The organism is Bartonella sp. AS69XJJH (assembly GCF_042195585.1).
Taxonomy (GTDB): Bacteria; Pseudomonadota; Alphaproteobacteria; order Rhizobiales; family Rhizobiaceae; genus Bartonella.
In genome coordinates, this window is the sequence record NZ_JBHIOO010000001.1 from 115,343 (window position 1) to 230,685 (window position 115,343).

Genomic DNA, 115,343 nt, shown 5'->3' on the forward strand with positions numbered 1-115,343 from the left:
TTCACGTGAATCATTATTTACCAACACAAAACTCTGAAAAAATAATATCGAGTAAATCTTCAACATCAATATCTCCTGTAATTCTTCCAAGAAAATCACTTGCACAACGGAGATGTTCTGCACGTAAACTGAGATCAAGAGAATGATAATTAAGAGAAAATTCAATCTCTTTAACAGCTTCCTTTAATAATTGAAGTTGTCTTTTACGCGCCGGAACAATATTTCCAATTTCAGAAGCACGATGATGACAAAATGATTCAAGTTCTTTGATAAAATAATCAAAATTTAAACCAGTTAATGCGGAAAATTGTATAGACCAATGCTGATCATTTTTTTCATAAAGATCAAGCTTATTGCCAACACACCATATTTCAGCCGATGTTTCTGGTAAATCAACCTGCTTAGGATTTCCTATATCATAAACCAGAATAACCAAATCAGCTTCCCTAACATGCTGTTTAGCAATTTCTATTCCCATTTGTTCTATTTTATTTTCTGTTTTTCTAAAACCAGCAGTATCCGTTAAAAAAATAGGTAAACCACCAAGAATAATTCTCATTTCTAAAGCATCACGAGTTGTTCCTTCTTCTTCCGTCACAATAGCAACAGATTTTCCTGAAAGACGATTCATAATGCTTGATTTTCCAGAATTTGGAGCACCAGCAATAACAATTTTTAATCCATCACGTAAAATACTCGCACGCTCTCCTTCAATAATATATTTTCGAAGAGAAGTACAAAGATCCTCAACATCTTCCCAAATTTTATCAGATATTGCTTTAGGAATATCTGCTTCATCAACAAAATCAAGTTCTGCCTCAATAAAAGCACGCGCCTTCATAAGTTTATGACGCCAATCACGATAAAGCGTCGTTAAATGTCCACTTGTACCCATAACAGCTAAACGCCGTTGGCTTTCCGTTTCTGCCTCTATTAAATCAGCAAGACCTTCTGCTTGAACAAGATCTAATTTTCCTTCTATAAAAGCACGACGTGAAAATTCACCTGCCTCTGCAATACGACATCCAGAAAATGTCGACAATTCATCTAAAAAACGATTAACAACTGCTTTTCCTCCATGTAAATGGAATTCTGCACAATCTTCCCCCGTAAAACTATGAGGGGCAGGAAAAAAAACAGTTAAACCAGAATCTAAAAAACTACCATCACGAGCAGTAATATTTCCATAATGCATAAAACGTGCTTTAGGTAAACGACCACAAAGCGTTTTAACTATATCCACAACATGCGGACCAGAAAGCCGAATGACTGCAACCCCTGAAGGTAACAATCCACTCGAAACAGCAAAGATTGTATCCACAGGTTTTATCCTAATAAAAACTTTAATGACTTTACGTATTCATTGAATCAAAAAATTCACTATTGTTTTTTGTTTGCTTTAATTTATCAATCAAAAATTCAATTGCATCTGTGACATTCATAGATGCTAAAATACGACGAAGAACAAAAATTTTATGCAAATCTTGTCGTTCTACCAGAAGTTCTTCCTTACGCGTTCCTGACTTTAAAATATCCATAGCAGGGAAAATACGCTTATCAGCAACTTTTCTATCAAGAACAATTTCTGAATTACCTGTTCCTTTAAATTCTTCAAAAATAACCTCATCCATACGACTTCCTGTATCAATCAAAGCCGTTGCAATAATGGTTAAAGATCCGCCTTCTTCAATATTACGTGCTGCACCAAAAAAACGTTTTGGACGCTGAAGGGCATTTGCATCCACACCACCTGTTAAAACTTTACCCGAAGAAGGAACAACTGTATTATATGCACGCCCAAGACGTGTAATAGAATCGAGGAGAATAACAACATCACGCCCATATTCAACAAGACGTTTGGCTTTTTCAATGACCATTTCTGCCACTTGTACGTGACGTATTGCAGGTTCATCAAAAGTAGAAGAAACCACTTCTCCTTTTACTGAACGCTGCATATCAGTAACTTCTTCTGGTCGCTCATCTATTAAAAGAACAATGAGATAACATTCAGGATGATTAGTAGTAATAGAATGAGCAATATTTTGAAGTAAAACTGTTTTTCCCGTCCGAGGAGGAGCTACAATTAACCCTCTTTGTCCTTTTCCCAATGGAGATATCAAATCAATCACGCGTGATGACATATCTCTCTCTGTAGGATCCTGTATTTCCATTTGGAAACGCTCATTTGAATAAAGAGGTGTAAGATTATCAAAGTGAATTTTATAACGAATTTTTTCAGGTTTTTCGAAATTAATTGTATTAATTTTAAGGAGAGCAAAATAACGTTCTCCCTCTTTTGGACTGCGTATAAGACCTTCAATTGTATCACCTGTTTTTAAAGAAAACGACTGTATTTGTGCAGGTGAAAGATAAATATCATCCGGACCTGGAAGATAATTAGCATCAGCAGATCTCAAAAATCCAAATCCGTCTTGTAAAACTTCAACAACACCCTCTCCTATGATTTCTACATCTTGTAGAGCAAGTTTTTTCAAGATAGCAAACATTAATTCTTGTTTGCGCATAAGGGAGGCATTTTCAACTTCTAATGTTTCAGCAAAAGAAACAAGTTCAACCGGATTTTTGCTTTTAAGCTCTTGTAGTTTCATTTTTTGCATGAAATATGCTCTTTGTAATTTAGGAGAAGATTATCTTAAATAATTTATGGAAATTTATGAATGAAATATTCTTAAGAAAAAAATATTTTACACTCAATTTTTTCAATCTGCAAGTACCATTTATATGAAATTTATTCCTGTGATATTGAGTAATTATATGAAAAACTTTTTAAAATATAAAAATACAAATAGTATTTAATTATTTTATAACAAAAATGTGAATTAAAGTTATAGCATTAATGAAACACTATTCAAAAGTATTTTTCACAGAAATTTATATTAATAAATTTATATTAAAAGAGAGATTCTTCTTATTTATAACTGTGTTTAGTGTGGATTATTATTTATCCTCAATTTTATCCACAAAAGGAAATAAAAAAAGAATAAAAATAACACTATCTTAAAGATATTATCCCCATTTTTTTATAAAAGGAATTAATTTATCACAAGCATTTTATTTGTGCATAAAAACGGAGAATTTTTCCTAAATTTTAGTTTTATAAAAAACGGCAAGGATATATACACATATCTTAACAAGGAGTTAAAATTTTTGTGATAAAAGAAAAAAAGTTCTTTCATTTACACATGCTTTCTGATGCAACGGGAGAAACATTAATCTCTGTTGGAAGAGCTGTAGCATCACAGTATGCAATGAGTCAGGCAACAGAACATATCTATCCTATGATTCGTAATAAAATGCAGTTACAAAAAGCTCTTGATGAAATACAACAAGAGCCAGGTATTGTTCTTTACACAATGATTGATGAAGAATTTAAACTTCTCCTTCAAAAAAGGTGTAAAAAAATAAAAGTTCCCTGTATTGATATATTGCATCCTGTTTTAAATGCTTTTCAGTCTTACCTTGGAATGCCAACACATTTACGTGCGAGCGCACAACATGATCTTAATGCAGATTATTTTCGCCGTATTGAGGCACTGGATTTTACAATAGAACATGATGATGGACAATCTTCCAGTAGCTTATCCGAAGCAGATGTGATCCTTGTGGGAATTTCAAGAACATCTAAAACACCAACAAGTATCTATTTAGCAAATCGCGGAATAAAAACGGCTAATGTTCCTCTTATTCCTAATATTGATTTGCCAGAATCCCTTTTAGAGGCAAAAAATTCTTTAATTATTGGTTTAATTGCTTCAGCTGAAAGAATTTCACATATTCGCCAAAATAGAGATTTGGGAGAAGGTTTTGCTCTTGATAGTTATACAAATCGTATCAACATAGCTGAAGAATTAATCTATGCAAAACGCATTTGCGAACGTTTTGGTTGGCCTATTATTGATGTCACAAGACGCTCTATTGAAGAAACTGCTGCTGCAATATTTGAACTTTTATCACGATTTCGTGAAGGAAAATGAGAGAAAATTCTTATGAATGCAGATACATTAATATTAGCATCTCTTAGTTTGTATCGTGCAAAATTATTAAAAAAAGCAGGTTTAAATTTTTTCATTGAAGGGGCTTCTTTTGATGAAAGAGAAGTAGAAAAAAAAGCAAAAGAAAAAACACCTAAAGAACTCAGCTGTTTTCTTGCGAGCGCAAAAGCAAAAAATGTTTCAGATCGTTTTCCTGATGCTTTCGTTATTGGTTGTGATCAAGTGCTTGATTTGGAAGGTAAAGTTTTTCATAAAGCAACAAATATTAAGGAAGCACATCAACGTTTATGTAAGTTATCAGGAAAAACCCATTCTCTTCATAGTGCAGTAGCTTTATTTAAAAATGGTCAAAAAATTTGGGTTGAAGCTTTTAGTGCACATATGTCTGTTCGTTTGCTCTCGTCAGAATTTATTGAACATTATTTAGCACGCGTAGGAAAAGATGTTCTAAATAGCGTGGGAGTATATCAAATTGAAGGGGAAGGGATTCATCTCTTTGAAAAAATTGATGGAGATTTTTTTACCATTGTTGGTTTACCTTTGCTACCTCTACTTATAAAACTACGTCATTTAGGAATTATTGATGGTTGATTTAACAATAAAAAAAACAAATTATCCGCGTGCTTTTGTTGTTGGTTATCCAATTAATCATTCAAAATCGCCAAAAATTCACAATTTTTGGCTTAAGCAATATGGTTTACAAGGAGAATATCTTGCACAAGAAGTAACATCTGAAGAATTCAGTCATTTTATTGCGTCTTTACAAAAAATAGGCTTTTGTGGAGGAAATGTTACTTTGCCTTATAAACAGGAAGCTTTTCGTTTAGCAGATTATAAAGATGAGAAAGCAACAATGATTGGTGCTGTTAATACACTTTGGTATGAAGGAGATAAGCTTTGTGCCACGAATAGTGATGCCTATGGTTTTAGTGCTAATCTTGATGATTTTTCATCTGATTGGGGAGGGGAAACAGCTCTTGTTTTTGGAGCAGGTGGTGCCGCACGCGCTATCATATATGCCTTAAAAAAACGCGGATTCGAACAGATTTATTTGATTAACCGTACAAAACAACGCGCTGATAATTTAGCTCAGCATTTTGGAAAATTCATTAAAGTTTACGATTGGCATAAAATCCATGAAATACTTCATCAAGCTGATTTGATTGTTAATACAACATCTATTGGCATAAAAAATCCAGAAGAAAAAAGTGATTCTTTTTTTTGTGATTTTCATAAAGCAAAAAAAACGGCGTTAGTGACAGATATTATTTATACACCATTGATAACTCCTTTTTTACAACAGGCAAAGGCTTGTGATCTCAAGACAGTTGATGGGCTTGGAATGCTTCTACATCAAGCTGTTATAGGGTTTGAACAGTGGTTTGGAATAAGGCCAAAGGTAACAAAAGCTTTACGGACAGCCATTTTAGAGGATATGAGTGAAAAGAAAGAATGAAGATCATAGGATTAACGGGATCAATTGCTATGGGAAAATCAACAGTTGCTGATTTTTTTAAGCAAGCGGGTATTTCTGTTTTTAGTGCTGATGAAGCAGTACAACAACTTTACAAAAGTGAGCCAGCTTTGTCATTTATAGAGCGTATTTTTCCTGGTGTTGTTGAAAACGGTGAAGTTAACCGTTTAAAACTTTCTGAAATTTTGATTGATGATAAGGAAAAATTACAAACATTAGAAAAAATAATTCATCCTTTGGTGCAAGAAAAAGAAAGGGAATTTATTGATATAGTGCGTAAACAAGGGGAAAAATTAGTTATTCTTGATATTCCACTTCTATTTGAAAAAAATGGTGAAAGTCGTGTGGATAGCGTTATTGTTGTTTCTGCTCCACCAGAAATACAAAAAGAACGTATAATGATTCGCCAAGGTATGAATGAAAAAAAATTTGCCTTTATCAATGCTCAACAAATGCCAGATGAAAAAAAAAGAGAACGTGCTGATTTTATTATTTATACAGGGAAAGATTTAGAGAATACACGTCAACAGGTTTTTGATGTGATAAAAAAACTAAAGAATTGAAGTCATGCGGGAAATTATTTTTGATACAGAAACAACAGGTTTAGATAAAGAAAAAGATCGCATAATCGAAATTGGTTGTGTAGAAATGGTTGATCGTTATCTTACGGGGCGCCAATTTCATGTTTATTTAAACCCTGAAGGCGTTATTATTCCTGATGAAGTTGTAGCAATTCACGGATTAACCAATGAACGCCTAAAAAACGAGAAAAGTTTTAGTGATATTGTTGATGAATTTTTGGAATTTATCAAAGGCGCGACAATGATTGCGCATAATGCGAGTTTTGATATTGGTTTTATTAATGCAGAATTAAAACGCGTCAACAAACCGCTCATCAGTGTTGATAATATTCTTGATACATTGGCTATGGCACGGCGTAAATTTCCTATGGGTCCTAATTCTCTTGATATTTTATGCAAACGTTTTGGAATTGATAACAGCCATCGTATTCTTCATGGTGCTTTGCTTGATGCAGAGATTCTAGCCGATGTCTATATTGAACTGATCGGTGGAAAGCAAGGTGTATTGGGTTTTGATAACAAAAGGGGACTTGATGAACATATCCAGAATGATAAAGATACATCTTATGCAGTTAAAATTCGCCCACAGGTTTTACCTTCAAGATTGAGTCCGCAAGAAAAAAGGTTGCACGCTGATTTTATCAACAATATGGGTGAAAAAGCTCTGTGGAATAACTTCAAAATTCATGAATAACATCATCTTTTCTCTAAAAAAATCACTCTTTAAATTAAAGAATATGGATGTCAAAAAAAATGGTCGTTGTGGGGAGGGGAACACCACAACGACCCTGTCGCTACATCGTACCTCAGCTATCATAGGAGGAGCAAAATGAAAGCTATTAATCCTGTAACAGCAAAGAAAAGCTCTAGGTACTTAATATAAAGTGCAACGACTTCATGTCTTATGGAAAGAAAAAATGGCTTTTTAGAGGCAAAATGAAAAAATAAAAATAAAAGTGAAAAAAATATATACAGGTAATTTGCTTTTTAGCTGAAATGGAGAAATAGAATTGTCATGAAAGCAACAGATCATCTTTTTTTGGTTGACGGATCAGGCTATGTTTTTCGTGCTTATTATGCTTTGCCGCCTTTAAAACGTAAAAAGGATGGACTTCCTGTAGGAGCAGTAGCTGGTTTTTGTAATATGCTATGGAAATTACTTTGTGATGCTCGTAATACAGCTACGGGTGTTGTTCCAACGCATTTTGCTGTTATTTTTGATTATTCATCTGATACTTTTCGGAAACAAATTTATCCTGAATATAAAGCAAATCGCGCTGAACCTCCTGAAGATCTAATTCCTCAATTCGCGCTAATACGCCAAGCAACGAAGGCTTTTAATTTACCTTGTATTGAAAAGGAAGGCTTTGAAGCGGATGATTTAATTGCTACCTATGCAAAATTGGCAACAAAGGTTGGGGCAAAAACAACCATTATTTCTTCTGATAAGGATCTTATGCAACTCGTAAATACGCATGTATCTTTGTATGATGGAATGAAAGACAAGCATATAGGTATCTCAGAAGTTGTAGAAAGATGGGGTGTTGCGCCTGAAAAAATGATTGATTTACAAGCATTAATTGGAGATTCAACGGATAATGTACCGGGTATTCCAGGCATTGGTCCAAAAACTGCAGCTCAGTTGTTAGATCAGTTTGATTCTCTTGATCTTTTATTGCAAAACGTAAAAGAAATTAAACAAACAAAACGGCGTGAAAACATTCAAGCTTATAGAGAACAAGTTAAAATTTCTCGTGAACTTGTTAGGCTTAAAACAGATGTTCCTATAGATAATGATTTAGATGATTTTATTTTGGAGCCACAAGATGGTCCACGTTTAATTGCTTTTTTGAAAGCGATGGAATTTTCAACATTAACGCGTCGCGTGGCAGAGGCGACGTCATGCGATGCAGCTGTTATTGATGCACTTGATATAGATGTTGAATGGGAAAAACTGAGCCATGGGCATGATTCTGATATCAAGAATATTGAGCGCACATCTCTTCACAATTTTTCTGAAAATTCTCCACAAGTTTTTGCACAAAAACGTAAAGATCAAGCACTGACTCAAAAAATTACAAGAGATGCTTATACAACAATTCTTGATGAGGAAGTTTTAAAAGAGTGGTTATCACAAGCACAAGAGCAGGGTTTTTTTGCATTTGATATCAAAACAACATCTCTTGATCCGATGCAAGCAAAGCTTGTTGGTTTTTCATTCGCATTACAGCCGGAAAAAGCAGCTTATATACCTCTTGAACATTTTGATGAAGGAGAAGAGGACCTTTTGAGGGGTGGGCGCATTGCCTCGCAGATTGAGACCCAAAAAGCTTTAGCACTTTTAAAACCGATATTAGAAGATTCAGCGGTGTTAAAAATTGGTCATAATATAAAATATGATTGGTTGGTGATGAAGCAATACGACATTATGATAAGCTCTTTTGACGACACCATGCTTTTATCATATGCTTTTGATGCTGGAACGTTAACCCATAATATGAATGATTTGTCTGAACGTTGGCTTGAGCATAAACCAATTGCCTATAAAGATTTAACGCATAACGGAAAAAAAATTACTTCTTTTGCACAAGTAGATTTAAAACAAGCAACTCTTTATGCGGCGGAAAATGCTGATATAACGCTACGTCTTTGGCAAGTATTGAAACCGCAACTTGTTGCTCGTGGAATGACAAAAATTTATGAGCGTCTTGATCGCCCCCTTGTAGAAGTTCTTGCAAGAATGGAAAAACGTGGAATTCTTATTGATCGGCAGATTTTATTGCGTCTTTCAGGAGAATTGGCACAAGCTGCTTTGATTCTAGAAGAGGAAATTTATAAACAAGCTGATGAAAAGTTTAATCTTGCTTCGCCAAAGCAATTAGGGGATATCCTTTTTGGTAAAATGGGATTGCCTGGAGGCGCTAAAACCAAGGGTGGACAATGGTCAACTTCTGCACAGACCTTAGAAGAGTTAGCTGCTGAAGGTCATATTTTACCGCGTAAAATTATTGAGTGGCGTCAACTCACAAAGCTAAAATCTACCTATACAGATGCCTTGCCTTCTTATATTTTTCCAAAAACAGGGCGAGTTCACACGAATTATTCTTTGGCAATAACATCAACAGGGCGGTTATCATCATCAGAGCCAAATTTGCAAAATATTCCAGTGCGAACTGCTGAAGGACGTAAAATTCGAACAGCTTTTATTGCTCCCAAAGGACATGTGTTACTTTCTGCTGATTATAGTCAGATTGAATTGCGCATTCTTGCACACATTGCGGATATAAAAGCATTAAAAGAAGCTTTTGCTAAAGGGCATGATATTCACGCTATAACGGCATCACAAATGTTTGGTGTTGCGATAGAAGGAATGCATTCAGATATACGACGGCGTGCAAAAGCGATTAATTTTGGTATTATTTATGGTATTTCAGCTTTTGGATTAGCCAATCAATTGGGAATTTCACGCCAAGAAGCAGGTCGTTATATTCAACTGTATTTTGAAAGATTTCCAGGAATTAAAGATTATATGGAGAAGACCAAAATCTTTGCACGTGAAAATGGTTATGTAGAAACAATTTTTGGACGTCGTATCCATTATCCAGAAATAAAAGCAAAGAATGTAAAAATTCGTTCTCTTAATGAGCGAGCAGCTATCAATGCTCCAATTCAAGGTTCTGCGGCCGATATTATTCGCCGCGCTATGATACATATGGAAGATGCTTTAAAAGAAGAAAAACTATCAGCAAAAATGTTGCTGCAAGTGCATGATGAACTGATTTTTGAAGTACCAGAAGAAGAAAGTAAAAGAACCATGGCTGTTGTTAAAAATGTTATGGAAAATGCTACAATGCCGGTTTTATCTTTATCTGTACCGCTTGAAGTAAAAGTCATGACGGCTCAAAATTGGGATGAAGCACATTAATTTTTTTATTTATTTTTAAGAATGTTGATTGCGTTGGAAAGATTAAGATAGGCTTTGATAGGCAAATGATCTGAAGCAATACGTGCAAGCGGTGAATGATGATTTTCAATACTTGTTACCAATTGGTGGGGAAAAGAAAAAACGCGATCAAGGGCTAACAAAGGAAAGCGAGAGGGAAAGCTTGGTACAACTTCAAAAGTGCTATCAAAATAGGGAGAAAAATGATTTAAAGATGAGCCTTTTCCCATCCGCCATTCATTAAAATCTCCTATGAGGAGTGTAGGCATAAGAGAGCGTTTTTGAAAAATTTCAAGGAGCATTTTTGTTTGTTGTTTACGAGAGTAACGTAATAAGCCAAAATGAGCCGCAATAATACGAATAGGGCCTGCTGCCATTTCCAACTCTACAACTACAGCCCCACGTGGTTCAATACTAGGAAGAGTGACTTGTAAAGTATCACGTACATATCCCTTTCGCAAAAAAAGAGCATTCCCATGCCAACCATGGCCATGAGGTGACATAGTATTAAGAGGTACAGGAATCAAACCGGTTTCAGCTTTTAATAGCTGAAGATTGATCAAACCGATACGTTCCCCAAAACGTTTATCTGCTTCTTGAAGAGCAAGGATATCAACTTGTAATTCAGTAATAACACGGACAATTCTTGTAGGATTAAAAATTTTATCAACACCTACACATTTATGCACATTATAGGAAGCAACGGTCAGATCATAATTACTATTTTGATTGATGATGTTTGATTGATGATGAGAGCGGCTGTGAATTGCATTTAAAAGGGAGTTATGGAGTTTTTGTTGGATAAAACCGGTAAACCAAGGGAATTTTTGCTTATAAGGTATTTTTGTCATTTTGCGAAAAGAATAGTCTCTAAGAGGCCAAGAGTAAAAACTTACACTAAAAACAAAAGAACCTTGTCTCTTTTAGAAACAAGGTTCTTTAATTAAGTTATGATTTTTGCAATCAATCACGGTTTGAGCCAAGAAACTGTAGCAAGAAAACAAACATATTGATGAAATCAAGATAAAGATTCAACGCGCCCATAATAACTTTACGTCCTCTGGTGTCGCTTTCATCTCCTTCGTAATACATCAACTTAATGCTCTGGGTATCGTAGGCTGTCAAACCAGCAAAGATAAAAACACCAATCACAGAGATAGCAAATTGCAAAGCGCTTGATCCAAGAAAAATGTTCACAATCATGGAAAGCAGCAAGCCGATCAATCCGATGAATAAGAATGAACCGATTGCTGTGAGATCACGCTTTGTTGTGTATCCATAAAGTGAAAGAGCTCCAAAAGTTGCGGCGGAAATGACAAAGGTTTGCACAACACTTTCTGTCGTATAGCGCAAAACAATTGAAGACAGTGAAAGACCAACCAGAGCAGCATAACCAAAAAAGAGACTACGAGCAGCATTTGTGCTCAATGTATTAATTCTAAAACTGAGGAATAAAACTGCTATGAGTGGTGCAAACATAACAATATAAGAGAATGGTGATGTATAAAATGTTACTCCAAATGGTGTTAGATAAACACTGCTATTGATTTGAGCTGCTGCTTGGTTCATATCTGTTGTCGTTGCTAATGATACAATTGCATAAGCGGCAGCAGCTGTAATAAGCAAACCAATGGCCATTGTATTATAGACACCCAACATATAGTCGCGTAATCCCTGATCAATTGATGCATCGGCATGAGAAGCAGGTGCCGAACGTAAATCTTTAAAATTAGCCATAATATAAAATCCTTTAGCATATGTTCCGTCAGGTATAGGGCTTTAAAAGTGTCTCTGTCATTACACAGATAAGCTTGGCATAAGCCTTAATTGGGCAAATACAAAAACCCTCAAGAATCACTGACAGAATTCCAGTATACCTGCCCTTATTATGGCAATTTATTTAAAAATTACAAGAGATTTATATAAGCAAGGAACCTTACAAATTGGTAAGGAAAGAGTTCATTTTAATAAAAAATATTTCCATTTTTGCCATATTTTTGCAAGATAAAAAGACTATACTTAAGAATTTTCTATTATTCACGGGAATATGTAATACAATCATTTATAAAATATCCACTATCTTTACGCTTATAAGAAAAGCGGCAAGTATCATTGCACTATTTTTCAGCCTCAGATTATTGCATCTGTTTTGTATGGTTAGAAGACCTATTGAATTAGATTTTTATATAATATATTGATATATAATGATAAATTGTCTTTTTTGAATGCTAAATGACACTCCGAAAATCGTAAGATTCTCTGGTTGCAAATCTGCTTATTTAAATCAATCAAGATTATTGATTTGCTTGTGTCTTGCAAGAAACATGGTTTTAATGGATTCAGCATGAACAGATTCCAAATAAAAGAGATTTAGGATATTAAAGGCTCCCATTCAATAGGAAAAACGGTATTTTATATTTATAATCAATATGTTGCTTTAACAAGACACCGTTGAAAATAGTTAAAAAAAATGTTTTTTATTAAACAATATATAAAATAAAAAAGGAGAGCTTTTAAACGAAGTACTTAAGAAAGGCTCTGTAAAAACGATACCTGTAAAAACTAAAGAAACATGCGAAAAGCAATTGTTCTAATCAAATAAACAGAACTTTAAATGCTGTGAAATATTTCCTCAAAATTATGATGTAGGACACATGGATAAAAAATATTGATTTCTATATGAGTTTATTTCTTTTGCATTAACCAAGTGTAGAATGTAAGGTTGAAAAGAAAATAAGAGCTTATAATTTTATGAAAAGAAACACGTGAAATAACGAGCAACAAGAACTGATTAAGAAAAATCAATGTGTAATCATACTTGTGATGGTCAATAATCTCTATTTTCTAAAGAAATGAGTATATCAATGAGAAGATGTACTGTTGGAATGACGTTTTGCTTTCATCCAAGTACGCAATTCTTCAATGAGGATGGCAATAACACCGAGAGTGATAAAACTATCTGCAAGATTGAAAATAGCAAAATAAAAAATATCATCAATATGAAAAAGTATATAATCAGTGACATGATGAAAGCGAATACGATCAATGAGATTGCCGATTGCTCCCCCAATAATAAGAATAAGGCCAAAGCGCATTAAAGACTTATTATATTCAGTATTTTTCCATAACCATAGAAGGAAGATAATCACAATGATCGTGATGGCGATGATTCCCCACTGAGAAAAGGAAGAAAAAAACGAAAATGCAATGCCAGAATTGCGCACATGATAAAGGGAAAGAAAAGGAATAAGCGAAATTTCTGTTCCTAAGGGCATATTGTGCATAATCCAGTATTTGACAACTTGATCAAGTACTACTGTCAAAGCCAAGCCCAAGAGAAGAAAAGGGAGTGATTTACGAATCATGTTTTTCCTCAGATGGTTCCAGTATTAAATAGGGGCGACGGATTTCATAAAGCATAACAGCTGTTGCTACAGCTAGATTAAGCGAGTCTGCTCGTCCGCTTTGTGGAATACGCGTAAGTTTATCACACCGATTTGTAAGAAGATCTGATAATCCCTGTTTTTCATTCCCCATTAAAAGGATAATAGGGCCATTTTTGAAATCAAGTGTGCGATAATCCTGAGACCCTTTGAGATGTGTTCCAACGACCATACCTTTAAAGTGAGAAGACCAATTTAAAAAGGCGCTTTCATCAAAACGATAAAGTGGTACAGAGAAAATAGACCCCATGGTTGCACGGACCGTTTCAGGCGAGAAAGGGTCTGTTGTTTCGCCAATTAAAATAACACCTTTAGCACCTACAGCATCAGCGGTTCGAATAATGGTACCAAGATTTCCAGGATCACGTACACGATCAAGCGCGATGTAAACATCTTTAATCTGTCCTTTTATCATTTCAAAAGAGTGCCATTTTTGCTTGAAAATACCAATAACTGTTTGTGGATTATCGCGTCGGGTAAGTGATTCCATAACCTTTTGTGAGGCTTTAATAACAAAACCACCGTTGGCTACAGCACGTGCAGCAGTATTTTCGATAGCAGCATTACCAATTTTACTTTTAGAAAAAATAAGCGTCTGTATTGTCCAGCCGAGATCGAGAGCATCAATGACTAATTTCAATCCCTCTGCCATGAAAAGACCTTCTCTATTACGATTTTTCTTTTGGCTAAGTGCTTTAAGATCTTTTATGATGGGGTTGCTAAGAGAGGTAATTTCTTTCACTCTGCCAGTTTTGGGTCTACACATATTCAAGCAATCCAACGGCTAAAAAGAGAAGTAGAAAGAGCACGTCCTGCAACTTCTTCACGCAAAATGAGTTCTCCTGATTCGACCGTACCATCAAGATTTACAAATGCATCACGCATTAAAGCATGAAGTGCAAAGAAGGAAGCACGAATAGAATAAGCTGTAAGGACAACAGAGAGCGGTTTATCAGAGAGAAGTTTACGACAATTTGTGATCATAGCGGGCAAATGATCAAACAGTTGCCAAATTTCACCATGGGGTCCACGCCCATAAGCGGGAGGATCAAGAAGAATCATGTCATAGCTTTTCTTACGACGCAGTTCACGCTCGACAAATTTCATAGCATCATCGCAAATCCAGCGAATAGAATGATCTGGTAATCCTGCTCTTTCTTGATTAGCTTTTGCCCACGCAATGGCTTTTTTAGAAGCATCAACATGGGTAACATTCGCACCCGCTCGCGCCCCAATCAAAGAGGCGATACCTGTATAGCCAAAAAGATTCAACAATTTTATAGGACGTTCGGCTTTAACAATTTGTTCTTCCATAGAGCGCCAATGGGCATCTTGTTCAGGAAAAACCCCCACATGCCGAAAGGAAGTAAAACGGCCTAGAAAAGACAATCCATTCCAAGCAAGAGTCCATGTTTCATCGAGTGGCTTTTTAGGAAAATGCCAACGACCAACCCCTTCTTCATCAAGGTTTCCTGTGAAAATAGCATCAACATCAGCCCATTGTTTTTGTGGTAAAGCGGGTTTCCATAGTGCTTGACCTTCTGGTCGAATAATGCGGTAAGCTCCATAACGTTCTAATTTTTGTCCATGACCAGAATCAATGAGAGCATAGTTTTCGCTTATACCCGTTTCTAAAATAAGGGGCAGCTTTTCCTGCGGATATCTATTGTTATGGGAAGATTGAAAGCATTGTGCGGGCATGTTTTGTATCACGGTTGAGGTATGAAAATATATTATAAAGTTCTTAAGTGTTTCGTAAAAGTGCAAAAGAGCTAAAATCAATTAAAATATGTATAAAAAAGAAAAAGAGCACTTTTAACTCTGTACTGAATATCAAATACAGAGAGAAAAGATTTCATTTAAATACCATTACACCAGATTTGTGATAGACGTTTTCAATTTTTCAATCTCGGCGTTACTTTTTTTGAGAGCTTTTTTGTATTTGTGATAGGAAAACCAACTGATCAGATTTCCTAATAAAATACCAAAACCAAAGAAAATAAAGAGCCATATAAAGAGGGGAGCATGATAAGTAAAACTTTCAGAATCTGCTCGAAAAGGATCAAGGGTTAACGGAACCATTTGACGATTAGCCACGATAAAAACAATCAAAAACGCTGCGAGAATCACACCGATACTTGTTAGAAGAATACGTTTAATTATCATAAGTTTCTCACTGATTAAGACGGTCGCGTAAATCCTTGCCAGTTTTAAAAAAGGGAATCCACTTCTCTTCAACAGAAACGGCTTCACCTGTTCGTGGATTACGTCCATTACGGGCTGAACGGCTTTTTACAGAAAAAGCTCCAAATCCTCGAAGTTCAACGCGATTGCCATTTGCAAGTGCTGTTGAAATTTCCTCAAAAATAGCGTTTACAATATTCTCCACATCCCGTTGAAAAAGATGCGGGTTATGACGAGCGATAATTTGCACGAGCTCTGATTTTACCACAATAGCCTCACTTTCACACAAATTTTTTTCGTAATTGTGCACTTCATGCATATTACAATATATAAACGGATAAAAGCAAAATAAAACCAAGAAAAAACAAATTGCAAGAAACAAAATTTGAAAATACCTTCTATAAAGGTTATACAGATTAAAAATGCGGAGTATTTAAGAGATTAGGAGAGTATGTCCGTACACAATCATTATGAAGCTTTTCCAACGCAATCATCTTTTGGAGATGTTTTTAAAAAAGCATCCCGTCATTCGCGTCGCATTAGCATATTAAAAATTTTTTTACCTCTTTTAGCGTTGATTTCAGCGCTGGTTTTTTGCTGGTTTACGTTTTTCTTGGTTCCTGTTACTTCTGATTCTACGCCTTTGAATCATGAAGAAAGTGGCGTGATGAATTTGACGATGCTCAATCCAAAATTAGAAGGGTATACGCGTGCTCATGAACCTTATTGGCTTAAAGCAGAAAAGGCATTTCAAGACCATACACACGCTGGAATGATTGGATTGCAAAACATTACAGCTAAAGCATTTATGGGCCAACAAAGACAGGTTTTTCTCGCAGCGCAAGGGGGGGTTTACGATAACATTAATGGTTTTTTACAGTTGGACAAGCCATTTACCATTACGACGAATGATGGGATGATGGTACAGTTTATGTCAGCTAGTATTAACTTATCCGAGGGACAGTTAAAAACAGATCAACGTGTTAATATTCAGCAAGCTGGTTTGCATCTTGCCGCAAACGCCTTACAAATTCGAGAAAAAGGAAAAAACATGTATTTCCATGGTGGTGTGCATCTAGTGTTTCAAAAGCAATGACGCAATATCAATACGAATCTTTAGAGGATATTTATAAAGAGAAGTACATGTATATACAAACAGAAGAATTGAAATAATGAAATCATACAAAAGATGGATAGGTGTGATGTTGGCTTTTAGCATGGGAATGTTAGGAGGAGGAGCTGTTCTAGGATATGCTGAAGTGGCCCATTTTGGAATAAGTCTATCAAGCGACAAAGAACCGGTAGAACTTCATGCAGATTCTTTGGAAATACGTGATAAAGAAGGGATAGCGCTTTTTAAGGGTGATGTTTCAGTGGTGCAAGGTGAACGTCTTTTAAGAACGGCAGAATTAGTTGTTTACTACGATAAAGCATATAAAGAAATTGATAAAAACAAGAAAGATACAAAGGCATCATCTGTTTCTTTATTTGGTTCATCAGGTATACAAAAAATGGAAGCTTTGGGAGAAGTTTATATAAAAATTGCTACGCAAATTGCTACGGGTGATAAAGGCGTTTTTGATGGAAAGTCAAAAATGATGAGTTTGACAGGGAATCATGTTGTGTTAACTGATGGTGACAATGTGGCAACGGGGTGCAAACTAACGGCAAATATGGAAAGCGGAAAGGCTTTTTTAGAAGGTTGTGAGACGCCTAAGAAAAAGGGTCGTGTTTCCATTATTTTAAAACAAAATCAAAAGAATGGCCATTAAGATTTCATGTTTGGAATCAAAAGAAAAAAACAGACCGATAGGTATAATCTTGAAAGTGAAGCTTCAAAAAATCCCTTAAAAGGGACCTTGATTGCCAGTAATTTGATTAAAGTTTATCGAGGAAGACGAACTGTTAATGGTGTTTCTTTTGGCATTCGTACAGGAGAAGCTGTTGGCATTTTAGGGCCCAATGGGGCAGGTAAAACAACTTGTTTTTATATGGTTACGGGGCTCATAAAATCTGATGGAGGATCCATTAAAATTGATGGATTTGATATTACGCATCTTCCGATGTATCGACGTGCGCGTTTGGGTATTGGATATCTTCCACAGGAGGCTTCTATTTTTCGTGGTCTTTCAGTAGAAAATAACATTAAAGCTGTTTTAGAGGTCGTTGAAAAAGATCGCCTTAAACAGCGTGAAGAGTTAGATAGCCTTTTACATGAATTTAAAATTGATCATTTACGTAAAATGTCTGCACTTTCGTTATCTGGAGGTGAACGTCGGCGACTTGAAATTGCGCGCGCTTTAGCTTCTCGTCCCCATTTTATGTTACTTGATGAACCATTTGCAGGAATTGATCCTATAGCTATTTTCGATATTCAACAACTTATTCGTCATCTAACTAGGCGTGGCATTGGTGTTTTAATAACGGATCATAATGTGCGTGAGACATTAGGGCTTGTCGATCGCGCTTATATTATTCATACAGGGCGGGTATTAGTTCACGGCTGTCCTAATGATATTATCAACAACGTTGATGTACGCAGGATTTATTTGGGAAATCAGTTTTCCCTTTGATTTTACAGTTTTCACGAGTTTCGATTTAATTTTAATCAAACATTATTACTGAAAATCTCCTTATTTATGCCAAAACTTCTTTTATGACTATAACCTTAGAATGTTTTTATTGAGTGGTGAAAAAGGATTCATCATTAAAGGGTTAGTTTGTTGTTTTATAAGTTTAGCTTACTCATGATTGTATCATAGAAAAAATATCACTAGATTAACTTGATAATGAGTGATAAACGAAGCTCGCAATAAATGCGTGTATTATTGAAAGGTAAGAGATGTTTATCATATTTTTCTCTGTCGAATCAAATAATATATCGATGATGCTGTTTTAGGTATTTTGATGGGAGCACCGGTTATTCAATGTGAGTTGTCGTATTTTATTGTTTTATATGGCCTATTTAAAAATAGGAGCTCAGCTACAGATATCAGGCTAAATCTATAAATTTTTAAAGTAATCATTAAATCTCTAAAAACCTTTATATTCTTGTTATAAGGCGATATTCAAGCTATACAGTAATTTTCAAAGTAAAGGTCCATTTTGCGCAGTACGCTTTTCATCTTAATTTAAGGGATCATTTTTAAAGAAAGAAAAACTCTGATGGCGAATTATACATCAACCCTTATGACAAGTTTAATAAATTTATGAATAATGACCTTTTCTAGAGTCGTAAGGAAATTAACTTTATGAACAACTTCATTTCTTCGTTTTCTCATGCCGTTAATGAGGAGCTAAATACTATTTATTGTTCTGTTAAAAGTGATATGACATGTATTGAGTTATCACCTGCTATAAATTGAAAAATAAAACACATGCGATGTTGCGAAAAGTGAAAAACATTAAATGTCTATACCGTTTATAGGTTTATTTATGAGCATTTGAGCGTGTAAGAGGAAAATTAAAGTATGAATTTGAGTGAGTTAATAGCACCGGAAGCGATCATTCCGGCTCTTAAGGCTAATTCGAAAAAACAAGTTCTACAAATTTTAGCAGAAAAGGCTTCTAAGCTGACAGGTCTTAGTGAGCATGTAATTTTTGATGTTGTTTTGCAACGCGAGAAGCTTGGTTCAACGGGTTTGGGTGGTGGTATTGCGATTCCTCATGGGAAATTACCTAATATTAATCGGATTATTGGTATATTTGCACGTCTTGAAAGTCCTGTTGATTTTGAAGCTCTCGATGACGAACCTATAGATCTTGTTTTTCTCCTTTTGGCACCTGAAAATGCTGGTGCAGATCACTTAAAAGCTTTATCACAGATTGCACGTGTTTTGCGTCATGCTGATGTTGTGCAAAAGTTGCGCAATACGCATAATGCCAATGCGCTTTATGCTTTATTGATTCAAACTTCAGAATCAAATGCAGCTTAAAAGGTATTATGGGTGTATAAATTGCGAGGTATGCATCACAGAGCGTGGGAAATAATATAATTTGCATCTTAAGACTAATAACAAAAGATTATGTCATGAGATTTAAAAAATAATTTCTAAGTGAACCTTCTTGTTAAAGAATAAGCAACAAAAACGAAGGACTTGTCCTTTCTTGTTCTCGTATATTAAAGCATCTAATTATTATGTTCGTGGATTCTTTATATCCTGTTATACTGTAAAAACACTATCGTTTGAGGTGTGGTGAGATAAATCCTGTAAGTCTTCTTAATATATTAAGTGCTTTTAGAGTGCGTAGTAAATATTCTTGAGTAGGACTTGTCTATAGATCCTTTAGTTAAGTGAATCACATGAGTGGGAAGGCAAGAGGAGACCGCTCGACAAGAATACAAACTTTTTCAGTCAAGATTGGATTAAGAATCTTCGTTCTTTGAGGCTGGAGAAGAAATCAATAGGAAAGTTTATTTGTGCATTGAATCTTTTTGTAATTTAAATTTGGGTATTTAGGGATAATATTATTAAGGTTCAAGTAGACAATAAGGGATATTGTATCCTGTATGTATTAGTAGATTGATTTTAAATATAAATCACTATTTTTCATGTTGGATGAGAGATCTGAATATTGTAAGCTTCTCTCATTCCAAATTTGTTTATATTGAATCAATAAAAATCATTTTCTTGCACGTTATAAACGGAATTAGCGTGTGGATAAAACTGTATAAGACAAGGAGTAAAAATGCCTCTTATGAACCGTCTCAAGAGCCAAGGGCTGTAGCAATATTAGAAGCTGGAAATAGTGTGATGGTGCCGGTTTGCTTCTTCAAAATGGGAGATATCAATTATTTTAATAGGTATGATTTAGATGTCAGCTGTTGTATAGAGCTCATACTAAAAAATAATTTTGTACAGTAAGAATGAAAATTATATATTTAGATTGGGTGAAAGAGCTTTGTGCATGGGAAGACTTATACAGATCCACTTTAATTGATTAAAATGTTGTTAAAAAACGATAAAGTTAGAATTGCTGTAGAAAAAAGTTTTATATTTTTGTTTATAAATTACTGAGAAACAAGAGAAGGAAACTTTCCAAAAGAATTTTTAAGAAGCTTTTTATAACAGAAAGAAAAATATCGTCTAATACATTAAAATAATATGATTAAGATATTATAAGCTACTGAAATCAGTTTAGAAATTAACAATTTGAGATGAAATATATAGGGAAATAAGATCAAAAGAAACAAAGTTGTATGTGATTATTGAGATAGAATCAAAATTCTTTATGTTTTATTATTAATATCTTGATAATATTCTATTATTTTTTCAAGATATTTTGAAGATTATGAAAGGGCGGTATGGGGATGATGTTGAATACGAAGTGTGAATGCACTATAATGGGTGAAAGGTAAGGTATTTACGAACATAAATGTATTGAATGTGTGAAGTCGAAAAGTGATATTCGAAAAGCTGTGAAGTTTTTTTGTGATATAAAGAGTATAGTTTTTTTCTTAATAGAGTGGTGGTGTATTTTCATCTTGTTATGAAGTTTTATTGCTTGAAGAAATCGTTTTTTACACAAAAACGAAATGAGTAGCATAAAATGAAAATGTTATTTTTTAATGTGGTTATTGAATAAGAAGTTTATATTTTGGTAAAAACTAAAAGGTCACAATGAAACATAGAAATCTATTCTGATGGTGTGAAAATATTTCGCTTATTGGAGGAATTAGGACAGTGATACATGGGTATAGAGAAGTTTTTTGAATTTTTCCAATGAAGAGAATCTTGTTAGAGACTAAAGAAGTGAGCTAAATAAAGATGTTTGAAAAGACTGTTATTACTGCATCTGTAATGGTTCTGGTTACAGCTGGGGCAACATATGCACAAACGCCAAATCGTTTAAATCAATTTGAAGCGTGGGGGGCCTATTCTTATAAATCGCCCAAAAATACGATTTGCTATGTGTTATCTGTACCTTTGAAGGCTCTTCCAACAACGGTTAATCATGGTGATAACTTTTTCTTAATTACCAAGCGTTCTCATTCACCTGTTTCGTTTGAACCGCAGTTTATGGCTGGTTATAAGCTTCAAGAAGGGTCGAGAGTGACAGTGACCATTGGAAATAAGGACTTTGATTTTTTCACGAAGGATTCCTCAGCTTGGTTGGCATCATCAGAGCTAGAAAAGCAGCTTGTTTCTGCTATACGTGCTGGAAACAATATGACAGTGCAAGCGATATCAAAACGAGGAACGCATACTACCTATACTTATTCCTTAAAAGGGGTTACTGCTGCTTTAAATGCAGCTCAAAAGTGCCATTAAGGTTTCGATAATTTCTAAAATAGTGATGTGAATTGGAAAGCAATGGCCATTTCCTATGACCTTAGACCAGTTGGTTCATGTTTTGCGCGAGAAACAGATAATGTGGTCGTGAAGGAGAGTTCTAAGCTCTCTTTAATTGGTTTGTCGCAAGATGAGATGGTGCAAGCTTTAAAGACAGTTGGTGTACCAGAGCATCAAACGCGTATGCGTGTGCGTCAGCTTTGGCATTGGCTTTATGTGCGTGGTGTTTCAAATTTTGATGAGATGCTGAATATTTCCAAAGCAATGCAAGAGACACTTAAGTGTCATTTCTCCATTGCGCGCCCAGAAATTGTTGGAGAACAAATATCAAAAGATGGTACGCGTAAATGGCTCTTACGTTTTCCTGCGCGTGGAGCTGGAAAGCCTGTTGAAATTGAAACGGTTTATATCCCTGAAGAAGGACGTGGTACTTTATGTCTTTCATCGCAAGTAGGGTGTACGTTAACTTGCTCTTTTTGCCATACGGGAACGCAGATGCTTGTTCGCAATCTGACTGCGGAAGAAATTTTGGCACAATTATTGGTTGCACGTGATTGTTTAGGTGATTTTCCTGATAAAAATACCCCTGATGGGGCAATAGTTCCCCTTGAAGGTCGCAAAATTACCAATATTGTTATGATGGGGATGGGAGAACCTCTTTATAATTTTGAAGCTGTTAAAAAAGCTTTATTGATTGCTTCTGATGGTGATGGGCTTTCTTTATCAAAACGTCGGATTACGCTTTCAACCAGTGGAGTTGTTCCTGGAATTATCCGAACCGGAGAAGAAATTGGTGTTATGTTAGCTATTTCACTCCACGCAGTACACGATACATTAAGGGATATGCTTGTTCCTATTAATAAAAAATATCCGCTTGCTTTACTCATGGAGGCTTGCCGTAATTATCCTGGTCTTTCCAATGCAAAACGAATCACTTTTGAATATGTTATGCTTAAAGATATCAATGATAGTTTAGATGACGCTAAGCGATTGATTCAGTTATTGAAAGGGATTCCTGCTAAGATCAATTTAATCCCTTTTAATCCGTGGCCAGGGAGTAATTATCAGTGTTCTGATTGGGAGCAAATCGAACGTTTTGCTGATGTCGTTAATCAAGCGGGCTATGCTTCTCCTATTCGGATACCGCGTGGACGCGATATTTTAGCGGCATGTGGACAACTTAAATCAGCTTCAGAGCGTTTACGGAAATCTGAACGTTTGCGACTTGAAAATGCCATTGGTCATTAGTTAATCCAACTTTCAGCGACATTAAAGCCTATGCTTTTTTTCAGTAAATCAGCATATAATAGCATGTGTGAGACAGAGATTAAGATGGATAAGTGCGAGACGAACAGTTTCAGCTTTTATAAGCTAAATAGGGTAAGATATTGCCTATAATTTGTTTGCATAATCTCTGAAATAAGAAGGAAGCCTAATTTAGAGGGAATATGAAGTGTAAGGATTGTAATTAATTTACACCTTATTATCATACCCTTTAATTCGGTTTTATGACTTTTAAAAGCATTCACGGTAATATCCTTTAAAAAGTGGAGATTGTGCCTTGCCTCACTTTTTTGTTTGTTACGTTCTTTAACAAGATTACGCCTCACACACAAAACGGAGTTTCTAAAATATAAATACCATTGTGTTGTCTATTGACATGTTTTTAAAAAAGTATTCTCTAATGTACTCTCCATTTCATGATAGGGCTTATGAAGAGTATAAAACAAAGGAATCTATGGAATTACGATATTACCTCACTCTTACATTTAATAAAGGTGTCAATTGGTACCACCATTTAATTTTTTAACTCTAAATATTGTAACGCTTTTGGCACTTGAGATAGTTCATAAGAGGTATTTTTATTTTTTTCTTAGATAGTTTTTATCCATACGAAAACTTCAGCTTCGCTTGTGATGTATAAAGGAAAGGTATTGTTTTATTCAACATAAACAGGTTTGAAATGAAAAAATCTTATAATATTTGTTTTTTTATTTAAATTAAAATCGATACATTACACTTATAAATCAATGTTTTGTAACGATAAGGAGATGAAGGGCAAAGCTGGTAAAAGTACCAGCAATAAGCCAGTCGAGAAAACGAATATAAAGAGGATTTTTCTTGAGAACTTTGGTAAGTTTATGTGCTGTAAAAACGATAGAAATTGTAATGGGAAAAGAAATAGGAATATAAGAGAGTCCTAAAAAGAGTAACTTTTGTGTTGCCATAGGATCATCCGCGTTGATAAATTGTGGTAAGAATGTCGCGTTAAAGAGTATAACTTTAGGATTTAGAAGATTGATTCCAATACCAGCAAGATAGTTACGTTTAACGCTTTGAGATTTAGAAGATGTCTGTTCAAAGGAAAATGTCGGATTTCTCCGTAATGCTTGAAAGGAAAACCATAAAAGATAAAATGCGCCGGCAATTTTTAGAAGAATAAAAGTGTGTGGTGCGGCAAAAATAAGTGCTGATAAGCCAAGTGCTACAGCGGTAACCTGAATGGCAAACCCTGTTGCACTTCCCAAGGCGCACATAATTCCAGCTTTTTTGCTTTGTGTAATGGTTCGTCCTACAGAAAGCATCATATCTGGTCCTGGAATAAGTGCTAAAATCAACGATGCTAAAGCAAATTGTACAACAATAGACCACTCCGGTAGAAATGACACGTAAATCTCCTTTTATTTTTAACCAGTGTTCACTATTTATACTTTTAGACGCCTTTATTTACGCTTTTTGCGTCTTTTTAATGTTGCTTAAAAAGAATTTATTTTTATACTTCTTGCATCGTTTTGATTTCTGGGTAGAAATAAATGAGCAGCTCATATAGAACTTTGAAATGAAGAAGTGGCAAAATATTAGAAAAGTTGTTTTGGCTTATTCAGGGGGATTGGATACGTCAATTATTCTCAAATGGTTGCAAAGTACGCTAAGCGTTGAAGTTGTAACTTTTACAGCAGATTTGGGGCAGGGGGAAGAGCTAGAATTTGCTCGTCGTAAAGCTGAAATGCTAGGTGTTAAAGAAATCTACATTGAGGATTTGCGCGAAGAATTTGTGCGTGATTTTGTGTTTCCGATGTTTCGAGCCAATACCGTTTATGAGGGGACTTATCTTTTAGGAACATCAATTGCACGCCCACTTATTTCAAAACGGCTTATTGAAATTGCTAAGGAAACAGGAGCAGATGCAATTGCTCATGGGGCAACGGGCAAAGGCAATGATCAGGTACGCTTTGAACTTTCCGCTTATGCTCTTAATCCTGATATAAAGATTATTGCTCCATGGCGTGATTGGGATTTTAAGAGTCGGACAGATCTGTTTGAATTTGCTCGTACACATCAAATTCCTGTAGAAAAGGATAAGCAAGGCGAAGCGCCTTTTTCAGTGGATGCAAATTTATTGCATTCTTCATCAGAAGGAAAGATTTTAGAAGATCCAGCACTTCCTGCTCCTGAATATGTCCATATGCGTACTCTTTCGGTGGAAGATGCTCCAGATCAAGCAACCAGAATCACTCTTGGCTTTAAAAAAGGTGATGCTGTTTCAATCAATGGAAAAAATTTATCTCCTGCAACTTTACTTGCAGAATTAAATCATTATGGGCGCGATAATGGCATTGGTCGGTTAGATTTGGTGGAAAATCGCTTTGTGGGTATGAAGTCGCGGGGTATTTATGAAACCCCAGGGGGGACCATTCTTTTAACGGCTCACAGAGCTATAGAATCTTTAACGCTAGATCGTGGTGCAGCTCATTTAAAAGATGAATTGATGCCACGTTATGCAGAACTCATTTATTATGGATTTTGGTTTTCGCCGGAACGTAAGATGTTGCAGGCAGCCATTGATTTATCTCAAGAACATGTTGAAGGTGAAGTCACGTTAAAACTCTATAAAGGAAACGTGATTGTTGAAGGACGCCAAAGTAAAAAATCACTTTATTCGAATGAGTTGGTAACTTTCGAGGATGATCAAGGTACTTATGATCAAAGAGATGCAACTGGTTTTATTAAATTAAATGCTCTACGTTTGCGTACATTAGCAATGCGTCATCAAAGTGATAAAGAAAAGAAATAGAAAATTACGGTGACAAGTGTAGTGTGGATTAATGCTTTTGTGTGAAATGCCTAACTTAAGCATTTTATCTGTTGGTTTTTACCATTCTTTCATTCAATATTGGAAGCTTATCTTTTGTGCTAATAAATATAATAAGCAAAACCCATGATGATAATAGCAATGAAGGCTTCAATAATCAAAAACAAGTCAATTTTGCTTTATAATATTGAATGTTTTTGATTTTATCAGAATAAAATATGTTTATAGCGAAGGCAGTTTTTGTATTGTGACTTAAGAGTATAAAGAAATTTTCATCTTTTTGCTTGCTATTATTGACGAATAAATTCAAGAACCATACACCCTATTTTTAAAGAGTGTAATTTTTAGGATAAATAATGATGCGTGATCAGTGTGATACCCTCAGCCTTACGCCTGAATTAAAAGATGCAGCTTCTCAATCGAGAACTTGGCCATTTGAAGAAGCACGTAAGATTATCAAACGGTATGAAAAGACGGGTTATCCAGACAGTGTGATATTTGAAACAGGTTATGGACCTTCTGGTTTACCGCATATTGGAACTTTTGGGGAAGTTGCACGTACAACTATGGTGCGCCATGCATTTCATATTCTTACGGAGAATAAAGTAAAAACAAAATTGCTTTGTTTTTCTGATGATATGGATGGTTTGCGCAAGGTTCCTGAGAATGTGCCTGATCGCGAAAGGATGGAACATTATCTTGGTCAACCGTTGAGCCGTGTACCAGACCCTTTTGGAGATGATTATCCTTCTTTTGGGGCAGCGAATAATGCGCGGTTACGGGCTTTCCTTGATCGTTTTGGTTTTGATTATGAATTTGCAAGTGCTACGGATTATTATAGTTCCGGTCGTTTTGATGAAACGCTTTTGAAAATTCTTGCCTGTTATGACAAGGTTATGGCAATTATTTTACCAACATTAGGTGAAGAACGGCAAGCGACCTATTCACTCTTTCTACCGATTTCTCCCTTTTCTGGAAAAGTATTACAGGTGCCGATGATTGCGCGTAATGTTGAAAAAGGTACAGTCACTTATATTGAGCCAGAAACAGGAGAAACCATAGAAACAGAGGTTACAGGGGGCAAAGTTAAGTGTCAGTGGAAGGTAGATTGGGCAATGCGTTGGACAGCGCTTGGCATTGATTATGAAATGGCAGGAAAAGACCTTATCGATTCCACAAATCTTTCTTCTAAAATTTGTAAAGTATTAGGTGGAAAGCCCCCAGAAGGATTCAACTATGAGCTCTTTTTAGATGAGAAAGGGCAGAAAATTTCCAAATCCAAGGGAAATGGCTTAACCATTGATGAATGGCTTACTTATGCCCCAACAGAGAGTTTAGGGCTTTATATGTTTTCAAAGCCTAAAACAGCAAAAAGGCTTTATTTTGATGTGATTCCCAAAGCGGTGGATGAATACTATGCGCATCTTTCAGCCTATGGTCGTCAAGAATGGAAAGAGCGTTTGAATAACCCTGTATGGCATATTCATAGTGGTTGTCCGCCGCAGGTTGATTTGCCTGTATCCTTTGCAATGCTCCTAAATTTGGTAAGTGCTTCAAATGCAGAGAATGCAGAAGTTCTTTGGGGTTTTATTTCTCGTTACGCTAAAGGAGCAAATGCACAAACTTATCCAGAACTTGATCAATTGGTGAAGTTTGCCATTAAATATTTTGATGTTTTTGTTAAACCAAACAAAAAATTCCGGCTCCCTGATGATAGCGAACGAGCAACATTAGCACAAATTGATGAAAAACTAGCTAATTTACCTGAAACCGTTGATGGTAACATATTACAAAATATGCTTCTTGATGTTGCACGGTTAACGGAACGCTATCAAGATCATAGCAAAAAAAGCCCTGAAGGTGGACCTGGTGTTTCCAATGTTTTTTTTCAAATGCTGTATGAAGTCCTTCTGGGACAAGAGCGAGGTCCACGATGGGGATCATTTATAGCGCTTTATGGGATTGATGAAATGCGTGCACTAATTGCTGAAGCGCTTGCACGTCCGACGGAGGAATAATGGAAAAGAGAGTGCAAGAAGTAAAGCGACGCCGTACATTTGCAATTATTGCTCACCCAGATGCGGGAAAAACAACATTAACAGAAAAGCTTTTATTGTTTGGTGGTGCTATTCAACTTGCAGGAGAAGTAAAAGCTAAAAAAGATCGTATTCAAACCCGTTCTGATTGGATGAATATTGAGCGTGATCGTGGTATTTCCGTTGTGACTTCGGTGATGACGTTTGAATATGAAAATCATATTTTTAATCTCCTAGATACTCCAGGACATGAGGACTTTGCGGATGATACGTATCGCACTCTCACAGCTGTTGATAGTGCTATCATGGTATTGGATGGGGCACGCGGGATTGAGCCAAGAACATTAAAATTGTTTGAAGTATGTCGGATGCGGGATATTCCTATTGTTACGTTTATCAATAAAATGGATCGTGAGGCACGTGATCCTTTAGAGCTTTTAGATGAAATTGAAGAAAAGCTTGCTCTTGATACTGCGCCTATAACATGGCCAATTGGTACGGGTAAAGATTTTGTTGGTACCTATGACCTTCATCATAATCGTTTTCGTCAAAAAGATGATGAGATAACACAGCAGATAGTTTCAAATCCCAGAGAGGTTGTCCATTTACTCCCTGAATATCAACATTCAACTTTTATTGAAGGGGTAGAACTCGCTCAAAGTGTTTGCAAGAATTTTGATCTTCAAGCTTTCCGTGAAGGTCATATGACTCCGGTTTATTTTGGTTCAGCTTTGCGAAATTTTGGTGTCCGGGATTTGATCAATGCGCTTATTGATTTTGGTCAAAGTCCTCGTGATCAAAGTGCAGATCAGCGCAATGTCATAGCCATGGAACCTAAAATGACGGGATTTGTTTTTAAAATTCAAGCGAATATGGATCCTAATCATCGTGATCGTATTGCATTTTTTCGGGTATGTTCGGGAACACTTGAACGTGGTATGAAAACAAAGTTAGTTCGAACAGGAAAACCAATGACACTTTCGGCTCCACAATTTTTCTTTGCTCGTTCACGCCAAATTGCTGATCAAGCCTATGCCGGTGATATCGTAGGGATTCCTAATCATGGAACATTGCGTATTGGCGATACTTTGACTGAAGGAGAAGATATCCTCTTTAAGGGAGTACCAAATTTTGCACCAGAGATTTTGCGTCGTGTTTGTTTGGGCGATCCAATGAAAGCAAAAAAGCTCAAAGAAGCTTTGCAACAAATGGCTGAAGAAGGGGTTGTACAATTGTTTATTCCTGATGATGGGTCGCCTTCTCTCATTGGTGTTATTGGTGCCTTGCAAATTGACGTTTTAACGGAACGACTTAAGGTGGAATATTCTCTGCCGGTAAGTTTTGAATCAGCGCGCTTTAATTTATGCCGTTGGATTTCAGCACAGAGCAAAGATGAGTTGCAAAAGTTTCTCAGCAATCACCGTTCTGCTATTGCGTATGATTTAGAAGGTGATCCAGTTTTTTTAGCGGAGAACCATTTTTCATTGAATTATGAGGCAGAAAGAGCTCCTAAAATAAAATTTTCTGCTTTTAAAGATTATCAAGTACGCTCTTAAAATAAAGAAAAATATTTTCTACAATAATTTGATTTATAATGATAATTTATCGTTTTTCATATTGAAACAATCAACATCATTTGTTTTCACGTCATAAGTAGGATTGGTGTGTGCGTAAAAACACTTGAAGCAAGAAATACAAAGCCTCTTATAAACCTTCTCTATAGCCAAGAGCTTTCAAAATATTGGATGAGGGTAAAAAAGTGATGATGGTAGTGTGTGACGTATCTTATCCCATTCACGGAAGTTACATTATACTATTCATTTATATTATTTACGGGACGACATTACGAGGTAGGCTCAAGTACAATGAAAGATGTCTCTTTAAAAACAAATATATAAAATTGCAACATAATGATATTTTTGGGCATTCTATTTTTCATCAGGGATGTGATCCTAGCAAGATAGAGGCTTGCACAATAAACTTTTGCAAAATTCTCTCCATAAAAGTAATCTATTTTCGCTGTTAAAGGTGGACATATTATTTTTTTCCAAGCTTTTTATGAGCTATGAGCTTCGAAAATATTATTTATGAAACTGATTTTTTAAATTTTGCAATATCATGATATCTATTTTTCTCTGAAAATAGTTGAGTATGTAAAGGATATTTTCAGATTGCACTGTATAAAGAATACGGTAAATTCATTATATCCAAATAGTTATAATGCATTGGTGCCCCTAGCACCTTTTAAAACTTGAATATTTATTTTTATATTACCTATTTGAGTTAGAGAATAAACTGTAGCCAATTCTACGTTGAAAAATATCAAAAAAATTTTACATATTTTTTCGCGATGACTTAAGACATATAATTTACTTCAATATTTTTTTAAACTTAAGCTAAAAAATCTGCTGTATAAATATAGCTTTTCAGTTTTTCATTGTATAAATATTGTATACAGTCAAGATTATACAAATAATCAATAAGCTGAAATTTGTTATCCCAAATATGAGATCATATGACCTATAAACCGCGTGTCTTTTCTATTTCTCCGGGAACTGCTTTTTTGCCTCACTTTGTTGATGCACTACTCTCTGGTAGCCTTATTGATAATTTCGCTTCCAGTGGAGATATTCAAACTGCCCTTGCCGATAGCCTTATTTATGTTCCAACACGTCGTGCTGCTCGCGCTTTGCGTTTAGCCTTTGTTGAAAGAAGTGATACACAATCAACATTTTTGCCAACCATTCGTGCTCTAGGAGATGTAGATGAAGACAGTTTCCTTTTTGTTGAAAATCATACCAGCGCTCTCGATCCGCCTATTGGAGAAAGCGAACGTCTTTTACTTTTAGCGCGCCTTATCCGTCCATGGCGTGAAAATTTACCTGCGCATCTGCGTGCCATGTTTGGCACAGAAGATGTGCTTATTCCGGCTCATAGTGCTGATGCGATTTGGCTTGCGCAAGATTTAGCACACTTGATGGACGAAATTGAAACAGAAGGAGCAGATTGGTCAAAACTTAAAAATATTGCACCTGATATGGTCGCTGAATGGTGGCAAATAACGCTCGATTTCTTGACTATTGTTACGCAAAATTGGCCAAAAATCTTGACAGAAAGACAACGTAGTAATCCCGCGGAATGGCGTAATCAAGCACTCACAATGCATGCAGAGACTTTACGACGTATGCCGCCTGATAAACCGATCATTGCAGCTGGTGTGTCAGGTTCTATGCCTGCAGTTTCTCATCTTTTAAAGGTTATAGCTTCTCTGCCAAAGGGGGCTGTTGTTCTTCCTGGTCTTGATTTTCATATGGATGAAGATCAATGGAATGCACTAAGCACAAGCAATGAAGAAAAAACAGCTTGTGATTTTTTTGATCTTGCAGAAAATGTTTTTAGCCATCCTCAATATCATTTAAAAAAACTTCTAACTCTCATGGAGTGTCAACGTCATCATGTTTGCGAAATTGGCCAACAAAGTATAACAAAGAAAAGACGAATGGCTCTTTTATCAGAAGCGCTCCGACCAGCTTCTACAACAGATAAATGGATACAAATTGTCCGTGATGATTATGAAAATCTTTGTGCAGATTGGTCATTTATTGAAGCTATAAATGAACGTGAAGAAGCTCTCGCTATAGCTGTTACTTTACGCAAAGCTATTGAAGAACCCCAAAAAACTGCAGCCCTTATTACAAATGACCGTAATTTAGCACGCCGTGTTGCTGTGGAATTACAGCGATTTGGAATTGAAGCAAATGATTCAGGCGGAATACCACTTGCACAAACATTGCCTGTAACTCTCTTACGACTTATCTTAGAAAATGTGTTGCAACCCGATGATCCCATTGCTTTTCTTTCTCTTCTTAAGCATCCACTGATAACACTTCAACAAAACCGTCATCGTTTACGCGAAATGGCAGAAAATTTTGAACTTTTTGTTCTTCGAGGGAATACAGGGCGCATCAATCTTTGCGAGTGTGATCAATTTCTTGAAAAATGGATTGAAACGCACTTGCATAATAGTTCTGAAATAAACGCTCTTGATCAGCAGAAATGTGAAGAAGCACGTTTCCTTTGTCATCTTTTGAGGAAAGCTGTTGAACCTTTAACATCTCTTATGAAACAAGAGAAAGAATGCACCATCACCGAAGCTGCGATAGCAACTGTTGAGGTTTTTGAAAATTTTGGTCGCAATGAGGATAATTCTCTTGCACATCTTTATCAACATGAAGCAGGACAAGCCCTATCAAAATTTTTACGTGAATTGGTCAGTGATCAATCCGGATTAACATTTCATCTTTGCGAATGGCCCGCTATGTTTTCTGCCATAATAGCAACCCGTTCCGTTACACCTTCGCCTGGAGGACATCCACGTTTATTCATCTGGGGTACTTTGGAATCACGTTTGCAAACGGTTGATACAGTGGTCATCGGCGGTCTTAATGAAGGGTCATGGCCGATATCAACCCGAAATGATGCTTTTTTATCGCGACCGATGAAAATGATGTTAACTCTGGAACCACCAGAGCAGCGTATTGGCCTTTCCGCGCATGATTTTCAATGGGCGATGGGAATGGATAAAGTAGTGATGAGTCGCGCACTGCGCGTTAATCATACGCCTTCCATTCCTTCACGTTGGCTACAACGCATGGAAACAGTTGTAGGAAAACAGGTTTGGGAACAAATCCGTGAACGAGGTGAAATACTACGCCATTGGGCAAAGATGCTTGATCATACAAGCATAACTTCTGAGGTGGAACGTCCTTGTCCTGCTCCACCTCTTGATATACGTCCGCGTCATTTTTCGGTCACTGAAATAGAAACATTGCGGTATGATCCTTATGCTATTTATGCTAAAAAAATCTTACGGCTCAAACCACTTAAAGAACTTATTCATGATCCTAGCGCTTCAGAACGTGGAACACTTTATCATGCTATTCTTGCGGCTTTTTGTACACAAATAAAAAATCCAAATGCTGCAAATGCACTCAATGTACTGCTTGCTATTGGACGCAAAGAGTTTGATAAATTCAATTTTCCACCCGATATTGAAGTAATTTGGTGGAATAGTTTTGAAAATCTTGCTCCGCGCCTTATTCAATGGGAACAAAGTTTAGGACTGCGAGAGCGATATTCGGAAGTGGTATCACAAAAAATCCCTATAGGAACAACAGGGGTAACCCTTTCAGGACGTGCTGATCGTCTTGATGTTTTGCCAGATAAAACGGTTGAAATTCTAGATTTTAAAACCGGAACCCCTCCTTCGTCAAAACAAGTTCGTGAATTATTATTTCCGCAATTGGCTTTAGAAACAGCTTTACTCATGCAAGGGGGATTCCCAGATTTTCAAGATTTTACTCCCTCAAATTTATTTTACATTCCTCTTAACAAAAAAGGTGAAATTAAATCCCAATCAATTCTTTTAAAGAAAAAAGACGGCAAAACTCACCTAAGTGCTGTTAATCTTGGTGAAAATGCATGGGAAAATCTTATCGCACTCATAACTTATTATCAAAATCCACAACAAGGCTATCTCTCACATGCTGTTCCTATGTCAAAACGATATGAAGGTGACTACGACCATTTGGCTCGGTTGTGGGAATGGTCAAGTGGTTTTCATAAAGAAGAGTAATCATGACGTTTTTTTCTATTCCTGAAGCCGCTCTTGATGCACAAGCAACGGCAACACATCCCCAAAAAAACGTGTGGGTTTCTGCAAATGCTGGATCTGGAAAAACTCACGTTTTAAGTGAACGTGTTATCCGTTTGCTATTAAACGGTACGCCTCCGGCACGTATTTTATGCCTTACTTATACCAGAGCTGCTGCTGCTGTTATGCAATCACGAATTTTTCGCACGCTTTCCAGTTGGAATGAACTCGATGATGCACAGCTGCAAGAAACCTTAACACGGTTTGAAAAAAAAACTGTTAATGCGCAAAAACTAACTTATGCACGACAACTCTTCGCGCGTGCTCTCGAAACGCCTGGTGGCTTAAAAATCCAAACGATTCATGCTTTTTGTGAATCTCTCTTGCATCAATTTATGTTAGAAGCCAATATTGCAGGGCATTTTGAACTTCCAGATGATATTAGTCGAAAAAAATTACAACAAGAATCCCGTCGCCAACTTTTATCCCGTCGTGATGTACAGCCTGCTTTGCAACAGTTATTTACAGTTATTAGCGAACATACTTTTAACCAATTGCTCCATGAAGCAATGGAAAAGCAACATAAACTCTCTGACTTTTTATCTTCTCTTCTATCTGAAAATGGAGAAGAAAAATTGCGTGCACTTTTTAACTTAGCGCCTGATGAAACAAACCAATGTCTATTGGAACAAATTAAACAGACAGCGCGCCTTCCTCTTTATGCTCTTAAGCATTGTGAAACCAATGGCAATCAAAGCTGCAAGGATATGGTGGAAAAACTTTCCCAATTAGAAAAGGTGCATGATGAGACAAATATTCTCAATATTATTTCTGATATTTATTTTACAACAAAAGGTGAGCCGCGTAATTTTTCACATTTATCTCGTAAAAAATCAGATGAAATTTGGCCTTTTATTCAACAAATGCTTGAAGATAAACAAAACAAGCTTTCTATTCTTTTAGAGAAATATCAATGCGCAAAAGTTGCTACTCTCAATATGGCTGCTTTTCAGTTATGTGCTGTTTATCTCAAAATCTATACGAATCTAAAAAAGGCCAATGGCTTCTTAGACTTTGACGATCTTATTGAGCGTACACTTCATTTGTTACAGCGTAAAGGTGCAGGCCAATGGGTGCATTATAAACTTGATCGTGGGCTTGATCACATTCTACTTGATGAAGCACAAGATACTAATCCTGAGCAATGGCAAATTATTCAACTGTTGGCACAAGAGTTTTTCTCAGGTTATAGCCAACGAACAAATATACGGACTCTTTTTGCTGTTGGAGATGAAAAGCAATCTATTTATTCTTTTCAAGGAGCAGCTCCAGAAAATTTTGCTGAAAATGGACGAATCATTCAAAAAAAAGTGCAGCAAACAAATCAACAATTTGAAAAAATACAACTGCATTACTCTTTTCGCTCTACAGCGGATGTTCTTAAAAGCGTTGATATTGTTTTTGAAACACCAGAAAACTATAAAGGACTTTCGGCAGAAAATACAAAAACGGTGCATGAAGCTATCCGTGTTCATAGCCCCGGTGAAGTTGTTATATGGGATGCAATTTCTAGAGAGACGAGTGAATTTCCTCATGATTGGCATTTAAGCGTTGATCATTTAGATACCCCAGAAGTTCGTTTAGCAGAAAAAATTGCTGAAACTATTGCCAACTGGTTACAAAAAGGTGAAATGCTTCCAGCAAAAGGACGCTTAATACGGGCAAGTGATATTATGATCTTGGTTCGTAAACGTGATCAATTTGTCTCAGCTCTTTCCCGTGCTTTTAAACATCGCAATATTCCCGTAGCAGGGGCTGATCGTTTACAGCTTACCAAACATATTAGTATCCGTGATTTAATGGCGCTTGCACGTTTTGTTTTGCAGCCACAAGATGATCTTTCTCTTGCTTGTGTTTTTAAAAGCCCCCTTTTTGCTCTTAGTGAAGAGGAACTCTATCAGCTTGCCGCACACCGCACCGGCTCTCTTTGGCAAAGCTTATGTACGCACGCATCATCGCAGGCATCTTTTAAAGATGCTTTTGAAAAGCTAAACCATTATCGCGCTTTAGTGGATAAAATACCGGTTTTCGAGTTTTATAGCCATATTTTGAATAATGATAAGGGAAGACAAAAAATTCTGTCTCGTTTAGGATCTGAAGCAAATGATGTGCTCGATGCTTTTATGGATTATACGCTCACTATTCAAAAAACAGGATTACCAGGATTACAAGCTTTTTTAGAAACATTAAGTGCAAGCGAACCAGAAATTAAACGTGAATTTGAACAAAATAATGAAGAAATTCGCATCATGACTGTTCATGCTGCAAAAGGACTAGAGGCTGCTATTGTGTTTTTAGTTGATCCTGGTAGTGCGATTTGGCATCCTCAGCATGCGCCTCACTTGCTTAAAGTTCCTTTAAACAATGCACAATGGAACGGAAAACAAGCCTTTATTTGGCGCCCCAATGAAAAGTTTGATACAAAACTCTCTAAACAAGCAATTTCACATTTAAAAGAGCGTGCAGAAGAAGAATATAGGCGCCTTCTTTATGTAGGAATGACACGCGCTGAAGATCGTTTGTTTATTTGTGGATATAAAGGCCAGAAAACGCAATCTCATACATGGTTACAACTGGTAAAAAAAGCCCTCGAACCGCATGCTCTTGTTATCAAAGATTCTGCGGAAGATATTACAGCTTGGCGTTTTTGCATCACACCTCCTTCTTCTGCTTCTATAAATCAAGAAGCTCCCCGCGCTGAATGCGAAACATTACCACCTTTGCCTGCTTTTTTCTCCCATAAAGTACCAGAAGAACCAGTGCTACCAAAACCGTTAAAACCCTCAGTCGCGAGCCTTTCCATTGAAGCTGATACAGAGCTACCCTCAAGTCCAAAACAGTTTACCTCTTCCCCTGTTTTAGGGGAAACAAATACCAACAGAGCTTTTTCCATTGAATATGGTAATCTCATTCACCGATTGTTACAATATTTACCCGATTACCCCTTACAAAAACGTCAAGATTATGCTCGCAACTATCTCAATATCAAAGCCTCTCATTGGCATGAGAGCCAAAGAGAAGATGCTCTTCGCCATGTTTGGAAAATATTAGATCATGTTTACCTAAAGCCCCTTTTCTCTGAGCATTCACGTGCTGAGGTCTCTTTAATGGGTATTGTGAAAATTCGTGGAAAAGAACACGCAATTTCGGGTCAAATTGACCGTCTCTACATCACGCAAAATAGCATTATCTTTGCCGATTTTAAAACAGGAACCCCGCCAGAAAATGAAGCCGCTATTGCTTCCCATCACTGGTTGCAAATGGCTCTTTACCGAAAATTGTTGCAAGCTATTCATCCCGATAAAGATATCCAAGCTCTGCTTATCTACAGTAAAGAAGCCAAAATTTTTAAACTTCCTCCAGAAAAACTCGAGGCATTTCTTGGTGAAGTTGCCTTATAAGTTACTCCTTTTCTTCAAAGCATCCTTACACTTTTTTACTTTCATAAAATCGTCCAAACAAACACAATGCACAATCTCTGGTGTAAAAAAGTTCTTTAATAATTTATCTTTGCAATAACTTGATATGAATTGTTATCATACCAATCTATAAAAGTGAATATAAAGGATAAATCAATGACGTGTATAAAAGTTGATAAGGACAATTTCGAAAGTGAAGTTCTAACCTCTTCCACCCCAGTTGTGGTTGATTTTTGGGCAGAATGGTGTGGCCCTTGCAAAATGATTGCTCCAATTTTGGATGAAATTTCAATGGAAATGCAAAATCAAGTTAAAATTGCTAAGGTAAATATTGATGAAAATCCGGAACTGGCTACCCAATACGGAGTGCGTTCTATCCCTACATTATTAATGTTTAAAAATGGAAATATTTCATCGAATATGGTTGGCGCTACCTCTAAAGGACGTCTTTCTGAATGGATAAAAGATGGGCTTAGTTAATTCCACATATAATCACTCTAAAGGAGAGAAGTTTTGTCTCTCCTTTAGACTTTTTTAAAACATTCTTTTTTTGCAATATATTGTAATGAAAAGACAATAAAATAAAAATGTTAGATAAATTTAAGAATTCGTACTTTTATGCATGATTCAATTGCCCATTTTTTATAAAAAAATTGCTCTGTATGAAGAATATAGGCAATTCCTTCCTTATATGCGCGTCAAAAATGTTAGGTGAATGATAATTTCATAACGATATTTTCTTCTTGGATAAGATTGTTGAGATAGATAGTGCTTTCAACACATAAAAAGGCAGTATCAAGCTAGCAATAAGGAGATTTTTGTTTGGAGTCCTTAGCAATTATAAAAGGAGATTTTAAGCAAGAACTTTGCAAATTACCTTTCTGAAGTTTACAATTTTTAAGCAGAAAGAAGCAAACAATTCACTACAGGTTATATAATGCTCTTCTAAGGGTTACCACTTCAATTTAAAATTCCTTTACACTATTCTCTAGAATCAAAAGACTTTTTTCGAAGCCTTTAGCAAAAATGTGAAAGGCAAAAAACATTCTCTAAAATAAATTGATAAATTCCTATAAATTAACGGCTGTCCTTTGCAATTTATGTCATTGTTATATAAAAGAGCCAGTAGTTCGTCTCATCTTCATGGTTTATACCTCTATGATGGACTTCTTTGTGTTATTCATCATCTCAAATTTCATAGGTACGTACTGAGGTATTATCAATTAAAGAATGATGATGTCGATGCTCATATCGATGTTTTTTAAAATGTGCGAATTGCAAAAGATTGTTGCAAACGTTCAACGGAATGTTGTGCTGATCTGAGTGTTACATGACGCCCATGTTCTTTATAGTGTAAGGTAAGTGCAAAAGTGGCGAGCTCTAAAAGAGCTGTACTTCTTTCTGGCCATTCAACAAGTAAAATATTTTTCTCACGCGCTTCATGAAGTCCTAATTCATCAATTTCTTCTGCCATAGAAAGGCGATAAAGATCAGCATGAATAATTTCAAACTGTGGAAGTTGATAGCTTTGCACAAGAGTAAAAGTAGGGCTTGGAACATCCATAGTGTTATCGTTCGCAAGCGTTTGGATGATTGTACGTGCAATGGTTGACTTTCCAGTTCCAAGATCTCCTTGCAGCGTTACAAGATCTCCTGGCTTTAAAGAAAGAGCTAAATTTTGTGCAAAAAGCTTTGTTGCCTCTTCATTTTCAAGAAAAAAACTAAAATTCATTAAAAGTTCCATGAAATGGATGAAAAATTTTTGTTATCATAAAGGTCAAAATTAAAAAATCTTATCTCCTTTGGAAAGTGGGAAAAAACATTTAACTGTTGTTCCTTTTCCAGAACCGGTAAGAATTTCAACATGTCCACCGTGTAGTTCAACGAAACTTTTCACAAGGGAAAGTCCAAGACCCGCTCCTGCGCGCCCACCATGGTGTGAATGAGAAGAAAAACGTTTAAAAATACGATCAAGGACATCTTCTGGAATGTCAGAGCCTTCATTGTGAACGCTAAAGACAATGTTATCATCTTGTTCATCGACGCAAAATTCAATAGTGCTTGCCTCCGTTGCAAAATTAATAGCATTACTCAGTACATTCACAAAAATTTGATGTAAGCGTTTTTCATCAGCAGAAATAGAATTTAAGGAAGGAGAAATTTGTTGTAAAAGCGTAATATGGCGTCCATTAAGGCGATCTTCTACACGTGCTACTGCTTGTATCATAGCATCGGCAATGTTAACCGATTTTATGTCCAACTCCATAATGCCTGCATCAAGGGTAGCAAGATCAAGAATATCGTTAACAATATTTAAAAGAGTTCCTGATTCTGAATGAATGTGCCCAAGATATTCTTGTTGACGTTGATTGATAGAGCCAAAAATTTGATCACGTAAAATATCCGAAAATCCGATAATATTGGTGAGAGGTGTACGCAACTCATAAGAAACATGTTGGACAAATTCATTACGCAAACGATCAGCACTTTCTAATGCTTCATTTCTTTCTTGAAGAGCACGGGCAACATGGACAGTATCCGTAACATTTACAAAAGTAAGCATCGTTTGTCCATCGGGAAGAGGGACCAGAGTATAGTCAATAATCATATCATTTTTAAGCTCTATACGATCTGAATATGTTTCACGTTTTTCAGCAAAACCGGTAATGAATTTGGTAAATTGATCCCATTCTTGTCCTAAGGTTAAGGCTGAACAATGGCTTTGTAACTGTGTAATATGGGTTCCTTCTACCAGTAAATTATAAGGAAGCGACCACAATTTCGACAGGGCAGGATTCGATAAACGAAGGCGTCCATCAGTACCAAAAACAACCACGCCTTCGGAAAGTTTATCAAGTGTTTCACCTTGTATTTTAATAAGTGTATTATAACGGCGTTCAAGATCAATTTTTTCTGTAAGGTTTTCGTAAAGCCAAGTGACACCTCCTTGTGGATGAGGGTTAGAGACAACACGCACCGTACGCCCATCTGGAAGATTCCAAATTTGTTGGTTCGATTCTGTTTGTCGATAGGCTTTAAAAAGCTCTTCTTTCCATGCGCGCCAATCGGGGTGTTCAGCAATGAGCCCTTTTTCACGTAGACGTTCAAGAAATAATGTATGGCTTGGTTCACTTTCTAAAAAGGAAGTCTCCAACGGCCATAAAATTTTAAAAGCATGATTACAGAATTTTAATTTTTGGTTTGTATCAAAAATGGCTACAGCTGTTGAAATTTGGTCAAGTGTTTCACAATGGCTTTGAAGGACATATCTTAATTCATGAGCAAGATTTTCATATGCGCTGTCATCACGCGCAAAAGCTGCCATACCTTCGTCTGTTGTAATGCGTGTGAGATGAAAACGATGTCGTTCTCCGTCAATAACTGTGTGAACATGTTCTTGAAAAATTGTTTCTGTTTCATCTGTTTTGCGTTGTGTATTTTCATTGAAAAGATCCCCCACTTCATCACTGCCTTCACGAAAGTCTGTCATTTCTCTAAAGGCGCGATTGATAAAACAAACTTTTCCTTCACAATCTTTTATCCATACGGGCTCTTGAATAAGATCAAGAAGATTACGCTGCATTCTCAGTTCAGTAAGAAGGCGGGCGATATCTTTCTGTAAACGAGCATTTTCACTCTGTTGTTTTGAGACATCTTGAAAACGAGCAATAGCGACTGTTCCTGCGATGACTCCTGTAACTTGTAGCAGCACATTGTTTGTGGTGGTGATAGAAAGATCAAAAGGGTGACATTTACAACGTAGTTGAGTCAATGCATAATCAAGTTCTCGCAGAGAATTTTCTTCAATCCAGAGCTCAAAACGCTGAAAATCTTTCTGATCGATTCCTATTTTTTGCAATGCAGAAAGAGCACCAACGACACGGGGTAAGGTTGTTGGATTTTCCCAAATAAGAAGGAATTGCTCGGTTTCTTCCAGAAGCCATTCATAATATTTAATTTTTTCAGAAAAATTTGCCTGAAGTATCTTCAAAGGCTTCTGTGCAGTTTTTTTTGCACGCATGATAACAGCCATGCACGTGAGAAGTGAAGCACAAGAAATTCCTCCACACAGTGCCAAAAGCAGCCATGGACCATTGGGCAAAGTGAAAGAAAATGGTAAATAACTTTCCAATGACTGAGAAACAGCGCGTGTTGGAGAAAAAAAGAAAAAAAGGCAAAATATATACGTATAGATTCGGATCACTCTTTGAGCTTTTTCTTTGGGGTTATAGTCACCAAAGCTGAGCACGGCATCTTTCCCTTTTTTAACCCAAGGAAACGTATTAGTAACGGTAATGGTTTGGTTTATAAGGTCCTTGTGGTGTGACTCCAATATAGGCGGCTTGTTCTTCTGATAAAACACTTAATTTTATTCCTAACCGATCAAGATGTAGACGTGCAACTTTTTCATCAAGATGTTTAGGCAAAACAGTGACTTCATTTGTATAGTGTTCTGCACGGGTAAAAAGTTCAATTTGCGCTAAAACTTGATTAGTAAATGAAGCTGACATGACAAAAGAGGGATGCCCAGTCGCATTACCGAGGTTTAACAAACGCCCTTCAGAGAGCAAAATGATGCGTTTTCCATCGGGAAAGGTGATCATATCAACTTGTGGTTTAATATTCGTCCATGGCAAATTTCTAAGAGCTGCGACTTGGATTTCGTTATCAAAATGACCAATATTTCCAAGAATACACATATCCTTTACTTGTCGCATATGGTCTAAACGAACAACATCTTTATTGCCTGTTGTCGTGATGATAATATCAGCACTGGAAGCAGCATCATCCAAATTAACAACTTCATAGCCATCCATAGCTGCTTGAAGAGCGCAAATAGGATCAATTTCTGTTACTTTAACACGAGCTCCAGCACCAGAAAGAGATGCTGCTGAACCTTTTCCTACGTCACCATAACCACAGACAATGGCAGTTTTACCAGCGATCATCACGTCTGTTCCACGTCGAATACCATCGACTAATGATTCTTTACATCCATATTTATTATCAAACTTTGATTTAGTGACGCTATCATTGACATTAATAGCAGGAAAAGGCAGAAGCCCTTCTTTTTGTAACTGATAAAGACGATTTACACCTGTTGTGGTTTCTTCGCTTACACCTTTTATTGCTGCACGCTGTCGTGTAAAAAATCCTGGTGTTGCATCTAGGCGCTTTTGTATTTGTTTGAAAAAAATTTCTTCTTCTTCTGTTTTGGGATGCGAGAGGATATCTTTATTTTGTTCTGCACGACTTCCCATTAAAATATAGTTTGTGGCGTCAGCTCCATCATCTAAAATAAGATTAGAAGGATTACCATCTGGCCATTGGAAAATTGCATCTATATAAGTCCAATATTCTTCCAATGTTTCACCTTTAACGGCGAATACAGGAATACCAGTTGCGGCGATAGCTGCTGCTGCATGGTCTTGCGTAGAAAAAATATTGCTAGAGCTCCACCGTATATCGGCGCCAATTGCTTTTAATGTTTCAATTAAAACAGCTGTTTGAATTGTCATGTGCAATGAGCCAGAAATACGCGCTCCACGCAAAGGTTGATTAGAGGAAAACTCCTTGCGACAAGCCATCAAACCAGGCATTTCAGTTTCAGCAATATCAAGTTCTTTACGACCATAAGCGGCAAGTGCAATATCTTTGACAACAAAATCTTGAGCTGCCATTCTTCATTCCTTTAAAATAAGTTTTTCCAAGACGGTAGGAGAAATTAAAAAAAAATGCAAGACAAGAAGAGGACTTCTTTATGTGAAAAGGCGCTTTTAAAATCTCCATAAATTTGTGCAACAAATATACATTTATAGATCTGAGTAATGATGTTACTGACAGAATAAAAGATCTTCATGATAAGTCTTATTATATAAACAAAACTCTATCCTTTTCACGTAATTTTAAAGCTTTTAAAAATCTCCAAGGGAATACCTTTTAAATAATAAAAATGGTGCATTGCTTCACAGTTTTTATATCGATTTTTTAAATGGGATAATATCGAAAGTAATATGCTCGTATTCTACTCGCTTATGCAGTTGTTGAAAAGGGAAGTATTACCTTACTTTAATCTCATGACTAAGCTTTTTAGCAAAATAATATAATGCAAAGCCATAGGCTATCATGTTTATGAATAGGCAATTCAGAATCGGTTTTTTAGGATTCCAATGTTGCATCTGCTCTTGGATAAAAACAGTTTATAAGAAGTGCTTTTCTCCTGTTTTCAGCGATTTTTATCAAAATATTATAGACATACGATTAAAAATTTTTTGTGACTCTGAATAGAGCATTTAAAATGCAAAAACATTATTCTATTGAGCATTCTGATTTTAAAACCGCTAACAACGAGCTATGAATTATAAATCAAATAATTAACTCAGTTTTGGAAGAATTTATTCTAGACGAGTAAGTTTTGGGAAAATTGACCATGTGGACGAAATCGCCATAGATAACTTGGCAAAAATGCAGCCATTGCTCTGGGGGTAATTCCCACACCTTCTAGAGTATATCCATTCTCTATAGCCTCTTTAGAAACAATGTTATCCATTTGCAAAAAACGTATCTGATTGGCTGTTATAAGTGTTGGTACAAAAGGCAATTTACCAATAGTTCCCAAAATTCCCCCAATCAATAGACCAACAGAAAGAGGCATGGATAGGATTGTTTTTTTACGGTGAATAATTTTGAGTATATTTTCAAGAGTATTTTGGAAGGTGATAATCTGGGGACCGCCAAGATCATAATTTTTTCCCCAAGCAACCTGTCCATCTAAAGCGCGCGCGATAAACTCAGCAACGTCACCAACATACACGGGTTGCAATTTGCTTTGCCCACCCCCAAAAAGAGGCATAATTGGTAAAAAACGTGACAAATCTGCTAAGGTGTTAAAGAAACAATCCTCTGGTCCAAAAATAACGGATGGACGGATAATAATTGCTTGAGGATGCTTGTTATGAATAATTTGTTCACCCATAAACTTAACACGTGCATAAAGACATGAAGCATTCTCGTTAGCCACAAGTGTTGACATATATATGAGTGGAATAGCAGCTTCTGCTGTTAATTCAGCAACATTGTAAACACCATCAATTTGTGTGTTTTTAAAATTCGATTGATTTGCTTGTTTTAAGCTACCAGGTAAAAATACTGCCGCATCAGCTCCAAGCAATGCGCGTGCAACAGAGGCACGATGCTTGATATCTGTTTTAAGCATTTGGGTTTGTCCTACTTCTCCTATTTGGAGCATGTAATAAGCTTTTTGTGGACAACGAACAGCGATACGAACGCGATATCCCCGCTTAGTCAAAGTTTCAACGACATGTCGTCCTACAAAACCAGATCCGCCAAAAACAGTAATAAGTTTAGGATGTTGATAAAGTGCACAATCAAGTTGCATGATTAAAAAGTCTATCTTTCAAAGCTTTTAAAATAATCGATTCCTAACACGGAGGTGTTTTATTGTCACGCAAAATATCGCCCGCAAGATAAAGGGAACCACCAATAAGGACAATTGCCTCTTTATATTCCGCTCTAATCTTATGCAAAGCATCTTGTAGATGTGCTTGTGGAGTAGCAAAGATTCCTGCTTTTTGCGCTGATTCAGCTAATTTTATTGGAGAGATACTGGCATTATTGTTAATTAGCGGTATCGTATATATTTTATCGACAAGGTTCGCTAAGGAACGAAAATAACCGACAGCATCTTTGGTATTGAGCATGCCAGCAATCATAATAATCGGACGATCTGTTTTTTTTCTCCATTGTGCAAGTTCTACTGCAATAACTTTTCCAGCAGCAGGATTATGACCACCGTCTAACCATAAATCAATATTAGGAGACAGTTGATCAACCAAGTGTCCTTGGATAAGACGTTGCATCCGTGCGGGCCAATAAATATTTTTCAAAGCATCATTTATGGCTTGTTCTGAAAGTCGAAAACCTGCTTGACAAACTGCTTCAAGAGACGCGCCGGCATTGGCGATTTGGTGGTCTCCAATAAGGTTAGGAAGGGGAAGATCCATGAGACCTTGATTGTTTTGGAAAACCATACGTCCATGTTCTTTATAACTTTGATAATCTTGATCAAATAGAGAATAAGGTGCTTTATTTTTATTAGCAAGAGGTATTAAAGTAGCAAGAGTTTCTTCATAATTTTGCTTCCCGATGACTACTGGAACGTTTGGTTTGATAATTCCCCCCTTTTGAAAAGCGATTTGAGCAATTGTGTTTCCAAGAAAGGTCTCATGATCATAATCAATGGGCATAATAAGCGATACAGCTGGTTTATTAATGACATTGGTAGCATCAAAACGTCCTCCCAACCCAACTTCTAAAATGACAACATCAGCTGGATGTATACTAAACAGCATAAAGGCAGCGGCTGTAAAAATTTCAAAAATAGTAATCGGCTCTTGACGATTTACTTTTATAATTTCACTGATTGTTTCAGCCAATTGGTTTTCTGTAACAAGTTGACCACCTCCTTTTTGACCTATCCGGCAGCGTTCATTCCAGTTGACGAGATGAGGTGAGCTATAAACATGAACGCAGTATCCTGCACTTTCCAAAAGAGCACGGCAAATTGCTGAGGCAGATCCTTTGCCATTTGTTCCAGCGATGTGAATAATAGGGGCAAGTTTTAAATGTGGATTACCAAGACGCTCTAAAAGGTGAACAATACGCTCTAAAGAAAGATCAAATTTTTTCGGATAATTTTTTAGTAAATCATCCACCACCCTTTGTATTTGACTTTGTTGCATAAACTTAAGCTGCTTTTGTCCTAGAAAGCGATGTTTGAAAGTCTGTTGGGGATGGATCGGAAGGGTTAAAAACAGCAGGGCGTTTCATCATCAAGCGTAAAAGACGTGCAATTGTTGTTTTCATTTCTAAACGCGATACAACCATATCAATCATACCATGTTCGAGCAGATATTCACTACTTTGAAACCCTTCTGGTAGGGTTTCGCGTATAGTTTGTTGAATCACACGTGGACCAGCAAAACCAATCATAGCGCCAGGTTCGGCAATGTGAATATCACCAAGCATAGCGTAAGAAGCAGTAACACCACCGGTGGTTGGATTAGTCAGCACAACAATATAGGGAAGTTTTGCTTCTTTCAACATTTCAATCGCTACAGTTGTACGAGGCATTTGCATCAACGAGAGTGTTCCTTCTTGCATGCGTGCGCCACCAGAAGCAGAAAAAAGAACCAGCGGACGCCTTTCGGCAATGGCAGTATCAAAAGCTTTGATAATAGCTTCTCCTGAAGCCATACCGAGTGATCCACCCATAAAGGCGAAATCTTGAACGGTTGCAATAATTGGTAAGCCTTCAATCGTACCACGTGCACTTAAAATATTGTCATCAACACCAAGTTTAGAACGATAATCTTTTAACCGGTCAATATAGCGTTTTTCGTCACGAAATTTTAAAGGATCTGTTACAACTTTTGGATTTTCAAGAGTTGTATAAACACCATCATCAAAAAAATGCATGAGACGATTTTTCGCGCTGATACGCATATGATGGCCAGAATTGGGAGCGACAAATTGATTAGCTTCCAGATCTTTATGGAAGATCATTTCACCACTGGTAGGATCTTTAATCCATAGATTTTCTGGAATTTCACGGCGCCCCAATATAGAGTTAATTTTAGGACGAACATAATTTGTAATCCAGTTCATCTTTATAACCTTCCTTTAAATATTACACATCTTTCGCATAATTTGAAAGAATACGAACCTAAACAGTCACATTTGCTTTACCGGTGGAACAAAGAAGCCTATTTAATACTTTTATCAGTGTACGTATAGCTTGTTTTTTAATTTTTCCAATATCATAACAATTATATCTATGAAGAGTGTTCCCTATAACAAATTTCTTATAAGTTTAAAGAACTTATATGTTTTTATTTTTTACTTTGGTATTTAAATTCACTCCTTGCGATGGTTAACAAATCCTTTATTTTTTAATAAAAATGAATATCCAATTAATCATTCGTATCAACAGTTTTGAAGAAAAGAAACCTTATAATATAAGGCGTTAACAAGGCTAAAATAACCCATTTAAGATAAGGATATAATAACACCATATTAGCGAAACGCTAACATCAGAGCAAGATTTTTTTCAAAAGGTTTCTTTAAAGCGCGCGCTTTTCACAATTAAAATAGAATACTCTCAAAAATGCTATTATATTACTCATTCATGTGCTTGTTTTACACAGACATTTTTCAATAATCCCCAAAACTCTCTTATGATGGTGCTCAGAAGAGTATATCTCTCCATAAATGATATAAAATACATTATGCTCTCCATTTTTACTGAAATAGAAGGTACAAATCGATACCATCATACTCTTTTCCAGTTTTTAATGTGACGAAAATGTTTGCATTGAGAGAATTCATAAAAGATATTTCACGCCTTTTTGAAAGTACTTTTATCCACACACCATTTCCGTTTGTGATATATTAACAAACGATTTCACTTGATCTAATATGAATAGGATTAAAATGAGAAGCCTCATGATATTTAGGTTTTTCACTCATGTTGAGTAATGATAATTATTATTATAAATCAATATATTACTTTAATAAAAGATAAAGCATAAAATTTTATATTATGCTTTTTTAGCTGGCAAGTTTTATTAACCTTAAAGTCAAGGAACATTATTTTTGTGTAATGCGTGCCATGGTTTTTTGGGAAAGCATTTTGTGTAAATATGTCATAAAGGCGGCTGCAAAAAGCGGTGTTGCTAAATTAAGAATTGGAATTGAAACAAAAAGCGCTATCAATAACCCTGCACCAAAAACCGTTGTGTAATGAGTATGTAAAAAAGCACGTGCATCTTGCTCTGTTCGAAAACGATAAGCAGCAAACAAGAAATATTCATGACCAAGCAAATAACCATTAATAACATAAAAAGCAATTAAATTAATACCTGGTATGAAGAATAAAATAAAAGCAATTCCATTACCAAGAAGGCTTAAAATAACGAATTTTAAGGAAATGATAAGAGAACGCTGAAACGGTAAAGCTTGTCCAATAGGCTCGTTTGGATAATCCTCTTTTTCAATGACTTCAGCAGCAGAGTCAATGAAAAAACCACCAATCATAGCTGCGATTGGTGCAATTAAAAAAGCCAACAAAAGAGCTAAACCAAGATTAAAAATGATAAGCATGCTAAACCCAATCCATCCCGCCCAACTAGGGAGTCCAGGAAGGAATTGAGCAATCCAGGGCCAAAAGTAAGACACAAAAAGTTGGTGCACACATAACCATAAAATTGTGAGAATGAAAAAAGTAACCCCCAATGCTTTCAGTATCATAATACGATATTGCGAAGTCAAAAGACGTTGTAAAGCACGATAAGAAGCAGTAAAAATCATAGATTAATAAACTAAGGAAAGAAGCAAAAAAACAAGAAATATATTTAAAGAATGTAGAGTGTAATTTTTTCTTTTTTAAATTTCAAGATTTCTTTTCAAGAACATTATAAAAAACGGCTAAGGCTTTTTTGTTTAAAATAAAATTTGAATAAATAGAAATTTTGAATTTTAAAAACCAAGAATAATTTAAAAAACAGCTGTTTTAGAAGAAGTTTTGAATATTTTTGTATAGAGTGTAGATTATTGCATTTGTATGATATATGTGAAAAATTAAGGAATAAGAACTATTTGGGAGGAAAGTTGTTTACTTCTATTTATTCAGTATAGTTGTCTAGCTTCGTTTATCTACGTGCTTAATTATTTTGCACAATTCCTAATACTCTGTACTTTTCTACTATTTGACGGCATGCTTTTGCCTCTCGCTTTTATTCAAAACAATATTGAGTTCAATGGAATAGGTCCATAGATATTCTGATTTTGGGTAACAGATTAATATGATAGAAGTGGAAAAAATAAGCTTAGGCGATTAACCGCCCATATCCCATGGAAGAACAGTTTCTTGAGAAGAAACAATAGAGTGGGAGACACCACTGATGATTAAAAATGATGAGATTTTAAATTTTAAAAGCTATAAGTGCAACGAAGTAAGAATTCACTGAAGCACTTTTCATACAAATGGTGCACTGTATCAAATAATTTTTAGATAATAACACCATTAATTTATGAAGAGAATTGATCATTTTCAACTTGAATAACAAAATATAGAAATATTCTTTAATTTCAAAGCTTCTGTTCAACATCAAAAAGTTATTTACTTGCACATTACAGGCGAGATCAATGTATGGATACAAAGCTTTCGATAAAGGAATAAAAATTCTTCTCATGAAACATCACAATGTGAAGATATCATGGATCAAATTCTAGTCTTTGTGGTCTTGGTATATTGGAGAGAGGACACGCAGATTTAATCTTAAAGACTGATCCATGAGGAAAATAATAAAGACTTCAGTTTTATAAACTTATAGACAGTGGTGCAATGAATTTTGTCTACACTCTTTATGAGCGATTTATAAGTTTTAGTGTGAGGTATGCTTAGAATTGCATTGAGATGTTATAATATATTGATTTATACATTATTTTTCACAGTGAATAAGAACTCCAAATAAAGTTGTCATATTTTCTCATTAGCTGCTCTCATTATGAAACAATCAAAATCATTTATTTGCATATCATAAATAGGACCAATATGGGGATAAAAACATTGAAGAAAGAAAATACTTTTTATAAATTTTATCCAGTGCAAGAGCTTTCTCAAAATTGATAGTAGGCAAAGTGAATGATAGCTTGTTTTTTATAAGCTGGGGAGACAGTGGTGCAATAGATCCTACTTTTATGGAGGCTAGGGTGAGATAGGATTTTAAAAAAAACATTTCCCAACGCTCGTCACACTCATTTCGCAACAGCGCTTGTGAATAGTATATGGGTAAAGCTCTCGTGAATAATAAAAACTTATAGGGCATCACTATCTTTATGCTTAATAAAAGGACACGCCAGCGCCATCATCCTCAGTGTTGCTCGACAACAGCCCTTTGTTTTTGAGACGGCCCATTATAAGCATTTTTAGTTCTTTCTCAAACATTTTGTATTGATACAGCTATCCTTGTTTGCAACGTGCAAGAAAATGGGTTTCATTGTTTCATGATGAGAGAGATTGGGAATAAGAGAATCTTACGATATGCGGGATTCTAATTTAATATGAACAACACTAGATTATCATTATAAATCAAAATAATTATATAATAACCGAGGTAGATAGACACTATTTTCAGTTCTATTTTATGAGGTGTTTTAATCAATGCATTTGAAGAGTTATTATGTGGAATAGGGTATATTTTCCTCATGAGGAGTAGGTGTCTGGGGGGCAAAAAATGATACAATCATGTTTGCTAATTTTTGCGCTACGTGCTGTTTACTCATATGGGGCCATTGTTCAACTTTTTCCTTACTCACGAGATAAACTTGATTTGTATCAGCACCCATGACACTTGTTCCATCTAGTTGAAGAGAAATATCATTAGCAAGAATGAAATCAGCTCCTTTTTCAACACATTTTTTTTGTGCATTGGCAATGATATCACATGTTTCAGCAGCAAAACCAATGACCAATGAGGGGCGGTTTGGAGCGTGTCCAATTGTTGCTAAAATGTCAGGATTTTCGACCATATGAAGGGATGGTGGTATTTTATGAGCATTCTTTTTAATTTTGTGTAACGACTGCGTTTGACTGCGCCAATCACAAACAGCGGCAACGAAGATGGCGCCATCAGCAGGCAATGCGGTTTGAACGGCTTGTAACATCTGTTGTGCTGTTTCAACATGAATGGTTTTTACTTCTTGTGGGGCTGCAAGATTAACAGGTCCACAAATAAGTGTTACTTTTGCACCCAAATGCGCAAGAGCGGTTGCGATGGCATGACCTTGTTTACCTGAAGACCGATTAGCAAGATAACGCACCGGATCAATTGGTTCATGGGTAGGGCCAGAGGTAACGATGAAATGGCGGTCAGAGAGAGGTTTTTCATGTACATTCAACAGAGTCTCTATGGTAGCGACAATGTTTAAAGGTTCGCTCATGCGCCCATATCCTATCTCGTCACGTTCAGCCATATTTCCGATTTCTGGTCCAATGATATGAACGCCATCTGCGCGCAGTTGTGCAACATTGCGAATAGTAGCTGGATGCGCCCACATGGACGGATTCATAGCGGGTGCAATTAAGAGTGGACAATGTGCCGCTAAAAGGATGCAATCAGCCAGATCATCTCCTATGCCATTGGCTATTTTTGCAATGCGATTGGCTGTAGCAGGGGCTAAAATAATAAGGTCAGCATTACGTGCTAATCGGATATGTCCAATATCGTGCTCTTCTTCGCGTGAAAATAAATCAGTATATACAGTACCACCGCTTAAAGCTTCAGCGGCTAAAGGCGTAATAAATTTTTGCGCTGCTTTTGTCATCACAACTTTTAAGTGTGCTCCACGTTCTTGTAAACGGCGAATTAAATCAAGTGCTTTATAGGATGCAATACTTCCTCCAATAATAAGAAGGAGTGATTTTGATTTCAATGATTGCAATTCAACAGCACGAGTATGAGAGAGTTGTGCGGTGAAAGGAGGGGGATTGCTTAAAAGGCGTCGGACCTCTTCTTCCATAGAAATACCATTTTGCGCGGCGCGTATGCGCAAAGCTTCTTTGGTTTCAGGAGACAGGTTACGAATAGTAATACTGGCCATAAAATACCTCCAAGAAATAAAATGCTTGCAATGATTTCATTGTTGATATTTTTAGCATATTAAGGAAATTAGAAAAGATGAAAAAAGTAAAAAGTGAGACAAACGCAACAAAGTGCAATGATGAAAAGGCTATAACGACCATAACGGTTTCTACGACTTTGTTCGACAGCAAGTTGTTTGAGGGTGTCAGGAGAAAGATTAAAACCTGTTTTTCTCATTTGATTAAAATCTTCTTCTATCCGTTGGAAATTTTGAACCAATTGTGGTGTTTTACGTGCCAGCGAAAGGAGAGCTTGCGCTCCTTCACTAAAGTCTTTTGCAACGCCTACGGGTCCTAAATTTTTACTAATCCATTCTTTGACAACAGGTTCAGAAGCTTTCCACATATTAAAAGTTGGGTCTAATGTGCGGGCAACACCTTCCACGACAACCATCGTTTTTTGCAGCAATAAAAGTTCAGGTCGCGTTTGCATGTCAAATAATTCAGTGACTTCAAACAACAATGTGAGCAATTTAGCCATGGAAATGCTTTGTGCTGATTGTCCGTGAATTGGTTCGCCAATAGCCCGGTTGGCTTGCGCAAAGCTTTCAATATTATGGTGTGAAGGAACATAACCTGCCTCAAAATGGGCGCGTGCAACCCGATGATAATCGCGGGTAATAAAGCCATAAAGAATTTCAGCAAGGAAATGCTTTTCTTTTTTGCCAAGCCTTCCTGTAATGCCTAGATCAACAGCAACAATACATCCTTGCGAGTCTACAAATAAATTACCAGGATGCATATCGGCGTGAAAAAAACCATCACGCAATGTATGACGAAGAAAAGATTGAATAAGCGTAATGGCAAGCGCCTGCAAATCAAATCCTGCTTCTTTGAGTTTGGAAATTTCGGATATTCTGATACCATCAATCCATTCCATTGTAAGAACATTACGTCCTGTCCGTTCCCAGTCAATACGTGGAACTCGAAAGCCTGTATCATGTTGAATATTTTCAGCCATTTCAGATATAGCTGCTGCTTCTAAACGTAAATCCATTTCAATGCGTGTTGTTTGTGCTAAAGTATCCACCACACAAACAGGACGAAGCCTTCGAGAGGCAGGGATGTAGCGCTCTTGTAAGTGAGCAATGAGATAGAATCCTCTAAGATCTTTAGAAAAACGTGCTCTGATATTAGGACGAATAACTTTTACAGCACATTTTTTTTTATGACCAGTTTCATCACTGTATTCAGCTGGATGAACTTGAGCAATAGAAGCGGCGGCAATGGGGGGATAAAAATTTACGAATAAATCATCAATAGAGCGACCAAGAGAACTTTCAATTTGAGCAATAGCAGCAGTGCAAGAAAATGTTTGGACACGATCTTGTAGTTGTGACAAATCTTCTGCAATATCACGCCCCACAATATCAGGTCTTGTAGCAAGAAATTGACCAAGTTTTATGTAAGAGGGTCCAAGCTTATTAATGGCATACGAAATATTTTCAGATCGCTGTTTCTTTTTTGTTTTGCGTCGTGCTAATGTACCAGCTATGCGATGACATAGCGCTGGAAATCCTTGAAGATCATCATGAGGAAGAGCACTTAAAACACCTTCACGTGTTAAAACCCATCCTGCACGCATCAATTGAAAGTAAGGGGAAATTTGCACCATTTTTTAAATTTTCCAACCTGAATGCAGCGCTGCAATCGCACCGGTGAGATTGCGGTACGATACCCGCGAAAACCCCGCATTCTTGATCATATGGGCAAAATCATCTTGCCTAGGAAATTTGCGGATAGATTCAACCAAATAACGATAAGCATCGCCATCATTTGCGATAAATTGACCCAGCTTAGGGATAGCATGGAAAGACCAAATATCATAAATTTTATCGAGCCAAGGCATCTCAACATTTGAAAATTCTAAACATAAGAAACGTCCACCGGGCTTTAAAACACGAAAAGCTTCTCTAAGAGCTTGATCAATATGAGGAACATTGCGAATTCCAAAAGCAATAGTGTAAGCGTCAAAGCTTTGATCTTCAAAAGGAAGATTTTCTGCATTGGCTTCAACAAAATCAATCAGAGGGGCAAGACCATTTTTTTGTGCGCGTTTTTTGCCAACGCTGAGCATTGAGCCATTAATATCAAGCACTGTAGCATGGGCTTTTTGGCGTGAAGCATTAAGAATACGAAAAGCAATATCACCTGTACCGCCAGCGACATCAAGAACTTTCCAATGAGAAAGTGCTGGGGGGGAAAGCCAAGCAATCATGGAATTTTTCCACATACGGTGTAGCCCTAAGGATAAGATATCATTCATCTTGTCGTAATTTTCAGCAACAGAATGAAACACACCATCTACCATGGATTGTTTTTGTGTTTCATCTACTCTTGTAAAACCAAAAGAGAGCTCCATGCCACCCTTGGTTCCTACACGTTCTGTTTCAACTGCCATGTGTATGATCTTCCTTATTTTTCTTTTATCGTAAATGAAATAGAGAGGGAATGTTCAACTACGAAAAAACAACGTATAAAACTACGACATTTACACAGCCAAAAGCAGAAGAGTACCTTTAGATATCAAGATTGGCAACGCTTAAGGCATTGTCTTGAATAAAAATACGTCTAGGCTCAACTTCATCACCCATGAGACGAGAAAAGAGTGAATCTGCATCGGTTGCATCATTAATTTTTACTTGTAAAAGAGAACGTGCATTAGGATCAAGAGTTGTTTCCCAAAGCTGTTCAGCATTCATTTCCCCAAGACCTTTATAACGTTGAAGAGTAAGACCTTTTTTACCGTTTGTAAAAATGCTCTCTAAAAGGCTAACGGGCCCAAAAATACGCTCTGTTTTATCTTTGCGACGTAAAAGAACAGGAGGGTGGTATATGTCGATAAAATTTTGGGAAATGCGATCAATTTGGCGTGCGTCAGTTGAATTTATAAGCCCCACATCAAGCGTAACAACATCTTTAACACCACGCAAAATACGCTCAAAACATAAGTTTCCATCTGCTGTATATTGTCCACTCCAACCTTGTTCCATATCATCAGCAATCAGATTAAGGCGGTGTGCTATAGTATCTGCTATTTTTTGTGCTTTTTCTTGTGTTGCAAAGACTTCAAGATTAAAAGCGCCAACAATTGCTGCTTGTTCAACAATATTACGGTCATAACGGGTATGAAGACCATTTAAAAGTTGACGTAATATACGAGCATCTTTAGCGAGTTGATACAAATCAGCCCCTGCACGAACTTCTCCTGTTGAAAGCTCAAGCGTTGTTTCTTCTAATCCAGTATCGATCAAGAATTCTTCAAACGCTGCTTCATTTTTAATATATTGGGAAGATTTTCCACGCGATACTTTATAAAGAGGAGGCTGAGCAATATAAAGATGTCCACGTTCAATCAATTCGGGCATCTGTCTAAAAAAGAAAGTAAGCAACAAAGTTCGAATATGGGCTCCATCAACGTCCGCATCTGTCATGATAATAATCTTATGATAACGTAATTTATCCGGTGAAAATTCATCTTTACCGATAGACGTTCCAAGAGCTGTAATAAGTGTTCCAATCATATCAGATGAGAGCATGCGGTCGAAACGTGCTCGTTCAACATTGAGGATTTTACCACGAAGGGGTAAAATTGCTTGATTTTGACGTGAGCGCCCACTTTTTGCTGAACCGCCAGCCGAATCCCCCTCGACAATAAAGATTTCTGATTTTGCAGGATCACGTTCTTGACAATCGGCAAGCTTTCCTGGCAGAGAAGTGATATCAAGCGCCCCTTTTCGTCTTGTGAGTTCACGTGCTTTGCGCGCTGCTTCACGTGCTGTTGCAGCTTCTACCACTTTACTAATGAGAAGTTTTGCTTCATGAGGATGTTCTTCCAGCCATACTGAAAGACCTTCATTGACCAAATTTTCAACAATAGGGCGCACTTCAGAAGAGACTAACTTATCCTTTGTTTGTGAAGAAAATTTTGGATCAGGAACTTTGACAGAAAGAATAGCTGTTAATCCTTCACGGCAGTCATCACCGGTTAAGTTCACTTTTTCTTTTTTAGCAATACCTGAAGATTCAGCATAGCCATTAATTTGGCGCGTAAGGGCACTTCTGAAACCTATCAAATGAGTTCCACCGTCACGCTGAGGAATATTATTGGTAAAACACAAGACCTTCTCATGATAGGAATCGTTCCACCATAGGGCAACATCAACGCTCATACCATCCTTTTCACTTGCAATATAAATAGGATTATCAAGCAGGGCTTTTTTTGATTGGTCAATATATTTGACAAACTCCGTTAATCCACCTTCATAATGCAATTCAACTGATTTAATATCAGCATGACGCTCGTCAACAAGAAGAATATAAACCCCAGAATTTAGAAAGGCTAATTCCCGTAAACGGCGCTCCAAAGTTTCAAAATCAAACTCAACCATAGTAAAAGTTTCAGAACTTGGTAAAAATCTGATTTCTGTTCCACTTTCTCTATCGCAATCGCCAATAACTTTTAATGGAGCATCAGCCACCCCATGGGTAAATGATATTTCATGAATTTTACCATTCCGTCTGATTTGCAATTTAAGCCAAACGGATAATGCATTCACAACAGAGACACCAACACCGTGTAATCCACCTGAAACTTTATAAGAGTTTTGATCAAACTTTCCGCCGGCATGAAGCTGTGTCATAATAACTTCAGCTGCAGAAATACCTTCTGTTGGATGGATATCTGTCGGAATTCCACGTCCATTATCACGAACAGAACAAGAACCATCAGCATGGAGTGTGACGTTTACAAGAGTAGCATGACCGGCTAGAGCTTCATCGATAGCATTGTCTACAACTTCATAGACCATATGGTGTAAACCCGATCCATCATCAGTATCACCAATATACATACCAGGACGTTTGCGTACAGCATCAAGACCTTTGAGAACTTTGATAGAAGCGGCGTCATAGTTATTGCTTTGTTCTGGTGAGGTTATTTCATCACTCATAAGTTAGTCCATTCCTGTGTTCAATTTACAATATTTTATCCGCTTTTTTTTTAAGCTCAATGTTCTGATCAGTTATTTATGGAATAACCACATTAAATATTTATCGTATATCAGCTTTAGATTCAATATCTGTCGATATATAATGGAGAGAATGATAGTGTAGTATTATACAGAAAAATACAGTTTATTTAGGGTGGTGATATAAATATTTAAGCGCTTCCTTGATATATTGTCATCCTTTTATTCAACTTTACAACTTTGAAAACGTTCATGACAATGTTTTTAAATAATAAGGTAATGACACAGTGTTTACGTTTTTTTCTCATTTCTGTAATGGAGGTTACGTCCTCATTTAAAACAAAATGCCATTGTGCTACTTATTTACGCACTTTTTAAGAAGCATCTTTCAATGTTCTCAGACTTGTTTTCTATGACGTTTGAATAGCATAAAGTACCTTGTGAATGCTATAAAATCCATTGTCTTATCTTGACAGTAAGGTACAAACCAGTATCATCATTTTATTTTCAGCTCTTAAATGTTGGTGCAACCTTAATGTTGAGAAAACCCTTGGCATTTGAAGGGTATTTTTACTCTTTTCTTCAACAGTATCTATATGCTCTCTCAGATTGTGATACGCAAGAAAATGATTTTGATATTTTCAATATAAATAGATTTGAAATAAAGTTTTTTCTTCCACATATAAATAATAAATTATTATTATAAATCAGCATATTAACATTTTAAGATACGCGGGATATTTTGATAAAATAGAGTGTACCACTAAAGTATGTACAGCTTATTTCTTATATTTAAAAAATCAAATCGCCTTTCGCTACAATTACTTTTTATATTCATTTGGGAAAATTAACATCAGAAATCTAAGTATTTTCAATGTGTTTCAAAAAAATATATAAAAACTGTTAAATTTTTTAACAGTTTTTAAAAATAGCAAGAATTTTATTTATTAAACGCCAGATATTTTGGTGAAGTGCGTTAGATAATAATTGAGAAGAGTTGCATCTTAGTTTTGAAAAATGGGGGAGAGATTTTGAAAATAAAAAAATCTATATATGTAAAACATCTTCAATTGCGTTTACGGTACTTTTTATTCAATAATCCATACAATATTTTTATTCGTATTTTATTTGTAGCAGGGGTGGTTCTATTTTCCTCTTACACAGAAGCTGAAAGGTTGCCTTCTTTTTTTGATTCGCATGAACATTTGGTGCAACCTGATACAACGGATATCCTTCGTTTGCGCTTTGTAACAACTTTTGATTTTCCTCCTTTTAATTTCCTTGATCAAACGGGGCATCTTGCAGGTTATAATATCAATTTATTGCGCGCTATTTGTTCAAAATTAAAACTAGAGAAGCTTTGTGAAGTAGAAGTAATTCCTTGGAAAGAGCTTGTAGAACATGTAAAAAATGGTGGTGCAGAAGTCATTATTGCGGGTTTAAAAGAAACAAGTAAAACCCAGCAAGATCTTGTTTTTACAAAGTCATATTTGCGCTTTCCAGCGCGATTTGTTGCTTCTCGACTTTTAAATATCGATGAGCCAATAAGCGATAAATTGGTACACTTAACCAGTGGTGTTTTGTCTAACAGTATTCACGAAAAGCTTTTTCATCATTATTTTCCTAAAGCCAAATGGCAAGGATTTAAAAAGAGAGAAGAGCTCTATAAAGCATTACAGGAGCGTAAAATTGACCTTATTTTTGATGATGGATTTGCTTTATCGTTATGGTTCAAAAAACAAAAATCTGTTGATTGCTGTCATTTTGTTGGGGGGGCATATATGGCGCCACAGTTATTGGGACAAGGAATGCAGCTTGCTGTTGCAAAAAAGAATGAAAAATTGGTTGATATACTCAATTATGCGCTGCAATCTCTAGAAGAGGATGGTAAACTTACAGAACTTTATTTGCGTTATTTTCCAATAAGTTTTTATTGATGAATAGTTTTTAGTTAAGAGCCGTTAATCTTTCTGCGCCTAGTCGATAGGAAATAGCCTCTGCAAGATGATAGCGTGAAAGAGTATCTGATCCGTCAAGATCAGCAATTGTGCGTGCAACCTTGAGAATGCGATGATAAGCGCGTGCAGAGAGGTGCATTTTTTCACTCACATCTCGTAAGAGTATGGTTGCACTTTTATCAGGAATGGCAATCTGTTCTATAATTTTGGCAGGACAATCGCCATTGGTACGAATATGATCAAACCCCATTGTTGAAAAACGTTTAGCTTGAATGTTACGGCACCGTGCGACGCGTTTGGCAACGTCGCAGCTTTTTTCTGATTGTTCTGGTTGCATAAGGTCCATAGCTGTTAAAGCAGGGACATCTATCCGTAAATCAATTCGGTCAAGTAGAGGACCAGAAATACGGGACTGATAATCGATTTGACAGCGTATTCCTTTAGGGCAAACATGGTCTTTTTCGCCTGCCATACCACAACGGCAAGGATTCATTGCGGCAATGAGTTGGAAGCGAGCAGGATAGCTAATATGGTGGTTAGCGCGGGCGATAACCGACTCTCCACTTTCTAGGGGTTGACGAAGAGAATCAAGAACCTGCGGAGAAAATTCAGGCAATTCATCAAGGAATAACACACCATTATGGGCAAGGGAGACCTCTCCTGGTCTTCCTTTAAGGCCCCCACCAATCATTGCGGCCATGGAAGCAGAATGATGTGGGGAACGAAAGGGGCAATGAAGTGAAATGGTATTATGAACTGTTTCTCCTGTAATAGAAGCAATAAGAGAGACATCTAAAAGCTCACGGCTATCAAGAGGTGGTAAAATGGAAGGTAAGCGTTGCGCTAACATAGATTTCCCAGCACCAGGAGGACCTACAAACAAGAGGTTATGGCGTCCAGCAGCGCAAACTTCCAAGGCGCGTTTGGCTGTTTTCTGTCCTTTGATTTCGCAAAGATCTGGAAGTTCAGTTTCGATAGTGTATTGGCGCGGTTGTGGACGTTTTTGAATTTGGGTTCCTTTGAAATGGTTGACTATAGTGAGAAGAGTCTCTGGGGCAAGAATATTTATTTCTGCATTTACCCAGGCAGCTTCAGGTCCACATTGGAAAGGACAAATCAGTCCTTTATCGAGTGATAAAGCTGTCATGGCAGCTGGTAAAACACCATTAACAGCGGTAAGTGAACCATCTAGTGATAATTCTCCTAAAATGATATAGTCTTGCGCTACTTCAGGAGGGAGGATTCCCATAGCAAGCATTAAGCCTACGGCGATTGGCAAATCATAATGCGATCCCTCTTTAGGCAAATCAGCTGGTGCAAGATTAATCGTAATCCGTTTAGTAGGCATAGAAAGTCCACAAGCGTGGAGGGCTGCTTGTACACGTTCACGGCTTTCTGCAACTGCCTTATCAGCTAATCCAACAATAGCCATCCCTATTTTACCAGACGAAATCATAACCTGTACATCGACAGGGACTGCTTCTAGACCGCGAAAAGCAACAGTTGTAATACGTGCGATCATTTATTTATTTTTCCCCTTTAGACTTGGTAGAGACAATCATATCTATGTATAAAAATCAAGAAGCATCTCTATGGTTTTTTTTATAGAGAAATCTATATACATGGGCAGTTTTTTAGCGTTCTCATGAAAAGTCATTTGTACAAATTTAACCATGATAGTATGGGACGCAATAAAACATTTATAGTAAGCTAAATAAATATGTTAAGAAAAAAGAAAGAGGCTGTTCGTGTTATACAACAGTGCAGAGTTTTATGAAAATATAAGGGGAGGGTGACGTTATGTATCCCAGAGTGTTATTTGATGTGATAAAACGTGCAAAATGTGCAAAGTAATTATATTTACCTTTCTTATTTTTATATTATTTAAAGTGTAGTAGATGCAAAGTGTATTATAGGGTATCTGATTTTATGGTATACCAAGCAAGAATTTTGTTAAAATCAGGGACTGTGCGCTGTGTATTTATAGGCTTGTGTTTCGCTTTTGCTTTTCCACAGCCACTTGCTGCATTTGATTTTTTCGGCATACCTTTTTTTGGTCAAAAGAAAACAAATTCTCCTTCACATTATACCAAAAGTACAGAGAGATTTTATAAAGTTGATGTTGTTGCACCGCCAGGCGCGCCATTAGAAGGTATAAAAATAGTTAAATCTGTTTCTTCTCTTGTTGCTGATAGAGAGAAAGGATCTGCCAGTTCTTCTGGTTTACTAGCCAAGGCGCGTTCAGATTATCGAGCAATTCTTTCTGCTCTTTATGCTGATGGACGCTACGGCGGTGTTATTAGCATTAAAATTAATGGCTTAGAAGTCGCTGATTTAAGTCCGGTAACTCAACTTCCAGCACAATCCAATATTGTCATTACAATTAATGCCGGTCCACAATATGTTTTTAGTGTTGCAAATATTGATAAAGTCGCTCCATTTGAAAAACGTAAAGCGCATAAAATGCCCACAATTGAAGAATTGGGCTATAAAGTTGGGGCGATTGCTAAATCTGAAACCATTTTGAAAGCAGAAAAATGGGCGATAGAAGGATGGCGTCAACAAGGTTATGCTAAAGCTAAAATTATGAAGAGTGAGGTCGTGGCTGATCATGCTGCGTTGCGTGTTGAAGGACGGATTGTTGTTGATCTTGGACAAAAGGCTCATTATGGTCCTTTAAGTGTGCGTAATATAAGTAAAAAACCACGTGTAGATTCAGCTTATATCGCATGGATGACCGGATTGAAGCTAGGACAGAAATACGATTCCGATGCATTAGCTAAGGCAAATGAACGTCTTGCGCGCCTTGGTGTTTTTCGTGCTATCAATATACGTGAGGCTGATACCATTAATCTAGACGGCAGTTTACCGCTTTCACTTGTTGTACAAGAACGTAAACCGCGTCGTTTTGGTGTAGGCGGTAGCTATTCAACATTAGATGGTGCTGGTTTTGAGGCTTATTGGATGCATAACAATCTTTTTGGTCATGCAGAGGTTCTTAAAATTGAAACAAAAATAAGTGGTGTTGGTAGTAATAAAAAGCAATCGTATAATTTTAAAAATTTTGATTATCTTTTTGGTGGCACGTTTATAAAGCCTGGTGTACTCACGCCAGATACAGATCTCAGGTCAGAATTAAAAATACAACAAGATGTTCTAGAAAATTATACGACAAAAGCCATCAAAGGAAGATTAGGTATTACACATATTTTCAATGGTAATCTATCGGGGCAGGCTGCTGTAGAAGTTTCAAATGGTTATTCACGTGATATCTATTTTGGGAGCCGTAATTTTACAACAATAGGTTTCCCTAGCGGTTTGATTTACGATAGTCGTAATAATAAGTTTAATGCAACAAAAGGTTTATATGGGGAAGTTTTCATTGAGCCTTTTTATGAGATGCGTTTTAGCAACTTTGTTGCAAAAGTAACAGCAGAAGGTCGTTCTTATTGGGCGTTGGACGAAGGAGATCGTTTTGTTTTTGCTGCGCGGGCAAAGATTGGTACAATTCTTGGGAATGATACAGCACAAATCCCTGCGAATACGCTTTTTTTTGCTGGTGGTGGTGGGTCTGTTCGTGGTTATTCTTACCGTAATATTGGTATCAAAACAGAAAATGATGCGGTTGTTGGTGGACGGGCGGTTGTTGAAGGATCGGCAGAATTGCGTGTTTCTTTAAATGATAAAATAGGGTTTGTCGGTTTTCTTGATGGAGGTGTCGTAGGGGAAAAGGCAAATTTTGATTTTTCTCAAAAAATTAAATGGGGAGCCGGTATAGGAGGTCGTTATATGACGGGTCTTGGTCCTTTACGCGTTGATTTAGCCTTTCCTTTAAAGAGAGAGAAGGGTGATCCTCGCATTGGTTTTTATGTGGGTATAGGGCAAGCATTTTAATGAAAAAAGGTGTACGTTTATCAGCTTTCTTCTTTGTATTTTTGTTTTTTGGGGTGGGTGGTTTTGTTTTTGCGCAAAGAGGAGACATTCTTCCCTCTAGCGAAATGAAAACAGAAGATCGCTCATGGTTTGTTTCTTTAATTGAACGAAAGCTTTCAGCGCCTAATCGTCAAGTTCGTTTACACAATATGCAAGGGACACTGTCTTCTCAAACATCAATTGATACTATTACTGTCAGTGATAAAAAAGGGGTTTGGCTTAAAATTACCAATGCTAAAATGGATTGGAATCGTCTAGCGTTGCTGAGAGGGCGGATGGATATTAACCAGCTTTCGGCAGAACAGGTTACATTTTTACGAAAACCGCAAGGCAATTCTTCTTTTGTTTCTTCCCTTGAGACGGGTAAGTTCTCTTTACCAAAATTGCCGCTTGCTCTTTCTATCAATACGCTTACAGCTCAACATGTGACTTTTGAACAGAATCTTTTTGGTTTTTCTGCTGATATGTCCTTAAAAGGCAATTTCACCTTGGCGAGTGGTAATTTTGATGTCGATATAGCGGCACACCGTTTAGATGCACCGGGTTCTTTTTCTGTTCTCACCAAGATATCTGATAGTAATCGTACAGCTCAAATTGATATTTCTGCTAACGAACCACAAAATGGTATTTTGGCGAATATTTTTAACATTGAACAACGTCCAGCATTAAATCTCGTCGTGAAAGGTGATGGTACTTTTGATGATTTGGTTATCAAACTTTCTTTAGAGTCTGATCATCGTTCTATTGTAGATGGTAATGTTATTCTTGCAAGTGTTCCAGAAGGACAGAGTTTTTCTACGAAACTAGAGGGAACACTGAGCCCTTTAATACCTTCTCAATATCGTAATCTCTTTGAATCTGATATAACATTAAAAGCAAAGGCAAGAAGAACAAAAGAAGGTGTGACACACCTTGATCAGATGGTTATTCAGAGCAAAGCAATGAATGTTATAGCCAATGCTGAAATAACCGCCGATGGATTTTTGCGGCAGCTTTTTGTTGATGGGAAAATGGCTCTTGATAACGAAAAGGAGTCTGTTCGTTTACCTGTATCAGAAGTGCCAAAATCTGCGAATACTCTTGCTTTGAATATTGACTATGGTCGCGAAGGGCAACAATCTTGGAATGGGCGGTTGGTTGTAGGTCATTTAAGAAATAAAAATATTTATATTCGCGATGCAATTTTTGATATGGGAGGGGTAAGCGAAAATCTTGATGATCCAGCTTCTCGGCATGTTGGTGTTCAGGTTAAAGGGACACTTCAAGGGGTTAAAAAGATTAAGGGAGCGTTAGTAGAAAATTTAAGCCAAGCGGTTCATGTGCATTTAGATACGGATATTGTTTCGAATAAACCAATTTTGATTCATGATCTGAGTGTTACGGCTCAGGGTTTTTCTTCTTGGTTAAAGGGGACAATGGAAAATTTTGTTTTTAAAGGCGATCTCGGTTTAAAAGCTCAAACATTAACTCCTTTAGAAGTGTTCAGTAAACAATCACTTTCTGGTAGTGCAGATATTAAAGCCAAAGGAACGATCAATTTATTGAGTGGCATTTTTGATCTCCAATTATCAGGAATGGCTGACGATGTGAAAATAGGCGTGCAGTCTTTTGATCGTTTATTCAAAGGAAACATCACTCTTTCAGGTGGTGCTACTCGAAATACGAGGGGTTTTATTTTTCGTCATTTTAATTTGAAAAATCAATATACAAACATAGAAGCGAATGGTTATTTTTCAGATGAAAGCGCTAAAATGGATCTATCTGCTCAAATATCTGATTTGTCCAAATTAGATCCAAAGATAAGCGGTGCGCTTACAATTCAAAGTACGGCGAGAGGGCGCAATAGCCATATAAAACTAAATACACGTGCCCATATTGCTGAAGCATTAATCGTAGGGAAGAAACTTCAAAACACAACACTTAACATAGATGCATTTGTAGATAATACAGCACCAGTTACTTCTTTAACAGGGGTGGTAAAAGGTGAAGGGATTTTTGCTAAGAAACCTTTGCATTTATCCGCCTCTTTTAAAGATTCTCATAAAATTCGAAAACTTGAAAATATCGATATTAGAGGGGGAGGCGCAAAAATAACGGGTGACCTTTCTCAACAACTTGGCGGTTTTTTGAAAGGAGCGCTGCATATTGATGCCGATGATATTTCTGTACTTTCAGCGTTATTTTTGCAGGATGGTAGTGGAACAGTAAAAGGAGATTTTATTTTTGATGAACAAAATGGCAGACAAAAAACCAATGTGAAGGCGCATGTTAACCATTTGAATTTTTCCAAGAATAAAATAAAAAAATTGGCAATAGATGCTGACATATTCGATCCTTTTGGCATGACTCAGTTTGAAGGCGTTATCAATGCAGAACATATTCAAACACCTTTGATAATGGTCAATCGTTTAAATGCTCACGCTGATAGAAATAATGGACAAACGGTTTTTACTGTTCAAGCGATGTTGCATGATACTCTCAATGCTCGGCTTTCTGGTCGTTTAATGGTTGAGGAACTTCCAGAAAGTATAAAACGAGAAGTGCAAATTGAAACTGTGGACTTAAAACAACACGCTTTTCATGCAACATTGCCAAAACCATCCATAATTGCTTTTGATAAAGATGGAATAACAATCAATGAATTAGGAATTGCAATAAATGGAGGCAACATCATCTTAGCAGGGAATATTCAAGATACCCTGAATTTGCAACTTACAATGAATGCGCTTCCTGCTACTTTAGTCAATCTGTGGAAATCTGATCTTGGAGCAGCAGGGAGTGTAACAGGGCAGGTTATGATTCGTGGTCATTTAAAAAAACCTGATATAACTTACGATATAAAAGGTGAGGGACTGACAACCGTTGCTTTTCAAGATAAAAAAATTATGCCTTTTTCTCTTTCTGCTACGGGAAACACTGTAGATCAAAATCTTACTTTAAATGCAAATTTAACAGGAGAAGGAGTACAAGCACAAGCTCAGGGGCGTGTATCTCTAGAGAAAAATAAGCTTGATCTTCATATTAATTTGCAAAATTTATCTGCACGTTTGGCAAATATTTTTATTGCAGGACAAGCGCTTGATGGGACAATGATAGGCAAAGTTGATATTGGTGGAACAATGAAGGATCCATCTGCTCATTTTGAGTTTTCTAGTCAAAATTTAACCGCTATGACGCATAAAGGACCAATGTCAATCAATATAAATGCTCGTGGTTCTTATAAAAAATCGACTTTTCATATTGAAAATATGATAGCTAATGGAGATAAAGGATTAGATCTTTCCATTCATGGGCCTGTATCTCTTAATGGTTCAGAGGCAAAATTAAACGTTAAAGGGATAATGCCTCTTGATTTTTTTAATCTCTTATTAGCCAAGCGTGGTGCACATATAACGGGTACAGCAAGAATTGATACAGCTCTTAATGGTGCGTTGTCCAAGCCACAATTGATAGGAAATATTTCTATAGGTGACGGTAGCTTTTTTGATTCACAAACAAATGTAGGATTGAATAATATAACGCTTGAAGGCAAATTGAATGGTGATCATGTCCTTATAGAGAAAGCTTCAGCTTCTTCGTTTGAGGGGGGGGGGATTTCTGCTTCAGGTCGTATCTCTAATGTTCTAGAGACAGATTTGATATTTCATCTTGATAATGCCAATTATAACGATGGTTCTATGATTCTGGCAACATTATCAGGTGAGATGACAATGAAAGGTCATTTTTTAAATGATCTTGTTATTGGTGGTGATATTATCGTTGAAAAAGCTGAAGTTTTTGTTCCGGATCATTTTAAAAGTGCTAAGTTTCTTGATGTTAGAAATAAGAATTTAACTAAATCGATTCAAACAACACTTGAACGTGCTGATGTTAAGAACACGAACAAAAGCAAAAGCCGTATAGTTACACAAGAATCTTCATCTGTTGTGTTATCAAATATGAGTATTACAGCACGCAATCAATTTTTTGTACGCGGAAAAGGCTTAGATGCTGAACTTGGAGGACGCATTAATCTAGCAGGTCCATTGAATGATGTGCATCCAGTTGGTGAATTTAGAATGATTCGTGGACGTTTTGATATTCTTTCGCAACGTCTTAATTTTGATCAAGGGCAAGCGAGTTTTAGCGGTAATCTTAATCCTACGGTTTATTTTGTAACCAACAATAACAGTGGTGATATTCGCGTCACTGTAACTGTAAGTGGGACGGTTGATAATCTTGATATTAATTTTTCTTCACAACCAAATTTGCCTCAGGATGAGATTTTGGCGCGTTTGATTTTTAATCGTTCTCTCAATGAATTATCACCATTTCAGATTGCTCAACTTGCAGCAGCAGCGGCTGATCTTGCAGGTGCTTCTAATACATCTTTGTTGAATACTTTACGAACTAAAATTGGACTTGATGATCTTGATGTTATCGTTAATGAGAAGGGTAATACAGGATTACGTATTGGACGCTACATACACAATAATATTTATTTGGGTTTTGAAGCAGGGTCTGATGGAACGACGAAAGGGACAATTAATTTAGATATTTCGCGTCATCTCAAAGCTAAAGGTGCTATAGGGAATGAACAAAATTCTAGTATTGGTCTTTTTTATGAAAGGGATTATTAAATATTGAATTTTAAAAAAACAATTTCTTCGTTTTTTGTCTCTCATTTCTAAATCTGAGGAAGGGGACATAGACTAGAAATCCTACAAAAGAAGAAGCTTTTTTTGAGGCGTAAAGAAATATATCTGAAATATTCGATTTTTTATTTATGCTATTCTCTAAAGGGACAAAATCTTCACGAAAGACAGTGTGTTATTTTTCTGTTATATATTTATTGTAGAGAAATGTCTTACCTTGTTCTCAAACCCATCTCATGCTGTTGCTTAAAGAATGTAATGTATGCAATATATTGATTTATAAAAATAATTTATCATTATTCAATTTGAATTAGAACTTTGAATATCATATGATTCTCTCATTGTGAATCTCTCTTATGTTGGATCAATCAAAAACCATTCGCCTTGCATGTTACAAGCGGGGAATCCTGTGTGGATAAAACTATTAAGAAATGACTAAAAATGCCTCTTATGAACCATCTCGAGAGTTAAGCCTGTCGCAACAGGGGCTGGCAAAATAGCGTGAATGGTGCGGGCTTGTTACTCCATAAGCGTAAAGATAGGGGGAGTAATGGGTTTCTCGTTATACAATTCACGGACGTTATCGCGAAATGGGCTTGGGGAAGACTTTGAGAGAGGTTTCTTTAAAACAAAAGCACCTGAATTTGAAATTTGCAACACAATGGCATTCTGTTTTTACGTGAAAGGCGTGATTCCATTAAAGAACGTGATAAACAAAAGCATGAGGCAAGCGGATAATCCATAAGATAATCAATTTTATTGTCAAACGCATTTAAAGCCATATTATTTAATAATAAACATTACCTATCTGGACTAGCTGTCATGACGTATTCAACTGCTAGCACAGCGTCTTTACGTCGTTTTTCTGGTAGCAAATTGCGCATTTTTCCCATTGCTTCACTGGATGATTGGGATACATGCTGTTCGTTGTTTTGTGTTTGATCCTTATCAGCATTTGGTGTTTCTCGTTCACGGTAGCAGTGTTGCAGAGCAGCAGCCACACAGCCCATTGTTGCTAGCTTTTTACAACCGCATGATCGCATATACCGCCATGTCTGCCCCTATCTGTTATTCAACCGTTTTACTTGGGGCATCGCAAGGCGGTACCTCCGGTGGTCCACCATAAATGGTGTAACTCACTAGACTTTATTACATAAAGTCGTTCGTGGCTAAAGCCCTTTTTGATGTTGGCTAGCAGAAAAAAGCACTTCCTCCTTATCATGATTTTGGTGAGTGTACGGAGAGTTTGAGAGGCGGTAGCCTCTCATTACTCGTTTGAATCATCAAACATATCTAGGGTACTATCGTCCTTTTTTTCGTTTCTTCTTCGTTGAATAACGGTTGTAAAGGCAATTCTATCGCCATTGAAAATAAGGTTAGGATTGATAAAGTACCACCCTTGTCGTAAATGTTTAGCGATGATTTGAGCGCTTTCTAGTTCGGTTAAACCACATGCGAAAGTAGGAAGAGAAAGTGCTATTTTTTTCTTTATTGGCTTCGAGAAAGTCGTCTAAAGCTAGTTTATCTAATGGTACTAGATCTTTGCTTATTCCTTTTTCCTGCAGCATCCAGACTAGTACTCCAAAAGCTTTTATTCCTGCTGTTTTTAATTCAAAAGTTAGAGCAATATTATTTGTGAATAGTTTTATAAACTCTTGCGAATCCACTCATCGAAAAGTCGTTACATGAGTGCCTTGCATTTCACCAGTTGATTGATTGATTAAAACATTATCGTCACGTCCTAATCTTGATAATCGTATTCGTTGATTTTTTATAGGAACAGTCATTCCCTCAATAAATGGATTTTCTTCATATCGAATAGCTTTTATTTTTTTCATATAACGAATAGCCCTCCAAACAGAATACTCCAAAATATAACGCTATTGTGTTGCAAGTTCATGTGCTTGTTTTAAAGAAACATTTCTCAGTGTGCGCAAGCCTATTTCATAAGATTGCTTGTGAAATGGTATAAAGGACTTCTTATGAATGGTATAAAATCCATACTACCGTTATTAATAAAGGTATAAGTATTTATTAAAGGTATAAGTCAGTATTATCATTCTATTTTCAAGCTTCTCATGTTGCCGACAATCTTTTCACTTGAAAATGCAGAGGTATTTTTATTGCTTATCTTGAGGGTTTTTATGCATAAACCAATATCTCTTATGACACACAACAAGTGCTGTTGATTGATTCATCATAAATATAAAGAAAATATGCAATAAGCAAATTACACCTTATCTTTTATTTAAGATATAATATAATAAATTATGATTATAAATCAAAGTATTAATATGCATGCCAAAAGATATTTTTTGTAAAAATATTTATCAGAGTTATATGTCGTATTTTTCTATTTAGGCATTTAAAAGAAAGAGGAATGTCATTTTACTTTTCATCTGTTTTTTTGCATATTGAGATCATAGTCTTATATAAGCACTAACGTTGTGCATTTATAAACTCTTAAAGAAGTTAAGGTATTGGAGGAATATCACTTTAGTTTCTAAATATAGAAAAAACAGCAAAGCTTGCTTTAAAGCAAGCTACAACAGTAAAAAAGTTTTATAATAAATCCTCTCTTATTTTTTCAATGTTTTTTTCATGCTGAGTGTAGCTATAATTTGCAGCACAATTTATAATTGTCAGCCTATCCTGTTGTACCATAAAAGACTGACATTTGAGGTGCGATAACATAAGGCATGTAAGTTTTGACAAAGTATTTTGAAAGCACATGGTGAATATCTAGGGTAAGCCTTATATAATTGAATCACATAAGTTGTTATCAAGTGGAACGAACTCAATAAAAATCTGGATTGTTTACAGATCAGATTGGGTAGAATCTTTGTCCTTTAAGATGTGTGGAGAAAAAATTGTCAGTGTAGGGATAAACACGGATAAAGGTTGTATTAATCCAGATTCATCATCATAATCCGTGGCAATTTTTTCAAACCTTGATGCTCTCTCTTTTAGGATTCACAACACTTATGAATGTTTCAACACTTATTTGAGGAAGGGAAGGGATTTTTGAAGTTTCATTGTGAGAGTCAATTGCATTCAACAAAATAGCGAGTAAAGTTTTCATCTAAATTCAAGAAGTTTATTTTCAATAAACCATAAAATTCTCTGCCAATTCTTGGTTGAAGTAATACTTTTTCTTGGTAACAAGTCTTTTTTATAAATGGAGCATTAGCTTCTATCCATTTTTTATTTCAAGTCTTATTTAAGGATCTAGAAATTAGGAGGTATGTTTTTTGAACTGGATATTATGAAGTTTTTTATAAAACCCATGTTCTTTTTCTAGCAATTCTTTTTGAGTACCTTGTTCAATCAGTTGTCCATCTTGTATGACCACAATTTTATGAGCACGAGCAATCGTTGAAAGGCGATGAGCAATAATGATCGTTGTGCGTCCTTTGGTAAGGTGATGAATGGCTTCATTAATTTGTGCTTCGGTGTGTGAATCGAGCGCACTTGTTGCTTCATCAAGAATCAGAATTTCACTATCGTGAATCATTGCTCTAGCGATAGCGAGTCGTTGTTTTTGTCCTCCTGAAAGATTACAGCCATTATCACCTATCTGTGTATCATAACCATTTGGCAAACTCATAATAAAGTCATGAGCATTTGCTGCTTTTGCTGCTTCGATAATTTCGTCATCACTAGCTCCTTCTTTTCCAAGTCCGATATTATATTTAACAGTTCCTTGAAAGAGAAAAGTGTCCTGTCCTACATAGGCCATCAGATTTCTCAGAGAGCGAAATGTCGTGTAGCGGATGTCTTGATCATTAATCAATATGCGTCCTTTTGTGGGGTCATACAGGCGCATAATAAGGTTGATAAGGGTTGACTTTCCCGAACCGGATGGTCCCACCAATGCTGTCATTTTTCCAGCTTCTATTTCTAGGTTGATATCTTTTAATATCATTTTGTTATCAGTGTAGGCAAAAGAAACATGTTCGAAACGAATAGTTCCTTGCGTTTTATTCAGATCTTTAGCTTCTTTATGTTCTATAACTGTAAGGGGACAATCGAGTATTTCAAACATCGTACGGATATTGACCAAGCCAGATTCAATTTTGACACGTACATTTGCTAGTCTTTTTGCGGGTTCATAAGCTAAAAGTAAAGCAACAATGAAGGACATAAATTCACCTTGAACACCTGCGCGTTGGGTTGCAAGATAACCGGAAAAACAAATAATACCTGCAATGGCAACACCCGTGAGTGTTTCCATAATCGGATTAGTAATAGCTTCGAGTGTTGCAATATTGTTTGTTTGTTTTTCAACATCACAAATGGCTTTGTCCATCCGTTTTTTCATGACTTCTTCTAGTGAAAAGGCCTTAATGACTCGAATACCAACAGCTGTTTCCTGTACGATTTTGATAATTTCACCAAGTGAAAGGAGCTCTTTTTCCATCAGGCTGCGAACGCGTTTTAAAGCCATTCGAACGCCTAAAAAAGCTAATGGTCCTACGATTAAAGTAATGGAGATTAACACAAAGTTTTGAATGAACATGACAAGCAACAGACCACTAACGGAAAGCAAATCACGTACAAAAGTTGTAATAATAGTATCAATGATATTACGTACGGCTGTCGCATTATGAGTTACACGAACAAGAAGATCAGATGAAGTGTTATTATGATAAAAGGAGACTCCTTGTTCCATAAGTCGTGCAAAAATTTTACGCTGTTGTTCAGCAATGATACTATTTCCTGCTTTGTTTAGAAAGTAAGTTTGGGAAAAAGTTGCAACTCCTTTGAGAATAAAGATAAAAGCAATGAAGCTAGAAATCAAAACAATCATAGGAAAATTTTGTGCATCAATAATCTGATTAACAACATCACGCATAATCCATGCACTGGTTGCCGTGGTACAAGAAATGATGATCATTGAGAAAATAGCCGCACTGTACCAACGCATATGTTTACGAAAATTTTCTCGCAAAAGGCGGATAATAAGATGTTTATCAAAAGAGGAAATTTGTTTTTTAGCCATGAAGTGCTTCCATATTCTCTCATTATTTTATGCAAGATTGAAACATTCTTAATTAAAAAGCCCCTTAATCTTTTTTAAAAAAATAACCTTTTCTTTCAAGGTTCATCACATCAATTTCACGACGGCGAGAGTGAAGAATGTAGTGCAAAGTTATCTGTGACAGGTATAATGAAAATTCGTTGTTCATCATTATCTTTAGTTCAATAAAAGTACCGGCGAGTTTCACCATTGTATTTACCAATTCCCATATTGTGATAGCCTTTGGCACTTGAAATGGCTCACAAAAAATATTTCTGCTTTTTAAATAATTTTTATGTATCGTCTCCATTTGTAATGTATAAGCAAACAATTCTGCTGCATTACATGATAAGAGAGCTTGAAATAAGCAGACCTTACGATGCTTAAGCTTTCTCATTTAATATGCAAAATAACGAATTCTTCTTATAAATCGATAAAGCATTATTAAACTCTTAAAAGGATTTATACACATTTATAAAAGCTTAAAAGCACCACAAAAACTCTATGTGGTGCTTCTAAATAATATCATACGCTCATGTTGACGAGTTGCATGCAAATATTATTCCAATGCAAAACTATTTAGGTGCTATCACCATCATCATTTGTCGGCCTTCAAGCTTTGGCTCCAATTCGATTTTGGCAATTTCACTTGTATCTTCTTTCACACGCTGAAGAAGCTTTAATCCAAGATCTTGGTGAGCCATCTCACGACCACGAAAACGCAAAGTAATCTTTACTTTATCCCCATGATCAATAAAGCGATGAACAGCCTTGAGTTTGACTCCATAATCATGGACATCAACATTTGGGCGCATCTTAATCTCTTTGATTTCGATGACTTTTTGCTTCTTACGCGTTTCAGCAGCTTTTTTTTGGGTTTGATATTTTAATTTGCCCAAATCGATGATTTTACATACGGGCGGCTCCGCATTTGGTACAATTTCAACCAAATCAAGTCCCGCATCTGCAGCCATAGCAAGAGCTTCTTGTATCGCAACAATTCCCTGATGTTGTCCCTCATCATTGATAAGCTGAACATGAGGCACTCGGATATCCTGATTTGAACGTGGTCCGTCTTTTTGGGTAGGTGTCATTTTAAACGGTTTACGAATGGTTTATGCTCCTTAATTTTGATTCAACTACAGTTAGTTTAATATACAATTATGCACCTAAAAACAACTATAATTCGCGCCTTTTTCATTATTTGATTTATTACTTTTTGGAATGATTTAGATTATAAAAGTTTTTCTCTTAATTTAAAGAAATTGTTTTATGGAGGTTACAGAATCATGGATCAAAATATTCCTTGTCAGTTTTTTTCGTTTGAGAACACTCCACTTGCAGTACGCTATCGCAAGGGGCGCCAATCTCCAGGTTTGGTGTGGCTTCATGGCTATCTATCTGATATGTCAGGGGATAAGGCGATGTTGGTTGATAGTTTTGCTCAGAAGAATGATTTGTCTTGTTTACGTTTTGATTACTCTGGACATGGAGAATCGGGTGGTGATTTTTTTCAAGGAACGATTTCACGCTGGGTTAAAGAAAGTTTAGCGGTTTTTGAAAATTATTGTGAGGGGCCACAAATTTTGATTGGCACCTCTATGGGCGGGTGGATTGCGCTAAAGCTTGCTATGATGCTAGCACAAAAAAATAAGAAGCTTGCTGGCATGGTCTTGATTGCGCCAGCTCCTGATTTTACACAAACATTGGTAGAACCAAAATTAGGCCCAGAAGAATGGAAGATTTTGGAAGAAAAAGGCTATATTGAACGACCTTCTGTTGATGATACAGAGCCAATGCCCTTTACAAAAACATTGATTGAAGATGGACGCGAAAATTGTGTTATGAAAGAATGCATTGATGTTGGGTGTCCAGTCCATATTCTACAAGGGATGGAAGATGAAGATATTCCCTATCAGCATACATTGACTTTACTTGATCATTTACCTCTCCATGATGTAACATTGACACTTGTTCGTGATGCTGATCATCGCTTTTCTCGTCCACAAGATTTAGATTGCCTTGAAACAGTATTGAGATCTTTTATTAATCAGATTAATGCAAAATAAGGGGTATATTTATTGATGAAGATAAAAATATATGAGCATTTCTAAACAGCATTTTATTTTTTCTGATCGCTCTGTACCTGTACGGGTACGGGAAAATAAGAATGCGCGCCGTCTTACCTTACGTATTGATGCCAGCAGTCAAGAGATTTGTGTAACAACACCACCAGCGATAAGTCTCTGTACGATTCAAAGTTTTATTGAAAAGCATCGATCTTGGATTGAGGCACGTCTTGCTCGTATACAAATCTCTCATGAAAATGCTTATCTCAAAGAGGGGGCAATGATTCCTTTATTAGGTGTTTCCCATACCATAAAGCATAGAGAAGGGCGTGGGGTAACAGAAATCATTACAGCAGATGCGGAGCAAGGGCCTGAAATTATTGTTTATGGTCAATTAGAATACCTTCCAAGACGCATCGCTGACGTTTTGAAAAAACAAGCAGCACATATTATAACACCTTTGGTGGCACATTATGCCCATAAAGTAGAGCGTAAAGTCAAATCAATTTGTTATAAAGATACGAGAAGTCGTTGGGGGTCTTGTTCAATAGATAAGCGTCTTTCTTTTTCTTGGCGCCTTGTTATGGCACCAAAAGAAGTTGTGGAATATGTTGTTGCTCATGAGGTTTCTCATCTTGTTGAAATGAATCACGGTCCAAGATTTTGGGCTCTTTGTGAAGAACTATGTCCTGATAGTAAAACGTATCGTTCTTGGTTGAAGGAAAATGCTCATAGATTGCAAGCAATTAATTTTGATTCATATAATGTAGAGGTGTAAAAAACTTTCCAATGAAGGCAATATTTAACGGAACTTTTTGTTGAGTGTTTTGTTATGTGTGTACTTGCTCATGCATAATGAGGAAGCCATTGAAGCTCTCAGCACGATTGTTCTCCCCTGCTTGGTTTGCTGAGTGTCTTCAATGTTTTTGCTTTATCTTTTTTGTAATTCAGCGTAATAATCTTAAGTTACGATAACTTATAAAAAATGGGAAGGGGAGCTTATGCCTGTTCTTACAGATCCACTTCAGCTGTTACAGAGACTTATCCGTTGTCCTTCTGTTACTCCTCATGAAGCAGGGGCTTTATCAGCTTTGGAACAATTTTTGAAAAAAATGGGATTTCATGTCGAGCGCCCTATTTTTACGGATAAAAATACAGATAATGTTGAAAATCTTTATGCAAAAATGGGAAATGAAGGGCCTCATCTTATGTTTGCAGGCCATACAGATGTCGTACCACCAGGTGCATTGGAAGATTGGACTTATTCACCTTTTGAAGCTGTCATAGATCAGGGGAAATTATATGGGCGGGGTGCTGTTGATATGAAGGGCGGAATCGCTTGTTTTATTGCGGCGCTAGCGCGAGTTCTTGAGAAACGACCCATTAAAGGAATGGTCAGTTTTTTGATTACCGGTGATGAAGAGGGACCTGCTGTTAATGGTACCGTCAAACTCCTTAAATGGGCAGAAAAAAAAGGCGAAAAATGGACTGCGGCTCTTGTGGGGGAACCAACAAGTGTAAAGACTGTTGGGGATGTCATCAAAATTGGTCGCCGCGGATCGATTTCTGGTGTCATGACCGTGAAAGGTCGCCAAGGTCATGTTGCTTTTCCAGAGCGGGCTGCTAATCCTTTGCCTTTGGCAAGTAAGCTTATTCAAGCATTGACACAAACTGCTTTAGATAAAGGGACAGAGAATTTTCAGCCCAGTAATTTAGAGCTAACAAGCATCGATACCGGTAATTTAGCGGTCAATGTTATTCCAGCGCAGACAACAGTTCATTTTAATATACGCTACAATGATCTTTGGACAAAAGAAACACTGATGAAGGAAATTGAAAAGCGTCTTGCTTTGGTGCAATCAAAAAACAATGGTGATCAATATCCCTCTTATCAGCTTGAATGGATTCCAAGCTTAGGAGATGTTTTTTTGACCAAAAATGATAAGCTCATTCAAACTCTATCCAATGCTATTAAAAGTGTAACAGGGAATATACCAGAATGTTCCACTTCTGGTGGTACTTCAGATGCGCGATTTATTAAGGATTATTGCCCAGTGGTTGAATTTGGCTTACCAGGGCAAACGATGCATATGGTAGATGAGTGTGTAGCCCTTGATGCAGTGGAAGCTCTTACTACTATTTATGAGCGTTTTATTGTTGATTTTTTTGCATAAAGAAATGATTGCTGGTTCAAAAATACCTTTATCTTATCGTGCCAAAAGACATTGCTATTTGAGGTGTGGTGATATGAGATACGTAAGACTTAATATATTAAGTGGTTTTAGAATAAGTGGTGAATATTCTTAAGTTGGGATTCTTGCCTGTAGAGTCTTTAGTTTAAGTGAATTACATAATTGGAAAGCCAAGTGAGATCTGCTTGAAGAAGCAGAACTTTTTACAGACCATATTGGATTAAAAATATTCGTTCTTTCATGTGTAGAAAGGAAGTCAATACGCAATCATATATGGAAAACAATGAATATTATATCATCATTGTGTGATGACAGGTTGAAGCCATAAAGACACACAAAAACATGCTGCTATTGTAAAAAGGTTGTACAACATAAATGCGCTCATTCACAGTTCATGTCTTAATATGGTTTCTGCACTTCATAAAAGGTACTTCTTGTTTCAATTAGCCTCTCTTAGAATAAAGCCCATAGGAAACGCGTTTTAAGTTTGTTTTATTTCATATATTTTGCCTTGCTTTTTTGTCCCCAAGAACTTTCGTTGCAAAATCATTACGAGATAGAAGGTGAGCTTATTTAATCAGCTTTAATATTAGTTATGATAAAGATACACAGAAATTCTTTTGTAGCATCACGTTGACTTCTTTAGCCAAGGATTGTCCTAGTATTATTCTCAATTTTTTAATAAAATAACCTGAAAGGATGCGTACAGACACTCATAAGCATGTCCGCATACAAGTAAGATTATATGGGATTAATATCGTTTCGCTCGCTAACAAAGCAATCTGGATTCATATCTAGTATATTTGCCATTTGAGTGCATTATTTGTTTAATAAAGCTCATGATTTTACTGTGATCTATAAATCAACACCAATCATACAGCCGCGTATCTCAAATAAATTATTGGTTCAGTATTTTTGCGACAACAGCTTTTACATGCCAAAATAGGATAAAAGTATTGTGTATATCTATTTTTTGTAATCTCTGAAACAGACATACAACCTGATTGAGGAAAAATATAAAGGTATAAAGGTGAAAATCAGCGTGCTTTTTTACACTCCTTTTTTATTCGGTTTTACGGTTTTCAAAATTATCTAGAGCAATATCTTTTTAAATAATCAGAGATCGATACATGGTTTTATGCTTATTTCCCTGGTTCTTGAAATGGTGCCACGATTTCATAAAGAACCATACATTATCGCATTATGCATTCACATACTTGTTTTAAAGAAATTTCCTCAATGTTTGTCACATTCGTGCCACTACGGTGCTTATGAATAGTGTACCGTGAAGTGTATAAAGTCTACAGTGCCTCACCATCTTTACGTTTATGAAAAAGAAAGTTAGACCACCACACACTATTTCTAGCTCAAAATATTGCGATAGCTTTTAGCACTTAAGGTTGTTCATAAGGGGCTTTTTTTACTTCTTTTTTACAGATTTTATCCATACGCTTCTCTACTTTTAAGGTGTAAGCAAATGGTGGTAACTAATTTACTATAAATAGTTTTGAAATGAGAGAATCTCACGATATTCTAATCTCACCTTTGCTATGAAAAATGATGATTATGATTAAAACAAGTATGTTGTTATAAAAACTTTAGTTTGCGAGTTGGCTGATAATGTGATCAAGAACAATACGTCCTTTGGTTGTCGCTTTTAAGCGTTGGTTATCCACCATTTCTATCAATTCTTGGTGTTGTAAATCGACCAGTTTTTCCATTGGGATGCGTTTAGGGTTTAAGGTTTCATAGCGTATAAGTTCTAAGCCTTCGCAAAGGCGTAATCCCATAAGGAGCATTTCATTTGCCTGTTGTTCAGTGGTTAAATGTTCTGTTTCAATACAGCCATGTCCTATTGTTTCTACCAAATTAAGCCACTGTTCGGGATGCTTTTCATTTATTGTGACATAACGTTCGCGGTTTTCAAGGTGTGATGACAATGTTTTTGAACAGGAAGAGGAATGATTCGGTGCGTGCTCAATGAAACGTCCATGTGCTCCTGGACCAAAGCCTGCATATTGGTGATAACGCCAATAAAGAAGATTGTGTGCTGATTCAGCACCGGGCATTGCGTGGTTTGAGATTTCATAGGCAGGAAGCCCATGCAATGTCGTTATTTCTTGGGTAAGATGATACAGATCTGCTGCTAGCCCTGATGGGGGAAGGATAAGTCTTCCTGCATCATGAAGCCGTTTAAAGGCGGTTCCTTCTTCGATTGTCAATTGATAAAGAGAAAGATGGTCCGCTGCCAAATTAATTGCTTGTACAAGTTCAGATTTCCATTGCTCAAGGGTTTGTTCGGGGCGGGCATAAATGAGATCAAAGGATAAACGTGGAAAAATTTGCCTTGCTAAAGCAATGGCATAAAGAGCTTGTTCCACATTATGGAGTCGACCAAGTTTGCGCAATGCTTTATCATTGAGCGCTTGTATCCCTAGAGATAAGCGGTTAACACCTGCTGCACGGTATCCACGAAAGCGCTCTGCCTCTACACTGGATGGATTAGCTTCTAATGTAATTTCAACTTTATCATCAACTACCCATTTTTTTGCAAGTGCTTGCAATAGGGCATCGACAGTTTGCGGCTCCATAAGAGAAGGAGTTCCGCCACCAATAAAAATACTTGTAATATGGCGTGGGCCTATTTTGTGGTATTGCGTTTCTATTTCGCGCTTAAAGGCGGTGACAAAACGTGGTTGATCAACACCATGGATGCGAACATGCGAATTAAAGTCACAATAAGGACATTTAGCTGCGCAAAAGGGCCAATGAATGTAAATGCCAAAAGGTTCATTCATGAGAATGCTAAAAGGTTTTCTGCCAAAAGTTTGAAAGCACGTGCGCGATGTGAAAGAGGCGGAATATCATTACTTTTCCAGTTGTGTTTTTGCTCTGTTGACATTTCTCCAAAGGTATTTTCATGTCCATCTGGTAAAAAAATAGGATCAAAACCAAAGCCTTTGTCTCCCCGTGGAGGCCAAATGAACGTTCCTTCAACGCATCCGCGGAAGTAATCTGCATAAGCATCAGGCCATGCAATGCAAATGACGGATATAAAACGGCATTTTCGTTGGCTTTTTTCTCGCGCTCCGACTTTTTGGAGTTCATTTTCTATTTTTTTCATAGCTTTTGGAAAATTACGTGTACCATCGGCTTGAATTGCCCAATCAGCAGTATAAACGCCTGGCGCACCCTCCAATGCATCTACCTCTAAGCCTGAATCATCAGAGAGGGCAGGAAGTCCTGTCTTTTTTGCTGCTGAAAAAGCTTTAATATAAGCATTTTCTTCAAATGTTTTTCCCGTTTCTTTTGGTTCTGGCAAGCCCAGTTCTTTTGCCGATTGTATTATTAAACCGAAAGGCTTAGTTAAAGTAGTGATTTCATGCAATTTGCCGGTGTTATGTGTAGCAATGACAAGTTTTTTATCTGCGATGCTTCTCATATAGATTTCTCCAAAAATGAAAGGGGAATTGTTTTTGTGCTAAAAACCGGCTTAAACGCTCAGACACACACATTCTGCTTGATTTTACATAATATGATTATTTTACACGTTTTATGATATTTTATTCCAATAAAATTTTTTATCTTGTATGAAGATAACCTTGCAAAGATATGAAAGACATGTCTTTTTTATGATAGCATTTTTATGGTAAATTTCCAATTTTTTGTTTGCTCTAAAGGATAAAATTTTCTATTTACAGCGGTTTTTGAACAATCCAGATTATCTTGGCAAGTTCCTACAGCAGACCACTTTACAGATCAACTCTTAATCTTAAATATTTCTCACACACTCTAACAAAAAATACCTCCTGCGTAATTTATCAATCGTCACTCTGAAGCTAGCATTTTACGGGTCAATAGGATAATATGTTTTTATACTACTTTAGACTATTTGACCAAACCTTGGCAAAACTTATATAAGAGATGAGGATTTTAAAAGTAGTGAAACAATTGTGATGAAGCACAAACCTATTGATAATGAACTAAAATATCTTGATGAACGTTCGCGTGATATTTTTCGCCATATTGTTGAAGCTTATCTTAATGATGGTGAACCTGTGGGGTCACGCAATCTTTCGCGGCTTTTACGACAGACATTATCGCCTGCGACGATTCGCAATGTGATGAGTGATCTTGAACATCTCGGTTTGATTTATGCACCACATGTTTCTGCGGGCAGAATGCCGACACAATCAGGTTTACGCTTTTTTGTGGATGCATTTATGGAAGCAGGTGATTTGCCAAACGAAGAGCGAGAAAATATTGAAATGCAAGTCAAAGAGGCTGGTCGTGCACAATCGGTTGAACATTTTCTTGTTCAAGCAAGCCGAGTTCTTTCAGATCTTTCACGTGGGGCAGGGCTTGTTTTAGCAACAAAACAAGAAGGAACATTGAAACATATTGAATTTGTGCGCCTTGATAGAGAGCACGCTCTTGCCGTTTTGGTGACTCAACAAGGTGAAGTTGAAAATCGTATTGTTCATTTGCCAGAAGGGGTTACCCATGCACAATTGACGGAAGCAACGAATTTTCTCAATGCCCATATCCAAGGGCGTACATTGAGTGAAGCTAAAGGGGAAATTGCCCGCTTATGCGCAGAAACACGGGCTGCACTTGATGACTTATCGAATCATCTTGTTGAAACGGGATTAGCTCTTTGGGGTGGAGAAGGTGCTGATCATAAAATACACCTCATTGTTCGCGGGCGTAGCAATTTACTTGAAGATGTGAAAGCAGAAGAAGATTTAGAACGGTTACGCCATTTGTTTGATGATCTTGAAACGCGTGAGAGTATGGCACAGCTTCTCGATTTAACGGATGAAGGTTCTGGGGTTAGAATTTTTATTGGTTCAGAAAATAAGTTATTTTCACTTTCTGGTTCTTCCTTAGTTGTAGCACCTTATCGTGATTCACAACAAAGAGTCATTGGTGCTTTAGGCGTTATTGGTCCTACACGGCTTAATTATGCAAGGATTGTGCCCATGGTTGATTATACAGCTCAACTTGTGTCACAGTTATTGCGTTAAAATGATGCAGGTAAGTATTTGTACTATAAAAGCTCATTGTATTATATACATCGATACCCCTTGATTTTTGTCTATAGAATTTCGATATCGAGAATAACGAATCTTATGAAGGAATAAAATTTTTATGTCTGATGAAAAAAACAAATTTACTGACGCTTCATTTGAAAATTGTGATTTAAAAAATCCAGCTGATCGTAATACACTTAAACAGGCAGCCGATGAATTTTTAAAAACACATAAAACAGAGGAACACGAAGACGTTGAAAAAGAAAGCAATGAGGTTAGTGATCTTTTAGTGTCTTTGCAGGATGAAAATAAAGAACTGAAAGATCAGCTTTTACGTCTTGTTGCAGATATGGAAAATCTTCGACGCCGTACTATGCGAGATGTGGCGGATGCAAAGGCTTACTCCATTGCTAATTTTGCACGGGATATGTTATCGGTTTCTGACAATCTCAATCGTGCTTTGGAAGCTATTCCAGAAGGGGCGCGGGAAAGTGATGCTGGTTTGAAATCATTGGCAGAAGGCGTTGAAATGACTGAGCGTGCCATGATGGCAGCATTAGAACGTCATGGGGTGCAAAAAATCCATCCAGAGGGGCAAAAATTTGATCCTCATTTTCATCAAGCGATGTTTGAAATTCCTAATGCCGATGTTCCAGATAATACTGTTCAACAAGTTGTTCAGGCAGGTTATATTATCGGGGAAAGGGTGCTTCGTCCAGCTATAGTGGGTGTAGCTAAAGGAGGAGCAAAAGAAGCTTCTGTTGAAACTGATTCGGCTTAAAACACATCAAGAAATATACCCACAGCGCAAAAGATGTAGCATTGTATGCATTGCTACATTCACGAAGCGTTCTGACAAAGAAGATTCTAAAGGGTGTTACAAACACCCTTTTATCTTTGAAGAGCCCAACTTCCTTTTACAATGTATGGAGCATCGCTTGAAGGAGATGGAGACAACAATAAAACAAAATGATCAACCTCAAAAGGAGGAAATAAAAAGTCGCCTCGAGAAGACAGATAAGAAGGGAGGTCTTCAGGTTTAATATCGAGCAATCTCGCAAGAGTAATATGCGGAGTAAATGGTTTTTCATCAGGCTCTAAGTGCAGTTTGCTCCGGATACATTGCATTTTTTCATGCAACAGGTTGAGAGTTTCACAAGGTTCAATGCGAACCACAAGGGAATGGGGAGCATTTTCTGAACCAAAAACTTCAAAACCTTTTGTTTGTAGCATAAAAGGAGGGAGCTTTATTGTATCAAAAGCACGCATAATTTCCTTTGCTAAGGTGCTTTCAATTTCACCAAAAAAAGACAAAGTGACATGAAAATTCTGCGGGTTGATCCACTGCGCCTGTGGTAAGCCATTTTGCAACGACACAAGTTGTTGTGTTGTTTGTTGAGGAATCTGAAGGGCACTAAACAGACGGTCCATGGTATCTCCTTACAATGAAAAGATGCCATCGCAAGCGCAATGGCGAACAACGAGGGTAAAGCCGCACATCGCCAAATATTAAGACAATGATGTAGAAAAATAATGTCTAAATAATGTCTATAATAAATTAAATGCATAAAGCTTAAAATCTTAAAAGAGCGGTTATGATGCCCACAAAAGTCATATTGGTGTGCATTTTATTACAAAGGCGTGCAATTGATCATTGTTTGCTCTTTCATTATAAACACAACAACGCAGATGTTTTTAAGAGAAAAGCCAATCAATACAACGATAGAGAACCTCCTCCTCATTTCAAGGATAACCATCATTCTTTTTTGTGAGAAGCTTTAATTTTCCTCTCCAAAGTTGTTATTGATGAGCTTTTCAAGAGCATTAAGAGCATCTGTTGCTTCTGGTCCTGAAACACGAATGGTAAGGTTGCAACCAGATGAAGCCGCTAGCATCATAAGTCCCATAATTGATGATCCGCCAACGATTTTTCCGTCCTTTTCAACTTCAACAGTAACATTAAAATTGTCAACAGTTTGTACAAATTTTGCAGAAGCACGTGCATGCAACCCACGTTTATTACAGATATTGAAATGACGACTTATACATGGGAGGGTATCTTTGGAAAACATGGGTATTTTATTATCCGCTATAAAATCATACTTGGTACATTAATATATTTACGCCCTGCTTCTTGTGCTATTCTTAACGCGTCTGATAATGAAATATCAGGACATTTGCGAATAGAAATCAGTTTAATAAGCATGGGCAAATTAACACCCGCAATCATTTCAACGCGTCCTTTTTCAATAGCAGGAATCGCTATATTTGATGGTGTCCCACCGAATACATCTGTTAATATGATGACGCCATGATCCGTATCTGTATCGGTTACTGCGGCTATAATATCACCTCGGCGCTGATCTATATCGTCATCGGGATAAACGCATATTGTTGCGAACTTTTCTTGTACTCCAACAACATGTTCCACGGCATGTAAAAATTCGACAGCCAGCTCACCGTGCGTTACAAGCACGAGTCCAATCATTTACGCAAACTCCTGTTAACTAATAAGATCCAACCATATTGGTGGGAAAGACATTGTACAAGGCTTTGTCTTGCTGCCAAGAAAAATTTGCAAAAAAAAGGCAAAAATTGTGATTTTTTTATCTTTAGAAAAAAATTAGACAGATTTTTGCCATATTTTTCTAAACAAAAATGCTTCAATAGCTTGACAAATGGCTGTACAATCGGCTTCACGAAGAGAGGGGAGTTTTAAAAGAGGAATGTGCAAATTTTCAAATTGAAAAGTTTTATTTGTGGAAAAACGTTCATATTCCGGACCAAGAAAAATAACACAATCGATAATTGTGTGCTTTTCGAATTCTATCATATAAAGACCAACGCCACGAATCTCGATACCGCCCTCTAGATTATCAGGAGTGTATCCGTGAAGCTTTCCATTTTCCGCACGCAACATTGTATAATCATCACTGATAAGCTTCGCTTCACGTTTTGACCACTCAGCGCGGTCAAGCAAAGAAAGGGTAAGGGTTGATTTTCCTGATCCTGATGGACCTATAATTAACAGCCCCTTGCCGCCCAGTTGAAGGCAATTTGCGTGGAGTATTTCACATTTTGTTTTCATGCCTTTTACTTTGGATAAAAGATTTATTTAGCGAGGGGAAGCATAATAGTAAAACGTGCACCAGTTTTACACTTTCCAAGTGTCGGATCAATAATATTTTCGGCTGTAATTGTTCCGTTATGAGCCTCGATGATTTGCCGACTAATAGAAAGGCCAAGTCCAGAGTTTTGTCCAAAAGCATCTTCGTTTGGTCGATCTGTATAAAAACGCTCAAAAATTCGTTCAATATTTTCTGAACGAATGCCTGGGCCATTATCTTCAATGGTTAAAATAAGGGTTGAAGCATGACTTTTCATAGTAATGCAAATTTTGCCACGATTTCGAGGAATAAAAGAGCGTGCATTTTCAAGAAGATTTGAAATCACTTGCCCTAAACGGAGTTCATGCCCCAATACAAGATAGGCTTTTCCATGAGGACGTGGGACAATATTAAGGCTTATATCAATGGTTTGCGTATTACGATACACTTCCTGAACAGCATGAACAAGACTTTCCAAAAGCGGAGTCATATCAACAATCTCTGCGGTTTCTCGTGCAAGCTCTGCATCGAGCCGCGATGCATCAGAAATATCTGTAATCAACCGATCAAGACGGCGCACATCATGTTGAATAATTTCAAGCAATTTCTCTTGTGCTTCTTCATTTTTAGCCAGAGGAAGCGTTTCAACAGCACTGCGTAGAGAGGTGAGAGGATTTTTTAATTCGTGGCTTACATCAGCAGCAAAGCGTTCAATGGCTTCAATACGCATATAAAGGGCATTGGTCATATCACGAATAGAAGTTGAAAGGTGACCAATTTCATCTTCACGCATTGAAAAATCAGGGATTTCTACACGCTGATTATTGCCATTACGCACTCGATTAGCCGAGGCAGATAATTTACTTAATGGATGGGCAATCGTATGGGCCAAAAAGAGAGAAAGAACCAAAAGTACGCTGCCTACAACGGCAAAAACTTTAAAGATAACCAGTCTTTCGCCTTTTACAATGTTATCAATATCGGAACCAGTGGTTGAAAGAAGAAGAGCTCCAACCACTGCACGATAGCGTTGAACAGGAACGGCAACAGAAACAATTAATTGACCTTGTCTGTTGCGTCTTTTAGCCGTAGCAAGAGATCCGTTTAATGCGCGGTACACTTCTGGATAAGCAATACCACTGATTTTGGTTTGTTCTCTGTCAAGAGCAATACCTTTGCCATAAAATGCGCTTGAATACCATGAAGTAAGGCGATCCCACATGTTTTGTTCTGTTTTAAGTGGGGGTAAATCATAACTAAAAACTTCTCCACTAGAATAAAGAACGCGCGAATCAAGAAGGAGAGTAGCATCACGATCATAGATACGTGCTCTTGTCGTTTTAGGTGTGATGAGACGCCGTAAAAGAGGGGCAACTTGCTCAGGGTTAATAGGAAAATCCCAAGAATCGGTTGATTGAGGGGCGGGTGTAATGCTTTCACCAGTCTGTAACTCTAAGAGTTTTTGGGGGTCAATGAGGATAGAATTTGTATCTACTGTTGCAGAAGCAGCAATAGCCCCAGCAATAATTTTTCCTTGGGTACATAAACTTTTAATTTTTGCTTCAATTAAACCATCACGAAATTGGTTAAGGTATAAAATGCCTGTAACTAAAACGGCAAGAGCAGCAATGTTTAATATAACAATGCGACGTGTGAGGCTGGAAAAAAGCAATTGTCTAAAGAGACGTTGTGTTCGAAGATGCAAACGAGCAAACATAAGAAATGGTGTTGAGGATGTACCATTAACGGTTGTTGTTTGTAAAGTTTCCAGTTGAGAATTATCTGTCATCGATTTGATTGCCGTTCAAATTTTTGCGACAAAGTAGTTTTACACCTCGTGGAAACGATAACCTACACCATAAAGTGTTTCAATCATTGCAAAATCATCATCCACTTGTTTAAACTTTTTACGCAGACGCTTAATGTGACTATCAATGGTGCGATCATCTACGTAGACTTGATCACTATAGGCAGCATCCATTAAAGCATCACGACTTTTTACAACTCCTGGTCTTTGTGCTAAAGTTTGCAGAATCAAAAATTCCGTAACGGTTAAAATAACAGGTTTATCTTTCCATGTACAGGTGTGGCGTTCTTGATCCATCACAAGATCTCCACGTTTGAGAGAAGAGGTGGAAGAAGTTCCTGTAGAAAGCGGTTGGTTACGTGCATTAGAACGGCGCAAAATGGCTTTCACGCGTTCAATAAGAAGACGTTGGGAGAAAGGTTTAGTAATAAAATCATCAGCTCCCATTTTGAGACCAAATAATTCATCAATTTCATCATCTTTAGAGGTAAGAAAAATAACTGGAAGATCAGATTTTTGACGCAAACGACGCAAGAGTTCCATTCCATCCATTCGGGGCATTTTAATATCAAAAATAGCTAAGTGTGGAGGGTGAAGTGTGAGACCCTTAAGTGCAGATGCTCCATCTGTATAGCTTTCAACCCGATATCCTTCTGTCTCAAGCGCAAAAGATAAAGATGTCAAAATATTGCGATCATCATCAACAAGTACAATCGTTTGCGTGATTGTTGGTGTATCTTTCATGGTTTCTTAGACCTTTCTATTGCTGTGGTAGCAAATTACCCACACTTATTTATATGGGAGTTCATATTTTTTTTGCAAAACAAATATGATACAAATTGTAGTAAAGTAAAAAACCTTTTGTCATTACTGTAAAATCTTGTTTTGCTTTCATAATTTATAATGTTTCTACGTCTATTAAGATCCTTTCGTTTGAGAGAAAATTTTCATAAAGGCTTTTTTTATCAAAGTTTATTATTGTATTTGTTCCATAATTGAACAGGTATAGTTTTGATTATTGAAGTTTAGAAAATCTGCCTATGTGTTTTAAGAGCAAAGAAAAGAATGTGGCAACATATGCACAAAAATTTGTTTCTGCTACACGAAAGGAGGTTGTAATGGGATTTTTTAATTTTATTAAAACTGTAGGGGAAAAGTTAGGTATTGGAGACCATGAACCAAAAGAAAAAGATTTTAAGAGAGCATTTGATCGTTTGCAACTCGGTACAGAAAAAGTAAATATTAAAGTTGAAGACGGTAAAGCTATTTTAAGCGGTGAAGTTCCAGACAGGGAAACACTTGAAAAAGCGCTGCTGGTTGTTGGCAATTCACAAGGTATCTCTTCTGTAGATGTTGATCAATTAAAGGTTATAGATACAACGCCTAGAAAACCTTCTCGCTTTTATGAGGTTAAATCTGGTGATAATCTTTGGAAAATTGCTGAAGACGTTTATGGAAAAGGACAAGGTAATAAAAACACATTCATTTTTGAAGCCAATAAACCAATGCTAAAATCTCCCGATAAAATTTATCCTGGACAAGTTTTACGTATTCCTGAAATTGACCATAGTTAATTCATAAAAGGGGATAATTTTTACTGATGGCATTAAACAAAAAATGAAGAAGCGTAAAAAATTCATGCTTCTTCATTTTATAAGTATGTATTTATAATAAAAGGAGCTTAGTGAACAGGAGAGGATTTAGAAGGTGATGGTGCTTTTATAGCGTTTACAGAGAAATCAACATCAATTGTTCCCGCTTTCTCAAATGTCAATTTTGCACTAATTTTATCACCTAACTTGAATGGTTGTGAAAGTCCCATAAACATAATATGATCACCGCCAGGCTTAAGCGTAATTTCGCCATTTCCCGGAATTTCAATGCCATTGTGCATTTTTTCCATTTTCATAATATCATTAACGACAGCCATAGAGTGTATCTCAGTTGTTTTTACTCCGTTTGTGGATATAGAAACCAAACGGTCTGGGGTATTACTGTGATTAATAATGTAGAGATAACCGCTACCAACTCTTATACCTCTAGGTGTTTCGCGTGTCCAAGGATTGAGAATTTCTATGTCGCCAAGTTTATATTGCTGAGCACCTGCTGGAAGGGTTATACCAGCAAAGAGAAGAGCACACACGATATTTATGATAACCTTTTTGTATGGATATTGTGTATGTGTTATATTCTTAAAGATGAAATTTGTTATTTTCTTAATAATAGATGTCATCATTGATTTACCCTCCTTCATAAGATTCACACTTTGAATATTTTTTTATTTTAGCAGAGCTTTTATTTAAAATAAAAGAAAGAAATGCCAGAATGAAATTGATTTGAATATGAGAATAAAAATCATAGAATTTTTGGATTTTAAAGGAAGAAAATAAGGTTTACAATGGCAACACACCTCTCAACGCTTCCATGTTCATCTCATAAATAGTAATGGTATTTGTAAATGGTATAAAATCTATGATGCACTACTATTTTACTTAATAAAGATATAATATAGAGCAATCATCAACCACTTTAACCAATTTTTAATATTATGACAGCTCTTGGCATTGTAAAGCGTTTATACAGAGGCATTTTTATATATTTTCAAAGTTCAAAATTATACAGTTAAGAAAAATGCTTTAGTGAGTTTAAAGCACATCTTTCAAATAGCAGTAAACAATGAGACCGTTAGAAGGAGAATTTTTGAAAGGAGGTTGATAGATAATACCTTTACTGATGTGCGCATTAGATATGATGATTATTTTAGTCCAAGGACAATTTATAATATTCGTGATATAAATTATTCACCTTTCAAAAAGCTTTTACGTGAGTATCTTTTATTAATGATGAGAAGATCAAGAACGAGAGTGCAGTCACTCTTTTATTTTTTTAATTATAGAAAGATATATTTGTTGAGAATTGCAAGAAAAATATATTATGATCTCAAGTCTCTCATAAATATGGTATTTATGGGTCATTAGAGCGCCTATTTTAAAATAATTTTTTTATTTTGGAGATGTTTCTCTCATTATTCTCTTGTAGCAATAAAAGCCTGTTCTTATATACGAGGCAGCAAGGCTTGTTGCGACTTGCAGTTTATTATTGTTTTATTGTTGCTTGAAGCAATATACGGGCTTTAGGTGTTATGAGGAGCTATCTTAAAAAGATGCTTTATGAAGGTTGAGGTAGCTTGCTGAATGGAGATTATAATATGGCAAAAGTAATTGGTATTGATTTGGGGACAACAAACTCTTGTGTGGCTGTCATGGACGGCAAAAACGCAAAAGTTATCGAAAACTCAGAAGGAGCGCGAACAACACCTTCCGTTGTTGCCTTTACTGATGGGGGGGAGCGGCTTGTTGGGCAGCCTGCGAAACGGCAGGCGGTGACAAATCCTGAAGGGACAGTTTTTGCAGTTAAACGTTTGATAGGGCGCCGTTTTGATGACCCTATGGTTGAAAAAGACAAAGCACTTGTGCCTTATAAAATTGTTAAAGGTGACAATGGTGATGCATGGGTTGAAGAAGCGGGTAAGAAATATTCTCCATCGCAAATTTCAGCTATGATTTTGCAAAAGATGAAGGAAACAGCAGAATCTTATCTTGGTGAAAAAGTTGAACAAGCCGTTATTACGGTTCCTGCTTATTTTAATGATGCACAACGTCAAGCGACTAAAGATGCGGGTAAAATTGCTGGACTTGAAGTTTTACGGATTATTAATGAGCCAACTGCTGCTGCTTTAGCTTATGGTTTGGACAAAAAAGACGGAAAAACAATAGCTGTTTACGATCTTGGTGGTGGTACATTTGATATTTCAGTACTTGAAATTGGAGATGGTGTTTTTGAAGTTAAATCAACCAATGGAGATACGTTTTTAGGGGGTGAAGACTTTGATATGCGTTTGGTTGGTTATTTTGCAGATGAATTCAAAAAAGAGCAAGGAATTGATCTGAAAAATGATAAACTCGCTTTACAGCGCTTAAAAGAAGCGGCAGAAAAAGCAAAAATAGAGCTTTCTTCGTCGCAGCAAACAGAAATCAATTTACCATTTATCACGGCAGATCAATCAGGTCCCAAGCACTTAACAATGAAATTGACTCGGGCAAAATTTGAATCTCTAGTTGACGATTTAGTGCAGCGTACCATCGAGCCTTGTAAAGCTGCGTTGAAAGATGCTGGATTAAAGGCCGGTGAGATTGACGAAGTTGTTTTAGTGGGTGGTATGACACGTATGCCCAAGATTCAGCAAGTCGTGCAAAGCTTCTTTGGTAAGGATCCACACAAAGGCGTTAATCCTGATGAAGTTGTTGCAATGGGTGCTGCCATTCAAGGGGGTGTATTGCAAGGCGATGTCAAAGACGTGTTGCTTCTAGATGTAACACCTTTATCTTTGGGTATTGAAACCTTGGGTGGGGTTTTCACACGCCTCATTGAGCGTAATACCACTATCCCAACGAAAAAATCGCAAGTTTTTTCGACAGCTGATGATAATCAGAGTGCTGTGACTATTCGTGTTTTCCAAGGTGAACGGGAAATGGCGAGTGATAATAAGCTATTGGCTCAATTTGATCTTGTTGGTATTCCTCCAGCACCGCGTGGTATACCTCAAATTGAAGTTACTTTTGATATTGATGCGAATGGTATTGTTAATGTTTCGGCCAAAGATAAGGGAACTGGTAAAGAACATCAAATTCGTATTCAGGCATCAGGTGGTTTAAGTGATGCTGATATTGAAAAAATGGTACAGGATGCGGAAGAGCATGCAGCTGAGGATAAAAAACGCCGTGAAGGTGTTGAAGCCAGAAATCAAGCGGAAGCTCTTATTCATTCAACTGAAAAGTCACTCAGTGAATATGGCGATAAAGTATCAGCTGAAGAAAAAGGACAGATTGAAACAGCAATATCTGATTTGAAATCTGCGCTTGAAGGCAGTGATACTGAAGAAGTAACAACAAAGATGCAAAAATTAGCTGAAGTCAGTATGAAGCTTGGACAGGCTATGTATGAAGCTTCACAAGCAGCGAGCGCTGACACTGAAACAGAAGCAAAGAATGATGATGTCGTTGATGCTGATTTTGAAGAAGTTAATGATAAGAAGAAATAGTGTCGGCATATGTGTTGATTAATTTATAAACCCGGCCTTTGAAATATAAGGCTGGGCTTTATTATTTGAGTGAGTTGCAACTTTGTTGCTAAAAATATACATTAAAAGCAATCTTATCCATAAAGATGGATGACAGAGAAATTATCAGGAATACATGATGAAGGTTGACTATTATGAAATTCTTGGCGTGACTCGTGACTGTGATGATAAAAAGTTGAAATCTGCTTTTCGTAAGTTGGCAATGCAATATCATCCTGATCGCAACGCTGGGGATAAAGAGGCAGAGCGAAAATTCAAAGAAATTGGCGAAGCCTACGAAGTCCTTAAAGATCCCCAAAAGCGTGCTGCTTATGATCGATTTGGTCATGCGGCTTTTGAAAATAGCGGTAGTCAAGGAGGAGCAAATCCCTTTGGAGGTTTTGCTGCGGGTGGTGGATTTGCTGATATTTTTGAAGATTTTTTTGGCGAAATTATGGGAGGTGCGCACCGTAAGCGTGGTGATGGTCGCGAACGTGGTGCAGATCTGAGTTATAATATGGAAATAACCTTAGAAGAGGTATTTTCAGGAAAAACTGCAGAAATTACTATTCCCAGTTCTGTTACATGCGATGCTTGTGAGGGATCAGGAGCGAGAAAGGGCTCTAAGCCGCAAGTTTGTGGAACATGTCATGGATCTGGTCGTGTGCGTGCTGCACAAGGTTTCTTTTCTATTGAGCGAACATGTCCTTCATGTCATGGACGTGGTGAAACTATTACGGATCCATGCCCAAAATGTCATGGGAAACGACGCATAGAGAAAAAACGTTCATTGAGCGTGAATGTTCCAGCTGGTATTGAAGATGGAACGCGTATTCGCCTTTCTGGTGAGGGTGATGCTGGTATTCGTGGTGGCCCCAATGGTGATCTTTATATTTTCCTTTCCGTTAAACCGCATGAGTTTTTTCAGCGAGAAGGAGCCGATCTTCACTGTCGTGTTCCTATTTCAATGGTAACAGCTGCTTTAGGAGGAGAGTTTGAAGTTTCCGATCTTGATGGCGTTAAAGCGCGTGTTAAGATCCCAGAAGGAACGCAAAATGGACGTCAATTCCGCCTTAAAGGCAAGGGTATGCCCATGTTGCGTCGGCAGCAAGCAAGGGGTGACCTTTACATCCATGTCACGATTGAGACACCACAGAAATTAACGCAAGAGCAACGTGAACTATTGCAAAAATTTGAAAAACTTTCAAATCATGAGAATTCACCGCAATCACATGGCTTTTTTTCACGTATGAAAGAATTTTTTGAAAATATTTCTGGTTAAAATATATGAATGTTTTCAGAATAAATTAGAAAAAACTTTTGGAAAGTTATTTTAATTAAGCTTTCTGTAGTCTTGTAATTTTTGAAAAACATTTTTTATCTTGAAAAGATAAAGAGAGAAACGATTAATTTAGAGTAAGTTCCTGCCGCTGATAGTTTTTTACATTTCACGAGTTTTATGGATAAGTCTTATTTTTGAGTGTCTATGATATTTTAAAAAGGGCTTATCTGTAAGAAGGGTGCAATTGAGTAACTGATTTCCAGTGTCATGATAACTGCTTTTATGCATTCAGCATTTTTTGTATTTATTGTTTTACTCAAAATTCCTATACTAAAACTGTAAAATAGGTAGTAGCTTGCCAAGAAACGCTAAATAAGCTGTTAGGCAAACCATCTTATTTCAAATAAAGCATCAACTTTTTATAACCGATTTTATTTTTGGCATTTTGATAGTCTTAGCTACTGTCTCTCTTTAAAAAGGCAAATAAGGGGTATTTTATTCGGAATAGCTTTTACATGCCTCATACCAGCTTCATTTTCTTTTAGATTACGGATTTTGTTTTGTATTTCTGGTGTCATAAAATACTTCTTCCAGATAATAAAAAAACGCTATAACCAGATTTATTTTGTTCCAAAGAAATTATGAAATGGGATAATGCATGTTGAATACTAAAGAAGACATAACAAAATATGTCTTGAGATGCTTGATGCATCTCTCTTTTGGAGAAACAGATTCCATGGAATTCACCTAGTTGAACTTATCGGCATGATAAAATTTGGTGGGGAGAAAAAAGAAAAAATAAATACAACAAAAAATGGCACGATATATTTAAAAAATAACACATTAAAAGAATTAAAAATTCTAAAAGACATTGAATAATCCAAGCATGTATTGCTGTGCAGAAAGAAAAACTTAATGACAGATCATGAAAATGAGAAATTTTATAAAATCTTACGAAGAGAGTAATCTAAACAATTAAATGCTTTTATGAAGATGCCTCTGAAGAGCTATTCGCAATAAAGTCACAATATATGATAATTTTGCAAAGCATTTTTTCGATTTTACGATATAAAAAGATAAATTATTATTATAAATCAATCCCTTATGATTCTCCATAAGGAGCGTTCAATTGACATTTTCTCATGTTTAATGATTGAGAAAAAGTCAAATTTTTAAAACCAAATTTATAGTTTATTGAGATAAGCTATAAAGCGGTTGAGTGATTTCTTATCTTGGCAATATGTTAATTTTATTATTATAAGAAATTTTGTTTTATCTTACAAAATCAATGGTTGTATATATTCCTATTCATTGTTAAGTATCCATAGGGATAAACTAATGAGTTGAATGTACGGCGTAGCTTCAAAATTTGGCTTTTCAATCTTATATATAAGATCATAAAATAATGACGTTTTTTTACGTCTATTTTGTTTAATTTTTCGCTGTCAATTTTTAAAGGAAGTTTTTTGTATTTCATTTCGCTATTCCTTTTTCATAATTTAGAGGAAAATTGACGATTTTTAGGGGGGGGGATAGAGTAAGGCTTTGTTTTATTGTTTTCACTTTTCCTAAATTTCATTAAGAGGTGGTAAAAAGTGATGAGGAGGCTCTATTGATGGATGATGCTAAAAACGGCGCTGTAGATGTTTTGGAAAAACAAGCAGCATTTTTATCGTCTGCTTTACCATATATGCAAAAATACGAAAATGAAACGGTTGTGGTAAAATATGGCGGTCATGCTATGGGTGATCCTGCCTTGGGGCGAGCATTTGCGCGTGACATTGCTCTATTAAAGCAATCGGGGATTAATCCTGTTGTTGTTCATGGTGGAGGACCTCAAATTGCTGAAATTTTAATGAAAATGGGGATTGAATCACGATTTGAAAACGGATTACGGGTAACTGATGAGCGGATCGTTGAAGTCGTTGAAATGGTTTTGGCTGGTTCCATAAACAAAGAAATTGTTGCTCTCATCAATGCAGAGGGTGAATGGGCAATAGGATTATGTGGCAAGGATGGCAATATGGTTTTTGCCGAAAAGGCTTATAAAACTGTCATTGATCCTGATTCGCATATTGAACGTGTTTTAGATTTGGGTTTTGTTGGCGAGCCTGTTGAAGTTGATCGCACATTGCTAGATCTTTTAGCATGTTCTGAAATGATACCAGTTCTTGCTCCTGTGGCTCCAGGACGCGATGGTAAAACTTATAATATTAATGCTGATATTTTTGCTGGAGCTATTGCTGGTGCATTAGAGGCTAAACGCCTTTTATTTCTCACTGATGTTCCTGGTGTTTTGGACAAACATGGTAAACTTTTAAAAGAATTGACTGTTTCTGAAGCTGAAAAATTTATTAAAAATAGAATAATTTCAGGAGGCATGATTCCAAAAGTAGAGACTTGTATAAAAGCCCTTCAAAACGGCGTGGAAGGTGTTGCCATTTTAAATGGCAAAACTCCTCATTCTGTTTTACTAGAGCTGTTTACCGAACAGGGAGTTGGAACGCTTATTGTTTCATAAATTGTAAGGAAAATTGGAAGAGAAAGTTTTTCATGACGAATATAAAACAGTTTAAATATCCTTTATTAAGTAAGCCAGAATTAGCAATATTTACCGCGACAATATTGTGGGGCATTACATTTTTAGTCATTCATATTGCGGTACGCTATAGCGGTCCTCTGTTTTTTGTTGGATTTCGTTTTATTGTTGCATCTCTTATATGTGGGGTAGTTTTTTGGCGTTCTATAAAAGGTATAACTGTTTATGAAGTTTTCGCTGGGATGGCGATTGGTTTAGCCATGTTTTTTGGTTATGCTTTTCAAGCAGCTGGACTTCAAACAATTATTAGTAGTCAGTCGGCTTTTATTACAGCGCTTTATGTGCCTATGGTTCCAATCTTGCAATGGATTGTTTTTAAAAAACCTCCTCGTTTTGCTTGTTGGGTTGGTATTGTTTTCGCTTTTATAGGGCTTGTACTTATTTCAGGACAAAAGCCGGGAAATTTTGATTTTTCAAAAGGCGAAATTTTGACTTTGTTAGGTGCTTTAGCGATTGCTGGAGAAGTCATACTTATTGGAATTTTTGCCAATAAGGTTGATAGTCGGCGTGTGACCATTATACAGTTATTTTTTAGTGGTTTTTTTTCATTTGCTTGTATGCCTTTGATGGGTGAAAGCATCCCTGAATTTTCGTGGGTGTGGTTTAATATTGGTATAGGATTGGCATTAATGAGTGCCATCATTCAATTAGCTATGAATTGGGCACAAAAGTCCATTTCCCCTACGCGTGCGACACTCATTTACGCAGGTGAACCGGTATGGGCTGGTATTGTTGGGCGTTTGGCTGGAGAACATTTATCTCCCTTAGCTTTATTGGGCGGTTTGCTTATTCTGATTGGGATCATTGTGGCTGAATTACAACCTTCACAATGGCGTAAAAAAAATAAAGCAATTAAAAAAAATGATTAGCTATGCACCCTTCTAGTATGATTTTATTGCATGAAATTTTTGCTTGTAGAGTTTTCATTTTTGAAGCTTTTTTAATATGAAGATAAGGAGGCTTTATAAGCTATTTCAGCTTTTGTATAGCAAATTGGAGCAATAATATTTATCTGTTTGCCTAACTTCTGAAACGGGAAGACAACCTTCATTGAACCAAAGCATGAGGTGATATAAAGGTAAAAATTAACGCCCCTCGTTACGATCATTTTTAAATTCGGCTTTACAACTTTCAAAAACACCTACGGTAATGTTTTTGCATAACGAAAATTATGCATTATTGCACGTTATTCCTTTTGTTCTTCACGGGATCACGCTTTTCACGTAAAATAGAACGCCTAAAGCAGCCTCCCATAATGTTATATATTAACGCGTTTTTTAAAAAGATAATTTTCTCAATATGTATCATATTCATTAACGGTCCGCGTGAAGTATATAAAAACCACAAAGCATCATTGTTTACTTAAAATAAAAGGCACTAGCATTTTCTTTGTCCGTTCTCAATATTACGACAGCCTTTGGCATTTGAAAAAGAGAGAGGCATTTTTACTCATTTCTTAAACGTTTTTATCTATATACTAGCCCTGTTTTATGATGGGGAAGCAAAAAATTTGATTGATTCACTATGAGAAGATTTAAAATGAGAGGGGCTCGCGATATTCATGTTGTTTTATATAAGATTACTAAAAAAGCAGATTATTGCGTATAAATAAAAAAGCATTTCTTGCGAATTTTATTGCAAGCCCAAGTGATATATACGCCCATCATGTAAATGTTATAACACATTGATTTATAATGCTAGTATAGCATTATTCATATTGAATTAGAACCCTGAATACTGTAAAACTTTCTCACTTCAAATCGTTTTCATGTTAAATCAATCCAAATCTACTTGCTTACACGTCACAAGCGGGCGGGCCATGTGGGTAAAAACTGTAAAAGAAAGGCATATCTCTTATAAACTTTTTCACGTGTAAAGGATCGTCGCAACATTGGATATTGGCAAGGTGTGATGGTACCGGCTTATCCAGTATATGAGTCATCAAATAAGATGTGAAAAGATTATTTTAGCACCCTTGGATTTAATTTAGCAAATAAAAACCTCATTTTTTAGGTTATGAAAAATTGTGTTTTGAGAAGCTTTTTAGGTTTATATTCTTTTGATAGAAGCCGGAGCATAATTGGTCTTTGCGTTTTTTGTTATTCTTTGCTAAATCGCCTTATATGACAATAGATCGTAATTATATTCGTAATTTTTCCATCGTGGCGCATATTGATCACGGAAAATCCACTTTAGCTGATCGTTTGATTCAAATAACAGGTGGGCTTGATACACGTGAGATGAAAGAACAAGTACTCGATTCCATGGATATTGAGCGTGAACGTGGAATTACTATTAAAGCACAAACGGTACGTTTACACTATAAGGCAAAGAATGGCGAAACCTATATTTTAAATCTTATGGATACACCTGGTCATGTGGATTTTGCTTATGAGGTTTCGCGTTCATTGGCAGCTTGTGAAGGTTCTCTGTTGGTGGTGGATGCAAGCCAAGGCGTAGAGGCGCAGACGTTAGCAAATGTTTATCAAGCCATTGATAATTCCCATGAGTTGGTCGTTGTGCTCAATAAAGTTGATCTTCCAGCAGCAGAACCTGAGCGTGTTAAAGAACAAATTGAAGATGTGATAGGCATTGATACATCTCAAGCAGTAGAAATATCAGCAAAAACAGGCTTAGGTGTTCCTGATGTTTTGGAGGCAATTGTTACACAATTACCACCTCCCCATACAGGCGATGTTGCAAATCCCTTGAAAGCAATGTTGGTTGATAGCTGGTATGATGCATATCTTGGTGTCATTGTTTTGGTACGGGTGATAGATGGCATTTTAAAAAAAGGCCAAACCATTCGTATGATGGGTACAGGAGCAAAATATCCAGTTGAGCGCGTTGGGGTGTTTACACCTAAAATGGTACAGGTTGATGAGTTAGGACCAGGCGAGATTGGTTTTATCACGGCCTCTATCAAAGAGGTAGCAGATACACGGGTTGGGGATACGATTACTGAAGAGCGTCGTCCTTGTGAAAATGCTTTGCCTGGTTTTAAGCCGGCGCAACCAGTTGTCTTTTGTGGTCTTTTTCCAATTGATGCTGCCGATTTTGATGATTTGCGTGCAGCCATGGGCAAATTACGCTTAAATGATGCGAGTTTTTCTTTTGAAATGGAAACGTCTGCGGCTTTGGGATTTGGTTTTCGCTGTGGCTTTTTGGGACTTCTTCATCTTGAAATTATCCAAGAGCGATTAGAGCGTGAGTTTAATTTGGATTTAATCGCGACAGCACCTTCGGTTGTTTATCGCATGAATATGAATGATGGTTCTGTTAAAGAGTTGCACAATCCAGCGGATATGCCTGATGTGGTTAAAATTTCTTCCATTGAAGAACCATGGATTCGGGCGACAATCATGACTCCTGATAATTATCTTGGGTCAATTTTAGAACTATGCCAAGAGCGGCGGGGGGTACAGGTTGGTTTGTCCTATGTTGGAACCCGTGCTATGGTAACGTATGATTTACCACTGAATGAAGTTGTTTTTGATTTTTATGATCGGCTAAAGTCAATCTCAAAGGGTTATGCTTCTTTTGATTATCAGATGACCGATTATGCGGAGGGGGATTTAGTTAAAATGTCTATTTTGGTAAATGGAGAGTCTATTGATGCATTGTCTATGCTTGTGCACCGTACGATTGCAGAAAAGCGCGGGCGTTCCATGTGTGAAAAACTGAAAGATCTTATTCCCCAGCATATGTTTCAGATTCCAGTTCAAGCGGCTATTGGTGGTAAAGTTATAGCGCGCGAAACAATTCGTGCTTTGCGTAAAGATGTAACAGCGAAATGTTACGGGGGCGATGTCACGCGTAAGCGCAAACTTTTGGAAAAACAAAAAGAAGGCAAAAAGCGGATGCGCCAATTTGGAAAAGTAGAAATTCCACAATCGGCATTTATTCAAGCGCTCAAAATGAACAAATAATGAAAAAAGGAGTATTTTCTCTCATTGATTGTGCTTTTGCTTTTGTCGATTGGTTCAGATGCTTAAAGAACACTTTTAAATAGAATTGCGCGGTGCTTCATATTTTTGTGTATTGCGTAATTGTGTCATGCTTCTCACGTAAAAAAGAATGCTTTAAATGAAATACATTTATGGTGCATATTGGCGTGCTTGTTTTAGTGAATCATCACTCAATGCATCAAACCCCATTTCACAATGGGGGCTGTGAAAAATATAACATCCATTTGGCATCACCGTCTTTACGCGTCATAAAGGTATAAAGCGCACCCATCATACTCTTTTTCAGCTCAAAATATTATGGCAATCCTTATCACTTGAGAGAATTCATTAAAGGTATTTTTACTCTTTTCTTAAAGTGTTTCTTACCCACACACCAACTGCGTTTGTAACGTGCAAGGAAATGGTAGTGATTGATTCACTATGAAAGGATTTGAAATGAGAAAATCCTTGTATTTTAGGTTATTATTCAAGTTAAAAAACGATGCAATATTATTATGAATTAATCTTGTGTCTAAGAACGTAAAAGATCATTAATGGATGTTTTTTCTCGCGTTTTTTGATCAACGCGTTTTACAATAACAGCACAATAAAGGCTCGGTCCTGCTTCACCATTTGGTAAAGGTTTTCCAGGGAGAGAACCTGGTACAACCACTGAATAGGCTGGTACTTCACCGATAAAAATTTCACCTGTTGTACGATCAATAATCTTTGTAGATTTTCCAATAAAGACTCCCATTCCCAAAACAGCACCTTCACGGATAATACAGCCTTCAACAATTTCAGAGCGAGCACCGATAAAGCAATGATCTTCAATGATCGTTGGATTTGCTTGCAGAGGTTCCAAAACACCTCCAATACCAACACCGCCAGAAAGATGGACATGTTTACCAATTTGTGCACAAGAACCAACGGTGGTCCATGTATCAACCATTGTGCCCTCATCGATAAAAGCACCAAGATTGACAAAGGATGGCATCAATATAACGTTGGGTGCAATGTAAGCAGAATGACGTACAATGGCTCCAGGAACGGAACGGAAATCAGCATTTTTAAAATCTGCTTCTTGCCAACCAGAGAATTTTGAAGGAACTTTATCCCACCAATGTGTTCCATTGATTCCACCAGTAATAAGTTGCATAGGATTAAGCCGAAAAGAGAGCAAAACCGCTTTTTTCAACCATTGATGAACATGCCATTGTCCACTTTTTTGTCGTTCTGCAACACGGATTTCACCTTTATCAAGAAGGTTCAATGCATGTTCGACACTCTCACGGATTTCGCCTTTTGTGGTAGTATCGATAGAATCGCGATCGTCAAAAGCTTGTTCGATAATAATTTCAAGTTGTGTGGTATGGGTCATGACGAGAGTTCCGTTAAACAAGTTGAAGCTTCAAGATTTATTCTCTATGAACTACGCGAAGAAAAGTGTTCAGTCAATCAAACGATGAAGAAGTAGGACAAGTGCATGAAAAAAAAATGTAAAGAAAAAAGAAAAGCAGAGCAAGAAAACTGGACACCACTTCTCCATACGAAGGATGCTCTACAGCAAATACATAAAATCTCTAATTCAGCACAAATGCGTTCGCCTACTTATCGTTTAGCCTATATCGATCAAGATTTTATGATGCGTCCAGAGCTGCGCTCACAACGTATTGGTCTTGAATTTTTAAAGCCGGAAATAACCCTTAAAGAATATGATATTCAATCAACAGTTGTTTTGTTTGGTGGCGCGCGTATTCCTGAACCTGGGCAAGCAGCGTGGGCTGCAAAAAATGAAATACAAAAGAAAAATTTGCATGCTATGTCACATTATTACGATGAAGCAAGAGAGTTTGCGCGTTTGTGCTCACTTTATTCTGCTACGACAGAATATCGTGAATTTGTGGTTGTTACGGGGGGCGGACCAGGAATCATGGAGGCGGGAAATCGTGGTGCTTGTGATGTTGGTGCCCCAACGATTGGCTTGAATATTATTTTACCACATGAGCAAGAGCCTAATTCCTATGTGTCGCCGCATTTGTGTTTCAATTTTCATTATTTGGGGATGCGCAAAATGCATTTTTTAGTACGAGCGAAAGCATTAGTTGTTTTTCCTGGAGGATTTGGGACTCTGGATGAACTGTTTGAGACGTTAACTTTAGTACAGACGGGGCGTATGAAACAGGTACCAATTTTATTGTTTGGCAAAGAATTTTGGAGCAATACTATCAATTTTGAGTATCTGTCTGAACAAGGTACAATTTCTCCTACTGATGTTAATTATATGAAATTTGTCAATACAGCAGCAGAAGCTTTTGAAGAAATTCGTTCTTTTTATAAACTGCCTTAACGACTTTTAAGACGTTCATTCTTGAAGGATAATTAGTACTCTACTTTGGTTAAATAAAGTCCTGAAGGAGGAGCAACAACACCACAACGTTTACGATCTTTAGCATGAAGAGCTGCTTCGAGATCTTGAGCTGTCCAACGTCCAATACCCACTTCCATGAGGCTTCCTGCGAATGAACGGATTTGATGATGAAGAAAAGAACGAGCTTGCGCATAAAGGAAAATTTCTTCACCTTCTCTTTGAATATCAAGGCGTTCAAGGGTGCGAATAGGGCTTTTGGCTTGGCAATGTGCTGAACGGAAAGTGGTAAAATCATGTTTTCCTACAAGCTTTTGAGCAGCTTCATGCATGGCTTCAGCATTAAGAGGCTTTGGCAACCACCACACGCGTTTGGCATTTAAGGCTGGTGGAGAGCGACGATTAAGTATTTTAAAAAGATAATGGCGTTTGGTTGCGGAAAATCGTGCATCAAAGTCATCAGGGACATTTTGTACGTTTAAGACTGAAATCGCTTCTCCTTGTTTACGTAAAAGAGCATTGAGCGCATCACGTACAGTATGGGGATGCCAGTTTTTTATGAAATCAACATGCGCAACTTGTCCCGTAGCGTGTACGCCCGCATCGGTTCTTCCTGCTGTTGTTATGGTCAATTGTTGTCCACTAAAGGAAAAGAGCGCCTGTTCAAGAGCTCCTTGTATAGTGAGAAGTTTTGCTTGACGCTGCCAACCAGCATAATTTGAGCCATCATATTCAAGAGTGAGTTTAAAACGTGGCATCTTAAAAAACAGCAGAAATATGAGCGCCTCGCAAAAAGGCTGCGCTTTCAAGGACTTTACCGCCAGATCTTTGGAGAGAGGTTATTTCTATCCGTCCTTGCCCACAATGGATAATCAAAGAACTTGGTTCTATCCGTCCAATTTCAAGAGAAGGACCTGTTGTTAAACGACTATCAAGAATTTTTACACGTTCTTCTCGTCCCCCAATATTCATGTTGCACCAGCAACCAGGAGAGGGAGAGAGCGCACGGATATGCCTATGAATAAACTCTGCAGGTTTTGTCCAATCAATGCGGGTTTCTTCCTTTTTGATTTTGTCAGCATAGGTAACGCCTTCCTCTGATTGTGGGGTCAGTTTAAGTTGTCCTTTTTCAAGAGTTGATAAAGTTTCTACCATAAGTTCTGCGCCAATATGTGAAAGTCTGTTTGAAAGCTCAGCAGTGGTGATGTTATCAGTAATGGGGATGGAGCGAAAAAGAGCGATAGGTCCCGTATCAAGTCCTTCATCCATTTTCATGATCATGATACCTGTTTCTTTATCACCAGCCATAATTGCTCGTTGAATAGGTGCAGCACCACGCCAACGTGGTAAGAGTGAAGCGTGGGCATTAAAACAACCAAAACGCGGCGTTTCGAGAATAGCTTTGGGTAAAAGGAGTCCATAAGCTACCACAATAGCAGCGTCAACAGAAAGTGCTGCAAATTGCTCCTGTTGTTCGATTGTTTTGAGTGTTTGAGGCGTGAAGACAGGAATGGACTTTTCTTTTGCTACGTTGTGAACAGCTGAGGGGATTAATTTAAGTCCTCGACGTCCTGCTGGGCGAGGGGGTTGACTATAAACAGCAACAACATCATGACCTGCATCCAATAAAGCATGTAAAATAGGAACAGAAAAATCTGGTGTTCCCATAAAACTTAATCGTAAAGCCATTACAAAACTGCTTCCTGCATGTTTTTTTCTTTTGCGCGTTTTTTAAATTTTCGTATTACCATATCGCGTTTGATCTTTGAAATGTAATCAATAAAAAGGCGCCCATCTAAATGATCAATTTCATGCTGCAAGCAAGTTGCCAAGAGATCGTCTGCTTCAATTTCTGTTTGTTTTCCTTCACGGTTTTGGTAGCGAACACGAAGGCGTTTAGGACGCTCAACCTCTGCAAAATAATCAGGAATAGAAAGACAACCTTCTTTGTAAATATTACGCTCATCTGAAAGCCATAAAATTTCAGGGTTGATAATAACAAATGGCTTTTTCTGCTCATCTTCAGAATTTCTAGAGACATCTATAACCAACATACGTAGCGGTATACCAATTTGAATAGCAGCAAGACCAACGCCCTTAGCATCATACATGGTTTCCAACATATCATCCGCAAGTTTTTGGAGAGCTGAATCGACCTGTTCAACAGGTTTGGACACTTCCCGTAAAATCGGATCAGGTAAAGTAACTAAAGATCTCATTGGCATAAGTAGAGATTAATCAATGGTTTGTTATTGGTCAATATTGAATAACGGATTCTTGCGTTTTTTTACAACAAGAGCGTTATATTACAATTTATGTTTGATTCGTTTTTTTCCATACTCGCTGGTGATTTTTTTTCTAAACTAATGCTTTTGCTTTTATTTATACTTGTCTGTTTGGCATTTTTTATGTTGATACATTCTCATCGAAAAAAAGCATTTTTAGAAAATGAAATTGCTGAACGCGCACGCGAGGCACAAATGCAGATGGCTAACTTGCTGAAAACACAAGCTGAAATGCAAGGGCGAATGCAAACGATGGCGGAAATTTTTGGTCAACGGCAGGCTGAATTGAATAAATCACTCAGTGAGCAACTCAATGGGATGACAACAAGCTTGGGCCAAACACTTCAGGTACAGACCAAATCCACTTATGAAAATTTGAATCGTTTGCAAGAGCGTTTAGCAGTGATTGATGCGGCACAAAATAATATTCAATCGCTTACGGGACAAGTTGTTCAGTTGCAGTCCATTTTAAGCAATAAGCAGACACGTGGTACTTTTGGTCAGGGGCGGATGGAAGCCATTATTGCCGATGCCTTACCAACAAATGCTTATGCTTTTCAGGCTGTTCTTTCCAATGGAAAGCGTCCGGATTGCCTCATTCATATGCCCAATAAAGCCCCTTCTCTTGTTGTTGATGCTAAATTCCCTCTGGAGGCGTGGAATGCTATGCGTAAGGCAGAATCAACGCAAGAGCGTCAAGAGGCAGAACGCCAATTTCGTACCGATATGGAAGTTCATATTCGTGATATTGCACAAAAATATTTGATTCCTGGAGAAACCCATGACACTGCTTTCCTTTTTGTGCCATCCGAATCGATTTTTGCAACAATTTATGAGGACTTTGAGGCATTGGTACAAAAATCCAATAGAGCCCATGTGATTATTGTTTCACCATCTTTGTTGATGCTCTCTGTCCAAGTGGTACAAACCATTATGAAAGATGCACGGATGCGTGAACAAGCGCATTTAATTCAATCAGAAGTAGCAAAATTGATGGAAGATTTTGGACGAATGGATATGCGTGTTCGCGCACTACAGAAGCACTTTCACAAAGCAGGTGAAGATATAGAGGGAATTTTGATATCGTCCTCCAAAATTATGAAACGGGCAAATCGCATTGAAACTGTTGAATTAAAAGAAAATTACTCTGAACCAACAAAAATGACAACATTGGCTCAGTCGCAAACATTGCGTTTTGCTGATGAGGAATAAAGCAAAGAAAGCTTCTTAAATATCACAAGTCAGAACATGTTCTTTATTGATTGGTAATACTTTTTTAGTATCTCTATCTTGTTTTATTTCTTAAACGAGAGGAATAGGAATATGCGACACCTTTTGTTTTTAGGGGCACTGGTGTTTCTGCTAGATGGATGTGCAACAACTACTCCCATACACACAAACAATGCTTGTGCTATTTTAGCACAAAAAAATGGTTTTTTTGATAATTGGGGTAAGGTGTCTCAAAGAGCAGAAATGCGCTACGGAATTCCTATGCCGATTATTCTTGCAACTATTAAGATGGAATCGAGCTTTCGTCACAATGCACGTCCTCCACGCAAGAAACTACTTGGTTTTATTCCATGGAAGCGTCAATCGACAGCTTATGGTTATTCTCAAGCGCTTGACAGTACATGGGCAATGTATCTTCGCTCTACGGGCAGATCTTTTGCATGGCGTACGAATTTTGCAGATTCTGCTGATTTTGTTGCTTGGTACCATCGCCAAAGTGTTCAACGCAATGGGGTGAGATTTGATGATGCATATAGCCTTTATTTAAATTATCATATGGGACATGGTGCTTATGCGCGTAGTGGCGGGCATGCCTCTGCTGCACTTTCACAGGCAGCACAGCGCATGGCAAGGATATCGAGGCTCTATGAACAGCAATTAAAGAGATGTGGATGGCGTTAGGGAAGATTTTTGAAAATCTCAATTAGGAAGTTGTTGTGGTAAAAGTATTTGAGAGCAAAATTTCTTATGGTGTGACAAGGGGCTGGATCATTTTTCCGATTGTCAAATGAAGTGAATTGTTATTTTTTAGAATAAACTCAAGAGACCGAAGCTTTTGCAATACGCAATATATTTGAGTGCACTTTCGATGTTTTGACTTCCTGTGTTTAAAAAATTTACAATGGAAACTATCTTCTATTTGGCACTGGCATTTCGCACTGGGCTAAGTACTAGAGATTATTGAAGAAAAATTTCGAAATATAATATCATTTTTTATTTTCATTATGCGTATTACTGGCTGATTATTACATGAATATTTTCTTTGTTAAGCGTATAAAGTAGTAATCAAAAAAATGCAATTCGAGCATCATATTAAAGTGAGAATCTCGAATGGCGTAGGGTTTTATCGTTTCAGATCTCTTGAGGTTGAATCAATAAAAAACATTGGCTTGCACATAACAAGTGCAATTGGCATGTGGATAAAAGCTGTGAAAGAAAAGACTAAAAATGTCTCTTACGAACATTCTCAAATGTAAGAATTATCGGAAACATTGGGAATTAGCACGTATAACGGTGGCGCCACTTTGCTCTCATACCTCAATCTTGCTTGTGACGTGCAAGGAAAAAATTAATTGATTCAATGTATTATTTAAGCATTAATATACCTTAGTATTGAGCAGGTAAATGCTACTCAAGGTAGGTAATTTTTTAATTGGCAGGACATCTGATCAGGCAAAAAATACTCGAAAAAAGTTTTGATTCGCAATAATTGAGAAGAATATTTTATTCTCTAATTTTTGTTTAGGTGCTTCGTACCTTTTAGATATCGATAATCAACATATTATGATTTTGTGGAAATATTGTGATATAAGAAATGCAAATTTTGTCTTTTAAAACAAGGCGTGAGTTAAACAGCTCATTTTCTGTTTCTGTGCAAAGCATAAAAAATTATCTACTTTCACAGTTACAACAGTAAAATTTTATAATCCAACAAATGATTAAAAATGTATTATAATATCATTAAAATGCAAGGAACAGGCGCTATTGGAATGATGATTAAATAGAACATAGACCTTTTAAATTGATGCACACATCCTTTATTATTTGATTCCCTTGATAGAACAGTTGGTCCTTTTGGTGGAGCTAAGCGGGATCGAACCGCTGACCTCTTGCATGCCATGCAAGCGCTCTCCCAGCTGAGCTATAGCCCCTATAAAAACAAATTTTCCCAAAAGGTAAAGTATACAATTCCAGCTTTTCTAGAACGATCAAAATTGAAGATCAAGAAGAATTTACATTCAATGGAAAAGATGTCCTCTTTTTACTTTTCTTAAGCATCGTCATCATTAGAAACACCACCTCCGAGAATATCAGTAACATCATCATCTTCGTCGTCACCATCATGAGACAAAAATGTATCATCATCATCACCAAGATCTACATCACTATCTTCTAAATCAGGAAGATCGTCATCTTTAGGATCCTCATCATCATCTTCAAGAAGCATAAAAGCAGATTTTTCAAGTGCTGTATCAAGCTCTTCAGTATCAACTTCTTCTTCATTGTTTGCTTCAGCTGCTGCAACTTCAAAGTAAGAACGTGGATAAGAAATTCCTGTATAGGGCGATACAATAGGATCGCGATTTAGATCGTAAAATTTTTTTCCTGTTTCTGGATCAACACGTTTAGTTCCAAGTTCTTGTTTTGCCATAAACCGTGCCTCTTTGATTATATTATTCCATTAAAAGATAGATTTTATGGTGCTTAATCGAAAAATAATGCCTTTGTCAAAGATAAATACACTGTTCCACAGTGATTTTTTCATGACGTCCTTTAAAGCATGTGCTAAAGGATGCACAATTTCATAAAAGTTAGATAGAATTAAATAGAATTTCCATGCAAAAAGCAATCCCTATAACTACCTATAAATCGAGTAGTCTCTCTGGAAAAATTCAAATACCAGGAGATAAATCAATCTCTCATCGCTCTCTTATATTGGGAGGATTAGCAAATGGTGAGACATATATTCATGGATTACTTGAAAGTGCTGATGTACTCAATACAGCTACTGCTATGCAAGCTATGGGGGCCTGTATTATTAAAAAAGATGACTTCTGGATCATACGAGGAACAGGGAATGGTTGCCTTTTAGCTGCACAAAAACCTTTAGACTTTGGAAACGCTGGAACAGGTGCTCGTTTGGTTATGGGAATGGTTGGTCCGTATCATATGAAAACAACCTTTATTGGTGATGCTTCTCTCTCTAAACGTCCAATGGGACGTATCCTTGATCCACTGCGTCTCATGGGGGTAGAAATTGAGGCAACGCACGACGATCACCTTCCTTTAACGCTTTATGGTCCAAAAATGGCCAATCCGATACGTTACCGTGTTCCAATAGCTTCCGCCCAAATTAAATCAGCAATCCTGCTTGCTGGACTTAATACCGCCGGCATTACAACTGTTATTGAACCAGTTCTGACACGAGATCATACGGAAAAAATGTTAAAAGCATTCGGTGCGCAACTTGAAATAGAAAAAGATAACGAAGGTGCGCGTTTGATTCATCTTAATGGTCAGCCCCATCTTACTGGGCAAACGATTCATATTCCGGGTGATCCTTCTTCTGCTGCTTTTCCAATTATCGCAGCCCTTCTTGTAGAAGACTCTGATATTACCATTGAAAATGTTTTGATAAATAATTCTCGAATAGGACTTATCGAAACATTGTGGGAAATGGGTGCTCAAATTGAATTTTTGAATCGACGTCAAACAGGGGGAGAAGATGTTGCTGATTTACGGATAAAATCATCGGTCCTTAGAGGCGTTACGGTGCCAAAAGAACGCGCTCCATCGATGATTGATGAATATCCTGCTTTGGCAGTAGCAGCAGCCTTTGCAGAAGGCAAAACAGTGATGTTAGGAATTGAAGAATTGCGTGTAAAAGAATCAGATCGGCTGTCTGCTGTTGCTCAAGGACTCAAAGTTAATGGCGTAGACTGTGAAGAAGGTCAAGATTTTCTTATTGTTTATGGGAAAGGTTCTGCCAAAGGTTTGGGGGGTGGACATGTTTCCACACATCTTGATCATCGAATTGCTATGTGTTTTCTCATTTTTGGGCTTGTATCAGAGAAACCTGTTACCATCGATGATAAACGAATGATCGCTACGAGCTTTCCGGAATTTATTCCTTTTATAAAACAACTTGGGGGGAAAATCGCTTGAAGCCTTTTGTTATTGCCATTGACGGACCCGCAGCCTCAGGCAAAGGAACCTTAGCACGCAAAATTGCTGCACATTATCGTCTTCGCCATCTCGATACTGGTCTTACTTATCGTAGTGTTGCTCATACGCTTTTACAACAAAATTTAGCTCTTAATAATGAAAAAAATGCTATTATTTATGCTAAAGAACTTGATTTTAATACCTTAAATCCTGCTCTTCTTTCTTCTCATGAACTTGGTGAAGCGGCTTCAAAAATAGCGATTAACCCTTCTGTACGCAAAATTCTTGTCGAAAAACAACGCAACTTTGCTAAAGTTTTGCCCGGCTGTGTGCTTGATGGGCGTGATATCGGAACTATTGTTTGTCCTGATGCCGATATCAAGTTTTATGTTCTAGCCAATGTTCAAACACGCGCCAAACGTCGCTATCAGGAGATTTTAAAAAAAGGTGTTCAGGCAAATTATCATGAAATCCTAGCTCAACTTGAACAGCGCGACAGTCGCGATATAACGCGCAAACAAAGTCCACTAAAACCAGCAAAAAACGCCCACTTGCTTGATACGTCAGAATTGAGTATAGAAGCAACATTCGAAATTGCATGTAGTTTTATTGATCCAATCATAAAAATGCATATAATTGGATAAATTCGTTAAGGTGACTTCTAGCCTAGCGCTAACTTTTCTTCCTTTATTCAAGGAAAAAGGCTAAGGAGTTGCTTATGTTAACACTAACCTAGCGCTCATACCTTATAATACAAGGTATATATTAGGAGTTCTTATGTCACAATACAATCCCACAACAGCGGATTTTGAAGCCCTTTTAACAGAATCTTTTCAAACTAATGATCTTAATGAAGGATCTGTTGTTAAAGGTCGTGTTATTGCAATCGAAAAAGACATGGCCATTATTGATGCTGGTCTTAAAGTCGAAGGACGTATTCCTCTCAAAGAATTTGGAGCTAAAGCAAAAGACGGTTCTTTGCAAGTTGGCGATGAAGTTGAGGTTTACATTGAACGCATTGAAAATGCGATGGGTGAAGCTGTTTTATCGCGCGAAAAAGCACGACGCGAAGAAAGTTGGGTCCGTTTGGAGGAAAAATTCAATGCTGGTGCACGCGTTGATGGAGTGATCTTTAGCCAAGTAAAAGGTGGTTTTACAGTCGATCTTGATGGTGCCGTTGCTTTCTTGCCGCGCAGCCAAGTTGATATTCGTCCCATTCGTGATGTTTCACCTCTCATGCATAATTCACAGTCCTTTGAAATTTTGAAGATGGATCGTCGTCGTGGTAATATTGTGGTTTCACGTCGTACTGTTTTAGAAGAAAGTCGCGCTGAGCAACGTTCAGAAATTGTACAAAATCTTGAAGAAAACCAAATCGTTGAAGGTGTGGTGAAAAATATCACAGATTATGGTGCCTTTGTTGATCTTGGTGGGATTGATGGTCTCTTGCACGTTACAGATATGGCATGGCGGCGTGTTAATCACCCATCTGAAGTGCTCACAATTGGCCAAACGATTAAAGTCCAGATTATTCGCATTAATCAGGATACGCACCGTATTTCTCTTGGAATGAAACAGCTTGAAAGTGATCCTTGGGAAAGCATCAGTGTTCGGTATCCAATTGGTAAAAAAATTACGGGTGCTGTTACCAACATTACTGATTACGGTGGTTTTGTTGAAATTGAGCCAGGAATTGAAGGACTGATCCATGTTTCTGAAATGAGCTGGACGAAGAAAAATGTTCATCCTGGAAAAATTCTGTCTACATCACAAGAAGTAGAAGTGGTTGTTCTTGAGATTGATCCTTCTAAACGGCGTATTTCTCTTGGCTTAAAGCAAACATTTGAAAATCCATGGGAAGCTTTTGCCAATAAATTTCCTGTCAATTCGCAAATTGAAGGAGAGGTTAAAAATAAAACAGAATTTGGTCTGTTTATTGGGCTTGAAGGCGATGTTGACGGTATGGTTCATTTGTCTGATCTTGATTGGAACCGTCCTGGTGAACAAGTTATTGATACTTACAATAAAGGCGATATCGTTAAAGCTGTGGTCCTTGATGTTGACATTGAAAAAGAGCGCATTTCCCTTGGAATTAAGCAGCTTTCCAGTGATAAAGTTGGAGAAGCAGCTGCTTCTGGCGAATTGCGAAAAGGTGCTGTTGTAACATGCGAAGTGATTGCTGTTAACGACAATGACATTAGTGTGAAATTGATTGACCACAACCTTGAGACAACCATTCGACGTGCTGATCTCGCGCGTGATCGTGATGAGCAACGTCCTGAGCGTTTCGCAATTGGGCAAAAGGTTGATGCTCGCATTACAGCATTTGATAAAAAAACACGTAAAATTTCAGTATCGATTAAAGCTTTAGAAATTGCAGAGGAAAAAGAAGCTGTTGCACAATATGGTTCTACAGACTCAGGTGCTTCTCTTGGTGATATTCTTGGTGCAGCTTTGAAAAAACAAGAACAAGATTAATCATCAATCACTAAAGTTTACGGTGTTATTAAGGTCACTCATTTTAGGGTGACCTTTTTATTTTCTAAAAAATTGTCTGCTTATTTTCTAATTATTGGCGTCAAAAATTATAAATGCTTGCAAATAAAAACAAAAAGTTTGTTTTTTGTCTGTCAACGGTTCACTATTCAGATAAAATGCTTACAATTTAAATAAAAAACGATGTAATTAGATAACAATGGGACATTATGACGTGCATAATACCTTTCATAAAGTGCTTTTTTTCTCAAAAAGAGAAAAAAGACTATTTTATTAATACGGATTTTCCTCTTCGTGCAATTTATAAGGTACAGGAAGATCTTTATAACTTAGGGCATGATATAGCTTCTGGTAAAGAAATTTTACTCCCTGAATATGACGGAGTAGAAGATTTTCGTAAGAGATTGAATGAAAATGCTAAACTTATTCTTCATGCCTTTCATACCAGTGATTTTGCTGCCCGAAATGATGAGACCATCGCACCGTCTGCTCAATGGCTCATTGATAATCATTACACCATTGATAAAACCATACAAAAACTACGTCGTAATCTGCCCAAGTCCTTCATAAAGCAACTTCCTCTTTCTACACACAAAGCGGGAATACCACGAATTTTTGCTTTAACTTGGCTTTATATTGCGCATACCGATAGCAGTTTTTCACAAGAAACACTCACTGCTATAACCAACGGATTTCAAGAAGTTTGTGCGCTCACAATTGGTGAATTGTGGGCTCTTCCTTCTGTTATGCAAATGCTGCTCATTGAAAATGTCCGTCGTCTTTCAGTCCGTATCGAAAAAGCGCGACATATGCGCCATCTTGCTAGTCAAGTGGCTGATAAAATTTCTCTTGTAGAAAATAAAACAAATCTACACTCTCTTTTTACGCAGTATAAACCATTTACTGTTGATCCAACTTTTTCAGCACATTTATTCTATCGTCTGCGCAGTGCATCTGTCGATTCAACCCTAGCATTAAATTGGCTTGAAAAGCAATTGAAAAGCCAAGGCAGTAGCTTAGAGATTGTAACAGCCGATGAACATACCAGACAAGCAGCAGATGGTGTGACCATGGGAAATATTATCCGTGCTCTTAAAGCTATAGATGATGTTGATTGGACAGCATGGTTTGAAACAGTGAGTTGTGTCGATTCTATTTTGCGTAAAAATAGTGATTTTTCTGAAATTGATTCTCACTCACGCAATATTTATCGACAAGTCATTGAAAAAGTTTCACGCTTTTCGCTTCTTAGTGAGCTGGAAATTGCACATAAAGTTGTAGAAATGGCAAATTCCACTTCTAAAGATATGCCTCATCATTCTTGTGTGGGGTGGTATCTTGTTGATGATGGTCGTGGCATATTTGAAAAGGCTTGTGGATATATCCCGCCCTTTCTCATAAAATGGACACGCGCTTCCTGTTGCTCAAAATTGAGAGTCATCGCCATTCCTGTCTCTTTTCTGACGCTCGCTCTTTTGCTTGTAATTTACGCCCTTTTACAAATATCTGGCATGACACAATGGCTGTCTTTTTGCTTTACTGTATTGGCGCTTTTTCCTTCTATCGATGCTGCTTTTGCTTTATTTAACACTGTTGTTTCGTGGTTTGTCCCATCAAGACAACTCATTGGCTATGAATATAAAGAAGGTATTCCAAAACATGCACGGACAATGGTTGTTGTACCTACTTTGATGACATCACGCGATGATATTGATGAGCAAGTGCGCAATCTTGAAGTGCACTATCTTTCCAATCCTAAAGGTGCCATTCATTTTGCACTCATTACAGATTGGGTGGATGCTCCATTGAGAGAAACGCAAGATGATCTTGATTTATTGCACTATGCGCAAAAGAGTATTGATAAACTCAATAGTCGGTATCATCGTGATGAACTTCCTCTTTTTTTCCTTTTACATCGCCGACGCCTTTATAATGAAAGCGAAAAATGTTGGATGGGATGGGAACGAAAGCGAGGAAAACTTCATGAACTCAATCAACTCTTAAGAGGCGATAAAAACACAAGCTTTTATCCCCCCAATCCACATCTTCCTATGGATTGCCGTTTTGTTATGACGCTGGATTGTGATACACGTCTTACTCCAGAGAGCGTCGTGAAACTTGTTGGAAAGCTTAACCATCCACTCAATCATCCCGTTTTTGATCCACAAAGTGGAAAGGTTGTAAAGGGCTATAGTATTTTACAACCACGCATTATTCCTTCGCTTACAACAGGAAAAAAAACATCAATTCTCCAACGGGTTTTTTCTATCAACCGTGGCATTGATCCTTATGTTTTTGCTGTTTCTGATACTTATCAAGATCTTTTAGGAGAAGGCACCTTTATCGGTAAGGGTCTTTATAATATTGATGCATTTGAACAAGCGCTTGATGGCAAAATTAAAGAAAATACTATTCTTAGTCATGATCTCTTAGAAGGAGGTTATGCTCGTACTGCTCTGGTAAGTAGCATAGAAGTCATTGAAGACTATCCAACCGCTTATAATATTGATGTTATGCGTTATCATCGTTGGGTCCGCGGTGATTGGCAGCTTTTGCCTTATCTTTTTTCCCACCGTCAAATAAGTTCTGTGACGTGTTGGAAAATGCTGGATAATTTACGTCGTTCTCTCACTCCACTTATGTGGTTAATCGCATCACTTGCAGGATGGGCTTTTTTGTCTTTAAAGAGTGCAATCGTTTGGCAAATATTCTTGTTGGTTAGCTCTTTCATTTCACCCATTCTATGTGTATTAAAAACGCTTGTCTCATCCAATATAGATCATTCTTTGCGGGGACATTTTCAATTAATTTGGAACAAAACTGCTCTTACAAGCGCTGATATATTTCTTAAAACGACGTTTCTTGCTCATTCGGCGTATTTTATGACCGATGCGATTATTCGTACACTCTATCGTATGATGATTTCAAAACAGCATCTTCTTGAATGGAAAACTTCTGCCGCAACAAAATCAATGCCCAACAGTTTGCTTTTCTATGTTTTTACAATGGCACCAGCATCGCTTATTGGTGTCCTTACTATAGCACTCCCTCTTTTTTCTGATAGTTTTGCAAGCTTGATTGCTTTGCCTTTTGGGATAGCATGGTTTTTTTCACCCTTCATTGCTTGGATCGTGAGTCAACCTTCAACCTTTCAAGATAGCCTTTATCTTTCTTCAAAAGATGAAAAAAAACTCCGCTCTATTGCACGGCGGACATGGCTTTATTATGCAACTTTTGTCAATGCACAAAACAACTATTTGCCTCCCGATAATTTTCAAGAAGATCCTGAACCTCTTGTTGCTCAACGTACATCTCCTACGAATATTGGCGTTTATCTCCTTTCTATTATTGCAGCACGTGATTTTGGCTGGATTGGTTTTGAAGAGACTATTACCCGCATTGAATGTACATTACGCTCTCTTACAAAAATGGAAA

80 protein-coding genes, 1 tRNA gene and 1 pseudogene (1 of these 82 cut by a window edge) are annotated in these 115,343 nt (G+C 37.0%); 40 read left to right on the top strand and 42 right to left on the bottom strand.

Annotated elements, in window-relative coordinates:
- Positions 1 to 13 precede the first annotated feature (13 nt).
- Positions 14 to 1,321, bottom strand: a complete 1,308-nt coding sequence (mnmE, locus tag ACFIK6_RS00500) for a tRNA uridine-5-carboxymethylaminomethyl(34) synthesis GTPase MnmE (RefSeq protein ID WP_375641267.1) — start codon at positions 1,319 to 1,321, stop codon at positions 14 to 16.
- Between the two features lie 31 nt (positions 1,322 to 1,352).
- Positions 1,353 to 2,618 carry a transcription termination factor Rho gene (rho, locus tag ACFIK6_RS00505; RefSeq protein ID WP_375641269.1) on the bottom strand — a complete coding sequence of 422 codons (1,266 nt, stop codon included), beginning with the start codon at positions 2,616 to 2,618 and terminating at the stop codon, positions 1,353 to 1,355.
- A 552-nt stretch (positions 2,619 to 3,170) separates the two neighbouring features.
- Here rho and ACFIK6_RS00510 point away from each other — a divergent pair.
- The 6 genes from ACFIK6_RS00510 to polA all read left to right on the top strand — a co-directional run bounded on the left by ACFIK6_RS00510 (position 3,171) and on the right by polA (position 9,993).
- Entirely contained in the window at positions 3,171 to 3,995 is an 825-nt protein-coding gene (locus tag ACFIK6_RS00510; RefSeq protein ID WP_375641271.1) for a pyruvate, water dikinase regulatory protein, read from the top strand.
- Positions 3,996 to 4,007: 12 nt separating this feature from the next.
- On the top strand, positions 4,008 to 4,604 hold the full coding sequence (locus tag ACFIK6_RS00515) for a Maf family nucleotide pyrophosphatase (protein WP_375641273.1): 597 nt from the start codon (positions 4,008 to 4,010) through the stop codon (positions 4,602 to 4,604).
- Positions 4,597 to 5,469, top strand: coding sequence for a shikimate dehydrogenase (locus ACFIK6_RS00520; RefSeq protein WP_375641275.1), 873 nt, complete (start codon positions 4,597 to 4,599; stop codon positions 5,467 to 5,469). Before ACFIK6_RS00515 ends, ACFIK6_RS00520 begins: the two co-directional genes overlap by 8 nt.
- Positions 5,466 to 6,050: a dephospho-CoA kinase gene (coaE, locus tag ACFIK6_RS00525; RefSeq protein ID WP_375641277.1), complete on the top strand. Its 585-nt coding sequence runs from the start codon at positions 5,466 to 5,468 to the stop codon at positions 6,048 to 6,050. The genes ACFIK6_RS00520 and coaE overlap by 4 nt, the downstream gene beginning before the upstream one ends.
- Positions 6,051 to 6,054: 4 nt before the next feature.
- Positions 6,055 to 6,762, top strand: a complete 708-nt coding sequence (gene dnaQ / locus ACFIK6_RS00530) for a DNA polymerase III subunit epsilon (RefSeq protein ID WP_375641279.1) — start codon at positions 6,055 to 6,057, stop codon at positions 6,760 to 6,762.
- Between the two features lie 321 nt (positions 6,763 to 7,083).
- Entirely contained in the window at positions 7,084 to 9,993 is a 2,910-nt protein-coding gene (gene polA, locus ACFIK6_RS00535; RefSeq protein WP_375641281.1) for a DNA polymerase I, read from the top strand.
- 5 nt (positions 9,994 to 9,998) lie between these two features.
- On the opposite strand, the gene ACFIK6_RS00540 is transcribed toward polA, so the two are convergent.
- From ACFIK6_RS00540 to ihfB, 7 genes are all read right to left on the bottom strand, one after another.
- The gene (locus ACFIK6_RS00540; protein ID WP_375641283.1) at positions 9,999 to 10,862 is read right to left on the bottom strand and encodes an endonuclease/exonuclease/phosphatase family protein; all 864 of its coding nucleotides are present in this window, start codon (positions 10,860 to 10,862) and stop codon (positions 9,999 to 10,001) included.
- Positions 10,863 to 10,974: 112 nt separating this feature from the next.
- Positions 10,975 to 11,748 carry a Bax inhibitor-1/YccA family protein gene (locus tag ACFIK6_RS00545; RefSeq protein ID WP_375641285.1) on the bottom strand — a complete coding sequence of 258 codons (774 nt, stop codon included), beginning with the start codon at positions 11,746 to 11,748 and terminating at the stop codon, positions 10,975 to 10,977.
- 1,124 nt (positions 11,749 to 12,872) lie between these two features.
- Positions 12,873 to 13,376 (bottom strand): signal peptidase II, encoded by a 504-nt coding sequence (gene lspA, locus ACFIK6_RS00550; protein ID WP_375641287.1) that lies wholly within the window; start codon positions 13,374 to 13,376, stop codon positions 12,873 to 12,875.
- Positions 13,366 to 14,220, bottom strand: a complete 855-nt coding sequence (locus ACFIK6_RS00555; RefSeq protein ID WP_375641289.1) for a TrmH family RNA methyltransferase — start codon at positions 14,218 to 14,220, stop codon at positions 13,366 to 13,368. The genes lspA and ACFIK6_RS00555 overlap by 11 nt, the downstream gene beginning before the upstream one ends.
- Before the next feature lie 2 nt (positions 14,221 to 14,222).
- On the bottom strand, positions 14,223 to 15,155 hold the full coding sequence (locus tag ACFIK6_RS00560) for a class I SAM-dependent methyltransferase (RefSeq protein WP_375641291.1): 933 nt from the start codon (positions 15,153 to 15,155) through the stop codon (positions 14,223 to 14,225).
- 168 nt (positions 15,156 to 15,323) lie between these two features.
- On the bottom strand, positions 15,324 to 15,620 hold the full coding sequence (locus ACFIK6_RS00565) for a LapA family protein (protein ID WP_375626136.1): 297 nt from the start codon (positions 15,618 to 15,620) through the stop codon (positions 15,324 to 15,326).
- 7 nt (positions 15,621 to 15,627) lie between these two features.
- Positions 15,628 to 15,906: an integration host factor subunit beta gene (gene ihfB / locus ACFIK6_RS00570; RefSeq protein ID WP_012754445.1), complete on the bottom strand. Its 279-nt coding sequence runs from the start codon at positions 15,904 to 15,906 to the stop codon at positions 15,628 to 15,630.
- 183 nt (positions 15,907 to 16,089) lie between these two features.
- Here ihfB and lptC point away from each other — a divergent pair, with 183 nt between their 5' ends.
- From lptC to rlmN, 6 genes are all read left to right on the top strand, one after another.
- Positions 16,090 to 16,734 (top strand): LPS export ABC transporter periplasmic protein LptC, encoded by a 645-nt coding sequence (lptC, locus tag ACFIK6_RS00575; RefSeq protein ID WP_375641294.1) that lies wholly within the window; start codon positions 16,090 to 16,092, stop codon positions 16,732 to 16,734.
- Positions 16,735 to 16,810: 76 nt separating this feature from the next.
- Positions 16,811 to 17,410, top strand: a complete 600-nt coding sequence (locus ACFIK6_RS00580) for an LptA/OstA family protein (protein WP_375641295.1) — start codon at positions 16,811 to 16,813, stop codon at positions 17,408 to 17,410.
- 6 nt (positions 17,411 to 17,416) lie between these two features.
- A complete protein-coding gene (gene lptB / locus ACFIK6_RS00585) occupies positions 17,417 to 18,211 on the top strand; it encodes an LPS export ABC transporter ATP-binding protein (protein WP_012754448.1) in 795 nt (264 codons plus the stop codon).
- An 897-nt stretch (positions 18,212 to 19,108) separates the two neighbouring features.
- Positions 19,109 to 19,573, top strand: a complete 465-nt coding sequence (ptsN, locus tag ACFIK6_RS00590; protein ID WP_273722380.1) for a PTS IIA-like nitrogen regulatory protein PtsN — start codon at positions 19,109 to 19,111, stop codon at positions 19,571 to 19,573.
- Positions 19,574 to 21,406: 1,833 nt separating this feature from the next.
- The gene (locus tag ACFIK6_RS00595; protein ID WP_375641297.1) at positions 21,407 to 21,910 is read left to right on the top strand and encodes an invasion associated locus B family protein; all 504 of its coding nucleotides are present in this window, start codon (positions 21,407 to 21,409) and stop codon (positions 21,908 to 21,910) included.
- 42 nt (positions 21,911 to 21,952) lie between these two features.
- The gene (rlmN, locus tag ACFIK6_RS00600; protein ID WP_375641298.1) at positions 21,953 to 23,179 is read left to right on the top strand and encodes a 23S rRNA (adenine(2503)-C(2))-methyltransferase RlmN; all 1,227 of its coding nucleotides are present in this window, start codon (positions 21,953 to 21,955) and stop codon (positions 23,177 to 23,179) included.
- 779 nt (positions 23,180 to 23,958) lie between these two features.
- Here rlmN and ACFIK6_RS00605 read toward each other — a convergent pair.
- Complete coding sequence (locus tag ACFIK6_RS00605; protein ID WP_375641300.1) at positions 23,959 to 24,600, bottom strand: LysE family translocator; 642 nt, start codon at positions 24,598 to 24,600, stop codon at positions 23,959 to 23,961.
- A gap of 170 nt (positions 24,601 to 24,770) precedes the next feature.
- Between ACFIK6_RS00605 and ACFIK6_RS00610 the strand changes: the two genes are divergently transcribed.
- The 6 genes from ACFIK6_RS00610 to trxA all read left to right on the top strand — a co-directional run bounded on the left by ACFIK6_RS00610 (position 24,771) and on the right by trxA (position 37,672).
- On the top strand, positions 24,771 to 26,006 hold the full coding sequence (locus ACFIK6_RS00610) for an argininosuccinate synthase (protein ID WP_375641301.1): 1,236 nt from the start codon (positions 24,771 to 24,773) through the stop codon (positions 26,004 to 26,006).
- Positions 26,007 to 26,380: 374 nt separating this feature from the next.
- On the top strand, positions 26,381 to 28,042 hold the full coding sequence (locus tag ACFIK6_RS00615; protein WP_375641302.1) for a lysine--tRNA ligase: 1,662 nt from the start codon (positions 26,381 to 26,383) through the stop codon (positions 28,040 to 28,042).
- Positions 28,042 to 29,616 (top strand): peptide chain release factor 3, encoded by a 1,575-nt coding sequence (locus ACFIK6_RS00620; RefSeq protein ID WP_375677269.1) that lies wholly within the window; start codon positions 28,042 to 28,044, stop codon positions 29,614 to 29,616. The genes ACFIK6_RS00615 and ACFIK6_RS00620 overlap by 1 nt, the downstream gene beginning before the upstream one ends.
- Before the next feature lie 959 nt (positions 29,617 to 30,575).
- Positions 30,576 to 33,695: a double-strand break repair protein AddB gene (gene addB, locus ACFIK6_RS00625; protein WP_375641305.1), complete on the top strand. Its 3,120-nt coding sequence runs from the start codon at positions 30,576 to 30,578 to the stop codon at positions 33,693 to 33,695.
- A gap of 2 nt (positions 33,696 to 33,697) precedes the next feature.
- Positions 33,698 to 37,174, top strand: a complete 3,477-nt coding sequence (gene addA, locus ACFIK6_RS00630; protein ID WP_375677270.1) for a double-strand break repair helicase AddA — start codon at positions 33,698 to 33,700, stop codon at positions 37,172 to 37,174.
- A gap of 174 nt (positions 37,175 to 37,348) precedes the next feature.
- The gene (trxA, locus tag ACFIK6_RS00635; protein ID WP_012754458.1) at positions 37,349 to 37,672 is read left to right on the top strand and encodes a thioredoxin; all 324 of its coding nucleotides are present in this window, start codon (positions 37,349 to 37,351) and stop codon (positions 37,670 to 37,672) included.
- Between the two features lie 781 nt (positions 37,673 to 38,453).
- Here the strand turns inward: trxA and tsaE are convergent.
- From tsaE to gyrB, 11 genes are all read right to left on the bottom strand, one after another.
- On the bottom strand, positions 38,454 to 38,924 hold the full coding sequence (tsaE, locus tag ACFIK6_RS00640) for a tRNA (adenosine(37)-N6)-threonylcarbamoyltransferase complex ATPase subunit type 1 TsaE (protein WP_375641307.1): 471 nt from the start codon (positions 38,922 to 38,924) through the stop codon (positions 38,454 to 38,456).
- A 51-nt stretch (positions 38,925 to 38,975) separates the two neighbouring features.
- A complete protein-coding gene (locus ACFIK6_RS00645) occupies positions 38,976 to 41,441 on the bottom strand; it encodes a PAS-domain containing protein (RefSeq protein WP_375641308.1) in 2,466 nt (821 codons plus the stop codon).
- Between the two features lie 34 nt (positions 41,442 to 41,475).
- Positions 41,476 to 42,873, bottom strand: coding sequence for an adenosylhomocysteinase (gene ahcY / locus ACFIK6_RS00650; protein ID WP_375641309.1), 1,398 nt, complete (start codon positions 42,871 to 42,873; stop codon positions 41,476 to 41,478).
- A gap of 719 nt (positions 42,874 to 43,592) precedes the next feature.
- Entirely contained in the window at positions 43,593 to 44,591 is a 999-nt protein-coding gene (locus ACFIK6_RS00655; RefSeq protein WP_375641310.1) for a complex I NDUFA9 subunit family protein, read from the bottom strand.
- A 43-nt stretch (positions 44,592 to 44,634) separates the two neighbouring features.
- Entirely contained in the window at positions 44,635 to 45,954 is a 1,320-nt protein-coding gene (locus tag ACFIK6_RS00660; RefSeq protein ID WP_375641311.1) for a bifunctional folylpolyglutamate synthase/dihydrofolate synthase, read from the bottom strand.
- A 4-nt stretch (positions 45,955 to 45,958) separates the two neighbouring features.
- Positions 45,959 to 46,879: an acetyl-CoA carboxylase, carboxyltransferase subunit beta gene (gene accD / locus ACFIK6_RS00665; RefSeq protein WP_375641312.1), complete on the bottom strand. Its 921-nt coding sequence runs from the start codon at positions 46,877 to 46,879 to the stop codon at positions 45,959 to 45,961.
- Between the two features lie 981 nt (positions 46,880 to 47,860).
- Entirely contained in the window at positions 47,861 to 48,580 is a 720-nt protein-coding gene (locus ACFIK6_RS00670) for a sulfate transporter family protein (protein WP_375641313.1), read from the bottom strand.
- A gap of 1,872 nt (positions 48,581 to 50,452) precedes the next feature.
- Positions 50,453 to 51,874 (bottom strand): bifunctional phosphopantothenoylcysteine decarboxylase/phosphopantothenate--cysteine ligase CoaBC, encoded by a 1,422-nt coding sequence (gene coaBC, locus ACFIK6_RS00675; RefSeq protein WP_375641315.1) that lies wholly within the window; start codon positions 51,872 to 51,874, stop codon positions 50,453 to 50,455.
- A 68-nt stretch (positions 51,875 to 51,942) separates the two neighbouring features.
- Positions 51,943 to 53,529, bottom strand: a complete 1,587-nt coding sequence (gene ubiB / locus ACFIK6_RS00680) for a 2-polyprenylphenol 6-hydroxylase (RefSeq protein ID WP_375656356.1) — start codon at positions 53,527 to 53,529, stop codon at positions 51,943 to 51,945.
- A gap of 3 nt (positions 53,530 to 53,532) precedes the next feature.
- Complete coding sequence (gene ubiE, locus ACFIK6_RS00685; RefSeq protein WP_375656357.1) at positions 53,533 to 54,315, bottom strand: bifunctional demethylmenaquinone methyltransferase/2-methoxy-6-polyprenyl-1,4-benzoquinol methylase UbiE; 783 nt, start codon at positions 54,313 to 54,315, stop codon at positions 53,533 to 53,535.
- A gap of 118 nt (positions 54,316 to 54,433) precedes the next feature.
- Entirely contained in the window at positions 54,434 to 56,866 is a 2,433-nt protein-coding gene (gene gyrB, locus ACFIK6_RS00690) for a DNA topoisomerase (ATP-hydrolyzing) subunit B (RefSeq protein WP_375677271.1), read from the bottom strand.
- Positions 56,867 to 57,915: 1,049 nt separating this feature from the next.
- Between gyrB and ACFIK6_RS00695 the strand changes: the two genes are divergently transcribed.
- Complete coding sequence (locus tag ACFIK6_RS00695; RefSeq protein WP_375677272.1) at positions 57,916 to 58,821, top strand: transporter substrate-binding domain-containing protein; 906 nt, start codon at positions 57,916 to 57,918, stop codon at positions 58,819 to 58,821.
- 10 nt (positions 58,822 to 58,831) lie between these two features.
- Here the strand turns inward: ACFIK6_RS00695 and ACFIK6_RS00700 are convergent, their stop codons facing one another.
- Positions 58,832 to 60,364: a YifB family Mg chelatase-like AAA ATPase gene (locus ACFIK6_RS00700; protein ID WP_375641321.1), complete on the bottom strand. Its 1,533-nt coding sequence runs from the start codon at positions 60,362 to 60,364 to the stop codon at positions 58,832 to 58,834.
- Positions 60,365 to 60,771: 407 nt separating this feature from the next.
- Between ACFIK6_RS00700 and ACFIK6_RS00705 the strand changes: the two genes are divergently transcribed.
- The 3 genes and pseudogenes from ACFIK6_RS00705 to ACFIK6_RS00715 form a co-directional block, all read left to right on the top strand.
- Positions 60,772 to 62,736 carry an autotransporter assembly complex family protein gene (locus tag ACFIK6_RS00705; RefSeq protein ID WP_375641322.1) on the top strand — a complete coding sequence of 655 codons (1,965 nt, stop codon included), beginning with the start codon at positions 60,772 to 60,774 and terminating at the stop codon, positions 62,734 to 62,736.
- A complete protein-coding gene (locus ACFIK6_RS00710) occupies positions 62,736 to 67,394 on the top strand; it encodes a translocation/assembly module TamB domain-containing protein (RefSeq protein WP_375641324.1) in 4,659 nt (1,552 codons plus the stop codon). Before ACFIK6_RS00705 ends, ACFIK6_RS00710 begins: the two co-directional genes overlap by 1 nt.
- A gap of 465 nt (positions 67,395 to 67,859) precedes the next feature.
- Positions 67,860 to 68,138 (top strand): annotated as a pseudogene (locus tag ACFIK6_RS00715) (integrase); the annotation flags it as partial.
- Positions 68,139 to 68,209: 71 nt separating this feature from the next.
- On the opposite strand, the gene ACFIK6_RS00720 reads toward ACFIK6_RS00715, so the two are convergent.
- From ACFIK6_RS00720 to infC, 5 genes are all read right to left on the bottom strand, one after another.
- A complete protein-coding gene (locus ACFIK6_RS00720) occupies positions 68,210 to 68,452 on the bottom strand; it encodes a hypothetical protein (RefSeq protein ID WP_375641325.1) in 243 nt (80 codons plus the stop codon).
- A gap of 224 nt (positions 68,453 to 68,676) precedes the next feature.
- Positions 68,677 to 68,901, bottom strand: coding sequence for a replication/maintenance protein RepL (locus tag ACFIK6_RS00725; protein WP_342752785.1), 225 nt, complete (start codon positions 68,899 to 68,901; stop codon positions 68,677 to 68,679).
- Between the two features lie 175 nt (positions 68,902 to 69,076).
- Positions 69,077 to 69,280: a hypothetical protein gene (locus ACFIK6_RS00730; RefSeq protein WP_375641327.1), complete on the bottom strand. Its 204-nt coding sequence runs from the start codon at positions 69,278 to 69,280 to the stop codon at positions 69,077 to 69,079.
- A 1,364-nt stretch (positions 69,281 to 70,644) separates the two neighbouring features.
- Positions 70,645 to 72,411, bottom strand: coding sequence for an ABC transporter ATP-binding protein (locus ACFIK6_RS00735; RefSeq protein WP_375641328.1), 1,767 nt, complete (start codon positions 72,409 to 72,411; stop codon positions 70,645 to 70,647).
- Positions 72,412 to 73,004: 593 nt separating this feature from the next.
- Complete coding sequence (gene infC / locus ACFIK6_RS00740; protein ID WP_375641329.1) at positions 73,005 to 73,523, bottom strand: translation initiation factor IF-3; 519 nt, start codon at positions 73,521 to 73,523, stop codon at positions 73,005 to 73,007.
- A gap of 195 nt (positions 73,524 to 73,718) precedes the next feature.
- On the opposite strand from infC, the gene ACFIK6_RS00745 reads away from it, so the two are divergent.
- The 3 genes from ACFIK6_RS00745 to dapE all read left to right on the top strand — a co-directional run bounded on the left by ACFIK6_RS00745 (position 73,719) and on the right by dapE (position 76,672).
- Positions 73,719 to 74,498, top strand: a complete 780-nt coding sequence (locus ACFIK6_RS00745; protein ID WP_375677273.1) for an alpha/beta hydrolase — start codon at positions 73,719 to 73,721, stop codon at positions 74,496 to 74,498.
- A gap of 31 nt (positions 74,499 to 74,529) precedes the next feature.
- Positions 74,530 to 75,276: a M48 family metallopeptidase gene (locus ACFIK6_RS00750; protein WP_375641332.1), complete on the top strand. Its 747-nt coding sequence runs from the start codon at positions 74,530 to 74,532 to the stop codon at positions 75,274 to 75,276.
- Between the two features lie 223 nt (positions 75,277 to 75,499).
- Positions 75,500 to 76,672, top strand: coding sequence for a succinyl-diaminopimelate desuccinylase (gene dapE, locus ACFIK6_RS00755; protein WP_375641333.1), 1,173 nt, complete (start codon positions 75,500 to 75,502; stop codon positions 76,670 to 76,672).
- 1,616 nt (positions 76,673 to 78,288) lie between these two features.
- Here the strand turns inward: dapE and hemW are convergent.
- Both hemW and rdgB read right to left on the bottom strand, forming a co-directional pair.
- Positions 78,289 to 79,488, bottom strand: a complete 1,200-nt coding sequence (hemW, locus tag ACFIK6_RS00760; RefSeq protein WP_375641334.1) for a radical SAM family heme chaperone HemW — start codon at positions 79,486 to 79,488, stop codon at positions 78,289 to 78,291.
- On the bottom strand, positions 79,485 to 80,132 hold the full coding sequence (rdgB, locus tag ACFIK6_RS00765) for an RdgB/HAM1 family non-canonical purine NTP pyrophosphatase (protein WP_375641336.1): 648 nt from the start codon (positions 80,130 to 80,132) through the stop codon (positions 79,485 to 79,487). Before rdgB ends, hemW begins: the two co-directional genes overlap by 4 nt.
- A gap of 514 nt (positions 80,133 to 80,646) precedes the next feature.
- On the opposite strand from rdgB, the gene hrcA reads away from it, so the two are divergent.
- Both hrcA and grpE read left to right on the top strand, forming a co-directional pair.
- The gene (hrcA, locus tag ACFIK6_RS00770; protein ID WP_375641337.1) at positions 80,647 to 81,717 is read left to right on the top strand and encodes a heat-inducible transcriptional repressor HrcA; all 1,071 of its coding nucleotides are present in this window, start codon (positions 80,647 to 80,649) and stop codon (positions 81,715 to 81,717) included.
- Positions 81,718 to 81,841: 124 nt separating this feature from the next.
- Positions 81,842 to 82,504: a nucleotide exchange factor GrpE gene (gene grpE / locus ACFIK6_RS00775; RefSeq protein WP_375641338.1), complete on the top strand. Its 663-nt coding sequence runs from the start codon at positions 81,842 to 81,844 to the stop codon at positions 82,502 to 82,504.
- Positions 82,505 to 82,614: 110 nt separating this feature from the next.
- On the opposite strand, the gene thpR is transcribed toward grpE, so the two are convergent.
- From thpR to ACFIK6_RS00805, 6 genes are all read right to left on the bottom strand, one after another.
- Positions 82,615 to 83,154: an RNA 2',3'-cyclic phosphodiesterase gene (gene thpR / locus ACFIK6_RS00780; RefSeq protein ID WP_375641339.1), complete on the bottom strand. Its 540-nt coding sequence runs from the start codon at positions 83,152 to 83,154 to the stop codon at positions 82,615 to 82,617.
- Positions 83,155 to 83,501: 347 nt separating this feature from the next.
- Positions 83,502 to 83,795, bottom strand: coding sequence for an HPr family phosphocarrier protein (locus ACFIK6_RS00785; RefSeq protein ID WP_012754483.1), 294 nt, complete (start codon positions 83,793 to 83,795; stop codon positions 83,502 to 83,504).
- 17 nt (positions 83,796 to 83,812) lie between these two features.
- Positions 83,813 to 84,211, bottom strand: a complete 399-nt coding sequence (locus ACFIK6_RS00790) for a PTS sugar transporter subunit IIA (RefSeq protein WP_375611386.1) — start codon at positions 84,209 to 84,211, stop codon at positions 83,813 to 83,815.
- A 135-nt stretch (positions 84,212 to 84,346) separates the two neighbouring features.
- Positions 84,347 to 84,811, bottom strand: a complete 465-nt coding sequence (locus ACFIK6_RS00795; RefSeq protein WP_375641341.1) for an HPr kinase/phosphatase C-terminal domain-containing protein — start codon at positions 84,809 to 84,811, stop codon at positions 84,347 to 84,349.
- A 23-nt stretch (positions 84,812 to 84,834) separates the two neighbouring features.
- The gene (locus ACFIK6_RS00800; RefSeq protein WP_375641342.1) at positions 84,835 to 86,619 is read right to left on the bottom strand and encodes a stimulus-sensing domain-containing protein; all 1,785 of its coding nucleotides are present in this window, start codon (positions 86,617 to 86,619) and stop codon (positions 84,835 to 84,837) included.
- A 39-nt stretch (positions 86,620 to 86,658) separates the two neighbouring features.
- Positions 86,659 to 87,381, bottom strand: a complete 723-nt coding sequence (locus tag ACFIK6_RS00805; protein WP_005774392.1) for a response regulator transcription factor — start codon at positions 87,379 to 87,381, stop codon at positions 86,659 to 86,661.
- 374 nt (positions 87,382 to 87,755) lie between these two features.
- Here ACFIK6_RS00805 and lysM point away from each other — a divergent pair, with 374 nt between their 5' ends.
- Positions 87,756 to 88,211, top strand: a complete 456-nt coding sequence (lysM, locus tag ACFIK6_RS00810) for a peptidoglycan-binding protein LysM (protein WP_375677274.1) — start codon at positions 87,756 to 87,758, stop codon at positions 88,209 to 88,211.
- 107 nt (positions 88,212 to 88,318) lie between these two features.
- Here lysM and ACFIK6_RS00815 read toward each other — a convergent pair whose 3' ends face one another.
- Positions 88,319 to 88,873, bottom strand: a complete 555-nt coding sequence (locus tag ACFIK6_RS00815; RefSeq protein ID WP_375656374.1) for a copper chaperone PCu(A)C — start codon at positions 88,871 to 88,873, stop codon at positions 88,319 to 88,321.
- A gap of 972 nt (positions 88,874 to 89,845) precedes the next feature.
- On the opposite strand from ACFIK6_RS00815, the gene dnaK reads away from it, so the two are divergent.
- The 5 genes from dnaK to lepA all read left to right on the top strand — a co-directional run bounded on the left by dnaK (position 89,846) and on the right by lepA (position 99,566).
- Positions 89,846 to 91,738 carry a molecular chaperone DnaK gene (dnaK, locus tag ACFIK6_RS00820; RefSeq protein WP_375619241.1) on the top strand — a complete coding sequence of 631 codons (1,893 nt, stop codon included), beginning with the start codon at positions 89,846 to 89,848 and terminating at the stop codon, positions 91,736 to 91,738.
- A 157-nt stretch (positions 91,739 to 91,895) separates the two neighbouring features.
- On the top strand, positions 91,896 to 93,038 hold the full coding sequence (dnaJ, locus tag ACFIK6_RS00825) for a molecular chaperone DnaJ (protein ID WP_375656407.1): 1,143 nt from the start codon (positions 91,896 to 91,898) through the stop codon (positions 93,036 to 93,038).
- A gap of 1,615 nt (positions 93,039 to 94,653) precedes the next feature.
- Entirely contained in the window at positions 94,654 to 95,559 is a 906-nt protein-coding gene (gene argB / locus ACFIK6_RS00830; RefSeq protein WP_375656375.1) for an acetylglutamate kinase, read from the top strand.
- Between the two features lie 32 nt (positions 95,560 to 95,591).
- Complete coding sequence (locus tag ACFIK6_RS00835) at positions 95,592 to 96,506, top strand: DMT family transporter (protein ID WP_375641347.1); 915 nt, start codon at positions 95,592 to 95,594, stop codon at positions 96,504 to 96,506.
- A 1,254-nt stretch (positions 96,507 to 97,760) separates the two neighbouring features.
- Positions 97,761 to 99,566, top strand: coding sequence for a translation elongation factor 4 (gene lepA, locus ACFIK6_RS00840; protein WP_375641348.1), 1,806 nt, complete (start codon positions 97,761 to 97,763; stop codon positions 99,564 to 99,566).
- A 550-nt stretch (positions 99,567 to 100,116) separates the two neighbouring features.
- Here lepA and dapD read toward each other — a convergent pair.
- Complete coding sequence (gene dapD, locus ACFIK6_RS00845; RefSeq protein WP_375677275.1) at positions 100,117 to 100,965, bottom strand: 2,3,4,5-tetrahydropyridine-2,6-dicarboxylate N-succinyltransferase; 849 nt, start codon at positions 100,963 to 100,965, stop codon at positions 100,117 to 100,119.
- Positions 100,966 to 101,070: 105 nt separating this feature from the next.
- Between dapD and ACFIK6_RS00850 the strand changes: the two genes are divergently transcribed.
- Complete coding sequence (locus ACFIK6_RS00850) at positions 101,071 to 101,934, top strand: LOG family protein (protein WP_375677276.1); 864 nt, start codon at positions 101,071 to 101,073, stop codon at positions 101,932 to 101,934.
- 32 nt (positions 101,935 to 101,966) lie between these two features.
- Here the strand turns inward: ACFIK6_RS00850 and truA are convergent, their stop codons facing one another.
- Genes truA through def form a run of 3 tightly spaced genes read right to left on the bottom strand, consistent with a single transcriptional unit; the run spans position 101,967 to position 104,177 of the window.
- Positions 101,967 to 102,710: a tRNA pseudouridine(38-40) synthase TruA gene (truA, locus tag ACFIK6_RS00855; RefSeq protein WP_273790240.1), complete on the bottom strand. Its 744-nt coding sequence runs from the start codon at positions 102,708 to 102,710 to the stop codon at positions 101,967 to 101,969.
- A 1-nt stretch (position 102,711) separates the two neighbouring features.
- Positions 102,712 to 103,641: a methionyl-tRNA formyltransferase gene (gene fmt / locus ACFIK6_RS00860; RefSeq protein WP_375677277.1), complete on the bottom strand. Its 930-nt coding sequence runs from the start codon at positions 103,639 to 103,641 to the stop codon at positions 102,712 to 102,714.
- Positions 103,641 to 104,177, bottom strand: a complete 537-nt coding sequence (gene def, locus ACFIK6_RS00865) for a peptide deformylase (protein WP_375641355.1) — start codon at positions 104,175 to 104,177, stop codon at positions 103,641 to 103,643. The genes fmt and def overlap by 1 nt, the downstream gene beginning before the upstream one ends.
- 90 nt (positions 104,178 to 104,267) lie before the next feature.
- Between def and ACFIK6_RS00870 the strand changes: the two genes are divergently transcribed.
- Both ACFIK6_RS00870 and ACFIK6_RS00875 read left to right on the top strand, forming a co-directional pair.
- The gene (locus ACFIK6_RS00870) at positions 104,268 to 105,449 is read left to right on the top strand and encodes a DNA recombination protein RmuC (RefSeq protein ID WP_375641356.1); all 1,182 of its coding nucleotides are present in this window, start codon (positions 104,268 to 104,270) and stop codon (positions 105,447 to 105,449) included.
- A 111-nt stretch (positions 105,450 to 105,560) separates the two neighbouring features.
- Positions 105,561 to 106,148, top strand: a complete 588-nt coding sequence (locus tag ACFIK6_RS00875) for a hypothetical protein (RefSeq protein WP_375641357.1) — start codon at positions 105,561 to 105,563, stop codon at positions 106,146 to 106,148.
- Between the two features lie 1,174 nt (positions 106,149 to 107,322).
- Here the strand turns inward: ACFIK6_RS00875 and ACFIK6_RS00880 are convergent.
- Positions 107,323 to 107,398 (bottom strand) — tRNA-Ala (locus ACFIK6_RS00880).
- A 119-nt stretch (positions 107,399 to 107,517) separates the two neighbouring features.
- A complete protein-coding gene (locus tag ACFIK6_RS00885) occupies positions 107,518 to 107,898 on the bottom strand; it encodes a TIGR02300 family protein (RefSeq protein WP_375641359.1) in 381 nt (126 codons plus the stop codon).
- 185 nt (positions 107,899 to 108,083) lie between these two features.
- On the opposite strand from ACFIK6_RS00885, the gene aroA reads away from it, so the two are divergent.
- The 4 genes from aroA to ACFIK6_RS00905 all read left to right on the top strand — a co-directional run.
- Positions 108,084 to 109,412, top strand: a complete 1,329-nt coding sequence (gene aroA, locus ACFIK6_RS00890) for a 3-phosphoshikimate 1-carboxyvinyltransferase (protein ID WP_375641360.1) — start codon at positions 108,084 to 108,086, stop codon at positions 109,410 to 109,412.
- Entirely contained in the window at positions 109,409 to 110,056 is a 648-nt protein-coding gene (gene cmk / locus ACFIK6_RS00895) for a (d)CMP kinase (RefSeq protein WP_375641362.1), read from the top strand. Before aroA ends, cmk begins: the two co-directional genes overlap by 4 nt.
- Positions 110,057 to 110,189: 133 nt before the next feature.
- Positions 110,190 to 111,890: a 30S ribosomal protein S1 gene (gene rpsA / locus ACFIK6_RS00900; RefSeq protein WP_375641363.1), complete on the top strand. Its 1,701-nt coding sequence runs from the start codon at positions 110,190 to 110,192 to the stop codon at positions 111,888 to 111,890.
- A gap of 227 nt (positions 111,891 to 112,117) precedes the next feature.
- Positions 112,118 to 115,343, top strand: the 5' portion of a protein-coding gene (locus ACFIK6_RS00905) for a GH36-type glycosyl hydrolase domain-containing protein (protein WP_375677278.1). The gene runs 5,345 nt beyond the window's last position; 3,226 of the gene's 8,571 nt are visible here — the first part of the coding sequence; its start codon is at positions 112,118 to 112,120; its stop codon lies beyond the right edge, outside the window.

Excerpts from the sequence above, each read along its gene's own strand:
- rho (WP_375641269.1), bottom strand. The coding sequence starts at position 2,618 with ATGCAAAAAATGAAACTACAAGAGCTTAAAAGCAAAAATCCGGTTGAA.
- ACFIK6_RS00515 (WP_375641273.1), top strand. The coding sequence starts at position 4,008 with ATGAATGCAGATACATTAATATTAGCATCTCTTAGTTTGTATCGTGCA.
- ACFIK6_RS00520 (WP_375641275.1), top strand. The coding sequence starts at position 4,597 with ATGGTTGATTTAACAATAAAAAAAACAAATTATCCGCGTGCTTTTGTT.
- coaE (WP_375641277.1), top strand. The coding sequence starts at position 5,466 with ATGAAGATCATAGGATTAACGGGATCAATTGCTATGGGAAAATCAACA.
- dnaQ (WP_375641279.1), top strand. The coding sequence starts at position 6,055 with ATGCGGGAAATTATTTTTGATACAGAAACAACAGGTTTAGATAAAGAA.
- polA (WP_375641281.1), top strand. The coding sequence starts at position 7,084 with ATGAAAGCAACAGATCATCTTTTTTTGGTTGACGGATCAGGCTATGTT.
- ACFIK6_RS00540 (WP_375641283.1), bottom strand. The coding sequence starts at position 10,862 with ATGACAAAAATACCTTATAAGCAAAAATTCCCTTGGTTTACCGGTTTT.
- ACFIK6_RS00545 (WP_375641285.1), bottom strand. The coding sequence starts at position 11,748 with ATGGCTAATTTTAAAGATTTACGTTCGGCACCTGCTTCTCATGCCGAT.
- lspA (WP_375641287.1), bottom strand. The coding sequence starts at position 13,376 with ATGATTCGTAAATCACTCCCTTTTCTTCTCTTGGGCTTGGCTTTGACA.
- ACFIK6_RS00555 (WP_375641289.1), bottom strand. The coding sequence starts at position 14,220 with ATGTGTAGACCCAAAACTGGCAGAGTGAAAGAAATTACCTCTCTTAGC.
- ACFIK6_RS00560 (WP_375641291.1), bottom strand. The coding sequence starts at position 15,155 with ATGCCCGCACAATGCTTTCAATCTTCCCATAACAATAGATATCCGCAG.
- ACFIK6_RS00565 (WP_375626136.1), bottom strand. The coding sequence starts at position 15,620 with ATGATAATTAAACGTATTCTTCTAACAAGTATCGGTGTGATTCTCGCA.
- lptC (WP_375641294.1), top strand. The coding sequence starts at position 16,090 with ATGTCCGTACACAATCATTATGAAGCTTTTCCAACGCAATCATCTTTT.
- ACFIK6_RS00580 (WP_375641295.1), top strand. The coding sequence starts at position 16,811 with ATGAAATCATACAAAAGATGGATAGGTGTGATGTTGGCTTTTAGCATG.
- lptB (WP_012754448.1), top strand. The coding sequence starts at position 17,417 with ATGTTTGGAATCAAAAGAAAAAAACAGACCGATAGGTATAATCTTGAA.
- ptsN (WP_273722380.1), top strand. The coding sequence starts at position 19,109 with ATGAATTTGAGTGAGTTAATAGCACCGGAAGCGATCATTCCGGCTCTT.
- ACFIK6_RS00595 (WP_375641297.1), top strand. The coding sequence starts at position 21,407 with ATGTTTGAAAAGACTGTTATTACTGCATCTGTAATGGTTCTGGTTACA.
- rlmN (WP_375641298.1), top strand. The coding sequence starts at position 21,953 with ATGGCCATTTCCTATGACCTTAGACCAGTTGGTTCATGTTTTGCGCGA.
- ACFIK6_RS00610 (WP_375641301.1), top strand. The coding sequence starts at position 24,771 with ATGAAGAAGTGGCAAAATATTAGAAAAGTTGTTTTGGCTTATTCAGGG.
- ACFIK6_RS00615 (WP_375641302.1), top strand. The coding sequence starts at position 26,381 with ATGATGCGTGATCAGTGTGATACCCTCAGCCTTACGCCTGAATTAAAA.
- ACFIK6_RS00620 (WP_375677269.1), top strand. The coding sequence starts at position 28,042 with ATGGAAAAGAGAGTGCAAGAAGTAAAGCGACGCCGTACATTTGCAATT.
- addB (WP_375641305.1), top strand. The coding sequence starts at position 30,576 with ATGACCTATAAACCGCGTGTCTTTTCTATTTCTCCGGGAACTGCTTTT.
- addA (WP_375677270.1), top strand. The coding sequence starts at position 33,698 with ATGACGTTTTTTTCTATTCCTGAAGCCGCTCTTGATGCACAAGCAACG.
- trxA (WP_012754458.1), top strand. The coding sequence starts at position 37,349 with ATGACGTGTATAAAAGTTGATAAGGACAATTTCGAAAGTGAAGTTCTA.
- tsaE (WP_375641307.1), bottom strand. The coding sequence starts at position 38,924 with ATGAATTTTAGTTTTTTTCTTGAAAATGAAGAGGCAACAAAGCTTTTT.
- ahcY (WP_375641309.1), bottom strand. The coding sequence starts at position 42,873 with ATGGCAGCTCAAGATTTTGTTGTCAAAGATATTGCACTTGCCGCTTAT.
- ACFIK6_RS00655 (WP_375641310.1), bottom strand. The coding sequence starts at position 44,591 with ATGCAACTTGATTGTGCACTTTATCAACATCCTAAACTTATTACTGTT.
- ACFIK6_RS00660 (WP_375641311.1), bottom strand. The coding sequence starts at position 45,954 with ATGCAACAAAGTCAAATACAAAGGGTGGTGGATGATTTACTAAAAAAT.
- accD (WP_375641312.1), bottom strand. The coding sequence starts at position 46,879 with ATGAACTGGATTACAAATTATGTTCGTCCTAAAATTAACTCTATATTG.
- ACFIK6_RS00670 (WP_375641313.1), bottom strand. The coding sequence starts at position 48,580 with ATGATTTTTACTGCTTCTTATCGTGCTTTACAACGTCTTTTGACTTCG.
- coaBC (WP_375641315.1), bottom strand. The coding sequence starts at position 51,874 with ATGGCCAGTATTACTATTCGTAACCTGTCTCCTGAAACCAAAGAAGCT.
- ubiB (WP_375656356.1), bottom strand. The coding sequence starts at position 53,529 with ATGGTGCAAATTTCCCCTTACTTTCAATTGATGCGTGCAGGATGGGTT.
- ubiE (WP_375656357.1), bottom strand. The coding sequence starts at position 54,315 with ATGGCAGTTGAAACAGAACGTGTAGGAACCAAGGGTGGCATGGAGCTC.
- gyrB (WP_375677271.1), bottom strand. The coding sequence starts at position 56,866 with ATGAGTGATGAAATAACCTCACCAGAACAAAGCAATAACTATGACGCC.
- ACFIK6_RS00700 (WP_375641321.1), bottom strand. The coding sequence starts at position 60,364 with ATGATCGCACGTATTACAACTGTTGCTTTTCGCGGTCTAGAAGCAGTC.
- ACFIK6_RS00705 (WP_375641322.1), top strand. The coding sequence starts at position 60,772 with ATGGTATACCAAGCAAGAATTTTGTTAAAATCAGGGACTGTGCGCTGT.
- ACFIK6_RS00710 (WP_375641324.1), top strand. The coding sequence starts at position 62,736 with ATGAAAAAAGGTGTACGTTTATCAGCTTTCTTCTTTGTATTTTTGTTT.
- ACFIK6_RS00720 (WP_375641325.1), bottom strand. The coding sequence starts at position 68,452 with ATGCGATCATGCGGTTGTAAAAAGCTAGCAACAATGGGCTGTGTGGCT.
- ACFIK6_RS00735 (WP_375641328.1), bottom strand. The coding sequence starts at position 72,411 with ATGGCTAAAAAACAAATTTCCTCTTTTGATAAACATCTTATTATCCGC.
- infC (WP_375641329.1), bottom strand. The coding sequence starts at position 73,523 with ATGACACCTACCCAAAAAGACGGACCACGTTCAAATCAGGATATCCGA.
- ACFIK6_RS00745 (WP_375677273.1), top strand. The coding sequence starts at position 73,719 with ATGGATCAAAATATTCCTTGTCAGTTTTTTTCGTTTGAGAACACTCCA.
- ACFIK6_RS00750 (WP_375641332.1), top strand. The coding sequence starts at position 74,530 with ATGAGCATTTCTAAACAGCATTTTATTTTTTCTGATCGCTCTGTACCT.
- dapE (WP_375641333.1), top strand. The coding sequence starts at position 75,500 with ATGCCTGTTCTTACAGATCCACTTCAGCTGTTACAGAGACTTATCCGT.
- hemW (WP_375641334.1), bottom strand. The coding sequence starts at position 79,488 with ATGAATGAACCTTTTGGCATTTACATTCATTGGCCCTTTTGCGCAGCT.
- rdgB (WP_375641336.1), bottom strand. The coding sequence starts at position 80,132 with ATGAGAAGCATCGCAGATAAAAAACTTGTCATTGCTACACATAACACC.
- hrcA (WP_375641337.1), top strand. The coding sequence starts at position 80,647 with ATGAAGCACAAACCTATTGATAATGAACTAAAATATCTTGATGAACGT.
- grpE (WP_375641338.1), top strand. The coding sequence starts at position 81,842 with ATGTCTGATGAAAAAAACAAATTTACTGACGCTTCATTTGAAAATTGT.
- thpR (WP_375641339.1), bottom strand. The coding sequence starts at position 83,154 with ATGGACCGTCTGTTTAGTGCCCTTCAGATTCCTCAACAAACAACACAA.
- ACFIK6_RS00785 (WP_012754483.1), bottom strand. The coding sequence starts at position 83,795 with ATGTTTTCCAAAGATACCCTCCCATGTATAAGTCGTCATTTCAATATC.
- ACFIK6_RS00790 (WP_375611386.1), bottom strand. The coding sequence starts at position 84,211 with ATGATTGGACTCGTGCTTGTAACGCACGGTGAGCTGGCTGTCGAATTT.
- ACFIK6_RS00795 (WP_375641341.1), bottom strand. The coding sequence starts at position 84,811 with ATGAAAACAAAATGTGAAATACTCCACGCAAATTGCCTTCAACTGGGC.
- ACFIK6_RS00800 (WP_375641342.1), bottom strand. The coding sequence starts at position 86,619 with ATGACAGATAATTCTCAACTGGAAACTTTACAAACAACAACCGTTAAT.
- ACFIK6_RS00805 (WP_005774392.1), bottom strand. The coding sequence starts at position 87,381 with ATGAAAGATACACCAACAATCACGCAAACGATTGTACTTGTTGATGAT.
- lysM (WP_375677274.1), top strand. The coding sequence starts at position 87,756 with ATGGGATTTTTTAATTTTATTAAAACTGTAGGGGAAAAGTTAGGTATT.
- ACFIK6_RS00815 (WP_375656374.1), bottom strand. The coding sequence starts at position 88,873 with ATGATGACATCTATTATTAAGAAAATAACAAATTTCATCTTTAAGAAT.
- dnaK (WP_375619241.1), top strand. The coding sequence starts at position 89,846 with ATGGCAAAAGTAATTGGTATTGATTTGGGGACAACAAACTCTTGTGTG.
- dnaJ (WP_375656407.1), top strand. The coding sequence starts at position 91,896 with ATGAAGGTTGACTATTATGAAATTCTTGGCGTGACTCGTGACTGTGAT.
- argB (WP_375656375.1), top strand. The coding sequence starts at position 94,654 with ATGGATGATGCTAAAAACGGCGCTGTAGATGTTTTGGAAAAACAAGCA.
- ACFIK6_RS00835 (WP_375641347.1), top strand. The coding sequence starts at position 95,592 with ATGACGAATATAAAACAGTTTAAATATCCTTTATTAAGTAAGCCAGAA.
- lepA (WP_375641348.1), top strand. The coding sequence starts at position 97,761 with ATGACAATAGATCGTAATTATATTCGTAATTTTTCCATCGTGGCGCAT.
- dapD (WP_375677275.1), bottom strand. The coding sequence starts at position 100,965 with ATGACCCATACCACACAACTTGAAATTATTATCGAACAAGCTTTTGAC.
- ACFIK6_RS00850 (WP_375677276.1), top strand. The coding sequence starts at position 101,071 with ATGAAAAAAAAATGTAAAGAAAAAAGAAAAGCAGAGCAAGAAAACTGG.
- truA (WP_273790240.1), bottom strand. The coding sequence starts at position 102,710 with ATGCCACGTTTTAAACTCACTCTTGAATATGATGGCTCAAATTATGCT.
- fmt (WP_375677277.1), bottom strand. The coding sequence starts at position 103,641 with ATGGCTTTACGATTAAGTTTTATGGGAACACCAGATTTTTCTGTTCCT.
- def (WP_375641355.1), bottom strand. The coding sequence starts at position 104,177 with ATGCCAATGAGATCTTTAGTTACTTTACCTGATCCGATTTTACGGGAA.
- ACFIK6_RS00870 (WP_375641356.1), top strand. The coding sequence starts at position 104,268 with ATGTTTGATTCGTTTTTTTCCATACTCGCTGGTGATTTTTTTTCTAAA.
- ACFIK6_RS00875 (WP_375641357.1), top strand. The coding sequence starts at position 105,561 with ATGCGACACCTTTTGTTTTTAGGGGCACTGGTGTTTCTGCTAGATGGA.
- ACFIK6_RS00885 (WP_375641359.1), bottom strand. The coding sequence starts at position 107,898 with ATGGCAAAACAAGAACTTGGAACTAAACGTGTTGATCCAGAAACAGGA.
- aroA (WP_375641360.1), top strand. The coding sequence starts at position 108,084 with ATGCAAAAAGCAATCCCTATAACTACCTATAAATCGAGTAGTCTCTCT.
- rpsA (WP_375641363.1), top strand. The coding sequence starts at position 110,190 with ATGTCACAATACAATCCCACAACAGCGGATTTTGAAGCCCTTTTAACA.